Consider the following 113221-nt stretch of genomic DNA (forward strand, 5'->3'; position numbering starts at 1 on the left):
CGGACGCGCGACCACCGGGACAGGGGTCACCGCGATCCGGACGCGGTCGCCGAACGACGGGTGCACGGTGGGTGCGTGCTGCACGCGGACGAGCTCGCCCGACTCGGTGCGCACGAGGGTTCTCCGCATGCTGCCGAGGAACGTGCTCTCCTCCACGAGGGCATCTGTGGCGGCATCCTCCGCGGAGGTGAAGCGCACGTTCTCCGGGCGGAGGTACACGTCGACGGGGCCATCGGCGGGGGTCTGCAAGGGAAGACGCTGCCCCCACACGACGACGTGATCGCCCTCGGCGACCCCGGACACGACGCTGGAGAGGCCCACGAACGCGGCGACCTCGGCGCTCGCGGGGGTGGTGTACAGCTCCTCCGGGGAGCCGATCTGCTCGATGCGACCCGCGTTCATGACCGCGATCCGGTCGGACACCGCGAGGGCCTCCTCCTGATCGTGCGTGACGAACACGGTCGTGATGCCGAGCCGCAGCTGAATGCGCCGGATCTCGTCACGGAGCTGCACGCGCACCTTCGCGTCGAGTGCCGACAGCGGCTCGTCGAGCAGCAGCACCCGAGGCTCCGTGACGAGGGCGCGAGCCAGGGCCACCCGCTGCTGCTGCCCGCCGGAGAGCTGATGCGGGAACCGGTCGGCCAGGTCGGCCAGACCCACGAGGGCGAGCGCGTCGAGGGCCCGTCGCGCCGCCTCACCCTTGCCGACACCCCGACGACGGAGCCCGAAGGCCGTGTTGTCGACGACGCGGAGGTGCGGGAACAGCGAGTACGACTGGAACACCATCCCGATGTCGCGCCGGTTGGTCGGCACACGCGAGACATCTCCGCCGCCGAGGAGGACGGTCCCCTCGTCGGCGCCCTCGAGTCCGGCGAGCACGCGGAGCAGGGTGGTCTTCCCGCAGCCGGACGGACCGAGCAGCGAGACGAACTCCCCGGGAGCGATGTCGAGGTCTACGCCGTGCAGCACCCTCGTGCCGCCGTAGCTCTTCACGATGCCCTGCAGCTCGACCCGCGTGCCCTCGCCGGCCTGGGCGAGCAGCAGGTTGTCCTTGGTGCGCGGGAGCGCGTGATCGAGGGTCATGAGCGGGCCTTTCGCGGACCGCGGGCGACGCGGCCGATGAGCAGGAGCAGGAGGAAGACGAACAGCAGGGCGAGCAGCGTGAAGATCGCGGGCGCGAACGGGTCCTGCTTCTGCACCACGACCATCGCCGTCTGGAAGACCTGCCGGTTGAGGAGGGACGCGATCGTGAACTCCCCGAGCACCACCGCGATGGAGATCAGCGCGGCGGCGAGCAGGCCCTGTCGGAGGTTCGGCGCGAGGACGCGGAGCACGACCGTCGGCCACCCCGCCCCGAGCGAGCGTGCTGCCTCGGACAGCGTGCGCAGATCGGCGGCATCGATGGACGCCTGGATCGAGCGGAACGCGAAGGGAAGGACTGTGACGCCGTAGGCGAAGGCGAGGGTCCAGGTGCCGGTGCCGAGGGTCCGCCCGATCTGCAGGTAGATCGGCGCGAGGCCCACCACGAGGACGATCGCGGGGATCGAGATCGGGAGGAGCGCGACGAACTCGAAGGCCGCCTTCAGTCTGGGGAAGCGCAGGTTCACGAGGATCATCGTGGGGGCCAGGAGGAACAGCACGATCGCCACTGTCACCACCGCGAGGATCAGCGAGTTGCCGAGCCCCGTCCAGATGGGCTTCAGGCTCGCCGACGCCGCGGGGTCGACGAGGGCGGCCCAGTGCGCGAAGGAGAGACCGTCCGTGCCGCGCAGCGTGAAGAGGAACGTCGACACGAGAGGCACAGCGAAGAACGCGCCGACCACGATGCCGATCACCGCACGGGTTGCGCGGGACGGGGCGAGGCCGTTCATGCCTGCCACCGCGCGGCGCGTCGCTGGATGACCGAGTACAGCGCCATCACGACGCCGACCACGACGATCATGCCGAGGGCGAGAGCGCCCGCGAGATTCTCCCGGCCGAGCAGCGTCTCGCTCGTGAGCGCCGTGCGGATCTGCAGCGGGACGATCTGCGAGCCCTGACTCGCGAGCGCCGCGGCCGTGGCGTAGGAGGAGAACGCGTTCGCGAAGAGCAGCAGCAGGCTCGCGAGGAACGACGGCGCCAGCACCGGGAGGCCGATCCGCAGCCAGAAGCTCGCCCTGCTGCCCCCGAGGGTGAGGTTCGCCTCGACCCACTGCGGCTTCAAGGCGGCGAGGGCGGGGAGGAAGGTGATGACCATGAGCGGCACCTGGAAGTAGATGTACGGGAGGATGAGGCCGGGCAGCTCGTACAGCCAGGTGCCCTCGGCGAAGATATCGATGCCGAACGTGTCGCGGAGGAAGACGGTGACCACGCCCTGGATGCCGATCATGGCGATGAAGGCGAAGGCGAGCATGACGCCGCCGAACTGCGCGAGGACCCCGGCGGCCGCGTCCACGGATCGCCGCACGACGCCGTCCGGGTTCATGCCGAGCAACGCATAGGAGACCAGGGCACCGACGGTGGCGCCGACCGCCGCGGTGAGCAGGGAGAGCCTCGCCGAGTTCGCGAAGGTCGTGAGCACGACGGGGTCGCCGAGGGCGGCGACGTTCGTCCAGGTGAAAGCGCCGTCGCCGTCGAAGAACCCGGAGCCGATCGCGAGCACGGTGGGCAGGGCGAGGAACAGCAGCACGTAGGCGGCGAAGGGCACGAGCCCCAGCCACGCCGTGGACGGCGCAGACCGCCGGGCCCGCGCGTGCGACGCGGGTCCGGCGGCGGTGACGGGGGCGGACGCCGCGGCATCCACCCCCGGTGCGACGAGAGAGGTCACTGGACCGCCGCTGCCCACTTCTCGCCGAGCAGCGTGCCGGCGTTCTCGGACTGCTCCTCGGTCGGCACGACGGTCTCCTCCGGAGCCTCCGGGAGAGCCGCCGCGAGCTTCTCGTCGATCGTGCCCGCTTCGGTCATCGCCTCCATGCGCACCGGACGGGCGCCGCCCTTCAGCCACAGGTTCTGCACCTCGTCGCTGTAGAGGAACTCCTGCCACAGACGCGCGGCCGCCGGGTTCGGCGCGTCGACGTTGATGGCCTGGTTGTAGTAGCCCGCGTAGCCGGTGCCGTCGAAGACCTCGACCTTCCAGTTCGGGTTGTCGGCCGTGTGCGCGGCGTTCAGGTAGTCCCAGTCGAAGACGACCGGGGTCTCGCCGCTGGCGACGGTCGCGGTCGTGACGTCGACCTTGAGCAGGTTCCCTGCCTTCTGCAGGTCGGCGAAGAAGTCGATGCCCGGCTGGAAGTCGTCGAGCGTGCCGTCCGACTGCACCGTCGCCAGGCCCACGGCGGCGAAGGCGGCGCCGGCCTGCGTCGGGTCGCCGTTGATGGCCACGGCACCCTTGTAGTCGGCGGAGAGCAGGTCGGACAGCTCGGCCGGCGCCTCGAACTTCGAGGAGTCGTAGCCGATCGACATGTACCCGCCGTAGTCGCCGACGAAGAGGCCGGTGGGCTCCTTCAGCTCGTCGGGGATGTCGTCCCAGGTCTGGACCTTGTAAGGAGCGAAGGCATCGGTGTTCTGCAGAGCGACGGTGAGGCCGAGGTCGAAGACGTCGGGGGCGGTGTCGAGGCCCTTGTTCGTCTCGGCGGCCTGGATCTCCTCGGCGCTGGAGACGTCGGGCGACGCCTCGTTGATGGTGATCTCGGGGTACTTCTCGGCGAAGAGGTCGAGGATCTCGCCGTAGTTCGCCCAGTCGCGCGGGAGGGCGATGACGTTGAGCTGACCCTCCTCCTTCGCGGCGGCCTCGAGGTCGGCGAACGAGCCGAAGTCCTCGACCGACGTCGCGCTCGCCGCGTCCACGGCGTCGTCGCCGGCGGCCGGGGCGTCGGTCGCCGAGGCGCAGGAGGTCAGTGCGATGACGGCCGTGGTGGCCAGGGCGATGCCGGCGCCGATGCGTGCGCGGCGGATGGAGCGTGCCATGAGTGTCCTCTCGGTGTCCGGCGTTGCACGCCGGTGTCGGGTTGCGAGAGGACACTATGAGCCCGAGGTAGCCGCGGGGAGCGGCGCGGGTGAACGGTCGGTGTCGGGCGGGTGGCGCAGGGATGCGCCGGGGGATCAGTCGTGCCGGACCGTGTACTTGAAGCCGCGGTGCGAGCCCACGTAGCCGAGGCGCTCGTAGAACCGGTGTGCGTCGGTGCGGGCGGCGTCAGAGGTGAGCTGCACCATGGCCGCGCCGAGGGCGGGCGCCGCGGCATCGCCGACCCACCGCATGACCGCGGAGCCGATGCCGGACGAGCGGAGGTCGCTGCGCACCCGGACCGCCTCGACGAGCAGCCGCCGGGCGCCGCGGCGTGCCATGCCCGGGATCGACGTGAGCTGGAGGGTGCCGACCACCGCGCCGTCGAGCTCGACCACGAGGACGTCGTTGGAGGGATCGGCCAGGATCTCGCGGAGGCCGCGCTCGTACGCCGGGCGGTCCTCGTCGGAGGCCACGTCGCCGCGGGCGGCGCTGATCGGGTCGTCGGCGAGCAGCGCGATGACGGCGTCGGTGTCGGCCTCGCTCGCTCTCCGGAGCACGGCGTCCCCGCTCCTCGACGCGAACGGGTGCGGCAGCGGGAGAGCGGGAAGCATGACCCCAGTCTGCCAGCGGCGCGGATGCGTGACGGTGCCCGCGGGTCTGGAATCATGGCGGGGTGGATATCGGCAGCCTCCTCGGACTCGAGCAGCTCACCTGGGGGATGTTGATCCTCATCATCGTGGCGGCGTTCAGTGCCGGGTGGATCGACGCGGTCGTCGGCGGCGGAGGACTGCTGCAGCTTCCGGCACTGCTCCTCATCCCCGGCATCGCCCCGGTCCAGGCGCTCGCGACGAACAAGCTCGCCTCCGTGTTCGGGACCGCGACCAGCAGCATCACCTACTACCGCCGTGCCAAGCCCGACCTCCGCACGGCCCTGCCGATGGCGGTGATCGCGTTGATCGGCTCGTTCGGCGGCGCGGCGGTCGCGACGGTGCTGCCCCCGGCCGCCTTCAAGCCCATCATCGTGATCGCGCTGCTGGCGGTCGCCCTGTTCACGGCGCTCCGTCCCCAGCTCGGGGCGGCGACGCAGCTGCGCTTCCACGGGCACAAGCACCACATCATGGCCGGGCTGGCCGGGCTCGGCATCGGGTTCTACGACGGGATGATCGGTCCGGGGACGGGCACCTTCCTCGTGATCACCCTCGTCGCGCTGCTGGGGTACGACTTCCTGCAGGCGAGCGCGAAGGCCAAGATCGTGAATCTCGCGACGAACGCGGGGGCGCTGCTCCTCTTCATCCCGCACGGCTCGGTGCTGTGGCTGCTCGGGGGCATCCTCGCGGTCGCGAACGTCGCCGGCAGCTACCTGGGCTCGCGGATGGCCATCTCCCGCGGCACGACGTTCATCCGCGTGGTGTTCCTCGTCGTGGTGGTGGCTCTCATCGCGAAGCTCGGTGTCGACGTGTGGAACGAGAACCTCGCCCCCCTCTTCGCCTGATTCTCCCTTTCTTTCTTCGCCGAGACCCCGGGTACGCGACGAGACCCCGGGCTGCCGGCGGCAGTGTCCCGGGGTCTCGGCGGTAAGACAGGGTGTCGGCGGGTCAGGCCTCGTCCTCGGGTGTGAAGTCCACACCGGCCTCGGCGCGCTGCTCCGGGGTGATCGGAGCGGGAGCGGAGGTGAGGGGATCGAAGCCGTTGCCGGACTTCGGGAAGGCGATGACATCGCGGATCGACTCGGTCTTGGTCAGGTGCTGGAGCACGCGGTCCATGCCGAGCGCGATGCCGCCGTGCGGGGGAGCGCCGAACTTGAACGCGTCGAGGAGGAAGCCGAACTGCTCCTGCGCCACCTCGTCGCTGATGCCCATGACCTCGAAGACCCGCTTCTGGATATCCTCGCGGTGGATGCGGATGGACCCGCCGCCGAGCTCCGAGCCGTTGCACACGATGTCGTACGCGTAGGCGAGGGCCGATCCGGGGTCGGTGTCGAACGTGTCCTCGAACTCGGGCTTCGGGCCCGTGAACGCGTGGTGCACGGCCGTCCAGGCGCCCGCACCCACGGCCACGTCTCCGGAGGCGACCGCATCCGCGGCCGGCTCGAACATCGGGGCGTCGACGACCCACGTGAAGGCGAACTCGTCCGGGTTCAGGTACCCGAGGCGACGGCCGATCTCGACCCGTGCGGCGCCGAGCAGCGCCCGGCTCTCCTTGGTGGCACCGGCGGCGAAGAACACGCAGTCGCCCGGCTCGGCGCCGACGAACTCCGCCAGTCCCGCCTGCTCGGCCTCGGACAGGTTCTTCGCGGCAGGGCCGCCCAGGGTGCCGTCCTCGTTGAACAGCACGTAGGCGAGACCGCGCGCGCCGCGCTGCTTGGCCCAATCCTGCCACGCGTCGAGCTGCTTGCGCGGCTGGCTCGCACCGCCGGGCATGCGCACCGCGCCGACGTACTCGGCCTGGAACACGCGGAACGGGGTGTCCGTGAAGTACTCGGTCGCCTCGACGAGCTCGAGCCCGAAGCGGAGGTCGGGCTTGTCGGAGCCGTACTTCGCCATGGCATCGGCGTACGTCATCCGCGGCAGCGGGGTCTGCACCTCGACGCCGATCGTCTTCCACATCGCCACGATGAGCGACTCCATGAGGGCGATCACGTCCTCCTGGTCGACGAAGCTCATCTCGATGTCGAGCTGCGTGAACTCGGGCTGACGGTCGGCGCGGAAGTCCTCGTCGCGGTAGCAGCGGGCGATCTGGAAGTACTTCTCCACACCGCCGACCATGAGCAGCTGCTTGAAGAGCTGCGGGGACTGCGGCAGGGCGTACCAGCTGCCCGGGTGCAGACGGGCCGGGACGACGAAGTCGCGGGCGCCCTCCGGCGTGGAACGGGTGAGGGTCGGGGTCTCGACCTCGGTGAAGTCCTCGGCGTGCAGGACGTCGCGGATCGCCTTGTAGACGTCGGACCGCAGGCGCAGCGCGGAGGCGGCGGCCGGGCGGCGGAGGTCGAGGTAGCGATATTTGAGGCGTGCCTCCTCGCCGACGGTCTCGGTGTCGGCCAGAGCGGTCGAGACCTGGAACGGCAGCGGCGCCGACTCGTTCAGCACCTCGACCTCGGCCGCGATGACCTCGATCTCGCCGGACGGCAGGTTCGGGTTCGCGTTCCCCTCGGGGCGACGCGACACCTCCCCGGTGACCTTGAGGACGAACTCGTTGCGCAGCGGGTGGGCGATCTCCTCGTCGCGGATGACGACCTGGGCGATGCCCGACGCGTCCCGCAGATCGATGAAAGCGACGCCTCCGTGGTCACGACGACGATCGACCCACCCGGTGAGGGTGACGGTCTGACCGATGTTCTCGGCGCGCAGGGAGCCTGCGGAGTGGGTGCGCAGCACGGAGGATTCCTCCTGATCCGGGGAAAGATGAACCCGCCCAGTCTACGCGGGCGTCCCGGCCCTTCCCGGCCGGGTCGCCTGCGCGGAGCAGCGGCACCTCAGTAGGATCGCCACGACGAAAGGCGCACCCCCATGAACCTCTCCATCTCGGACGGCAACGGCCTTCCCGACCTGTTCGGCGCGATCTTCTCCGGCACGACGGGACTCATCGCCCTCATCTTCTATATCCTCGTCGTGGTCGGCCTGTGGAAGGTGTTCACGAAGGCGGGCTACCCCGGAATCCTCGCGATCATCCCGATCGTGAACGTCGTGTTCCTCGTGAAGATCGCCGGGATGTCGGGCTGGTTCGCCTTGCTCTACCTCGTGCCGATCGCGAACTTCATCCTCGGTGTCATCGTCGCGTTCAAACTCGGCGCGCGCTTCGGCAAGGGCGGGGTGTTCTCCTTCTTCCTGCTGTTCCTCTTCCCCTACATCGGCTATCTGATCCTCGGGTTCGGCGACTCCCGCTACCGCGAGGTCTGACGTGGCGGCATCACTTCTGCACCTCGTTCGCCACGGTGAGGTGCACAACCCGTCCCGCGTGCTCTACGGACGGTTGCCCGACTACCACCTCAGCACCGCGGGGGAGGAGATGGCGCAGGCGGCGGCGGAGCATGTGGCCGGGCTCGGCGATCCGGTGACCGCGCTGTTCGCGTCGCCTCTGGAGCGCGCGCAGGAGTCGGCCGCCCCCTTCGCGGAGGTGTTCGACCTCGAACCCGAGACGGACATCCGCCTGATCGAGCCGACGAACGTGTTCGAGGGCACCCGGATGCGGCGGTCGCTGATGAATCCGGTGAACTGGTGGCACCTGCGCCAGCCGTCGCTGCCGAGCTGGGGGGAGCCGTACGCCTCGATCGCGGAGCGCATGCTCGGCGTGATGGACGAGGCATGGACGGCCGCGGCCGAGATCCCGACCGCGGGGGACATCGTGATGGTGTCGCATCAGGCGCCGATCTGGATCACGCACCTCCGCGTGGCCGGCCTCCCGCTGCAGCATGACCCGCGGACCCGCCGCTGCGCCCTGTCGAGTGTGACCTCGTTCGAACGCGTGGGCGACGTCTGGCGCGAGGTCTCCTACGCCGAGCCCGCCGCGACCGGCGGTGCTGTCGACGTCGGGGCCGTCTGACCCCCTGTTCGAATCGCCTGAATGGCCCCATCCGGCCCGGAGATGGGACCGATCGGGCGATTCGAAGTCAGAGGGACTGGAGCACCCCCACCGCGGCGAGCTGTCCCGCGGCGGCGGCGAGCAGGACCGAGGCCATCGGGCCGGGGAGGGTCGCGCGATGGGCGAGGTCGCCCGCCGCGAAGACCCCCGGAAGTGACGTCCTCCCGAACTCGTCGATCTCGATGGACCCCGACTCCAGCATCCGCAGCCCGAGGTCGGCGGCGAAGGGCGCCCGGTGTCGCATCGTGCCGGAGGCCACGAACACGCCCGCGACGTCGAGGTCGCCCTCGGCGCTGCGCACCCGCACCCCGTCCCCGTGCGCGGCGACAGCCTCGACCGGAGCGGAGGCCACCCGTACCCCGAGCTCCTCCAGCGCGGTACGGTCCTCCGCAGCGAACGGCTCTCCCACCGGGACCACCGTGATCTCGCCGACGATCCGGCCGAGCAACCCGATCAGATGGGCTGCCCGGGGCGCCGCCCCGAGGATCGCGATCGGCCTCCCGGCGTGCTCGTGTCCGTCGCAGAACGGGCAGCTGAAGACCCGGACGCCCCACAGCTCGGCGAGACCCGGAACCGGCGGGAGGTCGTCCGCGACGCCGGTCGCCAGGATCACCCGTCGTGCGTCGGTCACCGACCCGTCGGCGAGGCTCACCGAGAACCCCGTCTCCGCGTCGCCGGAGATCCGCTGCGCCGCGACGTCCCGCACCTCGACGTCCGCATAGGCCGCGAGCTCGGCCCGGGCCTGGGCGCGGAGGTCCGCCGGGGCCCTCCCATCGGCACCGATCATGTTGTGCATGTGCTGCACGGTGCCATTGCGGTACTCGCCGGAGTCCAGCAGGAGCACCGGCCGATGCATCCGTCCGAGGGTGAGCGCCGCCTGGAGTCCGGCGGGGCCGGCACCGATCACGATCGCGTCGTACATGGGGGTTCCCTTCTCGCGTCTTGCGTTCGGCACCAGTCTGTGACTTCATGTCAACATGAAGTCAAGCGACCTGCATCCCTGGTCCGTCGGCGAGGTCGCCGCGCGTTTCGACCTGCCGACGAACGTCCTGCGGCACTGGGAGACGGTCGGCCTGCTGCGGCCACCCCGGGACGCGGCGGGCCGGCGTCGCTACGGCGAGGACGAGGTCGTGCGCATCGCCGTCATCCAGCGCAGCAAGGCCGCCGGCATGAGCCTCGACCAGATCGCCGTGCTCCTCGACGACGGCAGCGCGGGCCGGCATCAGGTGCTGCAGCAGCATCTCGACGACCTCGACAGGCGGATGGAGGAGATGCGCCGATCCCGGGAAATGACGGAGCACGCTATGGGGTGCCGGGCGCACGACATCGCGACCTGTCCGCGGTTCCGCGCCGGGGTGGACGACGTGCTCGCGCGCTTCTGACTCCCCCCGGGGGTACCCGGCCGATGCATAGGAAGCTCTGCGTAAACTCGGAGACGTGTCCCGCGCTTCCAGGATTCACCCGATCCGCAACGGCCGCCCCTCCCGTCTTCGGCCCCTCGGCCGCCTGGGCGGAGCCGCGCTCGCTGCGGTGCTCGCCGTCGGTTTGAGCGCCTGCGCCCCCGACGCCGTGAGCGAGTCGTTCCTGAGCGGCGAGAACACCGGGTACGTCGCCGCCGACGGCGCGATCGTCGAGATCCCCGTCGCCGAGCGTGGCGAGCCGGTCGAGTTCGCCGGAGTCACGGAGCACGGCGAGGACTTCGACAGTGCCGACATCGCAGGACAGGTCGCGGTCGTCAACTTCTGGTACGCCGGCTGCGCCCCGTGCCGCGTGGAGGCCCCCGACCTGGAGGCGGTCTGGCAGGAGCACAGCGACGCGGACGTGCAGTTCATCGGCATCAACACGCGGGATCAGGCCGACACCGCGGCCGCGTTCGCCGACGAGTTCGGGATCACGTACCCGAGCCTCATCGACGTCGACACCGCCGAAGCCAAGCTCGCCTTCGCGAAGGTCGTGCCGATCTCGGCGACCCCCACCACGCTCGTGCTCGACAAGCAGGGGCGCGTCGCCGCGAAGATCATCGGTCCGATCGACGGCACCTCCGTCCTCTCCACGCTCGTCAAGGACGCGCTCGCGGAGGACTCCTGATGTCCGCGAGGTCGTCATGAGCCCCGAAGCGATCATCGGCTCCGGCGCCCTCTGGATCGCGATCCCGGTGGCCATGCTCGCCGGACTCGTCTCGTTCCTCTCGCCGTGCGTGCTCCCGCTCGTGCCCGGCTACCTCGGCTTCCTCGGCGGAGCCGTGGCACCGCGGGGATCGTCGACGACCGGCGGCACCACCCAGACGGCCACCCGAAGCCGCCCCGTCCTCGGCGTGCTGCTGTTCATCCTCGGCTTCACCGTGGTCTTCATCCTCTACACGGTGCTCGGCGGCACTGCTGGCGTGTTCCTGCTCCAGTGGGGCGACCTCATCACCCGCATCCTCGGCGTCGTCATCATCGCGATGGGCCTGGTCTTCCTCGGGCTCTTCGGGTTCGCGCAGAAGGAGGTCCGCTTCCACGTCGACTCGAAGGCCGGGATGGTCGGTGCTCCGCTCCTCGGCGTCGCGCTCGGCATCGGCTGGGCGCCCTGCATGGGCCCGACGCTCGCCGCCATCCTCGCGCTCTCCTTCAATGCCGGAGATCCCGTGCGTGCGGGGTTCCTCGGCCTCGCCTACTCGCTGGGACTCGGCATCCCGTTCCTGCTCGTCGCCCTCGGCTTCGGCTGGGCGACCAAGGCCATCGGGTTCCTGCGCCGCCACATCCGGGTCGTGAACATCCTCGGCGGCGTGCTGCTGATCCTCCTCGGTGTCCTGATGGTCACCGGCCTGTGGACCGACATCATGTCGCGGCTGACGGCGGTGATCGGCAGTGTCATCCTCCCGCTCTGACCGCTCCGAGACGACCATGACGAAGAACAAGGGTGCCGTGACCAACGACTCCAGCGATCCGCTCCGCCCGTCCGACCACGTCGACGGCGACGACACGATCACCCAGCCGCGCCTCGGATTCGTCGGCTGGCTGCGGTGGGGGTGGCGGCAGCTCACCTCCATGCGTACGGCGCTCGTCCTGCTGCTCGTGCTGGCGATCGCGGCCATCCCCGGGTCGATCTTCCCGCAGCGGATGGCCGACCCGAACGGCGTGACGCAGTGGGAGCGCGACAACCCCGATCTGTTCCCGGTGCTCGACGGGCTCAAGCTCTTCGACGTGTATCTGTCGCCCTGGTTCTCGGCGATCTACCTGCTGCTGTTCACCTCGCTCGTCGGCTGCGTCATCCCGCGCATCAAGCACCACGCGAAGGCGCTGCAGGCCCGTCCGCCGCGCACGCCCGCGCGACTGCGACGCCTGGAGGATTACCGCGCCGTCACCCGCGACACGGTCGCCGACTCCGGCACCCGCACCGGAGACGCCGCTGCGGAGGCGGCCGCCTCGATCGACGTCGCCACGAAGCAGCTCAAGGCGCTCGGCTACCGCGTGGAGCGCTACGACCGGGGGCGCACGTACTCCGTGTCGGCCGAGCGCGGCTACTGGCGGGAGACGGGCAATCTGCTCTTCCACCTCGCCCTCGTCGGCGTGCTCGTGACGATCGGCGTCGGCGGCGGCTTCGCCTACACCGGGCAGCGCGTGCTCGTCGAGGGGGAGACCTTCGCCAACACGCTGCTCGACTACGACTCGATGAACCGTGGCCGCTTCGTGGCCGACGACTCCTTCGCGCCGTACTCGATGCGGCTCGACTCCTTCGACGTCACGTATCAGCCGTTCGGCGAGCCGGGCTCCGGCCAGGCGGGCAACTTCTCCGCGAACATGACCATCCAGGAGAACGGCGAGGAGCGCGAGGGCGCCGTCAAGGTCAACGAGCCGCTGGGCGTGGCCGACGACGACGTGTTCCTGCTCGGCAACGGGTACGCCCCGACGGTGACGGTGCGCGACCCCGAGGGAAACGTGGTGTTCCACAACAGCACGCCGTTCCTCCCACAGGACAACAACATGACCTCGCTCGGGGTGCTCAAGGTCCCGGACGGCCTGGCCGAGCAGGTGGGCCTCGTCGGCTTCTTCTACCCGACCACGGGCGTGCTCGACACGGGCGCCTTCTTCTCGGCGTACCCCGACCTCACGAACCCGACGCTCACGCTCGACGTGTACACGGGTGACCTCGGGATCAACGACGGTGTGCCGCGCTCGGTCTACGTGCTCGACACCTCCGACATGACCAAGCTCACCGGACGCAGCACCGACGTCGAGTCGATCGAGCTGTCCCCGGGTGAGACCGCGCAGCTGCCGAACGGCCTCGGCTCGGTGACCTTCGACGACGAGTCGCCGGAGGGCGCCACCGACACCTCGGAGTCCGTCAAGCGCTTCGCCTCCCTGCAGATCCACCGCGACGAGTCCGGGGTGTTCGTGCTCGGCTTCGCGCTGCTCGCCCTCGGCGGCCTCATGCTCGCCCTGTTCGTGCCGCGTCGGCGCGTGTGGGTGAAGGCCACCGCGACGGACGGCGCGGTCGACCTCGAGTACGCGGCCCTGGCTCGAGGGGAAGACCCCACGCTGGCCCGCGCCGTGGACGACCTCCGTGCCGGGCACGCCCGGCTGCTCGACGCCGCGGGCGGCACGGCCGCCCGTACCCCTGAAGACGCCGACGAGGATGCCGCGGACGCCGCCGCGGACCCTGCGGCCCCGGCACCCGGAAAGTAGACTGACACCATGCTCGAGCTCACCGTGATCTCGCCCGTCCTGCTGTGGACGGCGATCGCGATCTACGCGGCGGCCTTCGTGGCCTACGCCTTCGATCTCGCGCGCCGCTCGCAGGCGACGGCCGACGCCCACACCGTCCGCGAGGGCGAGCTCGTGGCCGCCGGTCGTTCCGGTGGCGTCTCGGCTTCCGCACCCGTCGATGCGCCCGGAGCTCCGAAGCCGCAGCGCTTCGTCATGGCGCGAATCGGCACCTCGCTCACCGTGCTCGGCTTCGTGTTCCACCTCGCCGCCGCTGTGACGCGCGGCATCGCGGCCGGTCGGGTGCCGTGGGCGAACCTGTACGAGTTCGGCATGGTCGGAACGCTGCTCATCATCGCCGTCTACCTGGCGGTGCTCACCCGCCTCGACCTGCGCTTCCTCGGCACCTTCATCACGGGCCTCGTCGTGGTGCTGCTCGGGCTGGGCGCGACGAACTTCTACGTCGAGGTCTCGCCGCTGATGGACCCGCTGAAGAGCGTGTGGCTGATCATCCACGTGTTCGTCGCCTCGCTCGCGACAGCGTTCTTCGCCCTCGCCTTCGCGCTCTCGGTGATCCAGCTCATGCAGGCCCGGCGCGAGCGGCTGCTCGGTGAGGGGGCGGCCAAGACCGGCCCCGGCTTCCTGCGCACGTTCCCGCCGGCGGAGCGCCTGGAGAGCCTGGCGTACCTGTTCACGATCATCGGCTTCATCCTCTGGACCTTCACCCTCATCGCCGGGTCCATCTGGGCGTACTACGCGTGGAGCCGCTTCTGGGGCTTCGACGTGAAGGAGACCTGGACCTTCGTGATCTGGGTGCTCTACGCCGGGTACATCCACGCCAGGGCGACCCGCGGCTGGCGCGGCAACCCTTCGGCCTGGCTGTCGATCGTCGGCTTCACCGCCGTGATCTTCAACTTCACCATCGTCAACGTCTTCTTCAAGGGCCTGCACGCCTACTCCGGCCTGAGCTGAACCGGCCGAGCACAGCTTCGGAGATCGCGAGGGGCACGCCGACGGGCGGACCTCGGTCGCGGTGTGTCGTCCGGCATCTCCGAAGTCGTGCCCGCCGGGACGGAGCTCAGCCGCGGAGGGGGATGACCTCGGCGTGCTCGACGCCGCCCTCGTACCAGACGAACTCGGCCTCGGTGACGACCTCCGTCGGCGCGGGGGTGAGCGGACGGACCTCGGTGGCGGCGAGCTGCTGCCATGTCTCGGGATCCAGCGTCTTGCCGTAGAGCACCGAGAGGTGGAAGGTCCAGTCCTCGACGGAGAGCTCGTCGAGGCGACGGAAGTCCGTCGGCCGGAGCACCTCCGTCAGCGAGGCGTATGCGTGCACGAGCGCGGGGGTGCGGGCGAGGCGCAGGATCACGATCTGCCACGGCGCGGGGAAGACGTCCACGGCGTCGGCGGTGAGTTCGAGAGGACTCTGTTCCGCGGCCCAGGCGCGGATCAGGGCCCGCAGCTCCTCCCGGCGCTCCGGCTCGAAGAAGCCGCGAAGCGTCACGTGCTCCGTGTGCGGATGCCGCAGGGGCGTCCCCAGGCGATCGAGCGCGCCCTCCTGGATGGCCCGATATTCAGAAGCGACGGCCTCCGTCGGCCGGAGCACGAGATACTGCTGTCCTTCGAGGCTCGCGAGCTGGTCCGGAGTGTCCATGAACGGTCGGCGCATGGCACGAGGGTACGGGGTGTCGTCGTCGCGTCCGTGCACTGTTTCGGAGAACGGACGCGACACGCCGTCAGCAGGGGGTGTCCGGCGGCGTGTCGTCCGTGATCTCCGAAGTTGTGCCCGGGGGTCAGGCGGTGACGACGGCGCGGGCGGTGGTCGTGCGACGGACCGCGACGACCACCGTCGTGGCGACCATCGAGAGCACGCCCCAGACTACGAGGGCGGCGACGGCGGCCCCGCTCGCCTCCACGAGACCCGCGAAGGCCGGTGCGGTCGGGAGGGCGGCCCCGATGCTCGCGAGCCAGTCGGGCACGGTCGAGATCAGTCCCGTCGCCACGGCGATGACGCCGATCAGTGCGGCGATCCAGCGTCCGACGCCGCCGAACACCGCCACGAGGGCCTGGTTCACGGCGGCGAACACCACCCCGGCGAGGACGGCGGTGCCCGCGAACGCCCACCATGCCGCAACGTCATAGTCCGCCACGGTCTGCACGATGAGGGAGACGAGCAGACCCTGCGCGGCGCCGATCGCCGCGGCCGGCCAGAACGCGCGGAGGGTGAGGGAGGCGGACGAGCGTCGCGACGTGAGCGTGCGTGCCGTGTGGGCGCGGAGGACGAGGAACGACGCGAGACCGCCGAACCACAGCACCACCGCGGTGAGCAGCGGGATCGCGGTGGGACCGAAGAGCGAGCCCATCGAGGAGTCGGTCGCCACGGGATCGGCGATCACCGAGGCCAGCGACGTCGACTCCTCGTCGCTGAAGGACGGGAGGGAGTCCGCCGCGGTGCGCAGTCCGCCCGCGAGGTCGCCGGTGCCGGTCGCGAGGGTGTCGAGGCCGGTGGCGAGCTCCGTGCTGCCGTCGGCGAGCTGGGTCGCGCCGTCGGCGAGCTGCGTCGCGCCGGACGACAGGGCTCGCGCTCCCGCCGCGGACTGATCCACGCCCTCGCTCGCGAGGCGATTGAGCCCGCCGGCGAGCTCTGTCGCCCCGGCGCCCGCCTCGCCGAGCTGAGTGCCCAGGGTGGAGAAGGTTCCGGGAAGCGCGGCCACACCCGCGGCAACCTCTTCGTTGTTGAGGATGCCGGAGGCGGTTCCGGCCGACGTGGCCGCTGCCGCCGCCTTCGAGGCGAGGCCGGAGAGCTGTCCGCACTCCGGCGATTCCGGATCGGCGGCGCACGCCGTGGCCGCCATCGTCCCGAGACCCTGTGCGACCGTGGCCGAGTCCGTCGCGGCCGACTTCGCCGACGCGCCCGCCGACTGGATGCTACCGGTGAGCTTCTGGACGCCGGCGACCCGGCCCTGCAGCTCGGTCGCCGCGGAGGTGAGTCCCGCACCGATGGTGCCGGCGCCGGTCGCGGCCTGCCGGGTCTGCCCCGCGATCGTGTCGAGGCCGGACGCGAGGGTGGAGGCCCCCGTGCCCAGCTCTCCGGCACCGGCGGCGAGCTGCGTCGCGCCCTCCGGGAGGGCGGCGGCGCCGGTGGCCGCGTCGCGGGCGCCCTTCGCCAGCTCCAGGGCCCCGTCCGCCGCATCGCCGATCTGGTCGCCGATGGTGGTGAAGCCGACGAGGATGTTCTCGGTCGTCGCCTCGGACAGCATGGTGCCGAGCGTCGAGGCCGCCACGTCGGCGATCTGTCCGGTGATGAGGTCGTCGGCCACGAGGCCGTCGTCGGGCGTCGTCACCTGGATCGTCGCCTGCTCCGCGTCCCCGCCGCCGTCGGCGACCGCCTGGCCCGCGGAGGTCGCCGCGGCCGAGAAGTCCTCGGGGATCGTGATGACGGCCTGGTACGAGCCGTCGGCGAGTCCGTCGGCGGCGTCCTCCTCGTTGGAGATGACCCACGTGAGATTCGAGTCGAGGTCGTCCGACCCCTCGACGAGCCCGGAGGCGAGCTGGCGTCCCAGGGGAGTGGTCTGGCCGTCGATCTCGACGGGTTCGTCGAGGTTCACGATGGCCGCGGTCATGGAGTCGAGGCGTTCGGTCGGGTTGTAGAGCGCCGCCATGAGGATGCCGCCGACCGCTGCCGGCAGCAGCAGGACGCCGAGGATCGTCAGCCAGGTGATGGGTTTGCGCGAGCGGGCACGCTCGAGGGGGAGGGTCATGCGGGCACCTCGGTCGTTTCTGCGGCGCTCGGGCGGGGCGCGCGCGTGTCGAGAACGTCGGCGGACGGCCATCCGGCCTCCGCGAGAAGGGAACGGGCCGCGTCGGGATCGGCGGCGGTGGCGAAGACGGCGAGACTCCGGCGGGACTTCGCGTCGCGCAGCATCGCGGCCACCTGGTCGCGCTCGCCGCCGCGAAGCCGGTCCGCGCCGTCGATCACGACGAGCTCGGAACGACCGCGGAGGGCTTCGCGGAGGTCGGCGAGGACGGATCCGTCGTCGGCGAGCACGCAACCCACGTGCGAGCGGACCCACGCCGCACGACCGGGGAGCAGGTGCCCGGCGACGCGGAGGCGTCCGTCGGCTGGGGCGATCCGCGCGCCGACGGTGAGCGCGAGGGCGCGCAGTGTTCCGGCATCAGCGCCGCTGACGATCAGGGCCGCGCCGGGCGCGACCCGCAGGGACAGGCCCTGCGCCGCGGGGAGTCCCGCGCCGAGCTCCAGGTCGTCCGCGGCGACGAGCGACCCGTCTCCCGGCCAGGCTTCGAGGTGCCGTTCGCGCTCCACCGCCTCGCCCTCGATGTCCACCCGAGGGAGGATCCGCTCCAGCCACGACGGGATCTCCCAGGCGCGCTCGCCGAGGATCGCCATCAGCGCCGGGATCAGCGTCATCCGCACGAGGAAGGCGTCGAAGGCGATGCCGGCGGCGAGTCCGAGGGCGATGGGTTTGAGGGAGGAGTCGCCCTCGGGTACGAAGGCCACGAACACCGCGAACATGATGAGCCCGGCTGCCGTGACGACCTTCGCCGACCCGGTGAACCCGCTCCGTACGGCGCGCAGGGCCGCCGCACGCCGGGTGGCGCGGTCCACCGACCCCGCACCCTGGCGCAGGTCGGGATCGTGCACGAAGTCCTCGCGCATCCGCGACACCAGGAACACCTGGTAGTCCATAGCCAGGCCGAAGAGCACGCCCATGAGGATGATCGGCATGAAGCTGATGATCGGTCCGACCTTCGCCACATGCAGGAGGTCGGCGAACCAGCCCCACTCGAAGACCGCCCCGACGACACCGAAGGCGGCGACGATCGACAGCAGGTAGCCGGCCGCGGCGGTGATCGGCACCCAGAGGGAACGGAACACGATGGTGAGGAGGATCAGCGAGAGTCCGATCACGAAGATCCCGAACGGCAGCAGAGCCGCGCCGAGCTGATCCGAGATGTCGATGCCGACAGCGGTGAAGCCGGTGACCTTGAGGTCGATGCCGAACTCGTCCAGCCACTCGTCGTGGTGGCTGCGGAGCTCGCGCACGAGGTCGGCCGTCGCGGGGTCGTCGGGAGCCGTCTCCGGGATGATCTGCACGATGCCGGTGTCGGCGGTCTCGTTCGGCGTGGCGAGGGCCACCTCCTTCACGCCGGGAACCTCGGCCACCGCGTCTCCGAGGTCTTCCATGAGACCGAGCGGATCGGTGGAGGTGACGATGGTCCCGGTGAGGATGAGGGGGCCGTTGAAGCCGGGACCGAACTGCTCGCCGACGAGGTCGTAGTTCTGTCGCGCCTCGGAGTCCTTCGGCAGGACGCCGGCGTTCGGCAGGGCGAGGTCGAGGCTGAGGGCGGGGACGGCGACGATGCCGAGTCCGAGGACGACCGCGAGGGAGACGAGGACGGGGTGCTTCGTCACGCCCTCCACCCACCGACGGCTGCCGCGGGGCTTCGTGGCGGCGTCCTTCGCGGCCGCCTTCTTCGGGGCCTTCGTGCGCTTCGGCCGTCCGGCCACGCGCCCCTTGAGGAAGCCGAGCAGGGCGGGGGTCAGCGTCACGGCGATCGCGACGGCGACCGCGACGGCCACGGACGCGGCGACGCCCATGGTGGTGAGGAAAGGGATCCCCGCGAAGCCGAGCCCGATCAGCGCGATGAGCACGGTGACGCCCGCGAAGACGACCGCCGAGCCGGCCGTGCCGACCGCTCGCGCGGCCGATTCCTCGGGCTCCACACCCTCTCGGACCTGGTCCTGGTGGCGAGCGACGATGAAGAGCGCGTAGTCGATGCCGACCGCGAGTCCGAGCATCAGGGCGAGCAGCGGCGTGGTGGAGGAGACGGTCGCGAAGGCGGTCGCCGTGAAGATCCCGGCCATGGAGATGCCGACGCCGAGGATGGCGGTGAGCAGGGGGAGTCCGGCGACGACGAACGACCGGAACGTGACGATGAGCACGAGGAGCGCGATGAGCAGGCCCACGGCCTCGGTGAGCGTGACGCCGGGGATCGAGATCGCGAAGAGGTCGCCGCCGAGCGAGGCCTGCGCACCGTCGGGGAGCTCTGCCGCGAGCTCGTCGACGGTGGAGCGCAGGGCGTCCTTCGTCTCCTCGGAGACGTCGGTGGACTCGCCGTCGAACTGCAGGCGCACGATCGCCGCCGTGTCGTCGTCGTTGATCATGCCGTTGACCATCTCGTCGTACGGCGAGGTGGCGGCGAGGACCTCGTCGAGGTCGCCGAGCTCCGACACGGCGTCCTCGATCGGCTCGCGGTACTCGTCATCGGTGATCTCGTCGCCGTCCGCGGCCACGACGATGAACTGGGCGTTCGTGCCGCTCACCTGGGGGAAGGAGCGGGAGAGCTGCTCGAGGCCGGCCTGGGACTCGGTTCCGGGGATGGAGAACGTGTTGTCGGTGCCGGCGCCGAGGACCACGGCTCCGGCTCCGGCGATGCCGAGGGCGAGGAGCCAGGAGACGAGGACGCGCCACGGGTGGCGGAAGGACCAGCGTCCGAGGGACGAGAGCAGTGTGGACACGCGAATCTCCGTGGGGTGCCGGGTGGATACACAGGTGTATCCGATACATAGATGTATCGTAAGGTCATCCGCCATCCGGAGTCTGTGCACCGGGTGTGAATCGTCGAGAGGGAAGGCCAGGAGGTTCCGATGTCGTCACCCGCCACCCGCAGCCGGGAGAACACGAAGGCGCGTCTGCTGGAGGCCGCCGCGCAGGTGTTCGCCGAGGTCGGTCTGGACGGCGCCTCGGTCGAGGCGGTCTGCGAGCGCGCCGGCTTCACGCGCGGGGCGTTCTACTCGAACTTCGACTCGAAGGACGAGCTGTTCCTGACGCTCGCTGCCGGTGTCGCCGACGCGAGGGTGGCGGCCGTGCGGACTCGCGTGGAGCAGATGCGGGCGGACGGCGAGCTCGCCGACGACTGCGACCCGACAGATCTCGTCCAGCAGATCATGGAGCTCGGCAGCGACGACCGCCTGGGCGTGATGCTGATGAGCGAGATCCGGATCCGCGCCCTGCGCGACCCGCAGTTCGGCGAGGCCTACCTCGCCCAGGAGCGCGAGATGGTGGCGAGCATCGCACGCATCGTGGAGGACATCGTGGAGGCGGCGGGCACGCTGCGTCTCCGGCTGCCCGCGACCGATGCGGCGCGCATGCTGATGATCCTCTGGGAGGGCATGACCGTCCGCGGCGCCATGGCCGGCCGCGACGACGCGGCGCTGCGGCACTCCGGCGGCGAGGAGCTCGGGCGGCTCGTGGAGCTCCTCGTCGAGTCCTAGGCGCTGCGGGCTGCGAGCAGTTCGTGGTGGCAGCGGGCGAGGCGGGCCAGCCACCATTCCCGGCGTTCGTCCGCGGCGGCGAGGCGCGTGAGGGCTGACGGGTCGGGAGACAGGCGTCCGACCGGGATCGCCCCGTCGGCGGGGCGGAGGTCGGCGACGTCGTCCTGGAACAGCGAGGCCGTGCCCAGGCCGCAGTCGTAGTCGAGGGTCGGGAGGGCGGCGGCCAGGGCGGCTCCCTGCGTCAGGCCGATAGCGGTGTCCAGCGCGCTGGAGACGACCGCGGGCAGGCCGGCCGCGGTGACGATCTGCAGCGCGTGGGTGAGCCCGCCCAGCGGCTGCGCTTTGATGACGACGATGTCCGCGGCCCCCGCGCGCGCCACGGCGAGGGGGTCTCCGGACTTCCGGATGCTCTCGTCCGCCGCGACCGGGATCCCCATGTAGGCGATCCGCCGGCGCAGCTCGACGAGCTCGGGCACCGAGGCGCACGGCTGCTCGACGTACTCCAGGTCGAACGCGGCGAGCGCGTGGACGGCGTGCTCGGCCTCGTCGACGTTCCACAGGCCGTTGGCGTCGATCCGGATGCGGCCCTCCGGCCCGAGAGTCTCCCGGACGGCGCGGACCCGGTCGACGTCGTCCGCCAGCACCTGCCCGGGCTCGGCGACCTTGACCTTCGCGGTCCGGCATCCGGAGAAGCGCGCCAGGACCTCGGGCACGCGAGCGGCGTCGACGGCCGGCACCGTGGCGTTGACGCCCACCCGATCCCGCAGCGGCGCGGGTTGCGGGGCGTAGGCGTAGTCGATCGCGGCGGCCAGCCAGGTCGCCGCCTCGGCGTCGTCGTATTCGACGAAGGGGGAGAACTCGGCCCAGCCCTCCGGCCCTTCGAGCAACAGGGCCTCCCGTGTGTCGACGCCGCGGAAGCGGGTCTGCATCGGCAGGGCGACGACGCGGGCGGAATCGAGGAGCTCCGTGACGGCGGGGATCATGACCCCATTGTGCGCCACGACCCTCGGGAACATGTGGCACGGAGATGTGTCGTTGACAATGGTGCGTGACACACACTAATGTGATCGACATGAACGAGACGCTCGACACGCACCTGCAGGAACTGCGTCGGGGCACGGTGGTCCTGGCATGCCTGCAGCTGCTGCGCACGCCGGAGTACGGATACGCGCTGCTCGAGCAGCTCGAGAGCCGGGGCTTCGCCACCGATGCGAACACGCTCTATCCGCTGCTCCGTCGTCTGGAGAAGCAGGAATACCTGACGAGCGAGTGGAACACCGACGAGGCCCGTCCTCGCAAGTTCTACCGCACCTCGGAGGCCGGCATCCGGCTGGCCGACACCCTCACCGACGAATGGCGCGCGCTCACCGGCGCGATCGCCTCCCTCACCCCCGAGGAGAACTGACATGACCACGAGCACGCTCACCGAGCGTTACATCAGCGCCACGATCCGCAGCCTCGCACCGGAGGCGCAGGACGAGGTCCGCGCCGAGCTCGAAGCCGCCATCGCCGACGCCGTCGACGCGAGGCGGGAACAGGGCGAGAGCCCGGAGGAAGCGGAACGGGCCGTCCTCACCGACCTCGGCGACCCGGGCATCCTCGCCGCCGGATACGCCGACCGGCCGCTGCACCTCATCGGCCCTCGGTACTACCTCACCTGGTGGCGGCTGCTGAAGCTGCTCCTGTTCATCGTGCCGCCGTTCGCGGCCGTCGGGGTCGCGATCGGACAGCTGATCAACGGTGCCGACCCCGGAGAGGTCATCGGCGCGGTCGTCTCCGTCATGCTGTCGGTGATCGTGCACCTGTGCTTCTGGGTCACGCTCGTCTTCGTCGTGCTGGAGCGCACCGGTGCGGACACCGGGGTGCGATGGGACGTCGATCAGCTCCCCGAGCCCACGGAGCACGGGGCCGCTCGCGCCGACGTGATCGCCTCGCTCGTGTTCCTCCTCGCCGGCATCGGTGCGATCGTGTGGGACGCCACGCTCGGGTTCTTCCCGACCGGCGGCGACCCGATCCCGATCCTGGCGCCCGCGCTCTGGCCGGTGGGCATCGGCGTCCTCCTCGCGCTCATGATCGCCGAGGCCGGACTGGCCGTCGCCGTGTACGCGCGCCGCCGGTGGACCGTCGCCGCCGCCGTCGTGAACACCGTCCTCGCGGTCGCCTTCGCGGTGTGGGCGCTCACCCTGCTCCTTCGGGGCGAACTGCTGAACCCGGCCTTCCTGGAGTTCGTGTTCACGGGCAACGGGGTGGATGCCGACACGATGCGCGTCCTCACGGTGATCACGGGTGTCTGCCTCGTGGCCTTCCCGGCCTGGGACATCGTCGACGGGTGGATGAAGACGGCGCGTGCCCGGGGAATAGGCTGAAGACCGTGACCGATGCCTTCGTCTCCGACCTGTTCGATCCCGCCGAGTGGGAACTCGCGCCCGGCGCCGAGCACTACACCGACATCACCGCGCACGTGAGCCGCGACGGCGGGGTCGCCCGCATCGCCTTCGACCGGCCCGAGGTGCGCAACGCCTTCCGCCCGCACACGGTCGACGAGCTCTACCGCGCCCTGGACATCGCGCGGCAGGACGCGCGCATCGGGGCGGTGCTGCTGACCGGCAACGGACCGAGCCCGAAGGACGGCGGCTGGGCGTTCTGCTCCGGCGGCGATCAGCGCATCCGCGGCCGCGACGGGTACAAGTATGCTTCGACAGGCTCAGCAACCCAAGGGGGAGACTCAGCAACCGAGGGGGAAGGGGCCGCCCCGGCTGTCGGGCGGCTGCACGTCCTCGAGGTGCAGCGGCTCATCCGGTTCATGCCCAAGGTCGTCATCGCCGTGGTCCCCGGGTGGGCGGCCGGCGGCGGCCACTCGCTGCACGTGGTGTGCGACCTGACCATCGCATCGGCCGAGCACGCGCGCTTCAAGCAGACGGACGCCGACGTCGGCAGCTTCGACGCCGGGTACGGCTCCGCCTACATGGCCCGGCAGACGGGGCAGAAGTTCGCGCGGGAGGTGTTCTTCCTCGCCGAGGAGTACTCGGCGCAGCGGGCCTACGAGGCGGGCGCCGTGAACCGCGTGGTGCCGCACGCCGAGCTCGAGCGTGAGGCGCTGAAGATGGCGCGCACCGTGCTGACGAAGTCGCCGACGGCGATCCGGATGCTCAAGTTCGCCTTCAACGCGGTCGACGACGGCCTCGTCGGCCAGCAGGTGTTCGCGGGAGAGGCCACCCGTCTCGCCTACGGCACCGACGAGGCGGTGGAGGGCCGGGACTCCTTCCTCGAGAAGCGCGCCCCGGACTGGTCGTCCTTCCCCTGGCACTACTGAGTCCGCACGAGAGACGGAGCCGACCGTGACCGCGCTGATCCCGACCGACGCCGAGGACACCACGCTGCTGCGGGAGGCGCTGCTCCGGGCGCTCGACGAGGGACCGGCTCTCGGGTTCGGCATGCTCGCCGACGCTCCGGCGGAGGTGGACGACGGCATCGCCGCAGTGATCGCGACCTCCGGATCCAGCGGCGTCCCGAAGCGGGTGGCGCTGAGCGGCGAGGCCCTGCGGGCGAGCGCGGAGGCCACCGCCGCCCGGATCGGCAGCGGGCGCTGGCTGCTCGCGCTGCCGGCCGGTTACGTCGCGGGGCTGCAGGTGATGGTGCGGTCGATCCTCGCGGGCACGGAGCCGACGCGGATCGAGGGACGGTTCACGCCGCACGCGTTCGCCGAGGCCACGCGGGGCATGCTGCACGCCACGACCGCCGGTGTCGTCCCCGCGCTCTACACCTCCCTCGTCCCGGCGCAGATCGCGACGTTGCTGGACGCGACAGGGGAGCCGGGGGTGCTCGCGGCACTGCGGGCCTATGAGGCGATCCTCGTCGGCGGGCAGGCACTCCCGGATCCGCTGCGGGAGCGGGCGGCCGACCTCGGGGTCCGTCTCGTGCGGACCTACGGCTCGACGGAGACCAGTGGCGGCTGCGTGTACGACGGCGTCCCGCTCGACACCGTGCACGTCCGCGCCGTCGACGGGGAGCTGCGGATCGCCGGCCCCCTGCTCGCGGAGGGGTATCTCGGGGACCCGGCGCTGACCGCGCGCACGTTCGCCAGGGACGAGCACGGCATCCGCTGGTACCGGACGGGAGACCTCGGTCTCGTCGAGAACGGTGTGGTCCGCGTGCACGGCCGCGCCGACAACGTGATCGTGTCCGGCGGCATCAACATCTCGCTGGACCGGGTGGAGCGGATCGTGCGCTCGGTGCCCGGGCTGCATCAGGCCGTGGTCGTGGGCGTCGACGACGAGCGCTGGGGGGAGGCCTCGGTCATCGTCGCGGCGCGCGGGGAGGCCCTGCGGCGCAGCGAGTCCGAGCAGCTCGCCCAGGCCAGGGAGGCGGTGGCCCGCGAGATCGGCGCCCACGCGCGTCCGTCCCGTCTGATCCTCGTGGACGAGCTCGACGTCCTCTCCTCAGGCAAGCCCGACCGCGAGGCGATCCGCCGCATGGTCGCCTCCCTCTAGCCCGTCGACGGGGGTGCCAGACTGAGCGGATGGCCTCGTACACGCATGGACACCACGAATCCGTCCTCCGCTCGCACAGTGTGCGGGACATCGCGAACTCGGCGGCGTATCTGCGACCGCACCTCACGGCCGAGACCCGGCTCCTCGACGTGGGGGCGGGGCCGGGATCCATCACGGTGGACTTCGCGGGAGTGGTCGCGCACGTCACCGCGACCGAGATCGATGACGCCGCACTGTCCCTCTCGCGTGACCTCGCCGCGGCGCAGGGAGTCGCGAACATCGCCTTCTCCATCGAGGACGTGCACGCGCTGAGCTTCGCCGACGACTCCTTCGACGTCGTGCACGCGCACCAGGTGCTGCAGCACGTCGCCGATCCGGTGCAGGCGCTGCGGGAGATGCGTCGGGTCGCGAAGCCCGGGGGACTGGTCGCCGCTCGCGACGCCGACTACGCGGGCTTCCTGTGGTTCCCTGTCCTGCCGGAGCTCGACCGCTGGCTCGCGCTGTACCGCGCCGCCGCCCGGGCGAACGGCGGAGAGCCGGACGCCGGGCGCCGCCTGCTGTCCTGGGCGCGGGCGGCGGGCTTCGAGGACGTCTCGGCGACCGCGTCGACCTGGTGCTACGCGACCTCGTCCGAGCGCGCCTGGTGGGGCGGGATGTGGGCCGACCGCATCCTGGAGTCGGCGCTCGCGCGGCAGCTCGTGGACCAGGGCATGGCCACGCGCGTCGATCTGCAGGAGATCAGCGACGCCTGGAAGCGCTGGGCCGACGACGGCGACGGCTGGTTCCTCGTGCCGCACGGGGAGGTCCTCGCCCGCGCCTGACGGATACATCCCGCGACGGATGCCAGTCCACGAGCGCTCGCGTAGCGTGGGGGAGTGATCCGTCCGCTGTCCCGTACCGGCCTCGTCCTCGACATCGTCGGGGCGGTGCTGCTGTTCGCGCTCCTGACGCCGCTCGGGGTCGTGTTCTACGCCCCGCAGCCGGAGCTGGCCGGCTCGTCCGCGGTGAACGTCATCGGGCTGATCTCGTCGTCGGTGTTCCTGTTCGGCGGGGTGGCGATCGGACGCCTCGCTCCCGGTCTCGCGCTCGCCGCCGCCTGGGCCGGAGCCATCGTGCAGATGCTCGCCGGCTTCGGACCGCTGCCGACCGACTTCGCGATCCTCCTCGTGCTGTACGCGACGTCCGCGTGGGGGTCGCGCCGCGTGCTCTGGTGGGGGTTCGGCTCCGTCATCGTGGGCGGCATCGTCGCTTCGCTGTACCTGGTCTTCGTCGGGGGCGTCGCGTTCGGCTCCGGCAGCGGGTGGGAGCTCGTGACCGGCGGCACTCTGCTCGTGGCAGCCTCGATCATGGCGCTCGGGTTCGCGTGGGTGTGCGGCCTCCTCTGGCGGGTCGTGCTGCGCAACCGGCGCACGCGCTCGGCGCAGCTGCAGGCCGAGGCCCTGGCCGCCGAGGAGCAGGAGCGGGTGCGCATCGCGCGGGACATGCATGATGTGGTCGCCCACTCGCTCGCGGTCGTCATCGCTCAGGCTGACGGCGCGCGCTACGCCGCGGCGGTGAAGCCCGAGATCGCGACGGAGGCCCTCGGCACGATCGCGCAGACCGCCCGCGGAGCCCTGAGCGACGTGCGGATGCTCCTCACCCAGCTCCGCCATCGGCAGGGGGACGGTCCGCAGCCGACCCTCGCCGACCTCGAGACGCTGTTCGCCCAGGTGCGCCAGGCCGGCATCGAGCCGCGGGTCACGGTCGACCCGATGCCTCCGGGGGAGCCACCGGGGGCGATCCAACTCGCCGTCTACCGGATCCTCCAGGAGGCGTTGACGAACGCGATCCGCCACGGCGACGGCGCGGTGGACGTGCATCTCGCGTGGCTCCCCGATCGCGTGGACATCGAGGTGCGCAACGCCGTCTCGCCGGAGTCGACGCCGGGCGCGCCCGGGGGACACGGTCTGATCGGCATGCGCGAGCGGGCGCAGCTCGTGGGCGGTAGTCTGCAAGCCGAGCGCCGTGGTGCGCAGTTCGTCGTCCAGAGCAGCCTTCCGATCGGAGCCCCGCAGTGATCAGAGTCGTGCTCGTCGACGACCAGGCGCTGTTCCGTGCAGGTATCCGCATGCTCGTGGCCTCCCAGCCGGACCTCGAGGTCGTGGGGGAGGCGGGGAACGGGCAGGAGGCGCTCGCCGTGGTCGCCGCGACCCGGCCCGACGTGGTCCTCATGGACATCCGGATGCCGGTGATGGACGGGCTGACCGCGACCGCCGAGATCCTGTCCCGTCCGGAGCCCCCGCGCATCGTCATGCTCACCACGTTCGACCTCGACGAGGCGGCGGCGCGGGCGATCCGGCAGGGGGCGAGCGGCTTCCTCCTCAAAGACGCCGATCCGGAATTCCTGCTCGCGGCGATCCGGACGGTGCACGCGGGGTCGAGCGTCATCGCGGCGTCGGCGACCCGCGAGCTGTTCGAGCACTTCGCGGAGGCTCCGAAGCCGGTACCCCCGCAGTATGCCGAGTTGACGGAGCGGGAGCGGGAGATCTTCGCGCTCGCCGCCCGGGGCCTCTCGAACGCCGAGATCGCCGCGCGGGAGTTCCTCAGCGAGGCCACGGTGAAGACGCACATCAGCCGCATCCTCACGAAGCTCGCGCTCCGCGACCGTGTGCAGCTCGTCGTGTTCGCGTTCGAGCACGGCCTCGCCTGACGCCGACCCACCCCCTTCTGTTCGACCCGGCCCTTTGCGGCGGGCCGTAGAGGGGTGGGTCGAACGCAAGGGGGTGGGTCGAGGGGAGGGGGATCATCCTCCCGATGTATCGGGATGCTCCCGGAGGGCGACGCGGGGGGACCGGGCGCGGAAATAGCGTCGGAAGCATGGAGATCACGACCACCGACCTCGGGCTCGCCGCCCGCGTCCAGCACCTGAAGAAGACCTACGGTTCGGGCGAGGGCACCGTCCGCGCGCTCGACGATGTGAGCGTCGGCATCCGCCGCGGACAGTTCACCGCCATCATGGGCCCGTCCGGATCCGGCAAGTCCACCCTCATGCACATCATGGCCGGCCTCGACAGCCCGACGGAGGGGCGGGCGTGGATCGGCGACACCGAGATCACCGGCCTCGGCGACCTCGACCTGACGATCCTGCGCCGCCGCCGCGTCGGGTTCATCTTCCAGGCGTTCAACCTCGTCCCCACGCTCGACGCCCTCGGCAACATCCTGCTGCCGTTCGAGCTCGACGGCCGTCGGCCCAGCGCCATCGAGCGGGCAAGGATCGACGGTCTCATCGAGACGCTCGGCCTCGGCAAGCGCCTCGGGCACCGGCCGCACCAGCTCTCGGGCGGACAGCAGCAGCGCGTCGCGATCGCCCGCGCCCTCGCCACCGCCCCCGACCTGGTGTTCGCGGACGAGCCCACGGGCAACCTCGACTCCCAGACCGGACGGGAGGTGCTGCGCCTGCTCGCCTCCGCCAGCCGGGAGCACGGCCAGTCCATCGCGATGGTCACGCACGACGCGATCGCGGCCAGCCATGCCGATCGGGTGCTCTACCTCGGCGATGGGCGCATCGTCGCAGACCACCCGCGGCAGACCGCGGAGCAGATCTCCGCCTACATGCTCGCCGCGGAGGTGTCGGCATGACCGCGCTCACCACGGTCGTCCCGGAGACGCGGACGACCGGACCCCGGCTGGCCTGGCTCCGCGACCGCGGCATGGGCGCGAGCGTCCTCGTCGCCGCGCTGTCGTCGGCGTTCGGGGTGTTCCTCGTCGAGATCACGGCCTACATCGGCGCCGTCCTCCAGGCCGATCCGTTCATCGGCGACAGCGGCACGCTCGCGGTCGTCGTCGCGATCCTGTCGGTGCTGCTCACGGCGGTGGCGATGTACGTGGCGGCGATCGTCACGGCGAACACGTTCTCGACGATCATCGCGGGACGCACGCGGCAGATCGCGCTGATGCGTCTCATCGGGGCGACGGCGCGATCGCAGCGGGCGCAGGTCGGCCGGCAGGGCCTCGTCGTCGGGCTCCTCGGAGCAGGGCTGGGGCTGCTCGCCGGCCTCCTCCTCTCCGCGGCCGCGGTGCAGCTCGGCGGACAGCTCGTCGCCACCGCGCCGTCGTCCTTCTCGCTCGCGCAGCCCGCTCTCGCCCTTCCGGCGGTCGGCGTCGCGCTCACCACGTGGGCCGCCGCATGGGTGGGCTCCCGCCGCGTCCTCGCGGTGACCCCCCTGCAGGCTCTGGGCGGCGCGGTGGAGCGCACGCGCGACGAGGTCTCCGGGCGGAAGGGCCGCCATGTCGGGGCCTGGGTGCTGTTGATCTCCGGCGCTGCTCTGCTCGCGGGCGGGGTCGTCCTCGGCCTCGTCACGCCGCTCGGGGTCGTGGTCGCGTTCTTCGGCGGCATCCTCTCCTTCACCGGGCTGGCCCTGGGGTCCGTGCTGTTCATGCCGCCGGTGCTCCGGCTCGTGGGGCGGATGTTCGGGTCGAGCGCGACCGCCCGTCTCGCGGCCGAGAACGCCCTGCGGTACCCGGAGCGGTCGTCGCGGATGGCCATCGGCGTCGTCATGGGCGTGACCCTGGTGACGATGTTCGCGGTGGCGCTGGAGTCGTCGAAGCGCCTCATGACGAGCCAGACCACGGAGGAGATCCCGGCCGAGTTCTTCGCGCCCTACGACGCCTTCGCGGCGATCATGATGGTGCTCGTCGCGGTCTCCGCGGTGATCGCGGCGGTCGGCCTCGTCAACCTCCTCACCATCGGCGTCGTGCAGCGTCGTCGCGAGCTGGGGCTGCTGCGCTCGATCGGCCTGTCCAACCGGCAGGTGCGCCGCATGGTGCTGCTGGAGGCGACGCACATCACGGTGGCAGCCACCCTCACCGGGCTCGTGCTCGGGGTGCTCTACGGGTGGATCGCGGCCCAGTCGCTGCTGGGCTCCGTGCCGGTCCTGCCGGAGTTCACGCCCGCAGGGCTGATCGCTCCGCAGGTGCCGTGGCTCCCCGTGGTGATCATCGTCGCCGCGACGGCGCTCCTCACCCTCGTGGCCGCCGCGACGCCCACCCGGTTGGCGACCAGGGTGGCTCCGGTCGAGGCGCTCGCCGCCGACTGACGGCTCTAGGCTGGACGGATGCCGTCGCCGTTCGATCAGTCCCCGTACCAGGTCCGACTCGACTGGGGGGTGTCAGGGCTCGCCCGCCTCGCCCCGGCCGACGTGGTCGTGGTGATCGACGTCCTCCGGTTCTCCTCGACGGTCGTCGACGCGGTGGCCGCGGGAACGGACGTCGACCTCTCGACAGCCCTCGGATGGTCGCGGAACGGGGCGGCGGTGGCCGATGCCGCCGCCTCGACCGGGGCCACCGTCCTGCTGGGGGCGATCCGCAACGCCGGTGCCGTGGCCAGGGCCGTGCAGGTCGAGCAGGAGCGCCGGCAGGGCCGCACCTCGGTGGCACTCATCCCGGCGGGGGAGCTCGACGCCGCGGGGGAGCTGCGCGTCGCGGTGGAGGACCAGCTCGGGGCCGGCGCGATCGCCGCGGCTCTGACCGACCTCGGCATCGACCACACGGCGCCGGACGCGGCCGTGGCAGCGGAGGGCTTCCGTGCCCTGCGGCGCGCGGTGAAGCACCTGATCGGGGCGACGGGTTCCGGACGCGAGCTGCAGGCCGGCGTCCCGGCCACCGATCGGATCCGGGCCGCCGGACTGGAGCCGACCAGCACCGCCGACGCGGCCGTCCTCGATGCCGCGGACACCGTCCCCGTCCTGCGCGACGGGCGGTTCACGCGCTACGAGTGAGCGCGCCTTCCGCGTAGGGTCGAGGAATGAGGTTCCTCCCCGCTCTCCTCGTCGACGCCGTCCTCGTCCTCGTCTTCGCCGCCATCGGCCGGGCCTCCCACCAGGAGGACCCGGCAGGGTTCCTTCTCACGGCCTGGCCCTTCCTCGTCGCCCTGCTGCTCGGGCACGCTGTCGCGGCGCTGCTCCCCGGGCGCCCGCGTCGGCCGTGGTCGCTGCCGTGGGGCGCGGTGGTCTGGGCGGTGACGGTCGTCGGCGGCATGCTGCTGCGGCTGCTCAGCGGAGACACCGCGGAGCTGCCCTTCGTCATCGTGGCGACGCTCGTGCTCGGCGTGTTCCTGCTCGGCTGGCGTGGGCTCACCGCGCTCGTCCGTCGCCGACGCGTGACCGCGGCGGCTGCGACGGGGGAGGACTCCGCCGTGCCCGCTCCGGAGGCCGCACCGGTCGCCGAAGAGGTGGCGCCGGAGGATGAGGCGCACACGCCCGATGAGGAGAACCGATCCGCCTCCGATGAGCAGGCCCGTCCCGGCGGCCCGTCGGCCTGACACGGCTCCGCTCGCGCCGCTCCGGCAGGACTCAGCGCGGCGCCTGCGCCGCGAGCCGGGCGTCGGTGGTGATCTCACGACGCGTCCAGGCGAACAGATGTTGCGCGTCGAATGTGCGGGAGCACCGGGCGCAGGACGTGGCTCGCGTCGGGCGCCGGTGGCGGTACGTGACGTGTCCGGCCGGGCATCGCCCCACCCAGGGGGCGAGCTCGACCGCGGTCTCCCCGTGATGCGTCGTACCGCCGACGTAGCCCAGGTCGCGCGCCACGCGCTTCCACGCCGGACCGTGCGCCGCCTTGTGCCCGGCGAGCGCGTGCGCGACCTCGTGCAGCAGCACCTGATGGATGTCGTCGTCCTCGAAGCGGGCGGCGAGATACCGCGACACGGTGATGCGCTTGCGCGTGTAGTCGCACTGCCCGGCGCGACGCTTGGCATGGTCGAAGTCGAACGACCAGCTGTCGTCGAGATGCAACCGGATCAGTGCCTCGCCCCAGACGCGCACGCGGTCAAGTTCCGCCATGCGCTCAGGCTAAGGCATGCCGCGGACACTCAGGCGCATCGGCGTCAGCCCGCGACGAGCTGCGCCGGACGACGACGCTCCACGGCCTCGATGGCCAGCAGCACCGTCTCGAGCTCGCGGTCCTCGGCGCCGGACTCGCGCCGCAGGAACAGCGACTGCTTGAAGCTCTCCCGCGCGGTCTCGTAGTCTCCCGCGTCGTAGGCGTTCTTGCCGTGGTGCTGGTAGGCGAACGCGGCGATCGACAGCCAACGCTGGCCCTCGGCCTCCGTGGCGCAGGTGGCCAGCTCCTGCTCGGCGGCGGCGTGGGCCCCGCGGTACTGCAGGATCGTGGCGTGGAGCACGCGGGCGCGGAGCACGTCCTTGCGCGTGCCGGCCATGCGGGCCTGCCGCACGGCCTCGTCGGCGAGGACGAGGGCGTCGTCGAGGCGACCGAGCACCTTCAGCAGCCACACGCGCTCGAGCAGGGCGGGAAGGCTCCGCTGCTCCTCGATCTCGTCCAGGCGGGCGGCGCACTCATCGAGGTCGACGCGTTCGCGGAGGCTCTCCTGGTCGTATCCCCGGATCAAACTCATTGCTCTCCTTCCGCGCGTCCCCGCGACTGTCCCCGTCCAGTCTGCCTGCCGCTTCCGCGCTCCTCGGGGCGGCGCGCCCGGTCAGCGCAGGAACAGCGACGCATCCGGGCGCGGGGAGGCGACCGCGTCGGCATCGGTGACGATGCGGGCCCCCTGGAGGAAGGCGCGGGCCTCGTCCCCCTGGGCGATCTTCGCGGCGTGCGGGCCGGCGGCCAGTATCCGCGGCAGCCACTCCGTCGGCAGCGGCGCGGCGGATGCCGCCAGCACGAGATTGCCGAAGCGGCGGCCCTTGAGCACCTGGGTGTCGGCGAGGATGCCGATCTCCGGAAGGACCTCGGCGATCGTCGCGGCCTGTCGACGGGCGAACGCGAGACCGGGGCCGTCGGCGACGTTGACCAGCAGCACCCCGCCGGGCGCGAGCAGCGCGGCGAGCTCGCGGTAGAACTCCACGCTCGTGAGGTGGGCGGGGGTCTGCGCGCCCGAGTACACGTCGGAGACGACGAGATCGCAGGCGGTGTGCAGGGCGGCCGGGAGCTTGCGGACTCCCTCCCTGGCATCGCCGATGCGCAGGCGGATCGCCGCCCCCTTCGGCAGCGGGAGGTGCTCGCGGACGAGCTGGACGAGCGGGGCCTCCAGCTCGATGACCTGCTGACGGGACCCCGGCCGCGTCGCGTCGATGTAGCGGGGGATCGTCAGGGCGCCGGCGCCGAGGTGGACGGCGGTGAGCGGTCCGGGGCGGAGCTGGTCGATCACGGCGCCCATCCGCACGATGTACTCGAAGTGCAGGTGGGTGGGGTCGTCCAGATCGACGTGGGACTGCGGGGTCTCGTCGACCACGAGCTCGAAGCCGCTCGTGAACTCGGAGGGGACGATGCGGGCGATTCCGCCGTGGTCGAGACGGGTCTGCGGGTGCTCGGCATCCCGTGATCGCGTCCGTCCCATGTCGTCGAGCCTACGCCGCGCCCGCCTCGGGTCAGCGCTGGTTGCCCACCGCGCAGGTCTCCTGCTCGAGGGTCTGGCCCGAGACCTCCGGCGGGAGGGTCGCGCGGGCATCCGGCGTTGCGGTCGCCTCGGGACCGGGGTCCGACTCCGGGGCCGTGGGCGCCGTGGGAGCGGGGGTGACGAGCTCCACGCCGCGGTGCGTCGTCACGTCTCCGGTGAGCTGCAGCGGTTTGCCGGCCCTCACCGCATCCCAGAGCGCGGCGGCGGCGTCCTCGTCGGGCACGACCTTGTCGTCGTCGAACGGGTCGACGACGTTCGGATACTGCACGAAGGCGAAGTCGCCGAACCTCACGTCCTTGAGAGCGAGCGCGAGCTGCGCCAGCCGCAGCGGGTCGGCGAGCTCGTCGCTGGGGTCGATGTTGTCGGCGATGGCGTTCGTCAGCCGGAGCACCTTGGGGATGTCGGTCAGCGTCTCCTCGCTCAGCACCTTCTTGGCCAGTCGCGACATGTACTGCTGCTGATTGGAGATGCGGGCGAGGTCGCTCTCGTCCCCCACGCCGTGCCGGGTGCGGATGAACTGGAGCGCCTCCACGCCCGAGACCGTCCGCATGCCCGCCGGCCAGTCGATGCCCGTGTGGCGGTCGCGGATGCCGTCGCCGGCGATGCAGACCTCGACCCCGCCTATCGCATCGGTGACGGCCATGACGCCGTCGAAGCTGATCTTGGCGGCGAACTCCACGGGGATGTCACCCAGTTCGCTCACGGTCTTCGCGATACAGGAGAGGCCGGCGTGCTCGAACAGCGAGTTCATCGATGCCTTCTCCATCGCCGACGCGACGGAGCCGTCCTCGCGGGTGCATTCCGGCACGGGCACGCCGAGGTCGCGGGGGAGGGAGACGACGGTCACGTTCCGCGGGGCGGCGGAGACGTGCACGAGGAGGTTCACGTCGTTCCGACTGAGGCCGTCCGCCTCGGCGCAGCGCTCATCGAAGAGCGCGGTGGCCTTCGGGCCGCATTCGTCCGTGCCCACGATGAGGATGCTGAAGGCCTTGTCGTCGGGATACGCGCCGAGGGTGGGCGGGTCGACCTGCGGTGCACCCTCCAGGGTGACGGCCCCGTCGCCCACGCGGTTGAACACGTCCCAGACGAGGAACCCGGCGACCGCCGCGGTCGAGACCAGCACCACGGCGAGTCCGATCCCGAGCCCGCGGAGCACGCGGGACGCGCGTCCGCGTGCAGGGTGCGGGGCATGCCGGGGGAGTGGGCGGCGGTCGGCGTCAGATCCACGTCGGGGCATGCGGGGAGCCTACCCCGGAGGCCTGATGTTACGGCGGTGTGACGATTCTGGGAGGAACTTGCAGGGAATTAGTTAGTCGTGAATACTTTTTCCTATCCCCGGTACGCACCCGATGCACACCTGGACTTTCAAAGAGGAGATCCCCCCATGCACAAGCGCATTCTTCCGGCGGTGGCGCTCGGCGCCGTCGCCACGATCGCTCTGGCCGGCTGTGCCGGCGGCAGCGGTGACAACGGCTCGACCAACGGCGAGGGCCAGGAGCTGACCGTCTGGATCATGAAGGGGACCAACCCCGACGCGACCGCCTTCTACGACAAGGTCTCGGAGGCCTTCGAGGAGGAGACCGGTGCGAAGGTCACCATCGAGGAGATCCAGTGGGCCGACGCCCACGACCGCTTCGTGACCTCGATCGCCGGGAGCACGACCCCGGACATCGCCGAGACCGGCACCACCTGGACCGCGGAGTTCGCCGACGCCGGCGCGCTCCTCCCGCTCGACGAGTACGTCGACGCCGAGGACGGCCTCCGCGACGACCTCGTCGAGGGCCTCGCCGTCGCCGGCACCTACGAGGACGAGCTGTACGGCATGCCGTGGTACGCCGGCGTCCGCTCCATCGTCTACCGCACCGACGTGTTCGAGGAGCTCGGTCTCGAGGCTCCGAAGACCTGGGACGACATCGTCGCCGCGGGTGAGGCCATCAAGGCCGCCAAGCCCGACATGCTGCCCTTCCCCGTCGCGGGCGACGCCGAGTTCCAGGTCTACCCCTGGGTCTGGGGCGCCGGCGGCGAGATCGCCACGAAGGACGGCGACACCTGGACCAGCGAGCTCGACAGCGCCGAGTCGCAGGCCGGCATCGAGTTCTACACGGGTCTGGCCACCGAGCACGGCTTCTCGTCGGCCGGTGCGACCACGTGGAAGGAGACCGACCTCCGGGACGCCTTCACGCAGGGCAACGTCGCGATGATGCTCTCCGGCTCCTGGACGCCGAACGCCCTCATCGAGGCCAACCCCGAGCTCGAGGGCAAGATCGGCGCCGCCGTGATCCCCGGCCAGGACGGCGGCATCGCGCCCTCCGTGCTCGGCGGCTCGCACCTGTCGGTGTTCAACACCACGAAGAACGCCGACCTCGCGTGGGAGTTCGTCAAGCTCATGACCACCGGTGAGTTCGCCGAGCAGTGGTCCGACGAGACCGGCTACTTCCCTGGCGTCCAGTCCGCGATGGAGGAGGCCCTCGCCTCGACCGACCCGCTCGTCGCACCGTTCGCCGAGCAGATGGTCGACGGCGGCGCGTCCGTCCCGGTCACGCCGAACTTCGGCGCCGTGCAGGCGAAGAAGACCACCAACGCCATGATCCAGGCCATCCTCAGCGGGCAGAAGGACGTCGCGACCGCGACGAAGGACGCCGCTGCCGAGATGACCGAACTGCTCAACCAGTAAGGAACCATTCCTTCCATGTCGATGGTGCAAGCGCCACTGCCGGCCACGAAGGCGGAGCCCTCCTCCGCCTCCGTGGCCGGCGGCCGGAAGCGTCGGGGTCTCTCGATCGTCACGGCCCGCCCCTGGCTCCTCCTCGCCCCCGGGCTGATCATCCTCGCGGGGCTGATGCTCTGGCCGCTCGTGCAGGTGTTCCTCTACTCGCTGCAGGACTACGGTCTGCGCGAGATCAACACCGGTGAGAGCAACTGGATCGGGCTGGACAACTACGCCGAGGCGCTCACCAATCCGACCCTGTGGACGGTGGTGCTCCCCAACACGGTCGGCTTCGCGGCCGTCGCGGTGTTCACCACCGTCGCACTCGGAACCCTCGTGGCGCTGCTGCTGGCGCGGCTGGGCACCGTGTGGCGCACCATCGTCTCCAGCTGCATCATGGTCGCGTGGGCGATGCCCGCCGTGACCGGCACGTACGTCTGGACCTTCATCTTCGATGCCGACCGCGGCATCTTCAACAGCGTCCTGCAGGACCTCGGCCTCATCGACGGTCAGGTCAACTGGTTCACCAACCAGTGGTCGTTCTACGCGATCGTGCTGCTGAACGTCGTCCACCACGGCTTCCCGTTCGTGGCCATCACCGTGCTCGCCGGCCTCCTGGGCGTCTCGAAGGAGATGCTCGAGGCCGCGGCGCTCGACGGGGCCGGCGCGTGGCGCCGCTTCTGGAAGATCATCTTCCCGACGCTCAAGCCCGTCTTCTCCGTCGTCATCATCCTGTCGACGATCTGGGACTTCAAGGTCTTCGCGCAGGTCTACCTCATGCCCGGCGGCAGCGGCGGCAACCGTCAGGTGCTCAACCTCGGCGTGTGGTCGTACGTGGAGTCGTTCGGTCAGAACCGCTACGGGTTCGGCGCCGCGCTGGCGGTGCTGCTGACCCTCGTGCTGATCGGCATCACGATCGTCTACATCCGCTCCCTCATGAAGGAGGACGAGCTGTGAACCCCCGCCCCAGGCTCCGGTCGCGCATCGGACTCGGCATCGGCGTCGCCGCCGTCCTCATCTTCACGCTGTTCCCCGTCTACTGGATGGTCTCCAGCGCGTTCGACGGCAAGGCCTCCAGCGGTGGGCAGTCGCTCCTCCCGCAGGAGTTCACGTGGGACAACTTCGCCTTCGTGCTCACCGAGGGCGGCTTCGGCACCTACCTGCGCAACTCCGCCATCGTGGCCCTCGTCACGGTGCTCGTCAGCGCGATCGTCTGCCTGCTCGCGGCGGTCGCCGTGGCGCGGTTCCGCTTCAAGTTCCGCACCACGGTCCTGATGATGATCCTCGTGGTGCAGATGGTGCCGCTCGAGGCCCTGGTCATCCCGCTGTTCCTCCAGGTGAAGAGCCTCGGCCTGCTGAACAGCATCATCGGCCTCATGGTGGTCTACGTGGCGCTGTCGCTCGCGTTCGGCATCTGGATGCTGCGCGGCTTCGTCGCCGCCGTCCCGGTCGAGCTCGAGGAGGCCGCCTACATCGACGGCGCGAGCTGGTGGCGGATGTTCCGCTCGATCCTGCTGCCCCTGGTGATGCCCGGCCTCGTCGCGACGAGCATCTTCAGCTTCATCACGGCGTGGAACGAGTTCATCTTCGCCATGACGATCCTCGGCGCGCAGACCGACCAGTACACGGTCTCGATCGGGCTCAAGTCGTTCTTCGGCCTGTACTCGAACGACTGGGGCAGCATCATGGCCGCCTCCACGATCATCACCGTGCCCGTCATGATCTTCTTCGTCATCGTGCAGCGCCGGCTCTCCGCCGGCATGGTCGCGGGAGCGGTGAAGGGATGACCGACGAGCTCGAGCGCCTCGCGAACGGCGTGCTCTGGCCCGGGTTCCTCGGCACCACGGCGCCCGCCTGGCTCGTGGAGGAGCTGCGCGACGGCCTGGCCGGAGTCGTGTACTTCGGACAGAACGTGGGAGAGGGACTGCCCGCGCTGAGTGCGCAGATCCTCGACGCGAACCCGGACGCCCTGATCGGCGTGGACGAGGAGGGCGGCAGCGTCACGCGGCTGGAGTCCGGGAGCGGCTCGACCCTTCCCGGCGCCGCGCAGCTCGGTGCCCTCGACGACGTGGTCGCGTCGGAGCGGACCGGAGCGGAGCTCGCCCGTCGCGTGCGCGCCGTCGGTGCGAACGTGGTGCTCGGTCCGGTCGCCGACGTCAACACCGACCCGCGCAACCCCGTCATCGGCGTGCGCTCGTTCGGATCCGACGAGGCGCTGGTGACGCGCCACGTCGTCGCCACGGTCGACGGCATCCAGGACGGCGGCGTCGCCGCGTGCGTCAAGCACTTCCCCGGTCACGGCGACACCCACCTCGACTCGCATCACGCGCTTCCCGAGATCGCGCTCGACGTGGCCGAGTACGAACGCGTGCACCTCGAGCCGTTCCGGGCGGCCGTCGAGGCGGGCGTCGACGCGATCATGACCGCGCACATCGTCGTCCCGGCGTGGGGCGCGCAGCCGGCGACCCTCAACCCGCGTGTGCTCGGCATGCTGCGGGAGTGGGGCTTCCGGGGCGTCATCATCACCGATGCGCTGGACATGGCCGCGATCCGCGAGACCGTCGGGCTGGGAGGAGGCGCCGCCCTCGCTCTGGCCGCCGGCGCCGACCTCCTGTGCATCGGAAACCCGACCAACCCCGGCGACGCCGCCCTTCCCGACCAGGACCGCCGCGACTTCCTCGCCGCCCGCGACGGGATCGTGGCCGCGCTGCGTGACGGCTCGCTCTCCCGGGAGCGCGTCGAGGAGGCCGCCGCGCGGGTGTCGGCCCTCGCCACCCGGCTGCGCACGAGCGATGCCTCGGACGAGGAGATCGCCGCGTTCGACGCCGCCGAGATCGTCCGTCGGTCCGTGTCGCTGACCGGCGTCGCACCCGAGGCCGCCGACGCCCTGGCGGTGATCGACGCCCGACGTCGCTCGACGCTCGCGGTGGACAGCGCCGCCTCCTACGTGGCCGAAGCGCTCGCGGGAGACGGCGTCCGGGTGCGGCTCGACGTGGCCGCGCGCACCGTGGACGAGCAGGACGCCGTGATCGACGAGGTCGCCGCGGCGACCGGCACGACGGTCGTCCTCGTGGACCGGCCGGATGCGGAGCCGGCGCAGCGCGCACTCATCGAGCGGACCGCGCTCCGGGATCCGGGAGCGGTCGTGGTGAACGTCGGCCTGCACGTACAGGAGCCGCTGCCGCTGCCCACCATCGAGGTCGGTGCCGCCAGCCGGCTCGGCGCTCAGACCGCGCGGGACGCGCTCCTCGGCCGCTTCGTGCCCCGACAGAGGACGACCGCCGCCGGTTGAGACGGGATCAGCGCATGGACGACGACGTTCTGGCCGTGGTGCGGCGCTCCCTCCCCAAGCTCAGCGCGGCGGAGGGACGCGTCGCCGAGAGGATCCTCGGGGACCCCACCCTCGTGGTGGACCTCGCGATCAACGACCTCGCGCAGCTCTGCCAGACCTCGCTCTCGACCGTCGCCCGGTTCGCGCAGTCGTTGGGCTACAGCGGCTATCGGGAACTCCGGGTGGCCGTCGCCCGCGCGGTCACCCTCGCACAGGCGCAGCAGGCCCGCTTCGGACTCGATTCCACGGCTATCGACCGGGACGACGGGCCGGCCGCGATCGCCGCGAAGCTCGCCGCGCAGGAGATCGACGCGATCGAGAAGACGGCACGGGCCCTGGACGCGGACGCCCTCGACCGGGTCGCGCGGGCGGTGGTCGTCGCCCGGCACATCGACCTGTTCGGGCAGGCGGCGTCGTCGCTGACCGCCCAGGATCTCCAGCTCAAGCTGTCCCGGATCGGCTGCTCGGTGACCCACTCGGCCGATCCGCACCTCGCGATCACCGCGGCCTCGTTGCGGTCGTCCGCCGACGTGGCGATCGCCTTCTCACACGGCGGCGAGACGGCCGAGACGGTCCGCGCCCTGGAGGTCGCGCGGGCCACGGGTGCACTCGCGGTGGCGGTGACGAGCGCTGCGGACTCCCCGCTCGCGGCCATCGCCGACGTCGTGCTCCTCAGCCAGGCCCAGGAGTCGCCGTTCCGGATGGCCGCCATGTCGAGCCGCATCGCGCAGCTCGCGCTCATCGATGTGCTCTTCGTGCGGATCGTGCAGCACCGGGGCGAGCACGTCGCGGTGTCGCTGCAGCGCACGCACGACGCGGTCCCGCCGCGGCGTGGACGTCACGCGGACTGAGGTCGCCCGGTCAGTCGACGTGGTCCCGCGTGCTGGTGATCGCGCGCGTCGCGATGCGGTGGGCGCGGGCCAGGCTCCCACCCAGGGTCAGACCGGTCAGGACGCCCGCGAGGAAGCCCGCGGCGAACGCGTCGCCCGCTCCGATCGTCTCCACGACCGGTACGTCGAGGGCGTCGCTGGCCGCGCGCTCCGCGCCGTCGAACGCGACGGCACCGGCGGGGTGGGTCACGACCAGGTACCGCGGCTCGGGGAACAGCGTCCGCAGGTCGTCCGGTGCGCTCGTCCCGAACACGGCCTCGGCATCCGGCCGGGTGCAGAAGACGATGTCGGCGCGGTGGGCGAGGTCGGTGAGCAGGGCACGCCCCTCGTCCTCCCGCCCCCGCCACAGCGCGGGGCGCCAGTTGAGATCGAAGCTGACGAGGCGGCCGGGTCGGGGCGCCGCCACCAGGGCCTCCTGGGCGGCGCGTGCGGACGGAGAGAGCGCCGGCGTGATGCCAGAGGTGTGCACGAGGGCTGCCGCGGCGAGCAGCTCCGTCGCCACCGGCGACTCCAGCGAACCCGGTGACAGCGCCGCCGCGGCCGACCCCGCACGGTAATAGTGCATGGTCCCGTCCACGGCGCCGTCCGTCCGCGGCGAGAGCTCCTTGACGTAGAGCCCCGTCGGCGCGACCGGGTCGACCTCGACGGCGCGGTCGTCGACCCCGTGCGCACGGAGCTCGGCGGTGAGGAACCGTCCGAACCCGTCGTCTCCGACGCGGGACACGACCGCGGTCCGGATGCCGGCGGAGGCGAGTGCGATCGCGGTGTTCCACTCCGCCCCGGCGAGGGAGCGGTGGAACGTGCGGCAGGTCTCGAGCGGCCCGGCGGTGGCGGAGACGAGGGCGACCAGGCCCTCGCCCAGGCACACGACGAGGGGAGTGGTGTCCGGCACGTTCTGGACATTACCGGATCGACGGCGGCCCCGCGTCGATACCGGATCGCAACATCGGACTCTTGGCATCCGCCGGGCCGCTGGGTACCTTCGAGGAATCACCGTCTCCGCGGCGACGATGCCCGGAGACGCGCAAGGAAGCGCCCGACAGGGAAGGTCATACACACATGCACCAGTCAGCCATGCCTCGGCGAGGACTCGCCGCCGTCACCGGAGCGACCATCGCCGCTCTCGCACTCGCCGGATGCGTCGCCAGCGAGCGCGGGGACAACGGGTCGGAAGGATCGGGTGACGTCGACGGCACCTTCGTCTTCGCCGCCTCCTCGGATCCCGCGAGCCTCGACCCGGCGTTCGCGCAGGACGGCGAGACCTTCCGCGTCTCCCGCCAGATCTTCGAGGGTCTGGTGGGCACGGAACCCGGCACGGCCGACCCGGCACCGCTGCTGGCGGAGTCGTGGGAGTCGTCCGAGGACGGCATGTCCCACACCTTCGCGCTGAAGGAGGGCGTGACCTTCCAGGACGGCACCCCGTTCAACGCCGAGGCCGTCTGTGCCAACTTCGACCGCTGGTACAACTGGACCGGTCTCGCCGCCTCCGAGGCCTTCGGGTACTACTACAACAAGCTCTTCAAGGGCTACGCCTCCAACCCGGAGGACGCGGTCTACAAGTCGTGCACGCCGGACGGCGACAACTCCGTCACCATCGAGCTGAACAAGCCGTTCGCCGGCTTCATCGCCTCGCTGTCGCTGCCGGCCTTCGGCATGCAGAGCCCCTCGGCGATGCAGGAGTTCGGCGCTGACGAGGTCGGCGGCACCGCCGAGGCCCCGCAGCTCTCCGAGTACGCCATGGGACACCCGGTCGGCACCGGCCCCTACCAGTTCGAGGAGTGGGCACCGGGCGAGCAGGTCACGCTCAAGGCCTACGACGACTACTGGGGCGAGGCCGGCCAGATCGACGAGATCATCTTCCGCACCATCGACGACCCGACGGCCCGTCGCCAGGCGCTCGAGTCGGGTTCCATCGACGGCTACGACCTCGTGGGCCCCGCCGACACGAAGGCGCTGGAGGAGGACGACTTCACCATGGTGTCGCGTCCCCCGTTCACGATCCTCTACCTCGCCTTCAACCAGGCGATCCCGGAGCTGCAGGACCCGAAGGTGCGTGAGGCGCTGTCCTACGCGATCGACAAGGACGCCCTCATCAGCCAGGTCCTCCCGGAGGGCACCGAGAAGGCGACGCAGTTCGTCCCGCCGGTGGTCAACGGCTACAACGACGAGGTCACGACCTACGACTACGACCCGGAGAAGGCCAAGGAGCTCCTCGCGGAGGCGGGCTACGACGAGGCGAACCCGCTGGCGCTGGACTTCAACTACCCGGTCAACGTCTCGCGTCCGTACATGCCGGACCCCGAGCAGATCTACACCGTCCTGTCGTCGCAGCTCTCCGAGGTCGGCGTGGAGACCACCCCGGTCTCCGAGGAGTGGGTCGAGTACCTCGACCGCACCACCGGCACCGCCGACCACGGCATCCACCTGCTCGGCTGGACCGGCGACTACAACGACACCGACAACTTCGTCGGCGTCTTCTTCGGCCAGAAGAGCTCCGAGTGGGGCTTCGACAACCCGGAGCTGTTCCAGGCGCTGACCGAGGCGCGCGGGGTCTCCAACCTCGACGACCAGACGGCGCTGTACGAGGACATCAACGAGATGGTCGCGGAGTTCATCCCCGGCGTCCCGCTCGCGCACCCGGCGCCGACGCTCGCCTTCGACCCGCGCGTCGAGAGCTACCCCGCCAGCCCGGTGAACGACGAGGTCTTCACGGACATCGTCCTCACGAAGTAGGCCTGACCTTTTGATATGCCGAGCCCCGGTTCCGCTCCTGCGGAACCGGGGCACGGCGTACCTTCTGATCGACGGAGAACTCTGTGCTGCGCACCATCGGCAGGCGACTGCTGTTCCTCATCCCCACCCTGTTCGGGCTCAGCATCCTGCTGTTCGCCTGGGTCAGGGCCCTCCCCGGCGGCCCCGCGGTCGCCCTCCTCGGCGAGAAGGCCACCCCGGAGGCCATCGCCAGGGTCAACGAGCTCTACGGCTTCAACAAGCCCCTCATCGAGCAGTACTTCATCTGGGTCACCCGGCTGCTGCAGGGCGACTTCGGTACGTCCATCCAGACCAACCGGCCGGTCACGGAGGAGTTCCTCCGCCGATTCCCCGCGACGATCGAGCTGAGCGTCGCGGCGCTCATCTTCGCCATCGGGGTCGGCATCCCGCTCGGATACTGGGCGGCCCGTCGCCACGGAAAGTTCACCGATCACGCGTCGGTCGTGCTGAGCCTCATCGGCATCACGATCCCGGTGTTCTTCCTCGCCTTCATCCTCAAGTACGTCTTCGCCGTGCAGCTGGGCTGGCTGCCCTCGGACGGTCGGCAGGATCCACGGATCGATGCGACCCATCCCACGGGCTTCTACGTCTGGGACGGCATCATCACGGGGGAGTTCGACGCCGCATGGGATGCGATCCTCCACCTGATCCTCCCGGCGCTCGCCCTCGGCACCATCCCGCTCGCGATCATCGTCCGCATCACCAGGGCGAGCGTGCTGGAGGTGCAGAACGCCGACTACGTGCGGACGGGGCGGGCGAAGGGCGTGGGCTCCGCCACCCTGCGCAGCCGGTTCATCCTCCGGAACGCCATGCTCCCGGTCATCACGACGATCGGTCTGCAGACGGGACTGCTCATCTCGGGGGCGGTGCTCACCGAGACGGTGTTCGCCTTCCCCGGCATCGGGTCGTTCCTCGCGCGGGCGATCTTCACGCGCGACTTCCCGGTGCTGCAGGGGTTCATCATCTTCATCGCGATCGCCTACGCCCTCATCAACCTGGCCGTGGACGTGTCGTACAGCTTCATCGATCCGAGAGTGAGAGTGCAGTGATGTCCTCCTCCCTCATCCGAAAGGAGGCGCTCGCATGAGCATCGCCCTCCCACCCGCACAGGGCCCGTCCGCCGAGAGCGGCGGGAGCATCGACACCGTCGCGATCGCCCAGGCCGACCTCAAGGACGGCGGCGGCGGCTTCTGGCGCGACGTCTTCCGCCGGCTCCGGCGCAACCCGACGGCGTGGATCGGCGCCGTCATCGTGCTCCTCTTCCTGCTCGTCGCGGTGCTCGCGCCGGTCCTCGCTCCGTACCCCGAGACCGCGCTCCCTGGGGCGAAGGAGATCACGCCCACGCACATCCCCGGCCCGGGGGAGCTGCCGCAGTTCCCGCTCGGTCTGGACCGGTTCGGCGGCGACGTGCTGTCGAAGCTCATCTGGGGCGCGCAGGCGTCGCTGCTGATCGGCGTCGTCTCCACCGCGATGGGTCTCGTCGGCGGCATGATCCTCGGACTCCTCGCCGGCACGTTCGGCGGCTGGGTCGACACGGTCATCATGCGCGTCGTCGACATCATCCTGTCGGTGCCGAACCTGCTGCTGGCGGTGTCGATCGCCGCGATCCTCGGACAGACGCCGTACGCCGTGATGATCGCCATCGGGGCCTCCCAGGTGCCGATCTTCGCGCGCCTGCTGCGGGCGTCCATGCTCCAGCAGCGCTCCAGCGACTATGTGCTGTCGGCGCAGACACTCGGCCTCGGCCGCGGCCGGATCACGATGTCGCACGTCCTCCCGAACGCCATCGGTCCGGTCATCGTGCAGGGCACCCTGACCCTCGCGACCGCGGTCATCGACGCGGCAGCGCTGTCGTTCCTCGGTCTCGGCGGCGGCGGGCCCGCGACCGCCGAGTGGGGCCGCATGCTCACGTACGCACAGGCCGAGCTGGCGATCGCCCCGTGGCTGGCGTTCCTCCCCGGCATCTGCATCGCCGTCACCGCGCTGGGCTTCACCCTGCTCGGCGAGGCGCTGCGTGAGGCCATGGACCCGAGGACGAGGGCACGATGAACATCCATGACGAGGGCGCCGTGCGCGCCGCGAAGGAGAACGGCATGGCGGACGAGCCCCTGCTGTCGGTCGAGGGCCTGGCGGTGGACTTCGCCACCATGGACGGCGTCGTGCACGCCGTCGAGGGCGTCGACCTCGAGATCCGCCCCGGGGAGACGGTGGCGATCGTCGGCGAGTCCGGTTCCGGCAAGTCGACCACCGCGATGGCGATCATCGGTCTGCTCGCGGGCGGGGGGAAGGTGGCCGCCGGCAGCATCAGACTCGACGGGCGGGAGATCTCCCGCGCCTCCGAGAACGAGTTGCGGTCGATCCGCGGACGGGACATCGGCCTCGTGCCGCAGGACCCCATGTCCAACCTCAACCCGGTCGCGAAGATCGGCACCCAGGTCGCCGAGACGCTGCTCGCCCACGGCCTCGCCACCCGGCAGAACGTGCAGTCCAAGGTCGTCGAGGCGCTCACCGCCGCCGGCCTCCCGGATCCGGAGAGCCGTGCGAAGCAGTACCCGCACGAGTTCTCCGGCGGCATGCGGCAGCGGGCGCTCATCGCGATCGGGCTGGCGTGCAAGCCGCGGCTGCTCATCGCGGACGAGCCCACCAGCGCCCTGGACGTGACCGTGCAGCAGACCATCCTCGACCAGATCGGCGAGATGACCAGGGAGCTCGGCACCGCCGTGCTCCTCATCACGCACGACCTCGGGCTCGCCGCCGAGCGGGCCGAGCGGGTGATCGTGATGCACCGCGGCAAGGTCGTCGAGCAGGGTCCCGCGCGGCAGATCCTCGAGGATCCGCAGCACCCGTACACCCAGTCGCTCGTGAAGGCCGCGCCGTCGGTCGCGGTGGCACGGCTGCGCCCGGAAGCCTTCGTGCAGGGCGCTTCGACAGGCTCAGCGACCCAGGAGGAGGCCGGGTCAGCGACCCAGGAGGGCGCTTCGACAGGCTCAGCGACCCAGGAGGGCGCTTCGACAGGCTCAGCGACCCAGGAGAAGGCTGGGTCCCTGAGCTCGTCGAAGGGCAACATCGTCGAGATCGAGAACCTCACGAAGGTGTACCCCGTGCGCGGCAAGCACGAGGACTTCGTCGCGGTCGACGGCGTCTCGCTCGCGATCCCGCGCGGCGAGACCGTCGCGATCGTGGGGGAGTCGGGGTCGGGCAAGACCACGACCGCGCGCATGCTCCTCAAGGTGATCGAGCCCACGAGCGGCCTCATCCGCTACGAGGGCAAGGACATCTCGACCCTGAGCCGCGCGGAGACGAAGGACTTCCGGCAGCGGGTGCAGCCCATCTTCCAGGATCCGTACTCCAGCCTGAACCCCATGTTCACGATCGAGCGGCTGATCGCGGAGCCGCTGGAGTTCTACAAGCGGGGGAGCGGAGCAGACCGGCGCAAGCGCGTGCGGCAGCTCCTGGACGACGTCGCGCTGCCGCAGTCGATGCTGCGGCGCTACCCGTCCGAGCTCTCCGGCGGGCAGCGTCAGCGCGTGGCGATCGCGCGGGCACTGGCCCTGTCGCCTGACCTCATCGTGTGCGACGAGCCCGTGTCGGCGCTCGACGTGCTCGTGCAGGACCAGATCCTGCGGCTGCTGGGCGACCTGCAGCGGGAGTACGGCCTGAGCTACCTGTTCATCTCGCACGACCTCGCGGTGGTGCGGCTCATCAGCGACTACGTGTGCGTGATGAAGGACGGGAAGCTCGTGGAGGCCGCGTCGTCGGAGGAGATCTTCACGAACCCCCGTGACCCCTACACGCGCCGCCTCCTCGCCTCGATCCCCGGCAACGAGCTCAACATCGCGTCCTGACCCGAGACCCCGGTTTCGCGTCGAAACCCCGCCCTGCCCCCGCGGCGAGGGCGGGGTTTCGACGCGAAGGCGGGGTCTCGGCCGTCCCATTACCGCAGCGAGGAAGATTGGTCAAGGATTGCGCTTGCCATGTCGTGAGATCGCGTCTATAGTTGGTAGTTGCGCTCGCTTCTCCCTGCCCTCATATGGTGGTCGGCATCTCGTGAGCTTCTGAGCGCACTCCACCTGACGACAAAGGAATCGAGAAGCCCTGCGGGGCTCACGGAGGTTATTCCCTTGGCTGCTGCTCCCAACGCATCCACATCCACCACCACCAAGAACGGACGCGGAGCTTCCCGTCTCTCGTTCGCCAAGATCTCCGACACGCTGACGGTCCCGGACCTTCTCGCCCTGCAGACCGAGTCCTTCGGTTGGCTGGTCGGCAACGACGCCTGGAAGGCGCGCGTGGCCGAGGCCAAGGCCGCCGGTCGCACCGACGTGAACGAGAACAGCGGTCTGGGCGAGATCTTCGAGGAGATCTCCCCGATCGAGGACCTCGGCGAGACGATGCAGCTGTCGTTCACGAACCCGTACCTCGAGCCCGAGAAGTACTCCATCGAGGAGTGCAAGGAGCGCGGCAAGACGTACGCGGCCCCGCTCTACGTCGAGGCCGAGTTCATGAACCACCTCACGGGTGAGATCAAGACTCAGACGGTCTTCATGGGCGACTTCCCGCTGCAGACCGACAAGGGCACGTTCATCATCAACGGCTCCGAGCGCGTCGTCGTCTCGCAGCTCGTGCGCTCGCCGGGTGTCTACTTCGACAAGACCCCCGACAAGACGTCCGACAAGGACATCGTGTCGGCGCGCGTCATTCCGAGCCGCGGCGCGTGGCTCGAGTTCGAGATCGACAAGCGCGACCAGGTCGGCGTCCGCGTCGACCGCAAGCGCAAGCAGTCCGTCACGGTCTTCCTCAAGGCGCTGGGCATGACCAGCGAGGAGATCCTCGCGGAGTTCGCCGGCTACACCTCGATCGAGGAGACGCTCGCGAAGGACACCATCGTCACCAAGGAAGACGCGCTGCGCGACATCTACCGCAAGCTGCGTCCGGGCGAGCAGGTCGCCGCCGAGGCCGCCCGCGCGCTGCTCGACAACTTCTACTTCAACCCGAAGCGCTACGACCTCGCCAAGGTCGGCCGGTACAAGATCAACCACAAGCTGGGTCTCGACACCCCGCTGACGGAGTCGGTGCTGACGGTGCAGGACATCGTCGCCACCATCAAGTACCTCGTGCGTCTGCACGCGGGCACCGAGGAGACCTTCGAGGGCATCCGCGGCGGCAAGAAGACCGAGATCCGTCTCGCGACCGACGACATCGACAACTTCGGCAACCGTCGCATCCGCGCGGTCGGCGAGCTGATCCAGAACCAGGTCCGCACCGGTCTGTCCCGCATGGAGCGCGTCGTCCGCGAGCGTATGACCACGCAGGACATCGAGGCCATCACGCCGCAGACCCTGATCAACGTGCGTCCCGTCGTCGCCGCGATCAAGGAGTTCTTCGGAACCTCGCAGCTGTCGCAGTTCATGGACCAGAACAACCCGCTCGCGGGTCTGACCAACAAGCGTCGTCTGTCGGCTCTGGGCCCCGGTGGTCTGAGCCGCGACCGCGCCGGCGTCGAGGTCCGTGACGTCCACCCCTCGCACTACGGCCGCATGTGCCCGATCGAGACCCCGGAAGGCCCGAACATCGGCCTGATCGGTGCGCTCGCGACCTTCGCGCGCATCAACTCGTTCGGCTTCATCGAGACCCCGTACCGCAAGGTCGTCGACGGTGTCGTGACCGACCAGATCGACTACCTGACCGCCTCCGAGGAGGTCGACTACAACATCGCGCAGGCCAACGCGCCGCTCGATGCGAAGGGTCGCTTCCGCGAGAGCCACGTGCTCGCGCGCCCGAAGGGCGGCAGCGGTGAGGTCGACCTGTTCCTCCCGGAGGAGATCGGCTACATCGACGTCTCGCCGCGCCAGATGGTGTCGGTCGCGACCTCGCTCGTGCCCTTCCTCGAGCACGACGACGCGCAGCGCGCGCTCATGGGCGCCAACATGCAGCGTCAGGCCGTGCCGCTGCTCCGCAGCGACTCGCCTCTCGTCGGAACCGGTATGGAGGGCTACACCGCCATCGACGCCGGTGACGTGATCACCGCCGAGAAGGCCGGTGTCGTCTCCGAGGTCTCCGCGGACCGCGTCGTGGTCATGCTCGACGAGGGCGGCACGCAGGAGTACCACCTGCGCAAGTTCGACCGCTCGAACCAGGGCACCTCCTACAACCAGAAGGTCGTCGTCAACGCCGGTGAGCGCGTCGAGGTCGGAGAGGTCATCGCCGATGGCCCCGCCACCGAGAACGGCGAGCTGGCCCTCGGAAAGAACCTCCTCGTCGCGTTCATGACGTGGGAGGGCTACAACTTCGAGGACGCCATCATCCTGAGCCAGGACCTGGTGAAGGACGACACCCTCTCCTCGATCCACATCGAGGAGTACGAGGTCGACGCCCGCGACACGAAGCTCGGCAAGGAGGAGATCACCCGTGACCTCCCCAACGTCAGCCCGGAGCTGCTGAAGGACCTCGACGAGCGCGGCATCATCCGCATCGGCGCCGAGGTCCGCCCCGGCGACATCCTCGTCGGCAAGGTCACGCCGAAGGGCGAGACCGAGCTGTCGGCCGAGGAGCGCCTGCTCCGCGCGATCTTCAACGAGAAGAGCCGCGAGGTCCGCGACACGTCCCTGAAGGTGCCGCACGGCGAGCAGGGCACGATCATCGCGGTCAAGGAGTTCAACGCCGAGGACGGCGACGACGAGCTCGGCTCCGGCGTCAACCGCCGCGTCGTGGTCTACATCGCCCAGAAGCGCAAGATCACCGAGGGTGACAAGCTCGCCGGCCGCCACGGCAACAAGGGTGTCATCGCGAAGATCCTCCCCATCGAGGACATGCCGTTCCTCTCGGACGGCACGCCGGTCGACATCGTCCTCAACCCGCTCGGCATCCCGGGCCGAATGAACTTCGGCCAGGTGCTCGAGACCCACCTCGGGTGGATCGCGAAGCAGGGCTGGAAGGTCGAGGGCACCCCGGAGTGGGCCGCTAAGCTGCCGCAGCAGGCCTTCGAGGCCGCGCCCGGCACCAAGGTCGCCACCCCGGTGTTCGACGGTGCCAGCGAGGAGGAGATCTCCGGTCTGCTCGACTCGACGCTCCCGACCCGTGACGGCCTGCGCCTGATCGACTCGAGCGGCAAGACGCAGCTGTTCGACGGCCGCTCCGGCGAGCCGTTCCCGGCGCCGATCTCCGTGGGCTACATGTACATCCTGAAGCTCCACCACCTGGTGGACGACAAGATCCACGCCCGCTCCACCGGTCCGTACTCGATGATCACCCAGCAGCCGCTCGGTGGTAAGGCGCAGTTCGGTGGACAGCGCTTCGGTGAGATGGAGGTGTGGGCCCTCGAGGCCTACGGTGCGGCGTACGCCCTCCAGGAGCTCCTCACGATCAAGTCCGACGACATCCTCGGCCGCGTCAAGGTGTACGAGGCGATCGTCAAGGGCGAGAACATCCAGGAGCCCGGCATCCCCGAGTCGTTCAAGGTGCTCATGAAGGAGATGCAGTCGCTCTGCCTGAACGTCGAGGTCCTCTCGGCCGACGGCACGCTGGTCAACCTCCGCGACACCGACGACGAGGCGTTCCGCGCCGCAGAGGAACTCGGTATCAACATCTCCAGCCGCTTCGAGGCCGCCTCGATCGACGAGATCTAACCCTTCGACGGGCTCAGGGACCCAGGTTCCTGGGATCAGGACCCACCGGGTCGCTGAGCCCGTCGAAGCCCAGACTTCTCAAAAAGAATTTCCGACACAGGAGAACTAGTGCTCGAGTCCACAACTTTCGATGAGCTTCGCATCGGCCTGGCGACCGCAGACCACATCCGCGCGTGGTCCTACGGCGAGGTCAAGAAGCCCGAAACCATCAACTACCGCACCCTCAAGCCGGAGAAGGACGGTCTCTTCGGAGAGCAGATCTTCGGCCCGTCCCGTGACTGGGAGTGCGCCTGCGGCAAGTACAAGCGCGTCCGCTTCAAGGGCATCGTCTGCGAGCGCTGCGGCGTGGAGGTCACCAAGAGCTCCGTCCGTCGTGAGCGCATGGGTCACATCGAGCTCGCCGCTCCCGTCACCCACATCTGGTACTTCAAGGGCGTGCCCTCGCGCCTCGGCTACCTGCTGGACATGGCGCCGAAGGACCTCGAGAAGGTCATCTACTTCGCCGCGTACATGGTCATCTCGGTCGACGAGGATGCCCGTCACCGCGACCTGGGCACCCAGGAGAACAACATCCGTCTCGAGCTGAAGACGCTCGGCGACCGCCGCGACTCGAAGATCGCGGAGCGCCTGGCGAAGCTGGAGGAGGAGCTCGCGGCCCTCGAGGCCGAGGGTGCCAAGGCCGACGCCAAGAAGAAGGTCAAGGACGCCGCCGAGAAGGAGATGTCGCTCATCCGCAAGGGTGCCGACGAGGCGATCCTGAAGCTGGAGCGCGTGTGGGAGGACTTCCGCACGCTCGAGGTCGGTGCCCTGCGTCCGGAGGACGACGTCTTCCACGAGCTGCAGGACCGCTTCGGCCAGTACTTCGAGGCCTACATGGGTGCCGAGGCGATCCAGCGTCGCCTGGCCGCTTTCGACCTGGCCGCCGAGGCCGAGAACCTGCGTCTGCAGATCTCGGAGGGCAAGGGCCAGCGCAAGATCCGTGCGATCAAGCGCCTCAAGGTCGTCAGCTCGTTCCTCGAGACCGGCATGAGCCCGGCCGCGATGGTTCTCGACGTCGTCCCGGTCATCCCGCCGGAGCTGCGTCCGATGGTCCAGCTCGACGGTGGCCGCTTCGCGACCTCCGACCTGAACGACCTGTACCGCCGCGTGATCAACCGCAACAACCGTCTCCGTCGCCTGATCGACCTCGGTGCCCCCGAGATCATCGTCAACAACGAGAAGCGGATGCTGCAGGAGGCCGTCGACGCCCTGTTCGACAACGGCCGCCGCGGTCGCCCCGTCACCGGTACCGGCAACCGCGCCCTGAAGTCCCTGAGCGACATGCTCAAGGGAAAGCAGGGTCGCTTCCGCCAGAACCTGCTCGGCAAGCGCGTCGACTACTCGGGCCGTTCGGTCATCGTCGTCGGCCCGCAGCTGAAGCTGCACCAGTGCGGTCTGCCCAAGCAGATGGCGCTCGAGCTCTTCAAGCCGTTCGTCATCAAGCGCCTGATCGACCTCGGTCACTCGCAGAACATCAAGGCCGCGAAGCGCGCCGTCGAGCGCACCCGTCCCGAGGTCTGGGACGTGCTCGAGGAGATCATCCGCGAGCGTCCGGTGCTGCTGAACCGTGCACCCACCCTGCACCGTCTCGGCATCCAGGCGTTCGAGCCGCAGCTCGTCGAGGGCAAGGCCATCCAGCTGCACCCGCTCGTCTGCGCGGCGTTCAACGCCGACTTCGACGGTGACCAGATGGCCGTGCACCTGCCGCTGTCGGTCGAGGCTCAGGCCGAGGCCCGCGTGCTCATGCTCGCGTCGAACAACATCCTGAAGCCGTCGGACGGCCGTCCGGTGACCCTGCCCTCGCAGGACATGATCATCGGTCTGCACCACCTGACGACGGTCAAGGCCGGCGCCAAGGGCGAGGGTCGTGCGTTCGGCTCCGTCGGCGAGGCACAGCTCGCGTACGACGAGGGCACGCTCGACCTGCAGGCGAAGGTCCGCATCCGCATCCCGGGTCTGGCCTTCCTCGAGGGCGAGGCTCCCGAGGGCTACGAGAAGCACGGCCTGGTCGACGCTTCGCTGGGTCAGGCGATCTTCAACGACGCGCTCCCGAAGGGCTACCCCTTCGTGCGCGAGCAGGCCGACAAGGGCAAGCTGTCGCAGATCGTCAACAAGCTGGCCGAGGAGTACCCCAAGGTCGAGACGGCCGCCACGCTGGACCGCATCAAGGACGCCGGTTTCTACTGGGCGACCCGTTCGGGTGTGACCGTCGCGCTGAGCGACATCCTCACCCCGCCGAACAAGGCGGAGATCGTCGCGGGCTACGAGAAGCAGGCCGCGAAGGTCCAGTCCCAGTACGAGAAGGGCCTCACGACCGACGCCGAGCGTCGTCAGGAGCTCATCAAGATCTGGACCGAGGCGACCGACGAGGTGCAGGCCGCGATGAAGGCGCACTTCCCGGAGGACAACACCATCAACCGCATGGTGTCCTCCGGCGCCCGTGGTAACTGGCTGCAGATCCGGAACATCGCCGGTATGCGTGGTCTGGTGAACAACCCCAAGGGTGAGATCATCCCGCGTCCGATCATCTCCTCGTACCGCGAGGGTCTGTCGGTGGCGGAGTACTTCATCGCGACGCACGGTACCCGTAAGGGTCTGGCCGACACCGCTCTGCGTACCGCCGACTCGGGTTACCTGACCCGTCGTCTGGTGGACGTCTCGCAGGACGTCATCATCCGCGAAGAGGACTGCGGCACGTCGAAGGGCCTCGAGCTCCCGATCGCCGCTCCGAACTCGCAGGGTGAGCTGGTGCGCGACGCGAACGTCGAGAACTCGGTGTTCGCCCGCACGCTGGCCTCCGACGTGGTGAGCGAGTCGGGCGAGGTTCTCGCTTCGGCCGGCGACGACGTGGGCGACGTGCTCATCGACAAGCTCGTCGGACTCGGTGTCGAGACCATCAAGGTCCGTTCGGTCCTGACGTGCGACTCCGCCGTCGGTGTGTGCGCGCAGTGCTACGGCCGTTCGCTCGCGACCGGCAAGACCGTCGACATCGGCGAGGCCGTCGGCATCATCGCGGCCCAGTCGATCGGTGAGCCCGGTACCCAGCTGACGATGCGTACCTTCCACACCGGAGGTTCGGCGTCGGCGGATGACATCACGCAGGGTCTGCCCCGTGTGCAGGAGCTGTTCGAGGCGCGTACCCCCAAGGGTGCGTCGCCGATCGCGGAGGCCGACGGCCGCATCACGATCGACGAGACCGAGAAGGCCAAGAAGGTCATCCTGACGCCCGACAACGGCGACGAGCCCGTCGTCTACCCGGTGCTGAAGCGTGCCACCCTCCTCGTCGAGGACGGCCAGCACGTCTCGGTCGGTCAGCCCCTGCAGGTCGGCACGCTCGACCCCAAGGAGGTCATGCGCGTCATGGGTGCCCGTGAGGTGCAGAAGTACCTCGTCGGCGGCGTCCAGGGCGTCTACCGCTCGCAGGGTGTGCCGATCCACGACAAGCACATCGAGGTCATCGTCCGTCAGATGCTCCGCAAGGTCACCGTCGTCGATCACGCCGACACGACCCTGCTGCCGGGTGAGATGGTCGACCTGAAGCGCTACCAGCAGATCAACCGCGAGGCCGTGGCCGAGGGCAAGCGCCCCGCGTCCGGTCGCCCGGAGCTGATGGGTATCACGAAGGCGTCGCTCGCGACCGAGTCGTGGCTGTCCGCTGCGTCCTTCCAGGAGACGACCCGCGTGCTCACGCAGGCCGCCATGGAGGGCAAGCGCGACCCGCTGGTCGGTCTCAAGGAGAACGTCATCATCGGAAAGCTCATCCCTGCCGGAACCGGTCTCTCGAAGTACCGCGACGTCACGGTCGAGGCCACCGAGGAAGCCAAGAGCGAGCGCTACCCGAACCGGATCTTCGCATCCGACGGTGCGTACGCGGACGGCGACTTCGGCTACGTCGACTTCGACGCGTTCTCGACGGACGACATCACCCCCGGTACCTACAACTGAGGTGTGAGTGAGTGAACGAAGGCCCCGGGGTTCTCCCCGGGGCCTTCGTCGTCCCTCGGCCCGTTCGGGTGTGCACAACTTCGGAGATACCGGGACGGCAGGCCGCCGTCGGCTGCTCGTGACGGCATGGAGGCCCAGGTCTCCTGAGTTATGCACACGGTTCGGCGCTGCTTCGGGGCGCGGGCGGCGCGGTAGGGTCGGCGAGTGAGCACTGAGACTTCCCCCGGCGGCGCGGCCGTCGTCATCGGAGACGCCCTGATCGACGAGATCCGGGATGACAGCGGCGTCCGTGAGTTCGTCGGTGGAGCGGCCCTGAACGTGGCGGTCGGGCTGCGCCGGCTCGGCATCCCCACGACCCTCATCGCGATGGTGGGGGAGGATGTCGCGGGCGCGCACATCCGCGAGTACCTGGCCGATCACGGCGTGCGGCTGATCGCGAGCGTGGCGCCGCACGGGTCGTCGCGGGCCGTCGTGACCCGGGCCGCGAACGGCGAGCCGAGTTACGTCTTCAATCGCGCGGCCCAGGAGCGGACCATCCGGTACTCGGACGAGGCGAGGGCCGCCATCGGCGACGCGGACATCGTCGCCGTGAGCTGCTTCCCCTTCGATGCCCCCGAGGAGGTCGACGCCCTCGCGGCCGCAGTGGAGGACGCGCGGCTGGCGATCGACCCGAACCCGCGCACCGGCATGCTGTCCGACCGCGAGGAGTTCGTCCGCGGCTTCGAGCGGCTGGCTTCGAGGGCCGAGCTGGTGAAGGTCGGTGCCGACGACGCTGCCGTGCTCTACGACGGCGACCTCGACGCCCTGCGCGCGCGGCTCCGGAGCCTCGGAGTCACCGCTGTGCTCGCGACGGCCGGGGCAGACGGCGCGGTGCTCGAGTCGGACGGCGGGTCGGTCTCGGCTCCCATCTCGGCGCTCCCTGGTCGCGTGGTCGACACAGTGGGGGCTGGGGATGCGACTCTCGCCGCCGTCGCCGCCGGGCTGGTGGACGGCGGCCCGAAGGCGGCCGAGGAGTGGACGGCCCTGCTCACGCGCGCGATGGACGTGGCCGCCGCGACCTGCCGCGCCGAGGGCGGGCTGCTGCGCACACCGGAGTCGCTGGCCGTCGCCGACCGCGGCGTGTACGGGAGCTGACGCCTCGATTTCTCGCGCCCGCATCCGGCAGGTATGATTGTTCTTCGTGCCCCCGGTTGGCTGTTCAAGTCGGACGGGTGCGCTCTGGCGAGTTACCCAAGTGGCCAAAGGGATCTGACTGTAAATCAGCCGTCTTCGACTTCGGGGGTTCGAATCCCTCACTCGCCACCACGGAAGCCCCCGCTCGCGGGGGCTTCTCGCGTTCCCGGCCTCACCTCCGCGCCGAGTTCCTAGACTGGAGCGATGCGACCTCTCACCGAAGCCGACGTCCGGGCCTCGTTCGTGAACGCGGACGCCGACGAGCTGCGCGTCATGGAGATGCCGCACGACTTCCTCCTCGTGGACTGGGACTACCTCGACTTCTTCGCCTGGCGCGACCCGAGTGCCGGCAAGCGCGGCTACGTCCTGATCCCGCACGAGGGGCGCGTGGTCGGCGTGGTGCTGCGGGCGTCGGAACCAGGGCGCGGGCGCTCCGGCATGTGTAACATCTGCCACACGATGCAGCCGGGCAACCAGGTGGCGTTGTTCGCCGCCCGGCGCACGGGGGAGGCGGGGGAGCGCGGCGACTCGGTCGGCACCTACATCTGCGCCGACCTGTCCTGCCACGAGAACGTGCGCCTGGCGCATCCGCTCGCACCGAACGAGATCCGGGCGGCGGGACAGGTCGACTTCCGCCTCGACGGCACCCGGCGGCGGATGGAGCGGTTCGTCGCTCGCGTCTGGGACGGCTCCTGAGCGCGGCTAGCCTGGAGGCATCCGCCTGTGCTCGAAGGAGAAGCCATGAGTGATGCCGTCCTGTTCGCCGTCGACGAGGGGATGGCGCGGCTGACGCTGAACCGTCCGACCCGCCTCAACGCGTTCAACGCCGATCTGGCGTACGCCTGGCGGGATGCGACGGTCGAGGCGACGTCGCGCGACGACGTGCAGGCCATCCTCATCGACGCGGCGGGACCGGCGTTCTGCGCGGGCGGCGACGTGATCGACATGGCGATGACCATGGGGTCGTCCGGGGCGGAGATCACCGCGCTGGCCGAGGTCATCAACACCGGGATCCGCGCGCTCACGGAGTCGAGCGTGCCCGTGGTCGCCGCCGCGCACGGGGCGACGGCCGGCGGTGGACTCGGCATCCTGCTCGCCACGGACTACGCCGTGGTGGGCTCGCGGTCGCAGCTCGGGAGCCTGTACGCGAACATCGGCCTCACGCCCGACCTCTCCGTGTCGGCGCAGCTCGCGCGGGCCGTCGGCCAGCGCCGCGCCCTCCAGCTGGTGCTGCAGGACCGGCTGCTCACCGCCGCGGAGGCCCTCGACTGGGGGCTGGTGGCCGAGGTCGTGGAAGGCGAGGACAGCAGGACGGAAGCCGACCGGGTCCGTGCGCGGGCCGAGGAGGTCGCGCGGTTCTGGCTCGCCGGGGCCGCCGACGCGTACGGACAGGCCAAGCGGCTGGTGCGGTCGCAGCCGGAGCGCACGTTCGCCGAGCAGTTGAGCGAGGAGGCCCGGTCCATCGGCGCCGCCCTGGAGACCCCGGACGCGCAGGCGCGGGTCGCGGCCTTCGCTGAGGCATCCGCGAAGAAGGCCGGCTGACCCCTCCTCCCCAGAGCGCGGTCGCTTCCCGATCTCCCGCGCGCCTGAGGGAAGCCGGAACAAGCGGGCCTGCGCGTGGCAGGATGAAGGCATCGCCGCTCGACGAGAGGATCCCCATGTCCCATCCGGACACCGCACGGCTGCAGCCGCAGGGTGACAAGAAGAACATGTCGCTGCTCATCAGGGGGTCGCTGTGGGTCGCCATCGGCGCCCTCATCGCCGCCGCACTGGTCTGCGTCGTGTGGGTCCTGGTCGGTGATCAGAACGGCCTCATCGGTCGTGCCTTCCTCACGATCCTCCTGCTCGCCGCCTTCGCCGGAATCGCCATCCTCGAGGCGGGCCTCGCGCCGAACCGGCCGGACTGGCTCCAGCTCGCCAGCATGGTCACCTGGGTCGTCGCGCTCCTCGTCGGCCTTGTGAAGATCTGGCTTCCGGAAGACGGCCTCTATTTCGGCGCGGAACGGTTCTTCCAGCTGCTGCTCGTGATCGGGATCCTTCAGCTCGCACTGCTCCACGTGCGGCTGTTCACCCGTGCCGCGCAGCGACACGTCACGACCTTCACGAAGGTGATCCACATCGTGACGATCGTCTTCCTCGGTGCCCTCGTCGCGCTGCTGGTGTTCTTCCTCGCGTTCCCGAACACCTTCGACTACACCGAGCTGTACTGGCGCATCGTCGTCGCCCTCACGATCCTCGTCGCCGTCGGCACCACGCTGATTCCGCTGCTGAACGCCCTGTTCGCGCCGAAGAAGGCTCCCGCCGCCCGTCCCGTCGCTTCCGCCCCGTCCTGGCCGACCTACGCCGATGGGATCACGCCACTCCCGGTCCTCCCGGACGGCAGCCCGGACTGGAACGCCTACTACACGGGGTACCCCTCGACGGCCCCTCCGGCACTGGGTCAGGCGCCCGCCACGGCGTTCCCCGTGGCGACGCCGCCCCTTGCGCCGACGACTCCGGCCCTTCCCGACTTCGGCGCTCCTCCCGCTCCGGGACCCGTGCCGCCCGCGCCTGACCGACCCGCTCCGCCGCAGCCGGCGTCGGCACCCGCTCAGTCGGCGCCTCCGCAGCCGGCCCCGCCGCAGCCCGCGTCGCCCGCCCAGGGTGAGCCCCCGGCCTTCCCGCCGCCGCCGCCCGCCCCCTCGCACCCGGCGCCGTGATCGACGCTCTCGAGCTCAGCGCCCTGGCGGCCGAGATCGCCGAGGAGGCGGGAGCTCTCGCTCGGACCCGTCGACGGGAGGGCGTACGCCTCGCCGCGACAAAGTCGACGCTCGCCGACATCGTCACGGACGCCGACCGCGAAGTCGAGGAGCTGATCCGCGAGCGCCTGCGCGCGGCGCGACCGGCGGACGGCTTCCTCGGTGAGGAGTCGGGCGCGGCCACCGGCGACAGCGGGATCACCTGGGTGGTCGACCCCATCGACGGCACGGTGAACTACGCCTACGGCATCCCGGCGTACAACGTGAGCATCGCAGCCGTCAGCGGTCCGCCGGAGCCGGACGAGTGGGAGGCGCTGGCCGCGGCCGTGCACGCACCCGCCGTGGGGGAGACCTTCACGGCTGCTCGCGGCCACGGGGCCTGGTCGGACGGCGTCCGGCTCGCGGTCACCGAGGTGACCGACGCCGGCGCGCTCCTGGCGACCGGATTCGGCTACGACCCGACGACCCACGACGGCGACCTCGCGACGGTCCGGCGGGTGATGCCGATCGCCCGTGACCTCCGTCGTATGGGGTCGGCGGCCCTGGATCTGGCCTATGTGGCGGCCGGCCGACTGGACGGATATTTCGAGCGCGGGCTCAAGCCGTGGGACCATGCCGCGGGCGCGCTGCTCGTCCAGGAGGCGGGTGGCCGGGCCAGCCGGATCGATCGGGAATCGCCGCGGCCTTTCCTGATCGCGGGCGGCGTGACCCTGCACGACCGACTCCGCGCTATCCTCGATGAGGAAAAACCCTGACCGATCCATGGCATTCACAGGTCGATCGGGGTAGTGTTTACCCGATCGTTACTTTCACCACCCGAAGGTGAGAGTTGTCATTGCGCCCCCGAGCATCACGAACGACCGAGAGATTAGCTTTGCCCTTCGAGAACCCCCAGGCTGCGGCTGCGCCCACGCGCCGGTCCAGCCGCCCTCGCACTGCGGCCTCCGAGGCCTCGGCGAGCGGGTCGACGGCACCCCTCGCTGACGCGGAGACCGTGATCGCCCTCGCTGCTGTCATCCCGCTCTCCCGTCGCGCCGCGCGTCAGCGTCAGGCCGACGTCCCTCCGGTGCCCGCCGCGCCGGAGGAGCCCTTCATTGCGGCGGCTCCCGCGCCTGCCATCGCCGATGTCCCCGCGGTGCCCGTCGTCGCGGAGATCGTCGAGAAGGCCGAGGACACCGTTCCGGTCGAGGACATCGCCCCGGCGTCGGAGCCCTTCGTCGCCGAAGCCGACGCCGAGGGTGACGCCTTCGAGCGCGCCTCCCGCGCCTTCCGCACCACCGGCTCCATCCCGACGTCGTCGGCGTCCCGCCGTTCGGCCTTCGCCCCGAATGCCGCGTCGCAGACCGCGCCGAAGATCGACACCGCAGGCCTCGCGGCCGTCGGTCCTCGCCGCACGCGCAGCATCCGCAAGGCCCTCACTGCCGGTGCCACCGTCGGAGCCATGGGCCTCGCCGGCCTCCTGGCCGTGTCCATGACGCTTCCTGCGGAGGCGGTCGCCGCCGCCCAGGGCGGCTCCCTCGCCTCGACCTCCCTCGTCACCGCAGCGGCTGCTGACGCAGCAGGCTCGGCGGACGACGAGATCCAGGCCTTCGTCGCGCCATCCGGCGTGCAGAACGAGCCGCTCTCGCGCGCCGACAACTTCAGCACCGTCTCGCTCGTCGAGGTCGCCGCGGAGCAGGGCATCAACTACTCCGGCGAGATCTTCACGAACGACCCGGATGCCGCCATCCAGTGGCCGTTCCTCGTCGGCGTCGGCATGAGCTACGGCTACGGCATGCGCAGCGGCCGCCTCCACGAGGGCATCGACTTCGTGCCGGGCAACGGTGCGCCCATCCAGGCCATCGCCGACGGAACCGTCCGCATCGCGACCGAGCAGGGTGCCGCCTACGGTGTCACGGTCTACATCGACCACGTCATCGACGGCTCCGTCATCACGAGCCACTACTCGCACATGCAGTACGGCTCGCTGCAGGTCAAGGCGGGCGACAAGGTCAAGGTGGGCGACATCGTGGGCAAGACCGGCAACACCGGCCGCTCCTACGGCGCGCACCTGCACTTCGAGCTCATCGTGAACGGGACGACCATCGACCCGATGCCGTGGCTCAAGAAGAACGCCGGACGCACGTCTCTCACCTCGGAGGAGTGACCGTCTCGATTTCATGAGGACGCCACAGTGATGGTATTCTCGTGTGGTTGCCCCGCGAGGGGCAGCACGCCCCGATAGCTCAGTGGCAGAGCACTTCCATGGTAAGGAAGGGGTCGTCAGTTCAATCCTGACTCGGGGCTCGGAGTTCGCATCTGCGATGCGGATGCCGTGCGGCAGGGTAGCTCAGTTGGTGAGAGCGCACGACTCATAATCGTGAGGTCGCGGGTTCAAGCCCCGCTCCTGCTACAGAATGAAACCCCCGGAACCTTCCGGGGGTTTTGTCGTCTCCGACCTCAGTGCCGGGATACCGTCCTCACCCTGCGCGGAGCGTCCTAGAGTGTGTGACGCGTCGGCCTCCCAGCCGGCCACCGAGATGGCGGGCATCGAGGGACGAGGTCTGCCGTGTCTGCGCCCGATCGCCGTGCGAGCATCGTGTTCCGGGACGCCCGGCGCGCCCTGGAGGAAGCCGTCGCGGACGGGCGCGGTCATTCCCTCGGGCTCGAAACGCTCGCGCCGCACGAGTCCTGGGACCTGCTGGTCGCCGAAGGGTACGGGCGCGCGTTGCTGACCGGCGCCCTCGCCGGGGCACTCGCCGGGCTGCTGCGACACGGCGTGACCGTCGCCGACGTGCTGAGCTGTCCTGCGGTCCCTCTCGGGGTCGAGCTCGGGACGAGATCCCTCCGGCTCGTCATGGGGTGGCTCGCGGACGGCGTGGCCGAGATGGACGATGCCGTCGTGTCGCGGACGATGGTGGCGGGCGTCGCCGACGATCTCGTCGGTGCCTCCGACGCGGCCCTGGCCGTCGGCGATGCGCACCGGGTGGCCGTGCTGGTCTTCGCGATCGCGGCCGTCGGCACGCACGCCGTCTGGCGTGCGGTGTGATCCGGGCGGTCAGCGCTGCGGGGCGAAGGTGTCGGGTGCGGAAGCCCCGACCCGACCACGGATGAAGATCATCAGCACGAGACCCGCGACGATCACGACGATGTTGCCGAGCCCCGCGACCACGGTGAGCCCGCCCTCGGCGGGGTGCAGAGTCTGCAGGAAGATACTCGGATCGGTGCTGGCGTGCAGGAGGATCGGGGCGATGATCGTCCCGGTGACCCGGAGCGCGAGGTACATGCAGATGCCGAACGCGAACGTGTACACGAGCTGGAACAGCGTCGGGAGCAGATCCTGCCCCGTCAGGAGATTCCCCGCATGCAGAGCGGCGAAGATCGCCGCGGAGACCACCGCGACGACCAGTTCGCGTGCGCCGGCGTCCCGCATCATCTTCACGACGAGGCCGCGCGTGAGCACCTCTTCCGCGAAGCCGATGGCGAGTCCCGCGAGCAGCCAGGTCGCGACAACATCACGTCCGACGCTGCCGTCCTCGATCGTGAGGAAACGGAGGACGTTGAACAGCAGGACCGCGATGATCGCGATCCACATCCACCCCGCTCCCCGGATGGGCTGGGGCCCGAACACGGGTCGCCACCACCCGAGCGAGGCGATGAACGCGACCAGCAGGAGGCCCCCGACGAGGATCGGCAGGACGTCGTAGACGAGGACGCCGGCTGCACTCGCCGGATCGTCGACCTGCGCGGCCAGCGGGAGGAGGGCCAGCGAGAGCAGCTGATAGAGCCCGTAGTACACGGCCGCGAGCAGGAGGGCGCGCCACCAGCCTCCGCGATCCCAGAAGCGCTGCCAGGCGGAACGGTGCGGTGCGGCGTCGATCACGGGTGCTCCTCGAGAAGGGAGGGAGAGGGGGGCGAACAGCTCCAGTCTGGTGGCTCCGCCCCCGGCGAGTGGGCGTGCGGCGGCGACACGCCGTGTCAACCCCCTCGGCCGCGTCGGCGCCCCCGCGCAGACTGGCCGTCCGGATCCCCAACATCAGGAGGCGCCATGTCCGACACGTCGAACAGCCAGGACAACCAGGAGGAGATCGAGGCCATCGGCGTCGACCCCGACTTCGTCACCACCGATCACGACCCCGAGCCTGACGACCTTCCCGCGACGGGCGGTGGGGAGGACGACGACGACGTCGACGTCGCCGACCTCCCCTAGCGCGGGCTACCTGCCCGTGGACGCCGAGCCGGTCTCTTCCGGCTCGGCGTCCGCGCGTCCGGCATCGACGCGTCCGGCGGTGCGGAGCTCGGCCTCGAGGCGCTCGGCCTCCTCGCCGCTGATCGCCTCGCCGCGCGCGACGAGACCCGCCTGATCCGACAGCGGGATCTGCTTGAGGAACAGCGACAGGATGAGCGCGAGCGCGATGAAGGGCACGAGGTACCAGAACACCGGGGCGAGGGCGTCCGCATATGCCGTGACGATGCCGTCGCGGACCTCGTCCGGCAGGCTGTTCAGCGTGGCGGGGTCGATCGTGGACGCGGCTTCGGAGGCGGACTCGGGGGACGCCCCGGCGCCGGCGAACACGCCGAGCAGGTTCTCCGTCAGACGTGTGGTGAAGATCGTGCCGAACACCGCCGTCCCCAGCGAGGCGCCGACCTCGCGGAAGTAGTTGTTCGTGCTCGTGGCGGTGCCGATCTCGCCCGCCGGGACGGCGTTCTGCACGACGAGCACGACGACCTGCATGATGAGGCCGAGCCCGGCGCCGAAGACGAACAGGAATGCGCAGATCAGCCAGATCGGCGTCTCCGCCGACAATGTGGTCATGGCGACCATCGCGATACCGGTGATGATCGTTCCCAGGATCGGATAGATCTTGTACTTCCCGGTCTTCGAGATCGCGAGGCCGGAGAAGATCGAGGTCCCCATGAGGCCGACCATCATCGGGATCATCAGCAGCCCGGAGGCGGCGGCGGAGGTGCCGGACGACATCTGCAGGAACGTCGGGACGAAGCCGATCGCCGCGAACATGCCGATGCCGAGGACGAGGCCGATCGCCGTGGCGTTCACGAAGATCGGGTTGCGGAAGAGGCTGAGCGGGATGATCGGGTCCTGCACCCGGGACTCGGTGATGACGAACGCCGTCGCCGACACCACGAGCCCGGCGCCCCAGGCCCAGGTCGCGAGCGAGTCCCAGCCGAACGCGGCGTCGCCGCCGAAGTCGGTGAAGAAGATGAGGCAGGTCGTGGCGGCGGACAGGAAGAGCACGCCGAGGATGTCGATCGGCTTCTCCGCCTTCTTGCTGGGGAGCTTCAGCGCCACGAGGGCGATGAGGAACGCGGCGATGCCGACCGGGATGTTGATGTAGAACGCCCACTGCCAGGTCATGTGATCGACGAAGAAACCGCCGAGGAGCGGTCCGGCGACGGCGGAGAGGCCGAACACCGCGCCGAGCGGACCCATGTACTTGCCGCGCTCGTTGGCGGGCACGATGTCGGCGATGATCGCCTGCGACAGGATCATGAGCCCGCCGCCGCCGAGACCCTGGAGGGCACGGAAGACGACGAACATCCAGAAGTCCGTCGCGAACGCGCAGCCCACCGAGGCCAGTGTGAACAGGGCGATGGCGACGAGGAAGAGCGACCGTCGTCCCAGCACGTCGCCGAACTTGCCGTAGATGGGCATGACGATGGTGGTGGCGAGCAGGTAGGCGGTGGTGATCCAGACCTGATGGTCGACGCCGCCGAGCTGGCCGACGATCGTGGGCATCGCCGTCGACACGATGGTCTGGTCGAGGCTCGCGAGCAGCATGCCCGCGATCAGGGCGCTGAAGATGATCCAGATGCGGCGCTTCGTGAGGAGGAAGGGCGCATCCGCGGTGGCGGTGGCGGACATCAGTGGGCTTTCTGTGAAGGGGAGTAGAGATCGCGCGCGAGGCGCAGTCGGCGGGCGATGAGGTCGGCGAACGGCTCGGTGGAGTGGTGATGCAGCAGCTGCTCCATGCAGAGGCGGACGAGCGCGCCGACGGAGTGGACGAGCACCTCGGCGCGGAGCTCCGCGTCGGTGGCACCGCCGATGCGGCGCGCGACGAGGGCGATGTCGCGGCGCTCGTGCTTCTCCTGCTGCTCGAACGCCGCGCGTAGCAGCCGCGGCTCCTGCTCGATGACGGCGAACAGCTCGGCGGCGTGCTCGATCGGATCGAAGAGGGCGAAGCGCTCGACGGTGAGCTGCACGAAGTCGTCCAGGAGATCGCCGTCGCCCTCGAGGAAGACCGCTTCGAGCTCCTCCTGGCGGGAGTCGATCACGGCGAACCCGAAGACGGCGTTCTCCTTGCTCTCGAAGTAGTTGAAGAACGTGCGCCGGGAGACTCCGGCATCGGCGCACAGCTCCTCGACCGTGAAGCCGGCGAAGCCCCGCTCGGCCGTCAGGCGGCGCGCGGCCTCGGTGAGTGCCCGCGTGGTCCGCCGCTTGCGTTGCTCCCTCGTGGATTCTGCACTGTTCTCCATAGAGTGCAACTTTGCACTCTGAACCTTGGAGTGCACTGAAAGTTGCCGCCGAGGAAGGCGCGGAGATTCGTTCCGAGAAGTTTGTGACATTCTGTGCTCCTCGACCGTCTTAGTGGTGTCGTGAGAACACGGCCCGCGCGGAAACCGCGTGGACACACGGATGAAGGAGCTCGAGATGGCGAACGTGACTGGGGGCACCCAGCCCAAGGCTCAGGTCGTCCCGGCGTCGCAGGGGGCGGCGGGGAAGACGACGATCGAGGATGCGGTGGTCGCGAAGATCGCCGGCATCGCGGCGCGGGAGGTCGACGGCGTCTACGCGCTCGGCGGTGGCGCCGCGCGCATGATGGGTGCGATCCGCGACGCCCTCAACACGACCGACCTCGCGCAGGGGATCAGCGTCGAGGTCGGCGAGACGCAGGTGGCCGTCGACGTGACGATCGTGGCGGAGTACCCGGTGTCCCTGCAGAAGGTGGCCGACCAGGTGCGGGCCGCGATCCACCGGGCCATGGTGGAGCTGGTGGGCATGGACGTCGCCGAGGTGAACGTGACCGTCAACGACGTGCACATCCCCTCGGAGGACGACGACGAGGCTCCGGAGGCGCGGGTCCAGTGAACGCCTCGGTGATCGGCGGAGCTGCGGCGACGGTGCTCGCGCTGACCTGGATCGTCTGGGGGTTCTGGGCGTTCCTGCTCGTCACCCTCGCGATGCTCGTCGGCGCCGTCGTCGGCCGCATCGTCGACGGTCGCCTGGACGTGCGGGCGCTCGCCGACGTGGTGCGCGGGCGGCGATCGTCCTCATGAGCGTGGCACAGACGGACGGGCCGACGACCGTGGCGGGGGCCACGGTCGTCGAAGCCCGCGCGTTGCACCGGCTCGCTCTGGGGATCGTCCGCGATGCCGCTCGGGTCGGTACCGACGACGTGAGCGTTCAGCTGGCGGACCGTCGCGGCGACCTGCGGGTGTCCGTGGAGGTTCCGGTCGTGCTGAGCCGTCAGGGCACCGATCCCGTGAGTGCACGGGCGGACGCCGTCCGCGACGCCGTCGTACAGGGGATGCGCGACCTGGCAGCGCGTCACGTGGGAGCGGTGGACGTGCGCTTCGCCGGCGTCCGACGCGAGACGGAGAGGAGAGTGGCATGACGACGAACACCGCGACACCCCGGCGGCTCCTCCGCCGAGAGGCGAGGGCGACGCGTCGCGGCCCTGCGATCGCGCTCGCCGTGGTGCTGACCCTGGTCCTCGCCGTGTTGCTGGTCGGGGTGGCGGCGTGGGCCCTCGACGAGGGGTTCCGCACGCAGGCCGCCGCCTGGTTCGCGCCCGTCCCGGCGCTCCTGCAGATGCCGTCGGCCGTGATCGCGGTCGGGGTCGTGCTTCTCCTCCTGGCGTTGCTCCTCTTCGCGCTCGCTGTGCTTCCGGGCCGGCGTGCGCGCCGCACACGTCTCGACACGCGGGCAGCGCTCGTGATCGACGACGGTGTGCTCGCCGACGCCATCGCGGACGGGGTCGCACGCCGGATCGGGGTGCCGCGCGGGCAGGTGGGCGTGACCGTGGCCCGACGCGCGGCGCTGATCCGGGTCACTCCGACGAGTGGGGTGCCGGTGGATGCGGCTGCCGCCGAGGAGGCAGCGGCCCGAATGCTGGACGAGGTCGGCTTCCGGCTCTCGCCGCGGGTGCAGGTGGAACGGCAAGGAGTGATCGCATGACGTCGGCAGGGACGGCGGCGAACCGCGCGGTCCTCCTCGGGGGAGCGGCAGTGCTTCTGAGCGGGGGCGTCGTCCTCCTCGCCGGGGGGCTGCGGGGCACGGGCATGCTCCCGCCACCCTTCGAGGAGGTGCTCGCGCAGGCGGACGGCCTCGTGGCGTGGTCGGGGGCATGGGGCCTCGACATCCCCGGTGCGGGCTTCGTGCCGCTGTGGGCGATCGTGGGGATCGCCGCTGCGGCACTGCTCGTGGTCCTGCTCGTGGCTTTCCTGTTCACCCGCCGGCCGCGGCGGGAGCACACCCTCCTCCGCCTCGTCGGCGGAGGAGGAACGACCACCGTCGACCGGAGCGTGGCGGAGGAGCTGCTCGCGGCGCCGCTCGCCGATCGGGCGGACGTGCTCGCGGCCCGGCTGACGAGCCGGAGAGTCGGGCGAGGGATCGCTCTCGGCCTCGTGGTGACCCCGCGCCCCGGTGCGGCTCTGGGCGGGCTGCTCGCGGCCGTCGATGACGTGGTGCAGGAGTGGGACGCCCTCACCGGTACCCGCATGCCGCTCGTCGTGCACGTCGCCGACCGCGGGTGGCGGGAACTCTTCCGGTCGCGGCAGCGGATGCGTCGTTCGCTCGCGACGGGACGGACCGCGGCGCCGGAGGGCCGGAACGCCGCACGGACATCGACCCCGACCGTCGGGGTCGTGTGAGGAAAGGAGACGCCATGAGCGCGGAGAACAAGATCAAGGCCGCAGCCGAGAAGGTGGCGGGCAAGGCCAAGGAGGTCGTCGGCGAGGTCACCGACAACGACAAGCTCGTCGCCGAGGGCAAGGCCGAGCAGGCCAAGGGCGATGTCAGGAACGCGGCCGAGGATGTCAAGGACACGTTCACCAAGTGACGGAGGGGGAGGAGACGCCCGTGCGGGCGTCTCCTCCGCCTGCGCGCATCGGGTCGTCACGATCCGACGCGGCGCGGGCTCCGAACGCCCGGGGAACCGTGAACGAGGGGTGGGGGAATGGCAGCCGACCGCTGGGGTGAGGCGCTGGAGCAAGCTGGGGACCGCATCGTCGCCGGCCGTGCGATGGATGGGGACGTCGCCGCATTCGCGGTGCTCGTGCGCAGGTACACGCCGATGATGAGGGCCTACACGCACAGGATGCTGAACGCATCGGCGGAGGTCGACGACATCGTGCAGGATGCGTTCGTGACCGCGTGGCAGCGGTTCGGTGAGCTGGAGGACCCCGCCAAGGTGAAGAGCTGGCTCATGCGGATCGTGAGTCGCAAAGCGGTGGACCGGCTGCGGCAGACGCGGCCGGCCCTCGACGTGGACGAGATCGACCGGCCCGCGCCGCCGCAGGCGTCGCCCGCCGCGGTCGTCGAAGCGCGAGCGGGTGTCGCGGCCCTCGGTGCCGCTCTGCGCGAGCTCCCCGAGGCCCAGCGCGAGTGCTGGGTGCTGCGGGAGCTGGGCGGCTACAGCTACGACGAGATCGCCGAGGAGCTCGGCATCCCCGTCAGCACGGTGCGCGGACTGCTGTCCCGCGCGCGACGATTCCTGATCACACGGATGGAGGCGTGGCGATGACCGATCACCACGAGGACGACCAGCTGCGCCGCCTCGGTCTCGAGCCCGCCGACCTGGACGGGCACACGATCGAGGACCTCAGCGATTACCTGGACGCCGGACGCACCCCGCGGAACCCCGCGATCGAGGAGTCTCCGGGATGCCAGCTCGCGCTCGACGCCCTGGAGAGGCTGCGCGGCCTCGGCAGCGAGCTGATGGATGACGACGCGGCCTCTGCCGCGCCGGTGGACGAGAGCTGGGTGGACCGGATCCTCAGCGGCATCGCGATGGATGCCCAGGCAGGACGCCGTATCCCGTTCGCCTCCGACGATCCGGCCGTGGAGCTGGCGATCACCGAGGGTGCCGTGCGCGGACTGGTCCGTGCCGCGGAGGAGGCCGTCCCCGGGGTTCTGGTCGGCCGGTGCCGACTGGACGGCGACGTGACCGAGCCCGGAGCGCCGGTGCGGGTGATGATCGACGCGAGCGTGCGCCTCGGCGACCCTCTCCGCAGCGTCGCCGACCGGCTGCGCGCCGAGGTGGATGTCCGGCTGCGTCGTCACACCGAGCTGCAGGTCATGGCGATCGACGTCGCGATCACCGACGTCAGGGAGGGGGCATGATGGCCGACGCCGAGCTGACGAAGGAGGAGCGCGCGGATCTCGCGATCCGGATCGAGACCGCCCTGCGCGCCTGCTCGGGGGTGCGCGGTGTGTACCGCTCCGGATCGCTCGTCTCGAACCTCGTGCGTGCGGGGGCGGCCGCCTGGGGCGTCGAGCGCGGTGCCGACCCGATCGTGTCCGTCACCGCGGCGCCGGAGGGCGTGGCGGTCGAGGCCGCGATCGGGGTCGACGGGCGGGTGAGCAGCGTCGCGACCCTGCGGCACGCCCGCGAGACCGTGGATGCCGTGCTGCACGTGGACGGCCTGCGGCGCGACAGGCTCACGCTGACCGTCGCCTATGTGCAGAGCGCCGGGGAGCCGGTGCCGGGGGAGCGCCGCCGCCCGTGACGGCGGCCGGCGGCGCTCCTCACCTCACACCAGGGCGCGGAGGCCTTCGACGAGCGGTGTCGTCGGGCGGCCGATGAGGCGGCGGAGCGTGCCGTCGGTGTCTGCCAGTGCGCCGTCGCGGATACCGGCGTCGAGGGCCACGACGAAGCCGGCGGTGCCCTCATCGAGCCCGGCGGCGCGCAGCGCGGCGAGCTGCTCGTCCGCGGAGAGCGGGAGGAAGGCGACCTCGCGGCCGGTGACCTCGGTCATCGCGGCGGCAAGGTCGGCGTAGGTCCACGCGACGTCTCCGCCGAGCTCGTAGACGGCGCCGATGTGTCCATCCTCCGTGGCCACGGCCGCGGCGGCCTCGGCGTAGTCCTTCCGGCTGGCGGAGGCGACGCGGCCGTCTCCGGTGCCGGCGCTGAGGGCGCCGGTCTCGGCGGCGCGGGCGAGGTCCGCGGCGTAGTTCTCGGTGTACCAGTTGTTGCGGAGGATCACCGCGGGGAGGCCTGCGGCCGCGATGAGCTCCTCGGTGGCCTTGTGCTCGGGAGCCAGGACGAGGGTGCTCGTGGTGGCCTTCGGCGCGCTCGTGTAGATGAACTTCGACACGCCGGCGTCCTTCGCGGCGTCGATCACCGCCCGATGCTGCGCGACGCGCTGGCCCACCTCGGAGCCCGAGACGAGCACGGCGGTGTCCACGCCGTCGAGCGCCGCGGCGACCGATTCCGGGTCGGTGTAGTCGAGACGGACGACGGGCACGCCGAGGTCGGCACCCTTGGCGAGGTCGCGGGCGCCGGCGCGGATCGCCTGCGGCTCGACACCGCGCTCCAGGAGGGCGGCGACGATGAGGCGGCCGAGGTGACCGGTCGAACCGGTGACGAGGATGGTCATGGGAGTCCTTTCGTAGCTGACTCCCCGGACAACCCCGATAGCCGTCGTGAGCATTCCTTTCAGCAGGTACCCACTTTTCGGTAAGGTACCCACATGACGGTGAGTTTTGCGCAGATCCGCGATTCTCAGCCGGCCCTCTTCGATCAGGGGTGCGGCACGCGCGTCGTCCTGGACCACATCATGAGCAAGTGGGGCGTTCTGGTTCTCTCATGTCTCTCCGACGGCACCCACCGCTGGGGAGAGCTGCGCCGACAGGTGGACGGCATCAGCGAGAAGATGCTCGCCTCCACCCTGCGCACGCTCACCGACGACGGCCTGGTGCACCGGGAATCGCTGCCGACGGTGCCGCCGCACGTCGAGTACAGCCTCACGCCGCTGGGGCGCGACCTGATGGAGCGGATGCTGCCCCTGATGGAGTGGGTGGCGGCGCACGCCGACGGAATGCTCGCTCGCGACTGACCCACGGAATCCTTCGCATATCCCCACACGACGCGTGGAATCCGTCGCCGAAACAAAAGGATTGACGGGATACCGCGGCCCGCCGTACTGTTCTGAGCATGGCAACGACGCCCATCCACCTTGAACGACCCGACGGCAAGGGCCTGGCTGCAGGCACCCTCGGCCTGTGGGGATCCACCGTCATCGGTCTGGCCTCCACGGCCCCTGTCTACTCGCTCGTCGCGACGCTCGGCTTCGTCGTGCTCGCGGTGGGCGCCCAAGCACCGATCGCCTTCATCATCGCCTTCGTGCCGATGCTGCTGATCGCCTTCGCCTACCGGGAGCTCAACAACGCCGTCCCCGACTGCGGCACCACCTTCACCTGGGGCACCAAGGCCTTCGGCCCCTGGGTGGGATGGATGGGCGGCTGGGGCGTCGCGGTCGCCGGCATGGTCGTGCTCGCGAACCTGGCGCAGATCGCCTCCGTCTACTTCTGGTCGCTGATCGGACAGGACCTCGAGAACAACGACTGGCGGGTCGTCGTCGTGGCCGTGCTCTTCATCGCCGCCATGACCTGGGTGAGCTGGCGCGGCGTGGAGATCGGCGAGCGCATCCAGAACGTCCTCCTCGCGATCCAGTACCTCGCGCTGGCGATCTTCGTCGTCGCCGCCCTCTGGCAGTTCTTCACCGGCGACGCCCCCGACGCCACGCCGTTCGCGTGGGAGTGGCTGAACCCGTTCGGCTTCACCGACTGGTCGGGCTTCACGGAGGCCATCCTCCTGGCGCTCTTCATCTACTGGGGGTGGGACACCTGCCTCGCCCTCAACGAGGAGACCAAGGACCCGAAGCGCATTCCCGGCCGTGCCGCGGTGCTCACCTGCGTGATCCTCCTGGTGACGTACGTCGCCGTGACGATCGCCGCGATGATGTACGCCGGACTCGGCGAGGATGGCACGGGACTCGGCAACGAGGCCAACGCCGACGACTTCTTCCTCGCCATCAAGGACGGCCTGCTCGGCCCGTTCGGGTGGGTGCTCGTGGTCGCGGTCATCATCTCGGCGATCTCGTCCACCCAGACGACGATCCTCCCGACCGCCCGCGGCACGCTCGCGATGGGCGTGTACCGCGCGCTCCCCGCGAAGTTCAAGGACGTGCACCCCGTCTACAAGACGCCGTCGTTCTCGACGATCGTCATGGGCGTGGTGGCCTCTCTCTACTACGTGGGCATGACCCTCATCAGCGACAACATCCTCCAGGACTCGATCCTGTCGCTCGGACTCGCGATCGCGTTCTACTACGCGATCACCGGCTTCGCCTGCGTCTGGTACTTCCGCGCCGATCTGCGGCGCTCCGCTCGCGACCTGTTCTTCAAGGGGATCTTCCCGCTGGTCGGCGCCCTGCTGCTCACCGGGGCGTTCGTCCAGTCGGCGATCGACATGTGGGACGTCGACTACGGCTACACCGTGCTCTTCGGCATCGGCGGGACGTTCGTGATCGGCATCGGGTCGCTGGCGATCGGCCTGGTCCTGATGTTCCTCTGGTACCTCTTCCCGCGGTCGAAGCGGTTCTTCCGGGGCGAGAGCCTGAACCGGGAGACCCAGGTGATGGTTCCCGAGGAGCCGGGCGCGCTGATCCGATCGGTCGACGGCGGCATCTGACGCACGGGGTGCGCACGCGGCTGTCCTAGGCTGGCCTCGTGCGCATCCGGCTCGACATCGCCTACGACGGCACCCATTTCCGCGGGTGGGCCACGCAGCCCACGCTCCGCACGGTGCAGGGGACGCTGGAGGCGGCGCTCGCCCGGATCGTCGGCTCCGACGTGCGGTTCGTCGTCGCCGGGCGGACGGACGCCGGCGTGCATGCGAGCGGACAGGTCGCGCACGTGGATCTCGACGAGGCGCAGTGGGCGCGGATCGAGGCGCGCCACGGCCGCGCCGCCGAGGACCCGGCCGGCAGCATCGCGGCGCGGATGCGCGGGGTGCTCGGCGCCTACCCCGACGTGACGGTCACCCGCTCCTCTCTCGCCCCCGAGGGCTTCGACGCGCGATTCTCGGCCGTCTGGCGCCGCTACCGCTACCGGCTCGCCGACGACCTCGCCGGATACGACCCGCTGCGGCGGCTCGACACCACCACCATCCGGGGGCGGCTGGACGCGGAGGCGATGGACGCCGCGGCGCAGACGCTCATCGGCCTCCACGACTTCGCCGCCTACTGCAAACCCCGTGAGGAGGCCACGACCATCCGTACGCTGCTCGATTACCGGTGGCAGCGGGACGCGGACGGGGTGCTCGTCGCGGAGGTCAAGGCCGACGCGTTCTGCCACAGCATGGTGCGGGCCCTCGTCGGCGCCTGTGCGGCTGTGGGGGAGGGGCGCCTGGACGTCGGCGATCTCGTCGTGCTCCGCGATGCGCTCACGCGGACGAGTGAGTTCAAGGTCCTCGCCGCCCGCGGGCTGACCCTCACGGAGGTCGGCTACCCGGCAGAGGAGCTCCTGGCCACCAGAGCCGCCCAGACCAGGGCCCGACGCGACCGCGAGAGCGACTGATCGCCGGGATCGGGAGCCGGGGCACAGATGGGGCGGGTAGCGTGGGGACGATCATGAAGGTCATCTCCTACAACCTGCGCAAGCACCGCGCCGCCGGCGAGCTCGCGGCGCTCGTCGATGAGCATGATCCCGACATCCTCTGCCTCCAGGAGTGCGATGTCCCGGAGCTTCCGGATCGGATCGGCGGTCTCGTGCTGGCGGACGCGACGCAGGGCAACAGGCTCGGCCTCGCCCTCTTCTATCGCGAGAGCACCTATCGTCTGCTCGGCATCCGCACCCTCGGCCTGAAGAAGTCGCTGCATGACCGCATCGCCAAACCCGCGCATGAGCGCGTCCTCGGCGCCCGCCTGCGCGACATCGACGACGGCGGCGAGTTCATCGTGGCGTCCTTCCATGCCGCGCCCCTGACGGCGTTGAACTCACTGCGCCGGCACCAGATCCGCGCGGCGCTCGCCGAGCTCGCGACGCTCGGCGAGGGGCTGCCGCAGCTCATGGTGGGGGACTACAACTACCCCGTCTTCAAGGAGAACCTCGGTCAGGCGGTGCGCGATCAGGGATACGCACTGTCCCTCAGCGACGACCACACCTACACGCGGTACCGCGTCTTCCGCGGGCACTACGACTTCGCGACCTCGTCCGGCTTCGAGATCGAGCGCATCACCACGCTGCCGCAGCGCTCCAGCGACCACCGCCCGATCCTCGTGACGGTCCGTCCGAACTGACGCCCGTGCCGGGCGGGTTTGGGGAATGCCGTTCCGGTGGCGTATGCTGACTCTTTGGTGCCCTTCCCTGCCTGCGGGGAAGACGCACATCCGAACGTGAGCCCTCCACTGGCGTGTTCCTCCCCGTAGGGAACGAACCACCCCGGAGTGGGATTCACGAACACCTCCGTTCGACAAGAAAGCAGCACTATCGTGACGCGCACTTACACCCCCAAGGCTGGCGAAGTCCAGCGCGACTGGGTCGTCATCGACGCCACCGACGTCGTTCTCGGCCGCCTGGCCTCGCACGCGGCGACGCTTCTGCGTGGCAAGCACAAGCCGACCTTCGCCAACCACATCGACTCGGGTGACTTCGTCATCATCGTGAACGCCGACAAGGTCGCGCTCACCGGTCAGAAGCTCCAGAAGAAGCTGGCCTACCGCCACTCCGGCTACCCGGGCGGCCTGAAGTCGGTCACCTACGCCGAGCTTCTCGAGAAGAACCCGGTCCGCGCCGTGGAGAAGGCCATCCGTGGCATGCTCCCGAAGAACAGCCTGGGCCGCCAGCAGCTGTCGAAGCTGAAGGTGTACACCGGTGCCGAGCACCCGCACGCCGCGCAGCAGCCCCAGCCGTACACCCTCGACCAGGTCGCCCAGTAAGCGCCGTACAGACTAAGGACATACTCGTGGCTGACATCCAGGACTCCACCGAAAACCTCCAGAACTTCTCGACGTCGACCCCGGAGACCGACGCGGTCGAGGCGGCTCCCCGCCCCGTGCTGAGCGTCCCCGGCGCCGCTGTCGGCCGTCGCAAGCAGGCCATCGCCCGCGTGCGTCTGGTCCCCGGCTCGGGCACCATCACGGTCAACGGCCGTACGCTCGAGGACTACTTCCCGAACAAGCTGCACCAGCAGCTGATCAACGACCCGTTCACCGCGCTGAACCTCGCCGGTGCGTACGACGTGATCGCCCGCATCTCGGGTGGTGGCGACTCCGGCCAGGCCGGCGCCCTGCGTCTCGGCATCGCGCGTGCCCTCAACGGCATCGACGCGGAGAACAACCGCCCGACCCTGAAGAAGGCCGGCTTCCTCTCGCGCGACGCTCGCGTCAAGGAGCGCAAGAAGGCCGGACTCAAGAAGGCCCGTAAGGCGCCTCAGTACTCGAAGCGTTAAGGTCCACTGCTCCGATGCCGATCTTTGGCACGGACGGCGTGCGAGGACTCGCCAATGGCATCCTCACCGCCGACCTGGCGCTCACCCTGGCCCAGGCGACTGCTGTCGTCCTGGGCCAGGGCCGTACGGCGGAGGCTCGCAAAGCCGAAGGCAAGCGACTCACCGCCGTCGTCGCCCGTGACCCCCGGGTCTCCGGGCACTTCCTGACCGCTGCCGTCGCCGCGGGCCTCGCCTCTTCCGGAGTCGACGTCCTCGAGGCCGGGGTCATCCCCACGCCGGCTCTGGCGTTCCTCGTGGCGGATCGCGATGCGGACTTCGGCGTGATGATCTCCGCCTCGCACAATGCGGCGCCCGACAACGGGATCAAGATCTTCGCCCGTGGCGGACGCAAGCTCCCCGACGTCGTCGAGCAGCGCATCGAGGAAGCCATGCATGGCGAGATGCTGCGCCCGACCGGTGCCGGCGTCGGCCGCATCGACCGCTTCTCCGATGCGGAGGACCGCTACGTCGTCCACCTGCTCGGCTCGCTGCCGCACCGCCTCGAGGGCGTCCACGTCGTGCTCGACTGCGCCCATGGCGCCGCTTCCGGGGTGTCTCCCGAGACGTTCCGCGACGCCGGTGCCGAGGTCACCGTGATCGGTGCCGACCCCGACGGCTGGAACATCAACGACGGCGTCGGCTCCACGCACCTCGACAACCTGGCCGAAGCCGTCGTCCGCCTCGGCGCCGACGTGGGCATCGCCCATGACGGCGACGCCGACCGCTGCCTCGCGGTGGACGCGCAGGGCAACGTCGTGGACGGCGATCAGATCATGGCGATCCTGGCGCTGTCGATGAAGGAGCGCGGCCGTCTCACCGACGACACGCTCGTCGCGACGGTCATGAGCAATCTGGGTCTGCACGTCGCGATGCGCGAGCACGGCATCACGGTGCGCCAGACGGCCGTCGGCGACCGCTACGTGCTCGAGGACATGAACGAGGGCGGGTACGCGCTCGGCGGCGAGCAGTCCGGCCACGTCATCATGAGCGAGTACGCGACCACGGGGGACGGCCTGCTCACAGGTCTCCATCTCGTGGCCGAGATGGCGCGGCAGGGCAAGTCCCTCGCGGAGCTCGCATCGGTCATGACGGTCTACCCGCAGCTGCTGATCAACGTCCGCGACGTCGACAAGGATCGCGTCGCCGAGGACGAGGTCGTGCAGCAGGCGGTGCGCGATGTCGAGGCTGAACTCGGCGACACCGGGCGCGTGCTGCTGCGCAAGTCCGGCACCGAGCCGCTCGTGCGGGTCATGGTCGAGGCCGCCGACTCCGAGTCGGCCCGGACCTACGCGGAACGTCTCGCGGCGGTCGTGCGGGAGCGCCTCGCGCTCTAGGACCGCCGTCTCCGAACCGGTCGGTCGCCTCGGCGGCCGGCCGGTTCGTCGTCTCCGGAGGCCGCGTTCAGCGGGCGGCGCAGAGGCGGCTCGTCGTCCCCTCGGCCAACGTCGCCGTGGCGCAGTCATCGAGGGTGAGTCGCGGTGCCTCGGTCATCGACGGCGCATCCTGCAGGCCGAGATGCGCGCCGGTGAGCACCACCAGCGGCACCGCCCAGCCCCAGCGCTCCGCGGCGACCCATTCGACGTCGTTCTCCTCGACCCAGGCCCGCAGCGGCTCGACGTCGGCCCGCTGCTGGGCGAGCGTCAGCCCGGGGGACGTGACGGTGCCTGCGACGTGCAGCACCGCGCCCGCCGCGACGATCATCGCGACCAGGGCCGCCGCGACGGTCCCGCCGAGCCGCCACGCGCGTCGCTCGGGAAGCCGCGCGACCGACCAGACCGCGACGGCGGCGAGGACCGGGAAGAAGGCGAGGACCCCCGGCGCGGGATGCCGGACCCACAGCGGCAGACGCGACGCGGTCGCCCACCAGGTCACGAAGGCGAGGGCGCCGACGACGGCGGCGAGTGCGTAGGCGATGACCACACGTTCCTCTTCCGTCGCGGTGCGCCAGCGACGGGCGACGCCGAGCGTCACCAGAGCGAGGGTGAGGACAGCGCCGAGGAGCGCGACGGCGGGCGGCAGCGACCAGGAGTCGGCGAGCGTGCCGAGCTTCTGCAGCACCGTCGTCGCGGCGTCGGCCTGGCCGCCGCTGCGCACGAAGCGGACGAACGCGCGCAGGTGCTCCACGAATCCGGCCGGGCCGAGAGCGAGGAGCGCCCCCAGCTCGAACAGGGCCGTCGGCACCGCCGAGAGGAGGAGCGGCAGCCAGGCGCGGCGCAGGGCGTCGCGGACGCGTACCCATCCGTGGCCATCGGCGAGGACCCACAGCGCGACGGCGTAGGCAGGGAGGGCGAGCGCGGCGATGAGCTTGGCCTGCACTGCGAGACCGACGAGAAGCCCCGCGAGCCAGGCCCGTCGCGGGAGCACGGCGAGAGCCCAGACCAGGAGCGCCGCGGCGGGGATCTCGCCCAGCAGGTCGGCAGGCCCCTGGATGGGGGAGACGCCGGCGCCGGCGGTGAACGCCAGGGGGACCGCGACGGCGAGAAGTGCCGCCCACCGCCCGCCGATACGACGGCCGAGGACCGCGAGTCCAGCGAGGAGCAGCAGGCAGAAGGCGAGCGGCACGAGTCGGGCCGCCAGAACCGGGTCCATGCCGGTCGCCAGGAGCGTCGCGACTGGGAGGAGCACGACGGGCCCGGTGGAGATGCGGGGGTCGAACGGCGTGATCGTCGAGCCGGACAGGGCGCCGTCACTGGCGTATCCGAGCCCGGCGAGGAGGTTGCGGGGCACGGTCAGATTGAACGCCTCGTCCTCCCAGAAACGGGACACCGTGAGGCTGTGCCAGGCGAGGGCGACGTGGCCGATCACGAGGGCGGCGGCCGCCACCCAGAAGAGGGCCGTGCGCAGCCGGCTCATCGGCGCACGGGCTCCGGACGACGGACGGCCCGGAGCGGAGCGGACGGACGCAGCGAGAGGAGCCAGGCCTCGCTGAGGGCGGAGCGCACGAAGACGCGCAGGCGCTTCGGTGGCAGGGGGAGCCCGCCGCCACGGCCCCACATGGTGCCGGTGCTGGATGCACCGCGGCGCGGGATGCTGGCGACGCGGACGTAGCGCACGCGGAAACCGCCCCGCGCCTCGGCGAGCGAGAAGTGTACGTGCGGCACCGTCGCGTCCGCGGGCACCGCCTCGACCAGGACTCGCAGAGCCTCGGGACGGTAGGCGCGCAGGGGCGTGTTCACGTCCGGGATGCGGCGACCCGCTGCGACGGCGATGAGGAGGCCGACCGCGCCGGTGAGCGTCTTGCGGTACCAGGGATCGGTGCGTCCGTCGCGCACGCCGTGCACGACGTCGGCCTGCTCGTCGGTGAGCGCACGCAGCAGCCGGGGGAAGTCGGCGCCGTGGAACTGCCCGTCACCGTCGACGTGCACGAGCGCGTCCGGGTCTGCGGCGAGTCCGGCGCGATAGGCCGCGAGGGCGGTCGGACCGTGGCCGCGGTTGGTCGCCTGCACGACGACGGTGGCGTCGGCGACGTCGTCGAACACGGTCGCGGTGGCGTCCGTCGAACGATCGTCGGCGATGTGGAAGGAGACCTCGTCGGCCAGAGGCTCGACCGCCGACCGGATCTCGTCGATGAAGCCCCGGATGCCCTCCACCTCGTTGTAGGCGGGCATGACGATGGCGAGGTGGCGGAGAGTCACGGAGTCCTTGCGGTGGCGGGCTGCAGAGGTGTCAGCCAGTAGCCTAGTTGAGCCATGAATCCTCCCTCCCGACTGCGTCGCCTCGCCGGCGTGGGCAGCCGCTTCCTCGTGGTCGGGGCGCTGAGCACCCTGATCGAGGTCGGCGTCTTCAACCTCCTCGTCTACGCCTGGGGGTGGGACGTCGTCGCCGCGAAGATCGTGGCCTCGCTCGTCGCCCTCATCAACGCGTACATCGGCAACCGCGAATGGACCTTCCGCCACCGCGATCGCCGGGGACGGGCCGCGGAGGTCGCCCTGTTCCTCGCGACCAACGCCGTGTGCACCGCGCTCGGGGCCGCGCTCGTGTGGGTCGGCGTCGAAGCGGTCGGCGGCATCCTCGGCCGCACGCCCGGAGCCGTGGCGGTCAACCTCGTGAACCTCGTCAGCATCGTCATCGTCGTGCTGCTGCGCTTCGTGCTCTACCACTCGATCGTCTTCCGGGTCGCGTCGCCGAAGGCCTGAGCGGCCGACGGGGTCGGCGTCAGGCACGGGCGGTGGTGCGCTTCTTCGGGGCGCTCTTCCTGCCCCACCCGCGTCCGAACTTCGCGGTGACCCTGGTGGAGGGGCTGCCGTCGAGCTCGTGGGTCGAGCCGTAGGTGTACGCCCCGTAGCCGTAGCTGTCCGGTCCCTTCGTCGGCAGCATGGTGACCACGACGCCCAGCATCTGCACGCCGGCGTTCTCGAGAGCGCGGACGGCGCCCGAGAGCTCCTGCTTCTTGGTCTTCCCCGAGGCGGCGGCGAGGATGACACCGCGCGTCTTGGTCCCCAGGACCGCCGCGTCGGTCACCAGGAGCAGCGGCGGGGCGTCGATCAGGACATAGTCGAAGTACTCGCCCAGCGCCTGGAGCACGTCGTCCATCGCCGACGAACCGAGCAGCTCACTGGGGTTCGGCGGAACCTGTCCGCTGGGGAGGACGTAGAGGTCGTTGCGACCCCACTTCTGGAGGGCGTCCGCCACGTCCATCCGGCCGATCAGCACATCGGTGAGACCGGCGCCACCCTCGAGGCCCATGTAGTCGGCGACGCGGGGAAGGCGGAGGTCGCCGTCGAGGAGGGCGACGCGCGCGCCGGTCTCCGCAAGGGCGATCGCCAGGTTCGCGGTCGTAGTCGACTTGCCCTCGCCGGGGCCCGCGCTGGAGACGACGAAGATGCGCGGTCCGCTGTCGAGGTTCAGGAACTGCAGGTTCGTCCGCAGGCTCCGGAAGGACTCCGCGCGGGGGCTTCGCGGATCGGCGTGCACGATCAACGGACGCTTCGGTGCCTCCGGGTCGAAGGCGATGCCGCCGAGCACCGGGCGGTCGGTGAGCGCCTCGATGTCATGCAGGGTGTGGATGCGGTTGTCGAGCACGGTGCGCAGCATGGCGATGCCGACGCCCAGCGCGAGGCCGATGACGCCCCCGAGCAGGATGAGCATGCGCGTGTTCGGGCTCACGGGGGAGGTGGGGACCGCGGCCGGCTCGGTCACGGTGATCTGCACGGGGCTCACCGCGCCCTCGGCGGCCGGCTGCTCCAGTGTGTTCTGCACCGCGTTCTGGAAGCTCGCCGCTACGGCGTCGGCGATCTCCGCCGCTCTGGCCGCGTTCCCGTCGGCGACGCTGACGTCGATGAGGACGGTGTTCAGCGGCGTCGTCGCCGTGACGCGACGGCTCAGGCTCGAGACGGTCTCGTCGAGATCCAGTTCCTCGATGACCGGGTCGAGCACGAGGGCCGTGCCCACCACGTCGACGTAGCTGGTCACCATCTGCCGCGCGAACGTCGTTCCCTGCACGAGGTCGCCGGTCGCGGCGCCCTCCGTGCGGACCGAGACGTACAGCTGCGTCGAGGCGACGTAGGAGGGCTGCTGAAGTGCCGCGTACCCGGCACCGCCCACGACGCCGAGGACGAGCAGGATCAGGATCATGATCCAGTTGCGGTGCAGGATGCGCACATAGTCGCGAAGTTCCACGCGGCAGTTCTTTCTGTTGCTGGGCAGCTCCCGGTCGTCGGTGAGCCGCGGAGTCAAATCCCGATGTTCTCACACAACGCGGGCGTCGCGCCGCGCGTCTGCGTCATCGCGGAACACCTGCCTGTGCGGCGGCCTGCGCGGCGGGATCCCGCCGACCTGTCGGGGCCTTCGTGAGGACGGTCCCGAGGACCGTGGCGCCGACCGCTTCGATGCTCTTGGCGGCAGCGGAAATACGCCCGGACGGAGTGCTGCCGGACGCGGCGACGAGGATCGCTCCGGTGGTGACGCGGGCGATGACCGCGGCGTCCGTCACGAGGAGCAGGGGCGGTGCATCGATGACGACCACGTCGAAGGCGGTGGAGGCCGCCTGCACGAGCTCCTCCATCGCCGATGACCCGAGCAGCTCCGCCGGATTCGGAGGCACGGTGCCGGCTGGCAGCACGAACAGTGCGCTGCGTCCCCACCGCTGGATGACGTCGTTCAGCCGCACGCGGCCGACCAGGACATCACTGAGGCCGACGCCGCCTTCGATCCCGAAGTAGTCCGCCACGCGTGGGAGCCGGAGATCCGCATCGATGAGAGCCACGCGATGCCCGGCATCGGCGAAGGCGAGGGCGAGGTTAGCCGCCGTCGTGGACTTGCCCTCTCCCGGGCCGGAACTCGTGATGACGAAGACGCCGCGGTTCTCGCGGAACAGGAAGTGCACGTTCGTGCGGAGGGCGCGGTAGGCCTCGGCACGCGCGCTCTGGGGCGCCGAGCTGATCGCGAGGGGTCGCTCCTCGGTGCCGGTGTCGAAGGGGATGCGCCCGAGGAGGGGAACGGGCACGGCCGCCTCGATGTCCGCCTGCGTGCGTACGCGCTGATCGAGCAGCGAACGAAGGAGCGCCGCTGCCAGGCCGAGACCGAGCCCCACGACCGCTCCTATCGTCAGCGACAGCGGCATGTTCGGTGCGACGGGTGTCGTGGGCACCTGGGCTGCCTGCAGGGTGACGACGCGGATGGAGAACGGGGTCTCCTGGCCACGGTTCTCGAGGGTGTCAGCCACCACGGCGGTGAAGCTCTCCGCGATGCCGTTCGCGATCCGGGCCGCCTGGCCGGGGTTCGTGTCACCGACCTGGACGGTCACGATCGAGCTGTTCAGCTCCGAGGAGACCGCGGTGGCGGCGGCGATGTCCGAGGGCGACGCCGACAGGCCGAGGTCCTCGATCACGCGGTCGAGCACGAGTGAGCTCGTGACGACGTCACGGTAGGTCTGGATGATCTGTGTGGCGTAGCCTGTGGCCTGCGCGCGCTCCGTGGGTGAGGCCGTCTCCGACAGCTGCACCGTCACCATCATCTGGGTCGACGCCTCGAAGCGCTGCGGGGTGAGCATCGCCACCACCGCGCCTACCGAGAGCCCGATGAGCAGCCCGGACAGGATGACGACGATCTGCCGTCGGACGATCCGGAGATAGTCCTGGAGCTGCATCGGTCTCCCCGCGTGGTCAGGCCGGATGGGCGGTATGTTCTCTTGAGACTACCGATTCCCTGAAGGCGGCATGACGGCTCTCGACGAACTCTTCCCGGACGGTCCGCGCGCGGACCGTGAGAGCTCGGCCGTGCGCGAGGCGGCGTCCGGTGCACGGTTGCGCGAGCTCGTCGGGGATCCGCGCTCCCGTGCGCCCCGCGCCGCCGGCGTGACGGACACGCGGGAGCTCGCGCGCCGGGCGGAGGCCGCGGCCCGCAGTGCGGTGCCCTTCGCCGCCGCCGCCCCCACGGTTCCCCGGGAGGCCCCGCGCCGCCGTCGGCGGCTCGATCCGCTCTCGGTTTCCGCCGCCGCGCTCGCCGTCGTCGCGGTCATCGGCGCGGTCACGGTCGGCGGGATCCAGGCCGCCACGGCCAGCCCGGCAGCCAGCGCGCTCGAATCCCTCCGAGCCGACGAGGCGACCATCCAGAACACGCATCAGGCGCTCACGGCGACGCGGGACGGCATCGTCGCCGACATCGGAACCCAGACCGCGGAAGCGACGGCGCTGCGCGCTGCTCTGCTCGACACCGCCACCGTCCCCGACCCGCTCTCTTCGGAGGGCGCCGTGGTCGACGTGACCGACCCCGCGCTCCGGCAGGCCGCGGTCGCGGCGCTCGACACGTACCTCGCCGGTCTCGCCGCCATCGCGGTCCCCGAGGCTCCGGCAGAGTACCGGCGCGGAGAGGTCGACGAGGACTCCCTGGTCGAGGTCGGGGGCGCCATCGACGCGGCCCAGGAACGCCTGGAGGTGCTCGATGGCGAGACGGCCGAGATGCGAACGGTCCGAGGGACGCTCGACGCGCTCCGGCCCGCGGCTGCTCCGGCTCTCACGGCCTTCGCCGACTCGTTCGTCCGCTCCGCCGAATCCGCGACGGAGGAGCGACCGGGGGCTGGGGAGCCGTTCCGCGTGGCCGTGACCCAGACGGCCGCAGCCGCGGCCGCCGCCGACCCGTGGGCCGCGGATGCGCAGACGGCCTACGCGGCCTACCGCGATGCCTTCGGCGCGCTCGTCGACGACCAGCTGCGCGCCGAGCGCGAGGAGGCTGATCGCCGCGCGGCGGAGCAGCAGCCGAGCTTCCCGCAGAATCCGCAGAACGGCGGCACCACTCCGCCCGACCCGATCGAGTCTCCCGCCCCTACGGACCCGGACACGCAGGAGGGCGAAGGCACGCCCTAACGCACGGACCTTCTCGTTTCCTGTGAGAGCATGGCACACAGGTGGAGAAAAATGCGGGGGAGCAGACTGTCGTGAGCGGCGCACACATGATCGGCGAGGAAGCCGAAGAGCCCGGGCTGTCGCCGCAGGCATCGGTGAAGCAACGGCGCCGTCGCGGGTTCGCCGCACTGGTCGACGGGGCGTGCTGGAGCTTCGGGGTGGTCCTCGCCGTGGCGCTCCGGTTCGAGTTCCAGATGGATGCGCGGGGGTGGATCGCGACCACCGTCCTCGCGGTCGTCGCCGGCGCGATCCAGATCATCGTCGGCTTCGCCACCGCGCTGTACCGCGGCCGGTTCACCTACGGGTCCTTCGACGAGGTCCGCACGCTGGCGTTCATCGTCGTCGCCGAAGCGCTCGCGCTGTCGCTCGTCGTCATCCCGCTCGGCCCGGTGATCGGCATCCCCCGCGCGACACTGATCCTCGCCTTCCCCTTCGTCCTGCTGCTCATGTTCGGCGTGCGGTATGTGGCCCGTCTCCTCATCGAGCGTTCGCGTAAGCCCGGGGTGGACGCGGAGCCTGCGCTCATCATCGGCGCCGGATTCGTCGCCGACAAACTCCTCGCGAACATGACCACGGACCCGTTGTCCCCGATCCGGCCCGTCGGGCTCCTCGAAGACGACCCGGACAAGCGGAACCTGCGCCTGCGCGGGGTGGCGGTGATCGGCACCACGCGGGACATCGCCGCCGCGCGTGCCCGCACCGGGGCCACTCTCGCGGTGATCGCCATCGCCCGCGCCGACAGCTCCCTGCTGCGCACGCTCACCGATCGCGCCGAGGCGGCGGGGCTGCGCGTGGCGGTGACCCCCAGCATCGAGATGATGACCTCGGGGACGCGGGCGCTCACCGACGTCCGCGACATCAGCATCGAGGACCTCATCGGCCGTCACCCCGTGGAGACCAACGTCGAGCTCATCGCCGGCTACATCACGGGTCGTCGCGTGCTCGTGACCGGCCCCGGCGGCTCGATCGGCGCCGAGCTCTGCCGACAGCTGGCGAAGTTCGGCCCCCGCGAGCTCATCATGCTCGATCGCGACGAGACGGGGCTGCAGTTCGCGCAGCTCGGCACCGCCGGTCACGGGCTGCTCGACACGCCGGACGTCGTGCTCGCCGACATCAGGGAGACGGCGACGCTCGACCGGATCTTCGACGAGCGCCGCCCGGAGGTCGTCTTCCACGCCGCCGCGCTCAAGCACCTGCCGATGCTCGAGCAGTACCCCGACGAAGCCTGGAAGACGAACGTCATCGGCACGCTCAACGTGATCAACGCCTCCCGGCGCGCGGGCGTGTCGACCTTCGTCAACATCTCGACGGACAAGGCCGCCAACCCCACCAGCGTTCTCGGACACTCCAAGCGCGTCGCGGAGAAGCTCACCGCCTGGGCGGGAGAGGACACCGGCATGCGGTACCTCTCTGTGCGCTTCGGCAACGTGATCGGCAGCCGCGGTTCGATGCTCCCGACGTTCCAGCGCCTGATCGCGGAGGGACGGCCCATCACCGTCACGCACCCGCAGGCGACGCGGTACTTCATGACCATCCCCGAAGCCTGCCAGCTCGTCGTGCAGGCGGGCGGCATCGGTCGCGCGGGGGAGGTGCTCATCCTCGACATGGGCGAGCCCGTGTCGATCCTCGAGGTCGCGAAGCGGATGATTGCCATGTCCGGTAAGGACATCGAGATCGTCTTCACCGGGCTGCGCAACGGCGAGAAGCTGCACGAGGAGCTCGTCGGGTCTCGGGAGAGCCTCGAGCGCCCGTTCCACCCCAAAGTCTCCCACACACGTGCCGAAACGATCACGCCCGACCGCCTCGACAAGGAAGGCTGGATGCGCCGGATGTTCGCGACCCCCCGCGAGAACGACACCGTCGCTATCGAGCCGATCCAGCTCGGACCCCGCTGATGCTGTCCGAGCTCGCGCTCGTTGGCACCACCGCGCTGGTTCTGGGGGTGCTGCTGCCTTTCGCCATCCGTCCTCTCCTCGCCCGTATCGGGTCGGTCGATGTCCCGAACGACAGATCGTCGCATTCGGCTCCGACCCTGCGTGGTGGGGGCCTTGCTCCACTCCTCGCCTGGGACGCGGCGCTCGTCGTCAGCCTGCTCCTCGGGATGCCTGACGTCGCCCCTGTCCTCATCCTTCTGGCTGCAACGAACTTGGCTGCGGCCGTGGGCTTCGTGGACGATGTGGTCAGCTTGGGCTCGGGTGTGCGCCTGCTGCTGCAACTCGCGATCGGTGTCGGTTCTGGCCTCGCGGTAACGGCCCTCTTCGGACTATCCCCGTGGTGGTCTGTCCTGATGATGATCGCTATTGCCGGCTATATCAACGTCGCGAACTTCATCGACGGCATCAACGGCATCTCCGGTGTTCATGGTGCGATAGCGGGACTGGCGTTCGTGGTGGCGGGTTCGACTGCGGGGCAGATGTGGCTCGCCGTCGCGGGCATCGCGCTCGCCGCCGCCTTCGTCGCTTTCCTTCCGTGGAATCTGCGGCGTCCGAGCCTATTCCTCGGTGATGTCGGAAGCTACCTCCTTGGGGCCGTCATCGGCGTGGTCGTAGTCATGGCCTTGGCGGCAAGCGTGAGTCCGCTTCTCGTCGTGCCGGTTCTCGCCCCTTGGCTCGCCGACACGATGACGACGATCGTGCGTCGGTTTGCTCGCGCTGAGGGCGTGCTCTCGGCCCATCGGACTCACGCCTATCAGCGACTTACAGATACGGGTCTCTCCCACGGTGTCGTCACCGTTATCGCAGGATCGGTGAGCGCGAGTTCGGCGGTGCTGGGCTATCTCTCCTGGACGCAGGCGGTGCCAACATGGCTCGGGCTTGCGGGCGTCGCCGCCTTGTCAGTGGCCTACGTCGCGCTACCGAGGATTCGCGGCTCGCGCCTACCGATGCCGGTGAACCGGCCGTTCGTGTCGAGTGTCCCGGCAGCCGCCGCTGCGGCCAACCCACGTCAGCGCCGTCGATGGGCCGTCGTCGGAGCCTCTGGTTTCGTTGGCTCGGGCGTTGCCGCGCATCTGCGTTCTCGTGGTTACGAGGTGCAGGAGCTGCGCGCGCCGCGTCTCCGATGCGATGCTCATCAGCTGTCCGGTGAGTCGATCGTTCGCCAGGCGAGCGTCGATCCTGTGGCCGCCGCGATGGCGAGTCAGCTCGCCGGCGTGGATGTCGTCATCAACGCCGCGGGCGCCGCCGCCCCGGACGCCGATGCCACGCAGGACCTCTGGGGAGCCAACGCCTACCTTCCGACGGTGCTCGCCGAAGCCAGCCGGCGCGCGGGAGCGGCGCGATTCGTGCACCTCAGCTCCGCAGCCGTCCAGGGGCGGGCTAAGGTGCTGGACGAATCGACGCGCTACGCGCCGTTCTCTCCCTATTCACGATCGAAGGCGCTGGGCGAGGTCGGCCTCCTCATGCTCGCCGATTCTGATCGCGCCGCGCGGCCGGGCATCATCATTGTGCGCGCCACCTCTGTACAGGGCCCGGGACGGCCGACTACGCAACGACTGCGCCGATTGGCGGCATCGCGGCTGGCGAGCGTCGCGTCGCCTGGGAGCCAGCAATCGGTCGTGAGCGGCCTGCATGGCTTGGCGGCCACGATCGAAGCAGTCGGAAGAGAGCCCGGCGCGGTCCCCGGCATCGTGCTGCAACCTTGGGAGGGGCTATCGGTTAGTGACGTGCTTCGCACGGCCGGTTCGCGACGTCCTCTGGTCCTTCCCCGCTGGCTCTGCACGATAGCGCTCTCTGCCGGCTACTTCGCGGGACGCGTCGCCCCGGCCTTCGCGGGGCTCGCGCGACGACTGGAGATGATGTGGTTCGGTCAGACCCAAGAAGTGGGATGGGCGAGCCCCCGCGTTGCGCGCGACGAACGGTGGTTGCAGCAGGTGCTGGCCAGCGGGGAGGTGCGAGATGACGGGTGATCGTCCTTCGATCCTCTTCGGTGTCACCATCGATTACCAGATGCGCTACCACGAGGGTCTTTATCAGCGTCTCGCCGATGACGGTTGGGACGTGCACCTAGTGAGCGGGGCCGGACCGATCGGTGAGGCGCTCGCACAGTATCCGGGTGTGTCCGCACACGTGCTTCCGATGGCGCGGGCGCCGCACCCCATCGCCGATCTGCGTGCCCTATGTCGGTGGTGGTGGTTGCTGAAGCGGTTGCGGCCGAGGGTCGTGGTCGTCGGAACTCCGAAGGCAGGACTGCTCGGCGGGATTGCTGCCGCGATGCGTCGTGTGCCGGTGCGCCTGTACGAACTGCATGGCCTCCGTCTGGAAAGCGCCCGGGGGCCTCTGCGGGTGCTCCTGCGAATGATGGAGCGCGTCAGCGGCGCGACGGCGACCCAGGTGGTCGCCGTCGGGCCGTCGCTCCGTGAGCGCGCGCTCGCGGAGCGCCTAGTCCCGGCGGAGAAGATCGTCGTGCTCGGAGCGGGAAGCCCGAACGGCGTCGACGTTCGACAGTTCGGCGACGCGCGGCATGACGCTACCGCGCGATCCACTATGCGTGAGCACCTCGGCATCCCGGCTTCCGCGCAGATCGTGGTCTTCATGGGGCGACTCACCGCAGACAAAGGGCTCGCCGCGCTGGCCGAGGCGATGGCCGTCGTTCAGCAGCATTCTCACGCATGGTTGGTGATCGTTGGAGGCATCGATGACGCCTCGGGAGTGGAAGGTGAACGGCTTCTCCGAGAGGCCGTCGCCCGGCTCGTCGTCGTCGGCGAGGTCGCGGATGTAAGGCCGTATCTCGCCGCAGCCGACGTCTTCTGCCTCCCTAGCCGCCGGGAGGGAATGCCTACTGTCGTACTGGAAGCGTTCGCCGCAAGAGTGCCGGTCGTGGCGACGCGCGCTACCGGCATCGTCGATCTCGTCACCGACGGAAAAACTGGCTGGCTCGTTCCGGTCGACAATGCCCCTGCACTCGCTCGTGCTCTCCGTCAGGCACTCGACGATCGGGAGACGGCCCGGCGGATGGCTGACGCGGCGGCGGCACTAGTTTCAGAGAGATTCGACAGAGAGATCGTACAACGGACGTGGATCAGTACGCTCGAGCAGATACGCCAGCAGAGCCGGGGCTCCCGATGACGCCGACCTCGAGCCCCGTTGCCCCGTTTCTCGCCCCCCTCATCACTCGATCGGCATGCCTGACGTGCCGCCGCCTCGAGTCGGAATAACCCGTGCATTCGATCAATAGACAGGCCGACCCGCGCCACGAACGTGCGCCGTTGGTGTCGGTGATCGTCCCCGTCTACAACATCGAGACCCTCATCGAAGCATGCGTGCGCAGCATCCTGCGACAGAGCTATCGGAACCTCGATATCATCCTTGTGGACGACGGTTCGACAGACTGCTCGCGTTCCATCTGCGAAGGGATAGCTCTCACCGACGATCGTGTTCGCGTGCTCAGCAAAGCAAACGGTGGGCTGTCTGACGCTCGAAACCACGGTATTCAGAACGCGTGGGGCGAGTTCATCACATGCGTCGATGGCGATGACCTCGTGGCGCGGCATTATGTGCAATCCCTGATGGGCCCCCTGCTCAAGACGGAAGCGGACCTTTCCACGATCGGATTTCTCCGAGTGAGGGAAGGATTCGAGGACACCTCGGCGACGCGGTCAGGAGTTGGCTACGAAGTGCTCGCACGCGAGGAAGCTCTCGAGCGGTTGTTCCTCCAAAACGGGCTTACGACGAGCGCCTGGGGAAAGATGTATCGACGAAGCGCTTTCGAAGGAATCGAGTACCCACGGGGAGCGATCCATGAAGATCTCCCCGTCACCTATCGGTTGATCGCGCGGTCCCGGGCGACGGCGGTCATCCACGGCGTCGGCTATTTCTACGTCCAGCGATCGAGCAGCATCACAGGTCGAGCCGATTACGGTCGCCGCGTACAGGCAGTGAGGTTCGCCGAAGAGGCCGTAGAGTTTTGCCGCAGAGAGGAGCGGAGCCTCGTAGGTGCCGCCCAGGTCAGGGCAGTTATGGAGTGCGCGTTCATCGTCTCGCAGGTTCCGCGTGTCGCGGAGTTGCGAAATCTGGACCCCGTCGTCCTCGGTACGTTGCGCGAGTATCGCCGCGATGCCCTCGCCTACCCGGGTGTCCCGGCAATGCAGAAGCTCACGGTGATGGCCTCGTACCCCGGCTTGCCGTCATTGTGGATGTTCATGCGGGCTCGCAGCATCGCGAGCTCCTTGCGAACGACTTTGAGGAGTGTTCGATGATTCGACGAATCAAGCACAGCCTGATTCCCCTTTACCAACGGGCCGCGACATGGCGTGCAGGGCGGACCTTCGTCCGTCGCGATGAGCGTCCCACGGCATTCCTTCTCCTCACGCCCGATTATGGAAACGTCGGCGACCTCGCCATTGGGGTCGCCGAGGTCGCCTACCTTGAAAGCAGGCTTCCCGAGTATGACATTGTCTCGATTCCGCTGACCGAGACATATGCATGGCTACGGTCGATCAAGAAGCGGTCGCGCGAGGGTGACATCGTCTTCCTTGTAGGCGGTGGCAGTACGGGCGACCTCTACCCACGTGCCCACTTCGGCCGAGTCTTTGCCATTCGCTACCTTCAACGTCTCCCCATCATCTCCTTCCCGCAGTCCATCATCTACAGTTCCGAGCACGCGAAGAGGACATTCGGTCGTAGAGAGCGCGCCGCCTTCCGCAGTCACTCGTCCCTTCGGCTCTTTATGCGAGAACGGACGAGTATGAAGATTGTCGAGGAGATCTTCGGCGGTGATGTGGGGTACGCGCCCGATATCGTCCTCTCGCAAACGAACCTCACGAATGCGGAGGCGCAGCGCTCTCACGCCCTCGTAGTGCTGCGGGCGGATGGTGAACGCAGCCTGACCGATGATGACCACGAGAGGATTCTGGTTCTGGCCGAAACGATCTCCGGGGCGGTTGTGGTGCAGGATCACGAAGTGTCTTTCGAACCGCAGCGCGGTCTGTCGCCGTCGGCCGTAGTTCAGGAAATGATGGAACAATACCGATCGGCCCAGGTCGTGATTACCGATCGACTGCACGGCATGATCTTTGCGGCGGTGACAGGTACACCCTGTGTCGTACTTCCCAACACGAATCACAAGATCGTCGGCACGTATGAGGACTGGTTGCGGGAGTCGTGTCCATACATCCGCTTCGCAGAGAGCCAGGACGCGGATGCTCTGCGGCTCCTCGCCGAAGAAGTAGTCGTCATCGGCCGGGCGGGCGCGCAGCCGCCGGTGCTGGACTTCTCACAGCTCGATGCGGCGGTGGCGGAGTTCGCGATGCGCGGCGACGTCCGGTGAGACTCCAGGAATGAGGAACATACGCTTCACGGGCGCGCGCAACGCGCTCCTGATCAGCGGAGGAACGTTTGCGGGACAAATCATCACCTTCGTGGCGCTACCTTTCCTAGCGCGCCTCTACTCTCCGGAAGAGTTCGGCGTCTACTCCCTTGCTCTTACGGTCGTCGCGCTCGGGCTCCCGGTCGCCGTGCTGCGGCTCGACCGCGCGATGCTGCTTCCCCGCCTCGACTCGACGACCAAGTCGTTGCTGTGGGCGGCGCTCACTGTTGCGTTCGCCGTCTCGGCGGCCACGGGAGCTGGCACGTGGCTTCTGGGCACTTTCCATCGGGATCCTACCGTCTCGGTTCTGGTCGGAGTGCTCATGCTCACCTCAGCTGCCATCGCGCTGTTGGTTCCGTTGGCCTCGCGTGCGGGCGACTACGGATCCATCGGCGTGCGCACCGCCGTACAGTCCGTGGCGAGCACGGCGGCCCAGTTCGCGTTCGGTATCGGGCGGCTCACCTCAGTAGGGCTCATTGGAGGCGCTCTTGCCGGATCCGCGGTCGGCGTAGCCGTACTGAGCCCGTATGCCCGACGTTTGGGGGGACGGGCGTCCGCGGCCAAGGCTGTCGCGAGTCTCCGGGCCTACTGGAGGTTCCCTGTGATTTTTATGCCCATTGCGTGCATGACGCTATTTGCGCAGCAACTTCCGCTTTTGTTCAGCGCGGCATCCTTCGGTCTCGGCGCGGCAGGGGTTGTCGGGATGGCGGAACGTATTGTCGCGATTCCGGTGACGCTACTCGGCTTGGCTGTTGGCACTGTGTTCGAGAGCGAACTCGCGCGATCTTTGCGCGCGCGCTCTGGAGGTATCGTTCGTCGCTACCTGCTGACGTCGCTCGCGCTTGCAGTCGTCGGCCTCTTCATCGGGGCGTTCCTCGCGTTGATGGCGCCGTGGGGACTGACGTTGCTGTTCGGGCAGAACTGGACCGTTGCCGGTGAAGTCGCGCAGGTGATGTCAGTTGTGGTGATGACCCGCTTGGTCGTGTCCGCAACGAGGAATCTCACACAGTTGCTTCAGCGCGGCGTGGCGTCCATCGTCTTAGAACTGGCCAGGGTCGTTCTCGCGGCAGCGGCTGCTAGCCTCGCACTTGTTAGCGGGATGGAACTCATTCCGTCTCTGTGGTTGATTTACAGCGCCCTTGCGCTGTCGGACCTAGTGACCTGGTGCTGGGGCTTCCACGTGCTGCGCGCGCATGAAAGGGAAGGCGGCCAAGCGGCATGAAGATCGTTCATGTCATCAACTCCTTGGCGACGGGCGGCGCCGAGCGCATGGTCGTCGAGCTCGCCACTCACGGCGTGCGGCGCGGGCACGATGTCCGGGTGGTCGTTCTCGCGGACACCGAGGGAATGCCTCGGCGCATCGCCGACGAGCGAGGCATCCCTATCGCGGTGGCAGCGACTTCGCTCCGCGACCCCCGGATCCTCGTACGGCTTCGTAACCTCACCGTCGGGGCGGACGTCGTACACGTGCACCTCTTTCCCGCGATGTACTGGGCGGCGACGCTCGGGGGCCCGAAGGTGTTCACCGAGCACAGCACACATAACCGCCGGATGGGCCGGCGCCTTTATCGGCTTCCCGAGCGGTGGGCATACAACAACTACGATCGGGTCGTCGCGATCGGCCCGGGGGTTGAGCGGCGGCTTCGCCAGCACGCAGCAGGGATAGGAAGCGGAACTCGTGTCGTCACGGCGCTGAACGGTGTGGCCGATGAGTTCTACGCGGTGAACACGAGAACCCACCGCAGCGGGGTACGACTTCTATCAGTCGGTTCCCTGACCGAGGTGAAGCAGCACGCGGTTGCTATTGAGGCGATGCGGCTGTTGCCGGACGCCACGCTCGATATCGCGGGCGAAGGACCGCTGCGGCGGGAACTCGAGACGCAGATCGTGAAGGCGGGCCTGCAGTCTCGGGTTCGCCTGTTGGGCAACGTCAAGGATGTGCATACGCTACTGAGCAGCTATACGCTCCTGCTCTCCACTTCCAAGTATGAGGGCTTCGGCCTCGTGGCAGCCGAAGCTCAAGCGGCGGGTCTGCCGGTTGTAGGGCCGGCGGTCGAGGGGTTTGACGATGTGGTCCTACAGGGTCGCTCCGGTCTCTTGTTCGGTTCGGCTACGCCGGAGGAGATCGCAGCGCGCGTGCGCGCGGCGATCGAGCCGTCGCAGTATGCGCGTCTTGTCGCCGGTGCACTGGCGAACTCCCGCAGATTCACCATGTCGAACTCGTTCGAAGCCAACTACGCGGTGTACAAGAGCGTCATCAGGGAGGTCGGATCCAGTCGCTAACGGGCGACTTATCGCGGCCTAGACTTATCAACATAATCCAGATCATGCGGGGGGGACTGGCGTGGCATTCATCCTCGCGTTCGTGAACATCATGGCCTACCTCGCTTCGCCGGCGGCGGGGTTCGCGACAGTCATCGTCTCCCTGTTGATCGTCGGACTCCGCCCACGGCGTACACCCCTCGAGAAGCTCCTGGCCATGCTCGTTCTCACGATGCCGCTTTATGCGCTCCCGATACTGCCTGGCCTGCACCACGTCGCGTCCTGGACCACCGTGCTCCTGTTGGTGCTCATGGTGATGGTCGTGCCGCAGATTCGAAGATTCTCCCCCCTGCTGGCGGTGGCGCTCTTCACTGTTCTCGCCTTCAGCATCCTTACCGGACTATCCTCAGCGGATGGGGCCGAGGGCTGGTACTACATCGCGCAGTTCCTGATGTTCGTCGTGCCTGCCATCCTCGTTTATGAAGCGCGGGGATGGACCGCAGCCACTCTCGGTCGGGATGCGGTCGATCGGTTGCTCGGAGTGCTCGCATCGACGCAACTTGCAATCGCCGTCGGAGTGATCGCTCAGTGGCAGCTGCACAGCCGATGGGGAGTCTCGCTGGGGTCGATCAGCTTCTTCGTCGAACGCGTCACCTACGATCTCACCGTATCCGCCTACAGCGTCCTCTCTGGTCTCTTAGCGATCGGGATCGTATTGACTCCCACCCTCTGGCGCCGTGGGCGATGGAAGATGGCGATCGTACTCGCGGTGGTCTCCTCCTTTGCGATCGTGGTGAACTCTTCTCGAACCGGGATCATCGTCGGAGCGGCAATCCTCGGCCTGGCGATCCTCTTCCCTCCGAAGGGCGCACGCCGCTTCGGAGCGCGCCTCGCCATCATCCCTGCAGGCATCCTCGCATGGTGGATGTACAACTTGTACGCGACCTCTGCGCGCGGGAGGGAAGGGTTCTTCGATGACAACGGGCGATTCGAGACGTTCCAGCACGCGTGGGAGGTCATGACCGCATCGGACATCAATCTCCTCCTCGGCGTCGGCTACGCCGACTACGAAGGAACCGCTCCGCACAACTTCTTGGTGGAGACGCTCGTGAGCTCTGGCATCATCGTGAGTGCGATGATCTTCGCGCTCATCGTGGGGCTGCTGATCTATCTGCGGGGGACCGAGTGGCAATACCCCATCTGGGCACTGCTCGCATCTTCCATGCTTTACGCCGGCTTCTACGCTGTGAAAGCGGCCGCCGTGATCGCTGTGCTGATGCTGGCGCTTCGATCCGTTCAAGACACGGCAGCGTCGAGTCGAACGACCGAACTTGTGACGCATGAGCGATCACGGGCCGGGTGAACTCCCCGCCAGTCGAACCCGCGCGAGAGCCCTGAGCAAGAGACGCAGTGTCGCGATGTGACGTATCCAGGAAGTCTCTCCTAGCGCGGTCTAGCCTTGCCTTCGCTGCTGATTGAATGGACGACATGCATCAGGAACAGCCCGGACCCCGCACGCGCCGTGAAGCGCGAACTCTCACGGAGGCCCCCGCTGTGGAGACACGTCCGCCGCGCCGTCGTCGGCGCTGGATTTGGATCGCGTTGGTCATTGCCCTCATCCTGCTGGTCACCGCCGCGGTGGTCGCCGCCGTGCAGCTTTATGAGCGTGCGATGACGACTCGGTCCCACCTGGAGGCGGCGATGGCCGAGGTGTCGACGGTGCAAGAGTCAATCCTGTCTCAGAACACTGCTGGGGCATCGGAAGCGGCTGCGCGTCTGGCGGAGGAGACGTCGGCTGCGGTGGCGCCCACCCAAGGACGGCTGTGGGCGATGGGGGAGTGGGTGCCTTGGATCGGCTCGAACCTCACCGCTGTGCGGGAGGTCGCGGAGCTGACGGATTCCCTCGTAGCAGAGGCCGTGACGCCTGCCACGCAGCTCGACCTCTCTGCACTCACCCCGAGCGGAGGGCGAATCGACGTCGCTGCGCTGGGGGGGCTCTCGTCGCTTGTCGACGGCATCGTGGCGGAGGTTGACCGGGCAACTGCGAGGATCGGTGCCATCCACACTGGCGGGCTCATCGATCAGGTGGCTGCGGGCGTCGCAAGGCTAGACGGCGCGCTGGCACGGCTTGACGAGACACTCTCCCCTATTCACGACGTCCTGGGCGTCCTCCCCGAGGCACTGGGGGCGAATGGGCCCCGCAACTACCTGGTCATGTTCCAGGGCAATTCGGAGGCGCGTAGTCTCGCCGGCAACGCGGCGGTGTTCATCGTGATCCGTGTCGACAACGGCGCGATTGCGATCACGGAACATGTGGACAGCTCGGATTTCCACCAGCCGACCGAGGAGCCGGTCGTTTCGCTAGATCCCGAGGCCGTCACGATCTACGGGGATAAAATCGGCCGCTACACCCCCGACTTCACGATGGTGCCGGATTTCCCGACGGCCGCCGGGATCCTTCAGGGTTGGTGGAACCGGGATGTGGGGACGGATGTGGATGCCTACATATCCATGGATCCGGTGGCGCTCTCATACCTGCTCGCGGTCACGGGACCGGTGAGCCTGCCGACCGGCGACTCACTGACCGCGGAAAACGCGGTGCCGCTGCTGCTGAACGAAGCGTACTTCCGATACGAAGACCCACTCATGCAGAATGCTTTCTTCGGGTCGGCGGCGGACGCCGTCTTCACTGCGCTCACGAATGGCGCAGGCTCGCCGACGGCCATGATCAGTGCCCTCGCTCGCGCGGTGGACGAGGGGCGCCTGCTTTATTCCAGCGCGGACCCGGACGAGATGGCGCTGATCGGGACTACCCGAATGGCGGGACAGATGCCCGCGGATGAAAAGCCTCTGCTTGGTGTCTATGTGAACGACAACACGGCTTCGAAGAAGAGCTTTTACCTCGACATGAGCATCGCGGCGTGTCTCGGGGGAGGGCAGGCGCGAGCGTCCGTCACGCTGGCATCCTCGCTCGACGAAGCAGAAGCCTCACGCCTGCCGTATTACATCACCGGACCGTACTTCGCCCCGGGTGAGATCAGCAGCTATGTCGTCCTCTACGGCCCGGTGGGGTCTTCGTTCGTGAGTGCTGCGGTGGATGGCAGTGCTGTGACTCCGCTCGCGGTCGGCCAGCACCTCGGTCGTCCCGCGGTCAAGGTTGAAGTGCTGAACAGGTTCGTCAGCGAGCACACCGTCGACGTGACCTTTGATGGTGTCGCTGGTGACGGCGACGAGCTGGAAGTTTGGCACACCCCTATGACAAGGGAGACGCCCGTCGAGACCTCGACCTGTGCACCGTGACGTACTCGATCGGATGAGGTGGTGCGGGATTCGCCGTCGTCTCAGCGAAGCGCCGCCTGGACGATCCGCTCGACCTCGTCCAGCGCCGGGGTGAGCTGCGCACCCGAGAGCGCGTAGGTCTCCCGCGAACGGCGGTACGGATCGACGACGTCGTCGTCCTCCGGCCGTGCGGGGGTGAGGCCGCGCTGATCCCCGACGGCGCGGAGCACGGCGGCGAACCGGTCGCGCAGCGCTCCGTCCCCCCGGGCGGCGTCCTGGACCTCGTCGGTGCTCAGCGTCGAGGCGAGCCGTGCGAACTCGCGCAGCGTGAACGTGCGTCGGAGAGCCGCCGGCATCATCTTCACGACGGCGGAACGGTGCTCCCGCGCCATCGTCAGCACGAGGTCCGCCTCAGCGATGTACGGCTCGACGAGGTACCGGGCGCGGTGGGCCAGGGCGATCGTCGAGTCGGCGCCGCCCTGCGTGACGAGTTCGAGGGCTTCCTCCGGCATGCCGTGCCCGTCGAGCGCGTGCGTCCCGGCGCTGTGCACGCGGACGCCCAGCGGCTCGAGCCGCTGTCGGAGCAGCACCTCGGCGAGGGGAGAGCGGCAGATGTTCCCGGTGCACACCGTCAGGATGGTCAGCGTCTCGCCGGCGGGGGCGATCGGACTGACGCCGTTCTCGGGGACGGCGGTGGGCGCGGGCTGGTCCTGCTGCTCGCGCCACTCTCTGCGGCTCATGCCGGCCGGCGGGCCGTCGAGGGGAGGGAGGGTCACGAAGCCAGCCTAGGGTCCCTCGGTCCGTCCGGACCGCGTGACAACAGGGCCAGCAGCAGAGTCGCCACGACGGCTCCGAGGAAGGTGCCGGTGGTGTTGGCGATCACGTCGCTGAGCGTGGGGAACCGGGACGGCATCAAGCCCTGCACCGTCTCGATCACGACGCTCAGCAGACCACCGGCGAGCGTGACCTGCCAGAGTCGAAGCCGTGGCCAGGCGAAGGGCAGCAACAGCCCGACAGGGACGAAGAGGGCGACGTTGGCCAGGATCTCCAGCACCACGGCGCTCGGCTGGTAGGGCGCGATGCCGGCTTCCGCGACCCAGCGGGCCATCACGCCCACGAGACCCGTGACCTTGGACGACACGGCCGCGGGCAGCCAGACGGTGAAGCCCACGAACAGCAGGTAGCCGACCAGGGCGACGCGGGCTGCCACCCAGCCGCGCGGGGCACGGGTGGCGAGGGTCGGGGTCATGGCGTCATGCTATCCGCGCCGCCGGAGCAGCCCTCTCAGGATCGCGACCCGAGCTGCTCGATGTACCGCAGCAGCACTCCTTCGCGCAGCGCCCACGGCGACACCTCCAGCTCCTCCACCCCCAGTGCGCTCATCGCAGCATGCAGCGACACCGCGGCCGCCACGATCTGGAACGTCCGGTCGGGCGTGATCCCCGGGAGCTCCTGGCGCGCCGAGGCGGGAAGGCGCGCGAGCCGCGGGATCCACGACCCGAGCGCCTCGCGGGGGAGCAGCATCCGCTCGATACCCGACCAGCCGGGGACGGGATAGCCGACCAACCGTGCGAGCGAACGGATCGCCTTGGAGGACCCCACGACGTGGTCCGGACGGGGGAGGGCATGGAACCGGGGGACGACCGCGTCGAGAGTCGCTGCGGCGTGTGCCCGCAGCCGCTCCACATCGTCCTCACCCGGCGGATCCTGCGGGAGGAACTGCACCGTCATGCGCCCGGCTCCGAGCGGCACGGAGGCGGCGACGTCCGGTACCTCCTCGGCGCCCGCGGCGATCTCCAGGGAGCCGCCGCCGATGTCGAGGAGCAGCAGCTGGCCGGCGGACCACCCGAACCAGCGCCGCACCGCGAGGAAGGTGAGCGCGGCCTCGGTCTCCCCATCGAGCACCTGGAGCGGCTGACCCAGGACGGCCTCGATGCGCGCGATCACCTCGGCTCCGTTGCGGGCATCGCGCACGGCGCTCGTGGCCGTGGCGAGGAGCGCGTCCACGCGTTCCGCCTCCGCCACCCGGCGGGCCTGCGCGACAGCGGTCTCCAGGGCCTGCACGCCGTCCTCCGCGATCGCCCCGTCCGGTGTGAGGTACCGCATGAGGCGCAGCACGGTCCGGTCGCTCGTGGTCGCGAGCGGTCGTCCGCCCGGGCGTACGTCGGCGGCGAGCATGTGGACGGTGTTGGATCCGATGTCGAGGACTCCCAGGCGCACGGGATGAGGATACTCGCGCGCGGTTACGATGGACGACGTGACCACCGCCGACCCCACGCTGCCGCTGTCGCCGTACCGGGAGATCGGGCGCGCGGAGTGGGCGCGTCTCGCCGCCGGACTCGACCAGCCCCTCACCGAGACCGAGGTCGTGGAGCTGCGGGGGATCGGCGATCGTCTCGACCTCACCGAGGTCCGTGAGGTCTACCTCCCGTTGAGCCGGCTGCTGAGCCTGTACGCGAGCGCGACGAAGCAGCTCGGTGCGGCCACCTCGTCGTTCCTCCAGGAGGACGACACGACCACGCCCTTCGTCGTCGGTGTCGCCGGCTCCGTGGCCGTGGGCAAGTCGACCATCGCCCGGCTCCTCCGCGAGCTGATGAGCCGGTGGCCGGGGACGCCGCGCGTGGAGCTGGTGACGACGGACGGCTTCCTCTACCCGAACGCCGAGCTGGAGCGCCGGGGCCTCATGGACCGCAAGGGCTTCCCGGAGTCGTACGACCGCCGGGCGCTGATCGAGTTCCTCACGGAGGTCAAGAGCGGAGCGCCCGAGGTGCGGGCGCCGTTCTACTCCCACATGCGCTACGACATCGTGCCGGACGCGCACGTCGTGGTGCGCCGCCCCGACGTCGTGATCGTCGAGGGGCTCAACGTCCTGCAGCCTCCGCCCGCGCCGAACGACGTCGCCGTCAGCGACCTCTTCGACTTCTCGATCTTCGTGGACGCCGACACCGCGCACATCGAGAAGTGGTACGTCGACCGGTTCCTCGCGCTGCGGCAGGGGGCCTTCAGCAACCCGTCGTCCTACTTCAACGTGTTCGCGCACCTCACCGATGAGGAGGCGATCACCACCGCACTGGGATATTGGAACGAGATCAACATGCCGAACCTCGTCGAGAACGTCATGCCCACGCGGCACCGCGCGCGGCTTGTTCTGCGCAAGGGCGCGGATCACGACGTGGAGAGCGTGCTGCTGCGCAAGCTCTGAGCCGCCCTGGCGGGCGTCCTATTGTTCGGACGACTCGCAAAAATTCCCGCTTACCCTTATCCCCATGTGTGGAATCGTCGGATACGTGGGCCCGCGGCCCAGCCAGGACATCCTTCTCGCCGGCCTCGCCCGGCTCGAGTACCGCGGCTATGACTCCGCGGGCATCGCCGTGATCGACGGCGAGGGAACGCTGGGCATGCGCAAGAAGGCGGGCAAGCTCGCCATGCTTCGCGACTCGCTCGGCGATGCACCCCTCGCCGACGGCACGACCGGCATCGGTCACACCCGGTGGGCCACGCACGGCGGCCCGACCGACGTCAACGCGCACCCGCACCTCGCCGACGACGACAAGCTCGCGGTGATCCACAACGGCATCATCGAGAACTTCGCCGCGCTGCGCGACGAACTCCTCGCCGACGGCGTCGCCTTCCGCAGCGAGACCGACACCGAGGTGGCCGCGGCTCTGCTCGGCCGCGAGTACGCCGGCAACGGGGGCGACCTCGCGCTCGCGTTCCGCGCCGTCGTCAACCGCCTCGAGGGCGCCTTCACGCTCCTCGCGATGCACCAGGACCACCCGGGTCTCGTCGTCGGCGCTCGCCGCAACTCGCCGCTCGTGATCGGCCTGGGCGAGGGGGAGAACTTCCTCGGCTCCGACGTCGCCGCCTTCGTGGAGCACACCCGCAAGGCCCTCGCGATCGGTCAGGACCAGATCGTCTCGATCACCCCCGACGCGGTGACCGTGACCGACTTCGCCGGCACGCCCGTCGCCGCCGAGCCGTTCGACGTCTCGTGGGACGCCGCCGCCGCCGAGAAGGGCGGATGGTCGAGCTTCATGGCCAAGGAGGTCGCGGAGCAGCCGGAAGCCGTCGCGAACACCATCCGCGGCCGCATCCGCGACGGTCAGGTCGTCATCCCGGAGCTGGACGGTCTCGACGACCTGTTCGTCGGCATCAACCGCGTCATCATCACCGCGTGCGGCACCGCCTCCTACGCGGCCCTCGTCGGCAAGTACGCGATCGAGCAGTGGGCGCGCGTGGCGGTCGACGTCGAGCTCGCCCACGAGTTCCGGTACCGCGACCCCGTCATCGGCGCGGACACCCTCGTCGTCTCGATCAGCCAGTCCGGCGAGACCATGGACACGCTGATGGCCGTGAAGTACGCCCGGGAGCGCGGTGCCCGCACGCTGTCCGTCTGCAACACGCAGGGGGCGACGATCCCGCGCGAGTCCGACGCCGTCGTCTACACGCACGCCGGCCCGGAGGTCGCCGTCGCCTCGACCAAGGCGTTCTCCGCCCAGATCACGGCGCTGCTCCTGCTCGGCCTGCACATGGGACGAGTCCGCGGCGTCGTGGCCGACGCCTCGACCGATGTCGAGGAGCTCGCCGCGCTGCCGGAGAAGGTCGCGAAGGTGCTGGAGAGCGAGCACGAGCACGTGACCCAGCTCGCGGGCTGGATGGCCGACACCCGTTCGGTGCTCTTCCTCGGTCGCCACGTGGGCTACCCGATCGCGCTCGAGGGGGCGCTCAAGCTCAAGGAGATCTCCTACATCCATGCGGAGGGCTTCGCCGCCGGCGAGCTCAAGCACGGTCCGATCGCGCTGATCGAGCCGGGCCAGCCCGTGTTCGTGCTCGTGCCGTCGCCGCGGCACTCGGCACTCGTGCACTCCAAGGTCGTCTCCAACATCCAGGAGATCCGCGCCCGCGGTGCCCGCGTGATCGTGGTGGCGGAGGAGGGCGACGCCGCCGTGCTGCCCTTCGCCGACGAGGTCATCCACATCCCGCTCGCCGGCCCCATGTTCGAGCCGCTGCTGGCCGTCGTCCCGCTGCAGATCTTCGCGATGGCGCTGGCGACCGCGAAGGGCCTCGACGTGGACCAGCCGCGCAACCTCGCGAAGTCCGTCACGGTGGAGTGACCGCCGACCCACCCTGTTCTGTTCGCCCCACCCCTCTGCGTGCGCACGCAGACGGGTGGGGCGTTCGTAACGGGGTGGGTGGGGAAGCCCGAGTAGGCTGAACGCGTGATCATCGGCACCGGCATCGACCTCGTGGACATCCCGCGGTTCGAGCGCACGATGACCAGGACGCCTCGTCTGCGGGAGCGGCTGTTCGCCCCGTCCGAACGGGAGCTCCGGCTGCCGTCCTTGGCCGCGCGGTACGCCGCGAAGGAAGCGCTGATCAAGGCCCTCGGCGGCTCCGACGGCGTGCACTGGACCGAGATCGAGATCGCCTCCGAGCCCTCAGGGCGGCCGCATTTCGTGCTGTCCGGATCCACCGCCGCGGTGGTCGAGGAACGCGGCATCCTCACGCTGCACCTCACCCTCACCCACGACGCCGGTCTCGCCGCCGCGTTCGTCGTCGCCGAAGGAGCCCCGCTGTGACCGTCCCGTTCCGCGAGGCGACGATCGACCTGGATGCGATCGCCGACAACGTGCGGCACTTCCGTCGCCTGACCGGCGTGGAGGTGCTCGTCGTCGTGAAGGCGAACGCGTACGGCCACGGTGCCGCCGCGGCCGCCGTGGCGGCTCTCTCCGCCGGCGCCACCCGCCTCGGCGTGGCCGAGATCCCGGAGGCACTGGAGCTGCGGCGTCAGGGCGTGCACGCCCCGATCGTGGCCTGGCTGCACGCTCCGGGGGAGCGCTTCGTCCAGGCGGCCGCCGAGGGGATCGAGCTCGGCATCTCGTCATACGACCAGCTGCAGGCGGCGGCCGCCGCCGCATCCGGAGACCGCCCGGTCGCCGTGCACCTGAAGCTCGAGACCGGGTTGTCCCGCAACGGCATCGCCCCCGACGGCTGGGGGACGGTGCTCGCGGAGGCCGCTCGCCTGGAGCGCATCGGACGGGTCAGGGTCGTGGGACTCTTCAGCCACCTCTCCAACGCCTCGCCCGCCGACGACCGTGCCGCGCTCGCCCGATTCGAGGAAGGGGTGGCGCAGGCCGCCGCGCTCGGCGTGCGACCCGAGATCCGACACATCGCCGCCACGGCCGCCGCCATCGACCTTCCCGAGACGCGACTGGACGCCGTCCGCATCGGCATCGGCACCTACGGCCTCTCGCCCTTCGACGACCGCTCCTCGGCGGAACTGGGCCTGCGTCCGGCCATGACCCTTCGTGGGGCGGTCGCCGCCGTGCGGCGCGTTCCCGCCGGCACCGGGGTCTCCTACGACTACGTGCACCGCACGGACCGGGAGACCACCCTGGCGCTCGTGCCGCTGGGGTATGCCGACGGCGTCCCCCGCAGCGCCTCGGGGCGACTGCCCGTGTCCATCGGAGGGCGGCGCTACACGAACGTGGGACGGATCGCGATGGATCAGTTCGTCGTGGACGTCGGCGATGCCCCGGTCGCGGTCGGCGACGAGGTCATCCTCTTCGGGGACCCGACCCTCGGCGTGCCCTCGGCCGCGGACTGGGCCGAGGCCGCCGGCACCATCGGCTACGAGATCGTCACCCGCATCGGGCACCGGGTGCCGCGGAGGACGACGTGAGCCTGGACCCGGCGTTCCTCGGACGCCGGCGGATCGCCACCTCCGAGGAGATGGAGCAGCTCGGGCTGCGTATCGGCGAGCAGCTCGAACCGGGCGACCTGCTCATCCTCACCGGACCCCTGGGGGCGGGCAAGACCACGTTCACCCGGGGTCTGGCCGAGGGACTCGGTGTGCGGGGGCCCGTGCAGAGCCCGACCTTCGTGATCGCCCGCACCCACCCGTCCCTGGTCGGCCGAGCGCCGCTCGTGCACGTGGACGCGTACCGCCTCGGCTCCGCCGCCGAACTCGACGACCTCGACCTCGATCTGGAGCGGTCGGTCGTGGTCGTGGAGTGGGGCCGCGGCATGGCGGAGGAGCTCGCCGACGCCTGGTGGGACGTCGAGATCGAACGCCCCGTCGGAGCCGGCGACGACGAGGACGACCTCGACCCCTCGGAGCTGGACGCCGACGCGCCGCGCTTCGTCACGATCGCCCGCGAGGAGCGCGCGTGACGGGGGAGACGCCGCTGGTCGCGGTCATCATCGAAGACGACCCCGGTGTGCGGTCGCTCCTGGACGAGGTGTTCCTCGCCGCGGGCTTCCGCACCGTGCTGGCGGGTTCCGGTCCGGACGGTCTCGCGGCAGTGGCGGCGCACCACCCGATCATCACCACCCTCGACATCAACCTCCCCGGCATCGACGGGTTCGAGGTCGCGCGACGCATCCGACGGGTCAGCGACACCTTCATCATCATGCTGTCCGCCCTCGCCGAGGAGTCGGACGTGGTGCTGGGCCTCACCTCCGGTGCCGACGAGTACCTCGTCAAGCCCTTCCGGCCGCGCGAGCTGCGGGCGCGGATCGAGGCGCTCCTCCGCCGTACCCGCCTGTCCGCGGCGGACAAGGGGACGCCCGCGGCCGCGAGCGCCCCGCCGCCCCGGGTCACCGTCTCGACGGCCTCCGCGGCGTCGAGCGCGTCCCTGCCGGTCATCGCCGCCGCCGACGCCACCGTCGCCACGTGGCGAGGGCTCGTGCACCGCGACCTCAGCCTCGACCTCGACACGCGTCTCGTGCTCGTCTCCCAGCGCCCCGTCGAACTCACCCCCACCGAGTTCGATCTGCTCGCCGCGCTCCTCGAGGCCGGCCGCAGAGTCTGCAGCAAGGCCGACCTCGCACGCGGGCTGCGCGGCCTCTCCGGAGACGCCTTCGACCGGGTGAGCGAGCCGGACAAGCGGGCCATCGAGACGCACATGGCCAATCTGCGCCGGAAGCTCGGTGACAACCCGAACGCCCCGCGCTACATCGAGACGGTGCGCGGCGTCGGCTACCGTCTGACCTCCGACGACCGGCCCGTCTGAGGAGAGGGGTCGAGGCCGCGGCTCCCCCACCGCGGCCCCGGATGCCTGCGAATCCCCACTCGCGCGGCCCCAGCTTCTGCGAAATCCCCAGTCGCAGCGTCGGCTCCCACTCAGAATCGTAGGACGGGAAGGCCACCTGAAGAGCGCGAAGTGACGATCTTTGAGTAATCTTGCGTGAATGCTGAGGATCGACCGGGAGGCGGGCCTTGATGATCCGCACGGTCTCGATCTGGCGGTGGCAGCTGGTGTTCACCGCGAGCATCGTCGCCATCGTGGTGATGGTCGCGGGCTTCAAGCCGCAGACCCTCGCGATCCCGCTGTTCATCGGGGGGATCGGCCTCATCGTGGTCACCACCCTGGTGGCGCTCATGGTGCCCTGGCGGCGCCTGCCGCGCACGGCGGTGACCGTCCTCCCGCTGCTGGACGTGCTCGGGGTGGGACTGACGACGAACGTGCCGGATCTCCGGCTCGGCTTCCTCTGGGTGTTCCCGGTGGTCTGGTTGGCGACCTACTTCTCGATGCCCTGGGTGTTCGTCGGCATCGTCCTCAGCGGCGGCTGCCTCGTGTTCTTCGCGGACCGCTCCGGGCCGCCGGAGGACGTACTGCTCCGGGTGCTCACCGTCGTCATCACCCTGAGCTTCCTCGGCGTGACCGTCCGTATCGGCGCCCAGCGCTCCGGTGCGGCGCGGCGGCTCCTGCAGCGCCGTTCCGAACAGGTGAACAGGGCGGCGGAGCGGGCCGAGACGAATCAGGAGCGCGTCACGCAGGTCATCGACGCGCTGGGCATCGCGCTGGTGGTGGTCACCTCCGCGGGCCGCGTCCTGCAGATGAACGACGCCTACCGCGCCCTGTACGGCCGCGACCGCTTCGGCACAGCGCTCCCGTCGGCCTCCGTCGAGTACGACGCGCGGCGCGGAACGGCTCTGACGCCGGAGCGCACCACGCTGGCACGAGCCGCCGCGGGGGAGCAGATGCGGGAGGAGCGGGTGTGGCTGTACGACGGTGCAGGGCAGTGGCATGCCCTGGCCGTGACCACCCAGCCCATCGCAAGTGCCCGGGAGGGGGAGAGCATCACCCTCGTCGTCATCGATGACGTCACCGCCCTCCTCGAGGCCGCCGAGGAGCGTCGGGCGCTGACCGCCGTGATCTCCCACGAACTGCGCAACCCGCTCACGGCGATCATCGGCCATGTCGAGCTCCTGCGGGAGCGCGACGACCTCCCCGGCCGGGTGCCGGCGCAGATCGAGGTCATCGCGGACGCCGGGGAGCGGCTGCAGGATCTCGTCACGAGCATGCAGGCTCAGACGGGGCGGATCTCGCACGACCCCTTCGAGCCGGTGGACCTGCGCGTGGTCGTGGAGGAGTCCGCCGCATCGTTCGCGCCCCTGATGGGCGCCGCGCGCCAGGAACTCGTGCTCGATGGGGCGGAGCGGGTGGTGATCACGGGAGACGCGTTCCGGTTGCGTCAGGTGGTGGACAACCTCCTGGGCAACGCCGCCAAGTACACGGAGGGAGGCGGCCGCATCACGGTACGGCTGGTGGAGTCCGACGGCCATGCGGAGGTCACGGTGGCGGACACGGGGATCGGCATCTCCGAGGACGAGCTGCCGCGGCTGTTCGAGCCGTACTTCCGCGCCGACAGCGCCGTGCGCGGCGGCATCCCCGGTACCGGGCTCGGCATGGGCATCGCGCGGGACATCGTGGTCGCACACGGCGGCGTCATCCTCGTGTCGAGCGAGGTGGACGTCGGCACCACCGTCACCGTCCGTTTCCCCCGACGAACGAAAGAGGACCCCGTATGACACCGCTCGTGCCCGTGAGCGTCGATGTCACCACGAGCATGGTGGCGGTGGTGACCGTGCTCACCGCGGTCGTCGTCGGTCTCGCGACTCTCGCCCGACCGAGCAGGGCGACCATCGTCTGGGGGGTCGCCTTCGGTATCGGGATGCTCGGCGCCTACCTGTGGCTGGCCGGGCACCACACCGGCAGCCCCGTGCTGCGGGCGGCCGCGTCCGCCATCGTCGTCTGCTTCGTGCCGCTGGTGTGGATCGGCGTGCGGATGCATTTCGAGCGCACGGCACCCTGGCTTCCGGTCATCGTCGCGCTCGTCGGGGTGCCCGCAGCCCTGATCCTGACGGCGGGCACGCGCTGGTATCTGCCGGTGTTCCACGTCGTCTTCCTGGCGATGGCGGTCTTCGCCGGGCTGCTCGCCTGGGAGCTGACGCGCGGGCAGGCGGCGACGCGGGACATCGTCCTGCCGCTCGCGCTCGCCGCGTGCGGCTTCGTGGTGGTCGCCGTCGTCAGCGCGGGGTCCGCCCTCGTCTCCGGCGGCGTGAGCACCGAGGAGCAGCTCAGCGCGCTCCGCGGAGTGAACGCCCTGGGGACGATCGTCATGAGCACCTGCGCGGCGTTCACGCTCGTGCTCCTCGTCCGGGTGGAGAGCGCGCCGCCGGGGACCGACGGCGCCGCGAACCGTGCCAGGGATCGTCTGCGCAAGGCGGCAGCGCAGAAGGACCCCGCGTGGTCGGTCCTCGACGTCCGCCTGGACGATCCCGCCGACCTCCGCGAGGCGTCGAGCAGCGCCGGGTTCCGACGCATCGCGGACCGGTTCCACGCGGACATCTGCGACGCGCTCCCGGCGACCGCCGATGCGGAACGGGTCGCCGACGACCGCGCGATCGTCCTCATCCACGGCAGCGACGAGGCGGTGCGCTTCCATCTGCGGGCGATCCTGGGATCCGTGTCGATCATCGACCTGGACGCGCCGGCGACCGGCATCCGTTCCTCCGCGAGCATCGGCTGGGCGACGGCATCCGTCGCCGGGTACGACTACGACGCTCTCGTCGCGGCGGCGGCATCGGCGGCGTGCCGGGCGCGCGATGCCGGTGGGGATCAGTGGAAGCGGGCGCAGGAGTCGGACCTGGCCGCCGTGTGACCAGGCCCTCCGGCGTCAGCCGAACAGCCTCTTCGTCGTGTCGAGGTGCTCGCGCGTCAGGGCGGCGGCTGCTCTCGGGTCGCGCGCGACGATAGCGTCGCCGATTCGCGCGTGCGCCTCCTGGTCGGCATCGTCGCCGTGATGGCCGCGGATGCGCAGCATGTCGATCATCGCCTGCAGCGAGCGGGGGGCGAAGCCGTCGAACAGCTCCCGCAGCACGGGATTGCCGGACGCGACGACGACGGCGCGGTGGAAGGCCATGTCCGCCTCGACGTGCGCGCGGACGTCCGTGCGACGACGGTCACGTTCCGCGAGCGTGCGCGTCAGCTCGTCCAGGTCTGCGGAGGTCCGGCGCTCGGCGGCGAGAGCCGCGGCTTCGACCTCGATCGCGGTGCGGGCCTCGAGGACGGCGATGATGTCGGCGCGATCGAGGACGGCATCCCAACTCGCGGCGGGTTCCGTGGCCGTGACGAAGACCCCGGCGCCCTGGCGTGTGGCGAGCACGCCTCGCCCCGCGAGGATCCGGATCGCCTCCCTGGCCGTCGACCTTCCGACCCCGAGCTGCGGAGCGAGCGTCGTCTCGCCCGGCAGCTTGCCGCCGACCTGCCACTCGCCGGCTCCGATGCGTGCGAGAAGGAGCTCGGCGGCCTGTTCGGCGAGGGATTCGCGGCGCACGGTCGTCATGGGCCCATTCTCGCATCCGACGCACTTCTCTGCTTGTCTGAGGAGTTGTGGTAGAGTGCCCGTATGCGCGCGCTCCGGTTCCTCCTCCTTCGCCGCCACGGCGGGGCCTGATCAGACCGGCTCCTCGTCGTGGAGCCGCAGCACGCGTCGGTCGCCCTCCCCGCGATCCGAACAGGAACCAGACCATGACCCCGTCCCGCGCTTTCCCGACCCTCTCGACTCCCTCCGGTGTCCTGCCCGACGACGCTCCGCACTGGAATCGGCAGCGGCCCTCGCAGATGCCCTCGAACCGCTATCGAGACGTGTACTCCCGCGTCGCCGTTCCGCTGGAGACCCCGACCTGGCCGAGCGCGCGACTGACGCAGGCACCGCTCTGGGTCCCGGTGGATCTCCGCGACGGGAACCAGGCGCTGGCCGAGCCGATGGACCCGTCCCGCAAGCGACGGTTCTTCGAGCTCATGGTCGCCATGGGCTACAAGGAGATCGAAGTCGGCTACCCCTCGGCCTCCCGGACGGACTACGACTTCGTGCGGCTCCTCGCCGAGACCGACCTCGCTCCCGCCGACGTGACGATCGTGGTGTTCACGCCGGCGCGACGCGAACTCATCGAACGGACCGTGGAGTCCGTGCGCGGCATCCGCAATCCCGTCGTCATCCACATGTACACCGCTACCGCGCCCACGTGGCGGGACGTCGTCCTCGGACAGGACCGTGAGGGGCTCATCGCGCTGATCCTCGCCGGAGGGGAGGACGTGCTGCGGTTCGCGGGAGACCTCGACAACGTCCGCTTCGAGTTCTCTCCCGAGGTGTTCACCCTCACCGAGCCGGACTTCGTCCTCGACGTGTGCGGGGCGATGACGACCCTGTGGGACGCGACCCCCGAGCGTCCCGTGATCCTGAACCTGCCCGCGACCGTGGAAGTCGCGACCCCGAACGTCTACGCGGACCAGATCGAGTACATGCACCGCAACCTCGGGCGTCGCGACGGGGTCATCCTCTCCGTGCATCCGCACAACGACCGCGGTACCGGCGTCGCCTGCGCGGAACTCGCCGTCCTCGCCGGCGCGCAGCGGGTCGAGGGGTGCCTCTTCGGCAACGGGGAGCGCACCGGCAACGTCGACCTCGTGACCCTCGCCCTCAACCTCCACGCGCAGGGCGTCGATCCGATGATCGACTTCTCCGACATCGACGAGATCCGCCGGACCGTCGCGCACTGCAACGGCATCGACATCCATGTGCGGCACCCGTATGCCGGCGACCTCGTGCACACCGCCTTCTCGGGCACCCATCAGGACGCCATCCGGAAGGGGTTCGCGGAGCATCGCGCCCGTGCTGCGAGGGAAGGCCGCGCGGAACGGGACATCGAATGGCGCGTGCCGTATCTTCCCATCGACCCGGCGGACATCGGCCGCAGCTACGACGCCGTGATCCGCGTCAACTCGCAGTCCGGGAAGGGCGGCATCGCCTACCTGCTGGAGGACGCCTACGGGATCGAGCTGCCGCGGCGCCTGCAGATCGACCTCGCTCGTCACGTCCAGCAGCGCACCGAGCAGACGGGACGCGAGGTCTCGGCCGCGGAGGTATGGGCCATCTTCGATGCCGCCTACCTCGCGAGCACGAGCCCGACGACGCTGCGAGCGGAGGCCGAGGTCGCGGGAGGGTGCACGACGATCACGCTCCACGCCGACGGCGTCGAGACACGGACCCGCCATGACGGCGTCGGTCCGGTGGAGGCGCTGGGCACGGCGCTCGCAGGGATCGGCCTGCCCGTCGAAGTCCTGAGTCTGCACCAGACGAGCATCGGATCGGGGGCTGGGAGCGAAGCGCTCACCCTGATCGAGTATCGCGACGGCGTGCGCTCGGGCTGGGCGGCCGGGCGCGACCGCTCCGTGCTGACCGCGACCCTGCACGCCGTGCGGAACGCGGCGGAGCGCTCCGCCACCGCCCCGCGGGGCGAGCGGGCCTAGGGGGTCTGCTTCTCGCGCCCGCGCGCGAGTGCCGCGGTGATGGCGTCCGCGGCGCTCGCGTCGGTGTCGGCGGCGGCGGAGACGTTCTCGGCGACGACGGCCTCGATGATCTCGGTGCGCTGGATGCGGGTCTCCCGCGGGGCCTTGACGCCGATGCGCACGCTGTCGCCCTTGATGTCGAGCAGCGTGACCTCGATCTCGCCGTCGATGCGTACGCTCTCACCGATCCGCCTCGTCAACACCAGCATTCGTTCAGCCTACTGGTGCGGCGGGGGCGGCCCCGAGCGACGCGGTGGAGGAGTCCCGGACCACCCCGATCGTCTCGATCGTGAGGGCGGCCGCGGTCGCCTCGCTGTAGGAGAGCACGGGGAGGCCGTCGGTCTGCGCCGACACCAGCCGCCGCACGGCGGGGCGCAGCGATGGTGCGCACACGAGCACCGGCTCTCCGCCGTCCGTCTGCGCGGCCACGGCCTGCTTCACCGACGCGATCACCGCTTCCATCCGCGGTGGATCGAAGACGATCTGAGAGCCCTCGTCGCCGGGACGGAGGCTCTCCAGCATCGCCTGCTCCAGCAGCGGGGCGATCATCACGACCCGGAGCGTGCCGTCCTCGGCGAAGCGGGAGGCGATGGCAGGGCCCAGCGCGGCACGGGCCGCCTCGATCAGTCCTTCCGGATCGGTGGAGACCTTGGCACGGAGCGCGAGCGCCTCGTAGATGCGGCTGAGGTCGTTGATGGGCACGCGTTCGGCGAGCAGGCCCTGCAGCACCCGCTGGACCTCCGCGAGCGAGAGCAGGGCGGGCGTGAGCTCCTCGACCGCCGACGGGGAGACCTGCTTCAGGGCGTCGGTGAGCTGGCGGACGTCCTCCCGGGTGAGCAGCCGGGCGGCGTGCGTCTGGATCACGCTCGACAGATGGGTGATGATGACGCTCGCCCTGTCGATCACCGTGGCCCCGGCGAACTCCGCGCTGTGACGCATCTCCATCGGGATCCACTTGCCCGCGAGACCGAACACCGGGTCCAGAGCGGCGGTCCCCGGCAGGCTGTCCAGCCCCTGCCCGAGGGCCAGGACCGACCCGGTGGGCGCGGTGCCGCGTCCGGTCTCGACACCGGCGATGCGGATGACGTACGTCGCCTGGGGGAGTTCGATGCTGTCCCTCGTGCGCACGGGCGGGGTGACCAGACCGAGGTCGAGTGCGATGCGGCGCCGCAGCGCCTTCACCCGGGCGAGGAGGTCGTCGGGTCCGCCGGTGACCAGGTCGACGATGTCGGGGGCGAGCAGGATCTCCAGAGGATGCACCCGCATGCGCTCGATGAGCTCCTCGGGCTGGTCCACCGGCGCGGGAGCCGGGGCCTGTGCGGCCTCCGCCTCCTCGCGCTTGCGGGTCGCGGTGATGCGCTGCGCGATGAGGAGCAGCAGGGCGCCGATCACCAGGAAGGGGAGCATCGGCATGTGCGGGATGAGAGACATGACGATGGCCGCGCATCCCGCGATGATGAGGGCGTTGCGCGACTGGCCGAGCTGCGTGGACGCGGCCGATCCCATCTCGGCCTCGGCGGTCGAGCGGGTGACGATCATGCCGGTCGAGACCGCCATGAGCAGGGCGGGGATCTGCGTGACGAGGCCGTCGCCGATCGTGAGCAGGCTGTAGGTGCTCACCGCCTGGTCGATCGACATGCCGTGCTGCACGAGGCCGATCGCGATGCCGCCGACGAGGTTGATGATGATGATGACGAGTCCGGCGATCGCGTCGCCCTTGACGAACTTCGAGGCGCCGTCCATCGCCCCGTAGAAGTCGGACTCGGCCGCCACCTCCGCCCGGCGTTCGCGGGCCTCGGTGTCGCTGATGAGGCCGGCGTTGAGATCGGCGTCGATGGCCATCTGCTTGCCCGGCATCGCGTCGAGCGTGAACCGGGCGCCCACCTCGGCCACGCGCTCTGCACCCTTGGTCACCACGACGAACTGGATGACGACGAGGATGAGGAAGACCACGGCGCCGATGATGAGCGAGCCGCCCACCGCGATCGCCCCGAACGCCTCGATCACCTGTCCCGCATATGCCTCGCCGAGGACGAGGCGGGTGGAGGCGACGTTCAGCCCCAGCCGGAACAGCGTCGCCACGAGCAGCAGCGAGGGGAACACCGAGAAGTCGAGCGGCTTCTTCACGAACATCGAGGTCAGCAGGATGACCAGCGCGAACATGATGTTGAGGATGATCAGCACGTCGAGCAGGAACGGCGGCACCGGAACGACGAGCAGCATGATGATGCCGACGACGCCGATCGGCACCCCGAGCGTGATGAGCAGCTTCTTCATACGGTCCTCCGATACGGGAGAGAGTGGATGCCGCGGGCGGCGCCTCGGCGCCGGAGCGCGTCGACGAACACGAGCACGCGTGCCACGGCGTTGTAGAGGTCTTCGGGGATCTCCTGACCCAGCTCGCACGCGGCGTGCAGGGCTCGGGCGAGGGTGACGTCACGGACGAGGGGGACGCCGGACTCGAGCGCCTTCTCGCGGATGCGCTCGGCGATGACCCCGCTGCCCTTCGCCACGACCTTCGGCGCGGACGTGCCGGGGTCGTACTCCAAGGCGATGGCGATGTGCGTGGGGTTGACGACCACGACGTCGGAGCCGGCGACCGCGGCGATCATGCGGTTGCGGCTCACCGCGAGCTGGCGCGACCGGCGCTGCTGACGGATGAGCGGATCGCCCTCGGAGTTCTTGTTCTCGTCGCGCACCTCGCGCTTGGTCATGCGGGTGTGCTTGCGGTTGCGACGCATCACCACGAACAGGTCGATGGCCGCGAGCACCAGGCCCACCGCGATCGCGGTCTGCAGCAGCGCGGCGGTCCCGTCCGCCGCGGTGCCGAGCAGCCGGGAGATGGAGTGGGCGCCGCTCGCGGTGAGCACGGGCATGAGGCCGGCGATGACGACCCACAGGGCGAGGGCGATGGCGGCCGTCTTCAGCAGGGCCTTCGCCCCCTCCCAGAGGGCCTGCAGGCCGAACACCCGCCGGACCCCGGAGACGAGGTTGAACTGCTCGTAACGCCCGGACAGCTTCCGCAGATGCACGCCGCCCTGCACCACCGCACCGAACAGCGTCACGATCGCGACCGCGGCGAGCAGCGCCCCCAGGGTCGGCAGCACCGAGGCGAGGGCCCGCCCGAGGGCCGCGAGGGCGGCGTCGGGTGAGGGCGCCTGCATGAGCGAGGTGAGGGAGATGAGCTGCTCGGTGCCGGCGCCTGTCCCCGCGGCGATGGCGGCGGGCATCATGACGGCGGCGGCGCCGATGCCGAGCC

General features: G+C 69.9%; 106 protein-coding genes and 3 tRNA genes (1 of these 109 cut by a window edge). 78 read left to right on the forward strand and 31 right to left on the reverse strand.

Annotated features, from left to right (window positions below; translation table 11 throughout):
- From M4D53_RS06840 to M4D53_RS06860, 5 genes are all read right to left on the reverse strand, one after another.
- A partial coding sequence (locus M4D53_RS06840) for an ABC transporter ATP-binding protein (RefSeq protein WP_259952939.1) occupies positions 1-1083 on the reverse strand: 1083 nt, incomplete at its 3' end.
- Entirely contained in the window at positions 1080-1871 is a 792-nt protein-coding gene (locus M4D53_RS06845) for an ABC transporter permease (protein WP_259952941.1), read from the reverse strand. The genes M4D53_RS06840 and M4D53_RS06845, both read right to left, overlap by 4 nt.
- Positions 1868-2806: an ABC transporter permease gene (locus M4D53_RS06850; protein WP_396817560.1), complete on the reverse strand. Its 939-nt coding sequence runs from the start codon at positions 2804-2806 to the stop codon at positions 1868-1870. The genes M4D53_RS06845 and M4D53_RS06850 overlap by 4 nt, the downstream gene beginning before the upstream one ends.
- On the reverse strand, positions 2803-3942 hold the full coding sequence (locus tag M4D53_RS06855) for an ABC transporter substrate-binding protein (RefSeq protein ID WP_187663323.1): 1140 nt from the start codon (positions 3940-3942) through the stop codon (positions 2803-2805). The genes M4D53_RS06850 and M4D53_RS06855 overlap by 4 nt, the downstream gene beginning before the upstream one ends.
- A 135-nt stretch (positions 3943-4077) precedes the next feature.
- A complete protein-coding gene (locus tag M4D53_RS06860) occupies positions 4078-4593 on the reverse strand; it encodes a GNAT family N-acetyltransferase (protein ID WP_259952943.1) in 516 nt (171 codons plus the stop codon).
- A gap of 107 nt (positions 4594-4700) precedes the next feature.
- Here M4D53_RS06860 and M4D53_RS06865 point away from each other — a divergent pair, with 107 nt between their 5' ends.
- Entirely contained in the window at positions 4701-5474 is a 774-nt protein-coding gene (locus M4D53_RS06865; RefSeq protein WP_187664096.1) for a sulfite exporter TauE/SafE family protein, read from the forward strand.
- Between the two features lie 103 nt (positions 5475-5577).
- Here the strand turns inward: M4D53_RS06865 and aspS are convergent, their stop codons facing one another.
- Positions 5578-7356 (reverse strand): aspartate--tRNA ligase, encoded by a 1779-nt coding sequence (aspS, locus tag M4D53_RS06870; RefSeq protein ID WP_259952945.1) that lies wholly within the window; start codon positions 7354-7356, stop codon positions 5578-5580.
- Between the two features lie 132 nt (positions 7357-7488).
- Between aspS and M4D53_RS06875 the strand changes: the two genes are divergently transcribed.
- Positions 7489-7878, forward strand: a complete 390-nt coding sequence (locus M4D53_RS06875) for a DUF5684 domain-containing protein (RefSeq protein ID WP_126894018.1) — start codon at positions 7489-7491, stop codon at positions 7876-7878.
- 1 nt (position 7879) lies between these two features.
- Positions 7880-8521: a histidine phosphatase family protein gene (locus M4D53_RS06880; RefSeq protein ID WP_259952947.1), complete on the forward strand. Its 642-nt coding sequence runs from the start codon at positions 7880-7882 to the stop codon at positions 8519-8521.
- A 67-nt stretch (positions 8522-8588) separates the two neighbouring features.
- Here M4D53_RS06880 and M4D53_RS06885 read toward each other — a convergent pair whose 3' ends face one another.
- Positions 8589-9482, reverse strand: coding sequence for an NAD(P)/FAD-dependent oxidoreductase (locus tag M4D53_RS06885; protein WP_259952948.1), 894 nt, complete (start codon positions 9480-9482; stop codon positions 8589-8591).
- Between the two features lie 55 nt (positions 9483-9537).
- On the opposite strand from M4D53_RS06885, the gene M4D53_RS06890 reads away from it, so the two are divergent.
- The 5 genes from M4D53_RS06890 to ccsB are packed head-to-tail and all read left to right on the forward strand — an operon-like array spanning position 9538 to position 14217.
- Entirely contained in the window at positions 9538-9942 is a 405-nt protein-coding gene (locus tag M4D53_RS06890) for a MerR family transcriptional regulator (protein ID WP_187663329.1), read from the forward strand.
- 55 nt (positions 9943-9997) lie between these two features.
- Entirely contained in the window at positions 9998-10648 is a 651-nt protein-coding gene (locus M4D53_RS06895; RefSeq protein ID WP_187663330.1) for a TlpA family protein disulfide reductase, read from the forward strand.
- Between the two features lie 16 nt (positions 10649-10664).
- On the forward strand, positions 10665-11429 hold the full coding sequence (locus M4D53_RS06900) for a cytochrome c biogenesis CcdA family protein (protein ID WP_259952951.1): 765 nt from the start codon (positions 10665-10667) through the stop codon (positions 11427-11429).
- Positions 11430-11445: 16 nt separating this feature from the next.
- Positions 11446-13227, forward strand: coding sequence for a cytochrome c biogenesis protein ResB (gene resB, locus M4D53_RS06905; protein WP_259952952.1), 1782 nt, complete (start codon positions 11446-11448; stop codon positions 13225-13227).
- Between the two features lie 9 nt (positions 13228-13236).
- Positions 13237-14217, forward strand: a complete 981-nt coding sequence (ccsB, locus tag M4D53_RS06910; RefSeq protein ID WP_025104442.1) for a c-type cytochrome biogenesis protein CcsB — start codon at positions 13237-13239, stop codon at positions 14215-14217.
- Positions 14218-14323: 106 nt separating this feature from the next.
- Here ccsB and M4D53_RS06915 read toward each other — a convergent pair whose 3' ends face one another.
- The 3 genes from M4D53_RS06915 to M4D53_RS06925 form a co-directional block, all read right to left on the reverse strand.
- Positions 14324-14914, reverse strand: a complete 591-nt coding sequence (locus tag M4D53_RS06915; protein WP_259952953.1) for a 2'-5' RNA ligase family protein — start codon at positions 14912-14914, stop codon at positions 14324-14326.
- A 124-nt stretch (positions 14915-15038) separates the two neighbouring features.
- The gene (locus tag M4D53_RS06920; protein WP_259952954.1) at positions 15039-17006 is read right to left on the reverse strand and encodes a YhgE/Pip family protein; all 1968 of its coding nucleotides are present in this window, start codon (positions 17004-17006) and stop codon (positions 15039-15041) included.
- The gene (locus M4D53_RS06925) at positions 17003-19786 is read right to left on the reverse strand and encodes an MMPL family transporter (protein WP_259952955.1); all 2784 of its coding nucleotides are present in this window, start codon (positions 19784-19786) and stop codon (positions 17003-17005) included. The genes M4D53_RS06920 and M4D53_RS06925 overlap by 4 nt, the downstream gene beginning before the upstream one ends.
- Positions 19787-19915: 129 nt before the next feature.
- Between M4D53_RS06925 and M4D53_RS06930 the strand changes: the two genes are divergently transcribed.
- Positions 19916-20542 (forward strand): TetR/AcrR family transcriptional regulator, encoded by a 627-nt coding sequence (locus M4D53_RS06930; protein ID WP_259952956.1) that lies wholly within the window; start codon positions 19916-19918, stop codon positions 20540-20542.
- Here the strand turns inward: M4D53_RS06930 and M4D53_RS06935 are convergent.
- Entirely contained in the window at positions 20539-21525 is a 987-nt protein-coding gene (locus M4D53_RS06935) for an o-succinylbenzoate synthase (RefSeq protein ID WP_259952957.1), read from the reverse strand. The two genes, M4D53_RS06930 and M4D53_RS06935, sit on opposite strands and share 4 nt — an antisense overlap.
- A gap of 89 nt (positions 21526-21614) precedes the next feature.
- Between M4D53_RS06935 and M4D53_RS06940 the strand changes: the two genes are divergently transcribed.
- The 11 genes from M4D53_RS06940 (at position 21615) to M4D53_RS06990 (ending at position 31330) form a co-directional block, all read left to right on the forward strand.
- Positions 21615-21947 carry a PadR family transcriptional regulator gene (locus M4D53_RS06940; protein WP_187663339.1) on the forward strand — a complete coding sequence of 111 codons (333 nt, stop codon included), beginning with the start codon at positions 21615-21617 and terminating at the stop codon, positions 21945-21947.
- Between the two features lies 1 nt (position 21948).
- Positions 21949-22908 (forward strand): permease prefix domain 1-containing protein, encoded by a 960-nt coding sequence (locus tag M4D53_RS06945; RefSeq protein ID WP_259952959.1) that lies wholly within the window; start codon positions 21949-21951, stop codon positions 22906-22908.
- 5 nt (positions 22909-22913) lie between these two features.
- Complete coding sequence (locus tag M4D53_RS06950) at positions 22914-23855, forward strand: 1,4-dihydroxy-2-naphthoyl-CoA synthase (RefSeq protein ID WP_259952961.1); 942 nt, start codon at positions 22914-22916, stop codon at positions 23853-23855.
- A 25-nt stretch (positions 23856-23880) separates the two neighbouring features.
- Complete coding sequence (locus M4D53_RS06955) at positions 23881-25032, forward strand: AMP-binding protein (RefSeq protein WP_259952965.1); 1152 nt, start codon at positions 23881-23883, stop codon at positions 25030-25032.
- Between the two features lie 29 nt (positions 25033-25061).
- Positions 25062-25853, forward strand: coding sequence for a class I SAM-dependent methyltransferase (locus tag M4D53_RS06960; protein WP_259952966.1), 792 nt, complete (start codon positions 25062-25064; stop codon positions 25851-25853).
- A gap of 54 nt (positions 25854-25907) precedes the next feature.
- A complete protein-coding gene (locus M4D53_RS06965; RefSeq protein ID WP_259952968.1) occupies positions 25908-27089 on the forward strand; it encodes a sensor histidine kinase in 1182 nt (393 codons plus the stop codon).
- On the forward strand, positions 27086-27721 hold the full coding sequence (locus M4D53_RS06970; protein WP_060922342.1) for a response regulator: 636 nt from the start codon (positions 27086-27088) through the stop codon (positions 27719-27721). Before M4D53_RS06965 ends, M4D53_RS06970 begins: the two co-directional genes overlap by 4 nt.
- A 167-nt stretch (positions 27722-27888) precedes the next feature.
- A complete protein-coding gene (locus M4D53_RS06975) occupies positions 27889-28650 on the forward strand; it encodes an ABC transporter ATP-binding protein (RefSeq protein ID WP_136051761.1) in 762 nt (253 codons plus the stop codon).
- Positions 28647-30107, forward strand: a complete 1461-nt coding sequence (locus M4D53_RS06980) for an ABC transporter permease (protein WP_259952970.1) — start codon at positions 28647-28649, stop codon at positions 30105-30107. Before M4D53_RS06975 ends, M4D53_RS06980 begins: the two co-directional genes overlap by 4 nt.
- Before the next feature lie 18 nt (positions 30108-30125).
- Positions 30126-30788, forward strand: a complete 663-nt coding sequence (locus M4D53_RS06985) for a 2-phosphosulfolactate phosphatase (RefSeq protein ID WP_259952971.1) — start codon at positions 30126-30128, stop codon at positions 30786-30788.
- Positions 30789-30814: 26 nt separating this feature from the next.
- A complete protein-coding gene (locus M4D53_RS06990; protein ID WP_311198659.1) occupies positions 30815-31330 on the forward strand; it encodes a DUF3054 domain-containing protein in 516 nt (171 codons plus the stop codon).
- Between the two features lie 31 nt (positions 31331-31361).
- Here M4D53_RS06990 and M4D53_RS06995 read toward each other — a convergent pair whose 3' ends face one another.
- The 4 genes from M4D53_RS06995 to M4D53_RS07010 form a co-directional block, all read right to left on the reverse strand.
- Complete coding sequence (locus tag M4D53_RS06995; RefSeq protein ID WP_187663348.1) at positions 31362-31850, reverse strand: SprT-like domain-containing protein; 489 nt, start codon at positions 31848-31850, stop codon at positions 31362-31364.
- A gap of 44 nt (positions 31851-31894) precedes the next feature.
- The gene (locus M4D53_RS07000) at positions 31895-32422 is read right to left on the reverse strand and encodes a hypothetical protein (protein WP_187663349.1); all 528 of its coding nucleotides are present in this window, start codon (positions 32420-32422) and stop codon (positions 31895-31897) included.
- Between the two features lie 81 nt (positions 32423-32503).
- Positions 32504-33364, reverse strand: a complete 861-nt coding sequence (locus M4D53_RS07005; protein ID WP_259952975.1) for a spermidine synthase — start codon at positions 33362-33364, stop codon at positions 32504-32506.
- A 31-nt stretch (positions 33365-33395) separates the two neighbouring features.
- Positions 33396-34661 carry an LCP family protein gene (locus M4D53_RS07010; RefSeq protein ID WP_187663351.1) on the reverse strand — a complete coding sequence of 422 codons (1266 nt, stop codon included), beginning with the start codon at positions 34659-34661 and terminating at the stop codon, positions 33396-33398.
- 147 nt (positions 34662-34808) lie between these two features.
- Between M4D53_RS07010 and M4D53_RS07015 the strand changes: the two genes are divergently transcribed.
- The 5 genes from M4D53_RS07015 to M4D53_RS07035 are packed head-to-tail and all read left to right on the forward strand — an operon-like array spanning position 34809 to position 40313.
- Positions 34809-36098: a sugar ABC transporter substrate-binding protein gene (locus M4D53_RS07015; protein WP_259952977.1), complete on the forward strand. Its 1290-nt coding sequence runs from the start codon at positions 34809-34811 to the stop codon at positions 36096-36098.
- Positions 36099-36113: 15 nt separating this feature from the next.
- Positions 36114-37088: a carbohydrate ABC transporter permease gene (locus tag M4D53_RS07020; RefSeq protein ID WP_187663353.1), complete on the forward strand. Its 975-nt coding sequence runs from the start codon at positions 36114-36116 to the stop codon at positions 37086-37088.
- Positions 37085-37918 (forward strand): carbohydrate ABC transporter permease, encoded by an 834-nt coding sequence (locus tag M4D53_RS07025; RefSeq protein ID WP_187663354.1) that lies wholly within the window; start codon positions 37085-37087, stop codon positions 37916-37918. Before M4D53_RS07020 ends, M4D53_RS07025 begins: the two co-directional genes overlap by 4 nt.
- A complete protein-coding gene (locus M4D53_RS07030; protein WP_259952979.1) occupies positions 37915-39423 on the forward strand; it encodes a glycoside hydrolase family 3 protein in 1509 nt (502 codons plus the stop codon). The genes M4D53_RS07025 and M4D53_RS07030 overlap by 4 nt, the downstream gene beginning before the upstream one ends.
- A gap of 14 nt (positions 39424-39437) precedes the next feature.
- A complete protein-coding gene (locus M4D53_RS07035; protein ID WP_259952981.1) occupies positions 39438-40313 on the forward strand; it encodes a MurR/RpiR family transcriptional regulator in 876 nt (291 codons plus the stop codon).
- Between the two features lie 10 nt (positions 40314-40323).
- Here the strand turns inward: M4D53_RS07035 and M4D53_RS07040 are convergent, their stop codons facing one another.
- Positions 40324-41244: a sugar kinase gene (locus M4D53_RS07040; protein WP_187663357.1), complete on the reverse strand. Its 921-nt coding sequence runs from the start codon at positions 41242-41244 to the stop codon at positions 40324-40326.
- A gap of 167 nt (positions 41245-41411) precedes the next feature.
- Between M4D53_RS07040 and M4D53_RS07045 the strand changes: the two genes are divergently transcribed.
- From M4D53_RS07045 to M4D53_RS07120, 16 genes are all read left to right on the forward strand, one after another.
- Complete coding sequence (locus M4D53_RS07045) at positions 41412-43085, forward strand: ABC transporter substrate-binding protein (protein ID WP_187663358.1); 1674 nt, start codon at positions 41412-41414, stop codon at positions 43083-43085.
- Positions 43086-43168: 83 nt separating this feature from the next.
- Complete coding sequence (locus tag M4D53_RS07050) at positions 43169-44173, forward strand: ABC transporter permease (protein ID WP_060922593.1); 1005 nt, start codon at positions 43169-43171, stop codon at positions 44171-44173.
- 34 nt (positions 44174-44207) lie between these two features.
- Positions 44208-45173, forward strand: a complete 966-nt coding sequence (locus tag M4D53_RS07055) for an ABC transporter permease (RefSeq protein WP_259952983.1) — start codon at positions 44208-44210, stop codon at positions 45171-45173.
- On the forward strand, positions 45170-46969 hold the full coding sequence (locus tag M4D53_RS07060) for an ABC transporter ATP-binding protein (RefSeq protein ID WP_259952985.1): 1800 nt from the start codon (positions 45170-45172) through the stop codon (positions 46967-46969). The genes M4D53_RS07055 and M4D53_RS07060 overlap by 4 nt, the downstream gene beginning before the upstream one ends.
- A gap of 276 nt (positions 46970-47245) precedes the next feature.
- Complete coding sequence (gene rpoB, locus M4D53_RS07065) at positions 47246-50749, forward strand: DNA-directed RNA polymerase subunit beta (RefSeq protein ID WP_259952987.1); 3504 nt, start codon at positions 47246-47248, stop codon at positions 50747-50749.
- Positions 50750-50857: 108 nt separating this feature from the next.
- The gene (gene rpoC / locus M4D53_RS07070) at positions 50858-54733 is read left to right on the forward strand and encodes a DNA-directed RNA polymerase subunit beta' (RefSeq protein WP_187663361.1); all 3876 of its coding nucleotides are present in this window, start codon (positions 50858-50860) and stop codon (positions 54731-54733) included.
- A gap of 204 nt (positions 54734-54937) precedes the next feature.
- Positions 54938-55867, forward strand: coding sequence for a PfkB family carbohydrate kinase (locus M4D53_RS07075; RefSeq protein WP_259952990.1), 930 nt, complete (start codon positions 54938-54940; stop codon positions 55865-55867).
- Positions 55868-55953: 86 nt separating this feature from the next.
- A tRNA-Tyr gene (locus M4D53_RS07080) sits at positions 55954-56038 on the forward strand.
- A 72-nt stretch (positions 56039-56110) separates the two neighbouring features.
- The gene (locus tag M4D53_RS07085; protein ID WP_060922589.1) at positions 56111-56602 is read left to right on the forward strand and encodes an FBP domain-containing protein; all 492 of its coding nucleotides are present in this window, start codon (positions 56111-56113) and stop codon (positions 56600-56602) included.
- Between the two features lie 45 nt (positions 56603-56647).
- The gene (locus tag M4D53_RS07090) at positions 56648-57448 is read left to right on the forward strand and encodes an enoyl-CoA hydratase/isomerase family protein (protein WP_259952993.1); all 801 of its coding nucleotides are present in this window, start codon (positions 56648-56650) and stop codon (positions 57446-57448) included.
- A 116-nt stretch (positions 57449-57564) separates the two neighbouring features.
- Positions 57565-58605, forward strand: coding sequence for a hypothetical protein (locus tag M4D53_RS07095; RefSeq protein ID WP_259953085.1), 1041 nt, complete (start codon positions 57565-57567; stop codon positions 58603-58605).
- A complete protein-coding gene (locus tag M4D53_RS07100) occupies positions 58605-59399 on the forward strand; it encodes an inositol monophosphatase family protein (protein ID WP_259953082.1) in 795 nt (264 codons plus the stop codon). The genes M4D53_RS07095 and M4D53_RS07100 overlap by 1 nt, the downstream gene beginning before the upstream one ends.
- Positions 59400-59518: 119 nt before the next feature.
- The gene (locus tag M4D53_RS07105; RefSeq protein WP_187663365.1) at positions 59519-60790 is read left to right on the forward strand and encodes a M23 family metallopeptidase; all 1272 of its coding nucleotides are present in this window, start codon (positions 59519-59521) and stop codon (positions 60788-60790) included.
- A gap of 68 nt (positions 60791-60858) precedes the next feature.
- Positions 60859-60930: transfer RNA gene (locus M4D53_RS07110), tRNA-Thr, on the forward strand.
- 32 nt (positions 60931-60962) lie between these two features.
- A tRNA-Met gene (locus tag M4D53_RS07115) sits at positions 60963-61036 on the forward strand.
- A 156-nt stretch (positions 61037-61192) separates the two neighbouring features.
- Positions 61193-61672: a hypothetical protein gene (locus tag M4D53_RS07120; protein ID WP_259952996.1), complete on the forward strand. Its 480-nt coding sequence runs from the start codon at positions 61193-61195 to the stop codon at positions 61670-61672.
- 9 nt (positions 61673-61681) lie between these two features.
- Here the strand turns inward: M4D53_RS07120 and M4D53_RS07125 are convergent, their stop codons facing one another.
- Positions 61682-62506, reverse strand: coding sequence for a CPBP family intramembrane glutamic endopeptidase (locus M4D53_RS07125; protein ID WP_259952997.1), 825 nt, complete (start codon positions 62504-62506; stop codon positions 61682-61684).
- A gap of 165 nt (positions 62507-62671) precedes the next feature.
- On the opposite strand from M4D53_RS07125, the gene M4D53_RS07130 reads away from it, so the two are divergent.
- Entirely contained in the window at positions 62672-62833 is a 162-nt protein-coding gene (locus M4D53_RS07130; protein WP_259952998.1) for a hypothetical protein, read from the forward strand.
- Between the two features lie 6 nt (positions 62834-62839).
- Here the strand turns inward: M4D53_RS07130 and M4D53_RS07135 are convergent, their stop codons facing one another.
- Both M4D53_RS07135 and M4D53_RS07140 read right to left on the reverse strand, forming a co-directional pair.
- Positions 62840-64507: an MDR family MFS transporter gene (locus M4D53_RS07135; RefSeq protein WP_259952999.1), complete on the reverse strand. Its 1668-nt coding sequence runs from the start codon at positions 64505-64507 to the stop codon at positions 62840-62842.
- Entirely contained in the window at positions 64507-65118 is a 612-nt protein-coding gene (locus M4D53_RS07140) for a TetR family transcriptional regulator (RefSeq protein WP_259953000.1), read from the reverse strand. Before M4D53_RS07140 ends, M4D53_RS07135 begins: the two co-directional genes overlap by 1 nt.
- Before the next feature lie 175 nt (positions 65119-65293).
- On the opposite strand from M4D53_RS07140, the gene M4D53_RS07145 reads away from it, so the two are divergent.
- The 9 genes from M4D53_RS07145 to M4D53_RS07185 all read left to right on the forward strand — a co-directional run bounded on the left by M4D53_RS07145 (position 65294) and on the right by M4D53_RS07185 (position 69372).
- Positions 65294-65731 (forward strand): Asp23/Gls24 family envelope stress response protein, encoded by a 438-nt coding sequence (locus M4D53_RS07145; RefSeq protein ID WP_187663371.1) that lies wholly within the window; start codon positions 65294-65296, stop codon positions 65729-65731.
- Entirely contained in the window at positions 65728-65919 is a 192-nt protein-coding gene (locus M4D53_RS07150; protein ID WP_025104398.1) for a DUF2273 domain-containing protein, read from the forward strand. The genes M4D53_RS07145 and M4D53_RS07150 overlap by 4 nt, the downstream gene beginning before the upstream one ends.
- Entirely contained in the window at positions 65916-66257 is a 342-nt protein-coding gene (locus M4D53_RS07155) for a hypothetical protein (protein WP_259953001.1), read from the forward strand. The genes M4D53_RS07150 and M4D53_RS07155 overlap by 4 nt, the downstream gene beginning before the upstream one ends.
- Entirely contained in the window at positions 66254-66820 is a 567-nt protein-coding gene (locus tag M4D53_RS07160; RefSeq protein WP_259953002.1) for a hypothetical protein, read from the forward strand. The genes M4D53_RS07155 and M4D53_RS07160 overlap by 4 nt, the downstream gene beginning before the upstream one ends.
- Positions 66817-67515 carry a hypothetical protein gene (locus M4D53_RS07165; protein WP_259953003.1) on the forward strand — a complete coding sequence of 233 codons (699 nt, stop codon included), beginning with the start codon at positions 66817-66819 and terminating at the stop codon, positions 67513-67515. The genes M4D53_RS07160 and M4D53_RS07165 overlap by 4 nt, the downstream gene beginning before the upstream one ends.
- A gap of 14 nt (positions 67516-67529) precedes the next feature.
- Entirely contained in the window at positions 67530-67703 is a 174-nt protein-coding gene (locus tag M4D53_RS07170) for a CsbD family protein (RefSeq protein WP_187663375.1), read from the forward strand.
- Positions 67704-67820: 117 nt separating this feature from the next.
- Positions 67821-68387, forward strand: a complete 567-nt coding sequence (locus tag M4D53_RS07175; RefSeq protein ID WP_259953005.1) for an RNA polymerase sigma factor — start codon at positions 67821-67823, stop codon at positions 68385-68387.
- Positions 68384-68986 (forward strand): hypothetical protein, encoded by a 603-nt coding sequence (locus M4D53_RS07180; RefSeq protein WP_259953006.1) that lies wholly within the window; start codon positions 68384-68386, stop codon positions 68984-68986. The genes M4D53_RS07175 and M4D53_RS07180 overlap by 4 nt, the downstream gene beginning before the upstream one ends.
- On the forward strand, positions 68983-69372 hold the full coding sequence (locus M4D53_RS07185) for a hypothetical protein (protein WP_259953008.1): 390 nt from the start codon (positions 68983-68985) through the stop codon (positions 69370-69372). The genes M4D53_RS07180 and M4D53_RS07185 overlap by 4 nt, the downstream gene beginning before the upstream one ends.
- Positions 69373-69396: 24 nt before the next feature.
- Here the strand turns inward: M4D53_RS07185 and M4D53_RS07190 are convergent, their stop codons facing one another.
- Positions 69397-70242 carry an SDR family oxidoreductase gene (locus tag M4D53_RS07190; RefSeq protein WP_259953011.1) on the reverse strand — a complete coding sequence of 282 codons (846 nt, stop codon included), beginning with the start codon at positions 70240-70242 and terminating at the stop codon, positions 69397-69399.
- A gap of 93 nt (positions 70243-70335) precedes the next feature.
- On the opposite strand from M4D53_RS07190, the gene M4D53_RS07195 reads away from it, so the two are divergent.
- The 7 genes from M4D53_RS07195 (at position 70336) to glmM (ending at position 76471) form a co-directional block, all read left to right on the forward strand.
- Positions 70336-70701 carry a winged helix-turn-helix transcriptional regulator gene (locus tag M4D53_RS07195; protein WP_187663379.1) on the forward strand — a complete coding sequence of 122 codons (366 nt, stop codon included), beginning with the start codon at positions 70336-70338 and terminating at the stop codon, positions 70699-70701.
- Positions 70702-70799: 98 nt separating this feature from the next.
- Positions 70800-72338, forward strand: coding sequence for an APC family permease (locus M4D53_RS07200; RefSeq protein WP_187663380.1), 1539 nt, complete (start codon positions 70800-70802; stop codon positions 72336-72338).
- Positions 72339-72376: 38 nt separating this feature from the next.
- On the forward strand, positions 72377-73225 hold the full coding sequence (truA, locus tag M4D53_RS07205; protein ID WP_187663381.1) for a tRNA pseudouridine(38-40) synthase TruA: 849 nt from the start codon (positions 72377-72379) through the stop codon (positions 73223-73225).
- A 53-nt stretch (positions 73226-73278) separates the two neighbouring features.
- Complete coding sequence (locus M4D53_RS07210; RefSeq protein WP_136052048.1) at positions 73279-73947, forward strand: endonuclease/exonuclease/phosphatase family protein; 669 nt, start codon at positions 73279-73281, stop codon at positions 73945-73947.
- 192 nt (positions 73948-74139) lie between these two features.
- Positions 74140-74586 (forward strand): 50S ribosomal protein L13, encoded by a 447-nt coding sequence (gene rplM, locus M4D53_RS07215; RefSeq protein ID WP_187663382.1) that lies wholly within the window; start codon positions 74140-74142, stop codon positions 74584-74586.
- Between the two features lie 26 nt (positions 74587-74612).
- Positions 74613-75098: a 30S ribosomal protein S9 gene (rpsI, locus tag M4D53_RS07220; RefSeq protein WP_025104384.1), complete on the forward strand. Its 486-nt coding sequence runs from the start codon at positions 74613-74615 to the stop codon at positions 75096-75098.
- Between the two features lie 14 nt (positions 75099-75112).
- Positions 75113-76471 carry a phosphoglucosamine mutase gene (glmM, locus tag M4D53_RS07225; protein WP_259953017.1) on the forward strand — a complete coding sequence of 453 codons (1359 nt, stop codon included), beginning with the start codon at positions 75113-75115 and terminating at the stop codon, positions 76469-76471.
- A gap of 67 nt (positions 76472-76538) precedes the next feature.
- Here the strand turns inward: glmM and M4D53_RS07230 are convergent, their stop codons facing one another.
- Together M4D53_RS07230 and M4D53_RS07235 are read right to left on the reverse strand one after the other, a co-directional pair.
- Positions 76539-77990 carry a hypothetical protein gene (locus M4D53_RS07230; RefSeq protein ID WP_259953019.1) on the reverse strand — a complete coding sequence of 484 codons (1452 nt, stop codon included), beginning with the start codon at positions 77988-77990 and terminating at the stop codon, positions 76539-76541.
- On the reverse strand, positions 77987-78772 hold the full coding sequence (locus tag M4D53_RS07235; RefSeq protein ID WP_259953021.1) for a glycosyltransferase family 2 protein: 786 nt from the start codon (positions 78770-78772) through the stop codon (positions 77987-77989). Before M4D53_RS07235 ends, M4D53_RS07230 begins: the two co-directional genes overlap by 4 nt.
- 54 nt (positions 78773-78826) lie before the next feature.
- Between M4D53_RS07235 and M4D53_RS07240 the strand changes: the two genes are divergently transcribed.
- The gene (locus tag M4D53_RS07240) at positions 78827-79273 is read left to right on the forward strand and encodes a GtrA family protein (RefSeq protein WP_187663385.1); all 447 of its coding nucleotides are present in this window, start codon (positions 78827-78829) and stop codon (positions 79271-79273) included.
- A gap of 19 nt (positions 79274-79292) precedes the next feature.
- Here M4D53_RS07240 and M4D53_RS07245 read toward each other — a convergent pair whose 3' ends face one another.
- Both M4D53_RS07245 and M4D53_RS07250 read right to left on the reverse strand, forming a co-directional pair.
- On the reverse strand, positions 79293-80756 hold the full coding sequence (locus M4D53_RS07245) for a tyrosine-protein kinase domain-containing protein (RefSeq protein ID WP_259953023.1): 1464 nt from the start codon (positions 80754-80756) through the stop codon (positions 79293-79295).
- A gap of 103 nt (positions 80757-80859) precedes the next feature.
- Positions 80860-82224, reverse strand: coding sequence for a tyrosine-protein kinase domain-containing protein (locus tag M4D53_RS07250; protein ID WP_259953026.1), 1365 nt, complete (start codon positions 82222-82224; stop codon positions 80860-80862).
- A 70-nt stretch (positions 82225-82294) separates the two neighbouring features.
- Here M4D53_RS07250 and M4D53_RS07255 point away from each other — a divergent pair, with 70 nt between their 5' ends.
- The 10 genes from M4D53_RS07255 (at position 82295) to M4D53_RS07300 (ending at position 96343) form a co-directional block, all read left to right on the forward strand.
- The gene (locus tag M4D53_RS07255) at positions 82295-83440 is read left to right on the forward strand and encodes a hypothetical protein (RefSeq protein ID WP_259953029.1); all 1146 of its coding nucleotides are present in this window, start codon (positions 82295-82297) and stop codon (positions 83438-83440) included.
- A gap of 71 nt (positions 83441-83511) precedes the next feature.
- Complete coding sequence (locus M4D53_RS07260; protein ID WP_259953031.1) at positions 83512-85374, forward strand: polysaccharide biosynthesis protein; 1863 nt, start codon at positions 83512-83514, stop codon at positions 85372-85374.
- Positions 85374-87383, forward strand: coding sequence for an NAD-dependent epimerase/dehydratase family protein (locus tag M4D53_RS07265; protein ID WP_259953033.1), 2010 nt, complete (start codon positions 85374-85376; stop codon positions 87381-87383). The genes M4D53_RS07260 and M4D53_RS07265 overlap by 1 nt, the downstream gene beginning before the upstream one ends.
- On the forward strand, positions 87373-88542 hold the full coding sequence (locus tag M4D53_RS07270) for a glycosyltransferase family 4 protein (RefSeq protein ID WP_259953035.1): 1170 nt from the start codon (positions 87373-87375) through the stop codon (positions 88540-88542). Before M4D53_RS07265 ends, M4D53_RS07270 begins: the two co-directional genes overlap by 11 nt.
- A 143-nt stretch (positions 88543-88685) precedes the next feature.
- Positions 88686-89672 carry a glycosyltransferase family 2 protein gene (locus tag M4D53_RS07275; protein WP_259953037.1) on the forward strand — a complete coding sequence of 329 codons (987 nt, stop codon included), beginning with the start codon at positions 88686-88688 and terminating at the stop codon, positions 89670-89672.
- Entirely contained in the window at positions 89669-90742 is a 1074-nt protein-coding gene (locus M4D53_RS07280) for a polysaccharide pyruvyl transferase family protein (protein ID WP_259953038.1), read from the forward strand. Before M4D53_RS07275 ends, M4D53_RS07280 begins: the two co-directional genes overlap by 4 nt.
- A gap of 10 nt (positions 90743-90752) precedes the next feature.
- A complete protein-coding gene (locus M4D53_RS07285) occupies positions 90753-92003 on the forward strand; it encodes an oligosaccharide flippase family protein (protein ID WP_259953039.1) in 1251 nt (416 codons plus the stop codon).
- On the forward strand, positions 92000-93064 hold the full coding sequence (locus M4D53_RS07290) for a glycosyltransferase (protein ID WP_259953040.1): 1065 nt from the start codon (positions 92000-92002) through the stop codon (positions 93062-93064). Before M4D53_RS07285 ends, M4D53_RS07290 begins: the two co-directional genes overlap by 4 nt.
- Positions 93065-93125: 61 nt before the next feature.
- Positions 93126-94406: an O-antigen ligase family protein gene (locus tag M4D53_RS07295; RefSeq protein WP_259953041.1), complete on the forward strand. Its 1281-nt coding sequence runs from the start codon at positions 93126-93128 to the stop codon at positions 94404-94406.
- Between the two features lie 125 nt (positions 94407-94531).
- The gene (locus M4D53_RS07300) at positions 94532-96343 is read left to right on the forward strand and encodes a DUF4012 domain-containing protein (RefSeq protein ID WP_259953042.1); all 1812 of its coding nucleotides are present in this window, start codon (positions 94532-94534) and stop codon (positions 96341-96343) included.
- 41 nt (positions 96344-96384) lie between these two features.
- On the opposite strand, the gene M4D53_RS07305 is transcribed toward M4D53_RS07300, so the two are convergent.
- The 3 genes from M4D53_RS07305 to M4D53_RS07315 are packed head-to-tail and all read right to left on the reverse strand — an operon-like array spanning position 96385 to position 98542.
- Positions 96385-97098 carry an arsenate reductase/protein-tyrosine-phosphatase family protein gene (locus M4D53_RS07305; RefSeq protein ID WP_259953045.1) on the reverse strand — a complete coding sequence of 238 codons (714 nt, stop codon included), beginning with the start codon at positions 97096-97098 and terminating at the stop codon, positions 96385-96387.
- Entirely contained in the window at positions 97095-97571 is a 477-nt protein-coding gene (locus M4D53_RS07310; RefSeq protein WP_259953047.1) for a VanZ family protein, read from the reverse strand. Before M4D53_RS07310 ends, M4D53_RS07305 begins: the two co-directional genes overlap by 4 nt.
- Positions 97572-97606: 35 nt before the next feature.
- Positions 97607-98542, reverse strand: a complete 936-nt coding sequence (locus M4D53_RS07315; RefSeq protein WP_259953048.1) for a Ppx/GppA phosphatase family protein — start codon at positions 98540-98542, stop codon at positions 97607-97609.
- 28 nt (positions 98543-98570) lie between these two features.
- Here M4D53_RS07315 and coaA point away from each other — a divergent pair, with 28 nt between their 5' ends.
- From coaA to M4D53_RS07355, 8 genes are all read left to right on the forward strand, one after another.
- A complete protein-coding gene (coaA, locus tag M4D53_RS07320) occupies positions 98571-99524 on the forward strand; it encodes a type I pantothenate kinase (protein ID WP_071327518.1) in 954 nt (317 codons plus the stop codon).
- 64 nt (positions 99525-99588) lie between these two features.
- Positions 99589-101436, forward strand: coding sequence for a glutamine--fructose-6-phosphate transaminase (isomerizing) (gene glmS / locus M4D53_RS07325; RefSeq protein WP_187663386.1), 1848 nt, complete (start codon positions 99589-99591; stop codon positions 101434-101436).
- A gap of 105 nt (positions 101437-101541) precedes the next feature.
- Positions 101542-101901 carry a holo-ACP synthase gene (locus M4D53_RS07330; protein WP_187663387.1) on the forward strand — a complete coding sequence of 120 codons (360 nt, stop codon included), beginning with the start codon at positions 101542-101544 and terminating at the stop codon, positions 101899-101901.
- Entirely contained in the window at positions 101898-103004 is a 1107-nt protein-coding gene (alr, locus tag M4D53_RS07335; RefSeq protein WP_259953053.1) for an alanine racemase, read from the forward strand. Before M4D53_RS07330 ends, alr begins: the two co-directional genes overlap by 4 nt.
- Entirely contained in the window at positions 103001-103495 is a 495-nt protein-coding gene (tsaE, locus tag M4D53_RS07340; RefSeq protein WP_396817912.1) for a tRNA (adenosine(37)-N6)-threonylcarbamoyltransferase complex ATPase subunit type 1 TsaE, read from the forward strand. Before alr ends, tsaE begins: the two co-directional genes overlap by 4 nt.
- On the forward strand, positions 103492-104337 hold the full coding sequence (locus M4D53_RS07345) for a response regulator transcription factor (RefSeq protein ID WP_187663389.1): 846 nt from the start codon (positions 103492-103494) through the stop codon (positions 104335-104337). Before tsaE ends, M4D53_RS07345 begins: the two co-directional genes overlap by 4 nt.
- 209 nt (positions 104338-104546) lie before the next feature.
- Positions 104547-106139 carry a sensor histidine kinase gene (locus M4D53_RS07350; RefSeq protein WP_259953055.1) on the forward strand — a complete coding sequence of 531 codons (1593 nt, stop codon included), beginning with the start codon at positions 104547-104549 and terminating at the stop codon, positions 106137-106139.
- Positions 106136-107272 (forward strand): hypothetical protein, encoded by a 1137-nt coding sequence (locus M4D53_RS07355; RefSeq protein WP_259953057.1) that lies wholly within the window; start codon positions 106136-106138, stop codon positions 107270-107272. Before M4D53_RS07350 ends, M4D53_RS07355 begins: the two co-directional genes overlap by 4 nt.
- Before the next feature lie 15 nt (positions 107273-107287).
- Here the strand turns inward: M4D53_RS07355 and M4D53_RS07360 are convergent, their stop codons facing one another.
- Positions 107288-107956, reverse strand: coding sequence for a FadR/GntR family transcriptional regulator (locus tag M4D53_RS07360; protein ID WP_187663392.1), 669 nt, complete (start codon positions 107954-107956; stop codon positions 107288-107290).
- 278 nt (positions 107957-108234) lie between these two features.
- On the opposite strand from M4D53_RS07360, the gene M4D53_RS07365 reads away from it, so the two are divergent.
- Positions 108235-109923: a 2-isopropylmalate synthase gene (locus M4D53_RS07365; RefSeq protein WP_490096424.1), complete on the forward strand. Its 1689-nt coding sequence runs from the start codon at positions 108235-108237 to the stop codon at positions 109921-109923.
- Here M4D53_RS07365 and csrA read toward each other — a convergent pair.
- The 3 genes in view from csrA to M4D53_RS07380 are tightly spaced (at most 4 nt apart) and all read right to left on the reverse strand, a layout consistent with a single transcriptional unit that may run on beyond the window.
- A complete protein-coding gene (csrA, locus tag M4D53_RS17500; protein WP_025104370.1) occupies positions 109920-110171 on the reverse strand; it encodes a carbon storage regulator CsrA in 252 nt (83 codons plus the stop codon). The genes M4D53_RS07365 and csrA overlap by 4 nt on opposite strands.
- Positions 110172-110175: 4 nt before the next feature.
- Entirely contained in the window at positions 110176-112239 is a 2064-nt protein-coding gene (locus M4D53_RS07375) for a flagellar biosynthesis protein FlhA (protein ID WP_259953062.1), read from the reverse strand.
- Positions 112236-113221: the 3' portion of an EscU/YscU/HrcU family type III secretion system export apparatus switch protein gene (locus M4D53_RS07380; protein WP_187663395.1), read on the reverse strand. 106 nt of this gene lie beyond the right edge of the window; 986 of the gene's 1092 nt are visible here — the last part of the coding sequence; its start codon lies beyond the right edge, outside the window; its stop codon occupies positions 112236-112238. The genes M4D53_RS07375 and M4D53_RS07380 overlap by 4 nt, the downstream gene beginning before the upstream one ends.

This window comes from Microbacterium meiriae (assembly GCF_025143875.1).
In the GTDB taxonomy this organism is placed as follows: domain Bacteria; phylum Actinomycetota; class Actinomycetes; order Actinomycetales; family Microbacteriaceae; genus Microbacterium; species Microbacterium meiriae.

Excerpts from the sequence above, each read along its gene's own strand:
- M4D53_RS07190 (WP_259953011.1), bottom strand. The coding sequence starts at position 70,242 with ATGACCATCCTCGTCACCGGTTCGACCGGTCACCTCGGCCGCCTCATC.
- glmM (WP_259953017.1), top strand. The coding sequence starts at position 75,113 with ATGCCGATCTTTGGCACGGACGGCGTGCGAGGACTCGCCAATGGCATC.
- M4D53_RS07270 (WP_259953035.1), top strand. The coding sequence starts at position 87,373 with ATGACGGGTGATCGTCCTTCGATCCTCTTCGGTGTCACCATCGATTAC.
- M4D53_RS07250 (WP_259953026.1), bottom strand. The coding sequence starts at position 82,224 with ATGCAGCTCCAGGACTATCTCCGGATCGTCCGACGGCAGATCGTCGTC.
- M4D53_RS07090 (WP_259952993.1), top strand. The coding sequence starts at position 56,648 with ATGAGTGATGCCGTCCTGTTCGCCGTCGACGAGGGGATGGCGCGGCTG.
- M4D53_RS07035 (WP_259952981.1), top strand. The coding sequence starts at position 39,438 with ATGGACGACGACGTTCTGGCCGTGGTGCGGCGCTCCCTCCCCAAGCTC.
- M4D53_RS07300 (WP_259953042.1), top strand. The coding sequence starts at position 94,532 with ATGCATCAGGAACAGCCCGGACCCCGCACGCGCCGTGAAGCGCGAACT.
- M4D53_RS07020 (WP_187663353.1), top strand. The coding sequence starts at position 36,114 with ATGTCGATGGTGCAAGCGCCACTGCCGGCCACGAAGGCGGAGCCCTCC.
- M4D53_RS06985 (WP_259952971.1), top strand. The coding sequence starts at position 30,126 with ATGCCGTCGCCGTTCGATCAGTCCCCGTACCAGGTCCGACTCGACTGG.
- M4D53_RS06915 (WP_259952953.1), bottom strand. The coding sequence starts at position 14,914 with ATGCGCCGACCGTTCATGGACACTCCGGACCAGCTCGCGAGCCTCGAA.
- M4D53_RS07365 (WP_490096424.1), top strand. The coding sequence starts at position 108,235 with ATGCCCTCGAACCGCTATCGAGACGTGTACTCCCGCGTCGCCGTTCCG.
- M4D53_RS07060 (WP_259952985.1), top strand. The coding sequence starts at position 45,170 with ATGAACATCCATGACGAGGGCGCCGTGCGCGCCGCGAAGGAGAACGGC.
- M4D53_RS07210 (WP_136052048.1), top strand. The coding sequence starts at position 73,279 with ATGAAGGTCATCTCCTACAACCTGCGCAAGCACCGCGCCGCCGGCGAG.
- M4D53_RS07010 (WP_187663351.1), bottom strand. The coding sequence starts at position 34,661 with ATGCCCCGACGTGGATCTGACGCCGACCGCCGCCCACTCCCCCGGCAT.
- M4D53_RS07170 (WP_187663375.1), top strand. The coding sequence starts at position 67,530 with ATGAGCGCGGAGAACAAGATCAAGGCCGCAGCCGAGAAGGTGGCGGGC.
- M4D53_RS07145 (WP_187663371.1), top strand. The coding sequence starts at position 65,294 with ATGGCGAACGTGACTGGGGGCACCCAGCCCAAGGCTCAGGTCGTCCCG.
- M4D53_RS06930 (WP_259952956.1), top strand. The coding sequence starts at position 19,916 with ATGTCGTCACCCGCCACCCGCAGCCGGGAGAACACGAAGGCGCGTCTG.
- M4D53_RS07130 (WP_259952998.1), top strand. The coding sequence starts at position 62,672 with ATGTCCGACACGTCGAACAGCCAGGACAACCAGGAGGAGATCGAGGCC.
- M4D53_RS06885 (WP_259952948.1), bottom strand. The coding sequence starts at position 9,482 with ATGTACGACGCGATCGTGATCGGTGCCGGCCCCGCCGGACTCCAGGCG.
- M4D53_RS07290 (WP_259953040.1), top strand. The coding sequence starts at position 92,000 with ATGAAGATCGTTCATGTCATCAACTCCTTGGCGACGGGCGGCGCCGAG.
- M4D53_RS07285 (WP_259953039.1), top strand. The coding sequence starts at position 90,753 with ATGAGGAACATACGCTTCACGGGCGCGCGCAACGCGCTCCTGATCAGC.
- M4D53_RS07195 (WP_187663379.1), top strand. The coding sequence starts at position 70,336 with ATGACGGTGAGTTTTGCGCAGATCCGCGATTCTCAGCCGGCCCTCTTC.
- M4D53_RS06845 (WP_259952941.1), bottom strand. The coding sequence starts at position 1,871 with ATGAACGGCCTCGCCCCGTCCCGCGCAACCCGTGCGGTGATCGGCATC.
- M4D53_RS06855 (WP_187663323.1), bottom strand. The coding sequence starts at position 3,942 with ATGGCACGCTCCATCCGCCGCGCACGCATCGGCGCCGGCATCGCCCTG.
- M4D53_RS07085 (WP_060922589.1), top strand. The coding sequence starts at position 56,111 with ATGCGACCTCTCACCGAAGCCGACGTCCGGGCCTCGTTCGTGAACGCG.
- glmS (WP_187663386.1), top strand. The coding sequence starts at position 99,589 with ATGTGTGGAATCGTCGGATACGTGGGCCCGCGGCCCAGCCAGGACATC.
- M4D53_RS06865 (WP_187664096.1), top strand. The coding sequence starts at position 4,701 with ATGTTGATCCTCATCATCGTGGCGGCGTTCAGTGCCGGGTGGATCGAC.
- csrA (WP_025104370.1), bottom strand. The coding sequence starts at position 110,171 with ATGCTGGTGTTGACGAGGCGGATCGGTGAGAGCGTACGCATCGACGGC.
- M4D53_RS07095 (WP_259953085.1), top strand. The coding sequence starts at position 57,565 with ATGTCCCATCCGGACACCGCACGGCTGCAGCCGCAGGGTGACAAGAAG.
- M4D53_RS07155 (WP_259953001.1), top strand. The coding sequence starts at position 65,916 with ATGAGCGTGGCACAGACGGACGGGCCGACGACCGTGGCGGGGGCCACG.
- M4D53_RS07375 (WP_259953062.1), bottom strand. The coding sequence starts at position 112,239 with ATGAAGAAGCTGCTCATCACGCTCGGGGTGCCGATCGGCGTCGTCGGC.
- M4D53_RS06875 (WP_126894018.1), top strand. The coding sequence starts at position 7,489 with ATGAACCTCTCCATCTCGGACGGCAACGGCCTTCCCGACCTGTTCGGC.
- M4D53_RS06860 (WP_259952943.1), bottom strand. The coding sequence starts at position 4,593 with ATGCTTCCCGCTCTCCCGCTGCCGCACCCGTTCGCGTCGAGGAGCGGG.
- M4D53_RS06940 (WP_187663339.1), top strand. The coding sequence starts at position 21,615 with ATGAACGAGACGCTCGACACGCACCTGCAGGAACTGCGTCGGGGCACG.
- M4D53_RS07360 (WP_187663392.1), bottom strand. The coding sequence starts at position 107,956 with ATGACGACCGTGCGCCGCGAATCCCTCGCCGAACAGGCCGCCGAGCTC.
- M4D53_RS06920 (WP_259952954.1), bottom strand. The coding sequence starts at position 17,006 with ATGACCCTCCCCCTCGAGCGTGCCCGCTCGCGCAAACCCATCACCTGG.
- M4D53_RS07185 (WP_259953008.1), top strand. The coding sequence starts at position 68,983 with ATGATGGCCGACGCCGAGCTGACGAAGGAGGAGCGCGCGGATCTCGCG.
- M4D53_RS07265 (WP_259953033.1), top strand. The coding sequence starts at position 85,374 with ATGCTGTCCGAGCTCGCGCTCGTTGGCACCACCGCGCTGGTTCTGGGG.
- M4D53_RS07135 (WP_259952999.1), bottom strand. The coding sequence starts at position 64,507 with ATGTCCGCCACCGCCACCGCGGATGCGCCCTTCCTCCTCACGAAGCGC.
- M4D53_RS07255 (WP_259953029.1), top strand. The coding sequence starts at position 82,295 with ATGACGGCTCTCGACGAACTCTTCCCGGACGGTCCGCGCGCGGACCGT.
- M4D53_RS07355 (WP_259953057.1), top strand. The coding sequence starts at position 106,136 with ATGACACCGCTCGTGCCCGTGAGCGTCGATGTCACCACGAGCATGGTG.
- M4D53_RS07350 (WP_259953055.1), top strand. The coding sequence starts at position 104,547 with ATGATCCGCACGGTCTCGATCTGGCGGTGGCAGCTGGTGTTCACCGCG.
- M4D53_RS07230 (WP_259953019.1), bottom strand. The coding sequence starts at position 77,990 with ATGAGCCGGCTGCGCACGGCCCTCTTCTGGGTGGCGGCCGCCGCCCTC.
- M4D53_RS06935 (WP_259952957.1), bottom strand. The coding sequence starts at position 21,525 with ATGATCCCCGCCGTCACGGAGCTCCTCGATTCCGCCCGCGTCGTCGCC.
- M4D53_RS07280 (WP_259953038.1), top strand. The coding sequence starts at position 89,669 with ATGATTCGACGAATCAAGCACAGCCTGATTCCCCTTTACCAACGGGCC.
- M4D53_RS06980 (WP_259952970.1), top strand. The coding sequence starts at position 28,647 with ATGACCGCGCTCACCACGGTCGTCCCGGAGACGCGGACGACCGGACCC.
- M4D53_RS06960 (WP_259952966.1), top strand. The coding sequence starts at position 25,062 with ATGGCCTCGTACACGCATGGACACCACGAATCCGTCCTCCGCTCGCAC.
- M4D53_RS07045 (WP_187663358.1), top strand. The coding sequence starts at position 41,412 with ATGCACCAGTCAGCCATGCCTCGGCGAGGACTCGCCGCCGTCACCGGA.
- coaA (WP_071327518.1), top strand. The coding sequence starts at position 98,571 with ATGGACGACGTGACCACCGCCGACCCCACGCTGCCGCTGTCGCCGTAC.
- ccsB (WP_025104442.1), top strand. The coding sequence starts at position 13,237 with ATGCTCGAGCTCACCGTGATCTCGCCCGTCCTGCTGTGGACGGCGATC.
- M4D53_RS06990 (WP_311198659.1), top strand. The coding sequence starts at position 30,815 with ATGAGGTTCCTCCCCGCTCTCCTCGTCGACGCCGTCCTCGTCCTCGTC.
- M4D53_RS07000 (WP_187663349.1), bottom strand. The coding sequence starts at position 32,422 with ATGAGTTTGATCCGGGGATACGACCAGGAGAGCCTCCGCGAACGCGTC.
- M4D53_RS06900 (WP_259952951.1), top strand. The coding sequence starts at position 10,665 with ATGAGCCCCGAAGCGATCATCGGCTCCGGCGCCCTCTGGATCGCGATC.
- M4D53_RS06995 (WP_187663348.1), bottom strand. The coding sequence starts at position 31,850 with ATGGCGGAACTTGACCGCGTGCGCGTCTGGGGCGAGGCACTGATCCGG.
- M4D53_RS06975 (WP_136051761.1), top strand. The coding sequence starts at position 27,889 with ATGGAGATCACGACCACCGACCTCGGGCTCGCCGCCCGCGTCCAGCAC.
- M4D53_RS07310 (WP_259953047.1), bottom strand. The coding sequence starts at position 97,571 with ATGACCCCGACCCTCGCCACCCGTGCCCCGCGCGGCTGGGTGGCAGCC.
- M4D53_RS06945 (WP_259952959.1), top strand. The coding sequence starts at position 21,949 with ATGACCACGAGCACGCTCACCGAGCGTTACATCAGCGCCACGATCCGC.
- M4D53_RS07200 (WP_187663380.1), top strand. The coding sequence starts at position 70,800 with ATGGCAACGACGCCCATCCACCTTGAACGACCCGACGGCAAGGGCCTG.
- M4D53_RS07030 (WP_259952979.1), top strand. The coding sequence starts at position 37,915 with ATGACCGACGAGCTCGAGCGCCTCGCGAACGGCGTGCTCTGGCCCGGG.
- M4D53_RS07165 (WP_259953003.1), top strand. The coding sequence starts at position 66,817 with ATGACGTCGGCAGGGACGGCGGCGAACCGCGCGGTCCTCCTCGGGGGA.
- M4D53_RS07140 (WP_259953000.1), bottom strand. The coding sequence starts at position 65,118 with ATGGAGAACAGTGCAGAATCCACGAGGGAGCAACGCAAGCGGCGGACC.
- M4D53_RS07005 (WP_259952975.1), bottom strand. The coding sequence starts at position 33,364 with ATGGGACGGACGCGATCACGGGATGCCGAGCACCCGCAGACCCGTCTC.
- M4D53_RS07015 (WP_259952977.1), top strand. The coding sequence starts at position 34,809 with ATGCACAAGCGCATTCTTCCGGCGGTGGCGCTCGGCGCCGTCGCCACG.
- M4D53_RS07240 (WP_187663385.1), top strand. The coding sequence starts at position 78,827 with ATGAATCCTCCCTCCCGACTGCGTCGCCTCGCCGGCGTGGGCAGCCGC.
- M4D53_RS07175 (WP_259953005.1), top strand. The coding sequence starts at position 67,821 with ATGGCAGCCGACCGCTGGGGTGAGGCGCTGGAGCAAGCTGGGGACCGC.
- M4D53_RS07160 (WP_259953002.1), top strand. The coding sequence starts at position 66,254 with ATGACGACGAACACCGCGACACCCCGGCGGCTCCTCCGCCGAGAGGCG.
- M4D53_RS07055 (WP_259952983.1), top strand. The coding sequence starts at position 44,208 with ATGAGCATCGCCCTCCCACCCGCACAGGGCCCGTCCGCCGAGAGCGGC.
- resB (WP_259952952.1), top strand. The coding sequence starts at position 11,446 with ATGACGAAGAACAAGGGTGCCGTGACCAACGACTCCAGCGATCCGCTC.
- M4D53_RS06890 (WP_187663329.1), top strand. The coding sequence starts at position 9,538 with ATGAAGTCAAGCGACCTGCATCCCTGGTCCGTCGGCGAGGTCGCCGCG.
- M4D53_RS07180 (WP_259953006.1), top strand. The coding sequence starts at position 68,384 with ATGACCGATCACCACGAGGACGACCAGCTGCGCCGCCTCGGTCTCGAG.